The sequence below is a fragment of the Micromonospora sp. NBRC 107095 genome (assembly GCF_030269705.1).
Taxonomy (GTDB): domain Bacteria; phylum Actinomycetota; class Actinomycetes; order Mycobacteriales; family Micromonosporaceae; genus Micromonospora; species Micromonospora parva.
This window is the reverse complement of record NZ_BSTU01000001.1, coordinates 1-112517: the sequence shown is the minus strand read 5'-3', so window position 1 is coordinate 112517 and position 112517 is coordinate 1. Positions and strand designations below refer to the sequence as shown.

The window sequence follows — 112517 nt, the reverse complement described above, 5'->3', positions numbered from 1 at the left end:
AAGTCCCTCAACGTGCCGTTCTACTACGTCACCGAGGAGATCGGCGCGGACAAGGTCGTCGACATGGCCAAGCAGGCCGGCGTCACCACCATGTGGCGCACGGACACCGTTCCGGCGAAGGCCTACGACCTGACCAAGACCGACGCGAAGGACGTCACGCCGGAGCCGTTCTTCAACGTGGTCGGCTACGGCCAGTACCCGATCACCGTGCTGGACCACGCCAACGGCGTCGCCACCTTCGCCAACGGCGGCGTCTACAACAAGGCCCACTTCCTCTACTCGGTGGAGAAGCAGAACCCGAACACCGGTAAGTGGGACAAGGTCTACAGCGAGAAGCTCGACTCGAAGCGCAGAATCGACAAGAGCGTCGTGGACGACGTGACGTCGGTGCTGAAGGACTACCCGGCCGCCGTCAACCACCGGCTCGATGACGGTCGCAAGGCGGCCTCCAAGACCGGCACCTGGGAACTCAAGGGCGACAGCGAGGACAACGGCGACGCCTGGATGATCGGTTACACGCCACAGTTGGCCACCGCGGTGTGGGTGGGCAACGTGCGGGACCGCAAGCCACTCATCCTCAAGGACGGCCGCAAGGTCAGTGGTGCAAACCTCCCGGGCGACATCTGGGAGCGGTTCATGAACGAGGCGCTGAAGGGCAAACCGAAGCTCGACTTCCCGCCAGCGGCGAACGTCGGTGATCCGGACTCCGGAAACGGTGAAGCGCCTCCGCCCCCGCCGCCCCCGCCGCCGCCTTCGAACCAGCCCAACCAGCCGTGTAACCCGCTGATCGACCTCTTCTGCAACAACAACCCCGGGGGAGGCGGCAACCCCGGTGGGGGTGGCAACCCCGGGGGCGGCGGTAACCCCGGCGGAGGTGGCAACCCCGGAGGTAATCCCGGTGGCGCCGGCGGTGGCCTGTTACCCAGCCTGCCACCTAACCGGGAATGACCCGCACCAGCGCATGACGCCGCCGCCGGCCGGACGACCTGTCCCGGCCGGCGGCGGCGTTTTCGTACCCGGAACTCTGCGCCGGGACGGGACGGGCACCCCTGTCGTACGGCAGGATGCCTCTTCATGAGCACCCAGTCGACGCCCGGTATCGACGAAGCCGGAACCATCGACCACCCGTCCCGCTCCGATGGGTTCGTCCGCGGCATCTCCGCTGCGATCGGCGGCCCACTGGGCGACCACGCGAGCGCGCTGAACCGGCCAGCCGGTCGGGAGCGCCGCTTCTGGACCGCCGTCCGGATCGTGCTGGCCCTGACCTGCCTGACGCTCGCGCTGCACTGGGTGCAGAAGTCGCCGTGCCAGGACGGCGCCTGGCAGAACAACGTCCAGTACACCCGGTTCTGCTACACCGACGTCCTCGCCCTCTACTACGCCGAAGGGCTCAACGAGGGCAAGGTGCCCTACCGTGACCACCCGGTGGAGTACCCGGTGCTGACCGGCTACTTCATGGGGGCACTGGGCCTGCCGGTGCACGCGATCGGTGACGGCGACCCGAGCATCAACCAGGGGCAGTGGTTCTACAACCTCAACGCGCTGGTGCTGGGCGCGCTCGCGGTGGCCACGGTGGCGGTGATCCTGGCACTGCGCCGCCGACGACCCTGGGACGCGGCGCTGTTCGCACTGGCCCCGGCGCTGGTGCTGACCGCCACCGTCAACTGGGACCTGCTCGCCATCGGGTTGGCCGCCTTCGGCCTGCTGGCCTGGGCCCGGAAACGACCGGCGGTGGCCGGCGTACTGCTCGGGTTGGCCGGTGCCGCGAAACTCTGGCCGCTGTTCCTGCTCGGGCCGATCCTCGTCCTGGCGCTGCGGGCCGACCGGGTCCGCGCCGCGCTCACCGCCATCGGCACGGCGATCGCCGCCGTGGTGCTGGTGAACCTGCCGGCCGCCCGGGCGTACCCGGAGAACTGGGACCGGTTCTTCGAGCTGAACACCACGCGGCCGATCGACTGGGGCACGCTCTGGTACATCGGGCGCTACCTGGACGGCAAGGTCGGCAACGACCCCACCAAGCTCGGCCCGTTCGAGTGGCTGAACGCCAACATCCCCACCCTCAACACCCTCTCGTACGCGCTGTTCGGGCTGGCCTGCCTCGGCGTGGCCGTGCTGGCGCTGCGGGCACCACGTCGACCTCGGCTGGCTCAGCTCGGCTTCCTGGTCGTGGCGGCGTTCCTCATCTTCAGCAAGGTCTGGTCGCAGCAGTTCGTCCTCTGGCTGCTCCCGCTGGTGGTGCTGGCCCGGCCGAAGTGGGGCGCGTTCCTGGCCTGGCAGATTGCCGAGGTCTGCTACTTCGTCGCCTTCTACGGCGAGCTGCTCGGCGCGGCGACCAGCCGTCCGGTCTTCCCGGAGGGCGTGTTCGTGCTGGCCTCGACGTTGCGGCTGGCCACTGTGGTGGTGCTCTGCGTGTTCGTCGTCAAGGAGATCCTGCACCCCGAGCAGGACGCGGTGCGGGCCACCTACCCGGACGACCCGGACGGCGGCGTTCTCGACGGCGCGCCAGACGCCCCCTGGATAGACCGCTGGCGCCGCCAATCGTTGACGGACGAACCGTCACGCGAGGCCGCACCCGCCACCTGACCCCTCAGGTCGCGCGCGGCCGGAACCACGTCAGGGTTTGCGGGGGAGCCCACCCGGCGCAGGGATCAAGCCTGACCGCCCGGAGCCGGGTGGGCTCCCCCGCAAACCCGCCCTTGAGACAACTTCAGAGGCGGTAGACGACCGCGTCCCCGACCTCCTGCCGGCTGATGCCGAGCGACTCGACCGGTGCGTCAATATTGATCTCCCACGGTGTGCCGGCGACCTGACCGCGCAGCAGCACCACCGTGCGGACACCGAGCGTGCGCAGGTAGTCGACGCTCGTCTGGTCCGGGAACGACTGGCTCACCCGACGGACGTCGTCGAGTTGGCGCGGCGTGAAACCGCTACCGCCGTTGACCACGTCGGGGAACCCACTGGTCGACCAGAGCATCACGTGCTGGTCCAGGCTCTGATTGCTGGGTAGCACCAGCATCGGCCCTTCCGCCGAACGCATCGCCGCCGGCTGGGTCGGCACCACCGGATGCGGGGTGGTGTTCAGACCCTCGACGGTGACCAGCAGCAGCGGCAGCAGGGTGGCCATCCGCAGCCACGGCCCTGGCCAGGACGGAATCCGTTGCGCGGTCAACTCGCGGACCCGGTCGGTGAGCGCGGTGACCGCGCCCGCCGCGAGCAGGGCGAGCAACAGCGTGGTCCAGAGCATCAACCGCCCGGGGGTACGCAGCCCGCTCCAGCCCGGCAGGTGCTCGAAGAGCGGCACGTAGGTGAAGGTGCCGTCGAAGAACCGGGTGCCCATCGCGAAGGCCATCGTCACCAGCACCCCGACCAGCAGCAGCAGTCGCTGCCGCAGCCGCCAGACCGAGAAGAACAACCCACCTGCGGCGAGCGCGTAGAGCACGAAGCCCGGCAGGAGGGTCATCTCCGGGTGCCACGGCAGTGCCGCCCGGGCCCCCTCGTGCAGCCCACCCCAGATCCGCGACTCCGCGGGCGCCGTCACGAAGCCCGACGCCGGCGGCGAGAAGATGCTGATGTCGGCGATGGTGCGCTCGGCGTACGGGTGCAGCTCGGTCACCTTGTAGAACGGGAACGCCATCAGCAGACCGATACCGGCGAACAACACCCCGCCGAGCAGATCGGCGGTGAACAGCCGGCGACCGAACGGAACGGCCTGCCTGGTGCGCAGCCGCCGCGCGAAGAAGAGGACGGCAGCGACCAGCACCGTGCCGGCCAGGAAGTACGCGAACGGCAACCCGATGCCGAAGCCGAGGCTGAGCTGCCACGCCGCCACCAGCCAACCGGCGTAGACCCAGCCGTCATGCCGTCGCTCCGGCCGGTAGCCGTGTCGCAGGGACCAACCGTGTCCGCGCGCCAACATCGCCAGCGCCAACGGGATGCCCCCGTTGGAGAGCACGTGCAGGTGCCCGGCCTGGGCCAGCAGCCACGGCGCGTAGGTGTAACTCACACCGGCGACGGCGGCACCGATCCGGCCGGCCCCGAGCTGTCGGGCCAGCGCGTACGCCCCGAGCGTGGCGAGCGCGTGCGCCAACACGAACATGATGTTGTAGCGCAGGATGGCGTCCTCGGGACCGCTGCCGAGCATGCCGGCCGGGGCGTACCCGAGCAGGGTGTCGGAGAACGCGAAGCTCCACAGCTCGGGGAAGAACGTGTTGGACTGCCACAGGCGCGCCGGGTCGGCCAGCAGGATGTGCCCGGACCAGGCCATCTGCCAGGCCTGCAGGCTCGGGTCCCAGTAGTCCTGCGGAAGGGTGTAGCGCGGGTAGCGCAGCGTCGGCCAGGTCATCAGCACGGCCAGTGCCGTGGCGGCGAGGGTGGCCAGGGTCCACTCGTGGATCAGGAACCGACCGACGGCGCGTCCGGCTCGAGTGAAGATGGAAGGCCGTGGCTCCGGCGCGGAGGCGAACGCCTCCCAACGCTCCGGGCCGACGGGCTTCGCCTCGCCGTCGGCCTTGTCCGGACCGTCGGCGTCGTCACCCTTCGCGCCCTTGGCCGGGTCACCGCCCTTGGTCGCGCCACTGTCCTTGTTAGTGGTGGTGCTGTCCTTGGCGGCAGCGCTGTCCTTGGTGGTGGTGCTGTCCTTGGTCGCGCCGGAGTCCTTCGTCGCGGTGCTGTCCTCGGCGGTGCTGGCGCTGGTGGTGTTGCCGCCCTGGGCGGCGTCCTGCTTGGTGGCGGCCTTCGTGTCGCCGGGCCGGGCCGTGTCGCTGGCGGGGTCGCTCGTCGCAGGGGCGGCCTCGGCGGCGCCACTCGGGGCGGCTCCACTCGCTGCACCGACGTCCGTCGGCGAGCCCGCGGTGGCCTCGGTGACGGCCTTGTCGGAGGTGCGAGCCGGGTCGGAGGTGCGAGCCGGGTCGGAGGTGCGAGCCGGGTCGGAGGTGCGAGCCGGGTCGGAGGTGCGAGCCGGCTGGGTGGGTGTGCCCGGCGCGGCCGTGGTGGCGGGTCGGCTCTCGGTGTCCGCGCCGGTGGGGGTGGGCGGGGTGTTGCCGGTCCCGGGCTGTCCGCTCGTCATGCCGCCGGGCTCTCCGCTCCGAGTTGCTCACGCAGAAAATCGATGTCGGCGGCCTGGCCGGCCACGCCGCCCGGTGTCTCGACGACCACCGGCGCGCCGGCCGCCCGGATCACCGCCACCACCAGCTCCGGGTCGATCGTCCCGCCGCCAAGGTTGTCGTGTCGGTCCTGACCGGAGTTGAACGCACCCTTGGAGTTGTTGGCGTGCACCAGGTCGATCCGCCCGGTGATCGCCTTCACCCGGTCGACCAGGCCGAGCAGCTCCTCGCCGCCGGCGTACGCGTGGCAGGTGTCCAGGCAGAAACCGACCTCGTGGTCACCGATGGCGTCCCAGAGTCGGGCGAGCGCGTCCAGCCGTCGGGCGCAGGCGTTGTCGCCGCCGGCGGTGTTCTCGATCAGGACCGGCACGCCGAAGCCGCCGGAGTCTGCCGCGTACGCGAAGGTCTTGCGCCAGTTGTCGAAGCCGACGGCCAGGTCGTCGCCCGCGTTGACGTGCCCACCGTGGACGATCAGGCCCTTGGCGCCGATCGCGGCGGCCGCGGTGGCGTGCCCGAGCAGCAGCTTTCGGCTCGGGATCCGGATGCGGTTGTTGAGCGTGGCCACGTTGATGACGTACGGCGCGTGCACGTACAGGTCGACCTCGGCGGCCCGCAGCCGCTCGGCGTCTTCGCGCGGCTTGGGTGCCTTCCAACCCTGTGGGTCGGAGAGGAAGAACTGCACGGTGTCGGCGGACCGGGCGGCCGCCTCCGCCAGCGGGTCGGTCGAATCGACGTGGGCTCCGATACGCATGCGAGCGAGCCTACGTCGCGACCCCGACGGCCGGGGCGACGGTCGGGGCGGTGTCGCGTCACCGGACGGACCGACGATCGTTGATGGGTGTGAACCGGCGATCAGCATTCCGATGCCGCCTGTGGCGCGAGCGCCGCACCCGGTGATCGGCGGTCGCCGGCCCACAGCGAGGTCACCCCCGCCGCGCGGCCCGGCGCAGCGGGGGCGACCCGATCGCACAGCGGCTACCGAGCGACGACGATCTCGGAAAATTGTGCTTTTTCCCCCGCCAAGGTACGAGTGCTGTTGTATCGTCAGATAACAACACGATAAAGCTCCGCGGGGCGTCTTCGGTCCAACCTCATCGGTGTGGTCGTTCCTCCCCAGGTCCCACCCAAGGAATGCGGACCGGACGCCCCGCGGCCTCGTAGACGGGGGTCCACCACCGGCCGATTGACGGTCGGACGGTGGGCCCCCGTCGGCATGTCCGGGTGCCGACCCGACCACCCCGGGCATGATCGTTGGGACCGGGTATCCTGGTCAGGTTGTCCGCGTCCGACCGGGTTCCCTCGGCGGTGCGGACCACGACACAAGACCTCCTGCCACGGAAGGACCGTGGCCGCTTAGCCCACAGGAGGTGAGCACGTCTTGCGTCATTACGAGATCATGGTGATCCTCGACCCCAGCCTCGAGGAACGCACCGTCGCCCCGTCGCTCGACACGTACCTGAACGTGATTCGGACCGCGGGTGGCTCGGTTGAGAAGACCGACGTGTGGGGCCGCCGGCGCCTCGCGTACGAGATCAACAAAAAGGCAGAGGGCATCTACGCCGTCGTCGACCTGCAGGCCACGCCTGCTGCGGTGGCCGAGCTGGACCGTCAGCTGCGACTCAACGAGTCCGTGCTGCGCACCAAGGTCCTCCGACCGGAAATGCGCTAAGCCTTCAAACCCCCGGTTCGTCCGGATCAGCCTCCGCGACTCTGTCGGAGGGCTCTGGGAGCCTGTACGACGAGACGCTGAGTGCGCGAGGAGATGGTCATGGCAGGAGACACCACCATCACGGTCATCGGCAATCTGACCGATGACCCCGAGTTGCGGTTCACCCCCTCCGGGGCCGCGGTCGCCAAGTTCCGAGTCGCTTCGACGCCGCGTTACATGGACAAGGCGTCGAACGAGTGGAAGGACGGCGAGCCGCTGTTCCTCGCATGCACCGTGTGGCGGCAGGCCGCCGAGCACGTCGCCGAGTCGCTGCAGCGTGGCGCTCGGGTGATCGTGTCGGGCCGGCTGCGTCAGCGGTCGTACGAGACCCGCGAGGGTGAGAAGCGCACCGTCATCGAGCTTGAGGTCGACGAGATCGGCCCGTCGCTGCGCTACGCCACGGCGAAGGTGCAGAAGATGTCCCGCTCCGGCGGCGGTGGCGGCGGCTTCGGTGGCGGTGGTGGTGGCAACCAGGGTGGCGGCGGAGGCAACTTCGACGACCCCTGGGCTTCGGCCGCTCCCTCTCCCGCGCGTGCCGGTTCGGGCGCCAATTTTGACGAGGAGCCACCGTTCTAATGGCGCCGAGCGCCCGCGATCGCAAACCAGGAGCACGTGCAATGGCCAAGGCTGCGGCACTTCGCAAGCCGAAGAAGAAGGTGAACCCGCTCGACAAGGACGGGATCACCTATATCGATTACAAGGACACCGCGCTGCTGCGGAAGTTCATCTCCGATCGCGGCAAGATCCGCGCTCGGCGGGTGACCGGCGTTACCTCGCAGCAGCAGCGGCAGATCGCCCGTGCGGTCAAGAACGCCCGTGAGATGGCGCTCCTGCCGTACACGGCCACCACCCGCTGAGAGGAGGCACCGATATGAAGATCATCCTGACTCAGGAAGTGTCCGGCCTCGGTGCCCCGGGCGACATCGTCGAGGTCAAGAACGGCTACGGCCGTAACTACCTGCTGCCGCAGGGCTTCGCGATCGCCTGGACCAAGGGCGCGGAAAAGCAGGTCACGGTCATCAAGCGGGCCCGTTCGGCCCGTGAGATCCGCGACCTCGACCACGCCAACGAGGTCAAGGCTCAGCTCGAGGGTCTCAAGGTCAACCTGAAGGTCCGCGCCGGCGACGGCGGACGGCTCTTCGGCTCGGTCACCCCGGCCGAGATCGTCGACGCCGTCAAGGCGGCCAGCGGCCCGGTCCTCGACCGGCGTCGGCTGGAGGTGCCCGGTCACATCAAGTCGACCGGCACCTACCCGGTGAAGATCAAGCTGCACCCTGAGGTGACCGCGTCGTTCAACCTGAACGTCGTTCAGGGCTGACGTCCGCAACACCACCACGAGGGCCCGCACCGAGCGATCGGTGCGGGCCCTCGTGCGTACGTCATCCGATCCGACACTGCCCGGACCCGGATGGCCCGCCCGCCAGCGCACCCCGACGGCGCGGCCCCGACCCGCAGCCCGGCCGGGCGGGTCACCCGATGGGCTGGCCCGTGACCGCGCTGATCAGCACCGTGGAGAGCCCGCCGCCCACCACCGCGGCGGCAACCGCGATGGTCGCCGACCGCCAAGTCGTACCGACCCGACGCAGCAGCGCCGCCACCACGAGACTGCTCACCAGCGCCAACCCGAAGCGCGGCGAACCGGCGAGCAGTGACTCCAACGCGCGGGACCGCGCCGAGTCACATCCACCCCCGCTGATGTCGGTCACACAACCCGCCGGTGCCTGGCTGTCCAACGTCAACAACCAGACGAAGATCAGCATCGCCGGCACCAGGTAACAGGCCGCCGTGTACAACAGGGGCCGGACCGACCCGCCCGGGTCCGGGTCCAGCAGGTCGTCCTCCAGACGCCGCGCCCAGGCACCGGTCGCCGCCGACTCGACCCGCCGACGCACCGACGCCGATCCCACCACCGGCCGATCCCCCCGACGCCGGGGCGCACCCGCGCCCGACACACCGGCCCGTGGCGCAGGCGCGCTGCGCGGTCGAGGAGCGGTGTAACCCACCACCGGAGACCGCGGCGCAGACGTCGGAGGATCCATCCACCGCGGGTCGTCGCCGGCCAGCCGAGTGCCGGACCAGAAACCGTCCTCACGGCTCGGCCAACCCTCGGCCGCCACCGAACGATCCGAGCGCGGGGGAAGCGTACGGTCCCACTGCTCATCCTCGATCGCGGACCGCTCCCACTGGCCGGTGCGGTCCGACCGCTCCCAACCGCCGACGCTCTCCACCGCCGACCACTGCCCGCTCAGGTCCCCGCCGTCCGCGCCCGCCGCAGGCGGCCACGCGTGCACGCCCGAGGCGTCCCACGGATCCACCGCCGGGGGGTAAGACGGGTCGGGCTCCGCCACCCGGTCCGCTCCGCGCACCCAGGGGTCGGCCGGCGGACGGGTCCAGGACTCCTCCGCCGCACGACGGCTACGCCGGCTGGGACGGCTCGGCGCCTGGTCCGGCACCTGCTCGGTCGGGGCGGACTCGACATCCCCGCCCGACCAGATCACCTGCGGACGACCGGCGGGAGCGCGGCGGGGACGCCGGTCCGAGACCGCACCGGAGACCGGCTCGTCCTCCCCGGCGTCGGCCCGTCGACGGCCGGCGTACCCCTGATCCTGCGGTCGGTCGAGTGTCCACTCCCGGGTGTGGTCCGAGTCTGGTGCCCGGCCGATCGCCGGCTGCTCCCGCCGACGCGTGCCGTCGCCCCGCCACTGCGACGTCGCCGACTCGGCGGACCGCCGGCCCGTACCGGAGGGCGGCGGGTCGAACTCGTCATCGTCCTCGTCCGGTGCCGCGTGACGACCGCCGCCGTCCGCGTGCCGGACCCCCGACTCCAGGGCCCACCGGGGCAGGTAGGCGTCGACAGGCTCGTCCTGGCCGCGGTCCAACGCACGCCGCCGGCTGGACGTGCGGTAGCGCCCGTCCTCGTCGTACGGATCAACCGGAACGGACGCCGCGGGCTCACGCCACGAGGCGGTTGGCTGGCGCTCGCGCGGGCTGCCATCGCCGCGTCCCCAGTCCCGGTAATTCACGGCCGGAGTGTGACCCTTCTGAACCGAAAGCGGAATCCGCTGTCCAGGTGTAGCCGTTCGCTGGAGATAGTACGGGACGATCGTGTCACAGGCCCGACCGAAATATTCTCCTCCACAGGCTGGGGAGCATGTCTCCGCAGGTCAGCGACGTCTGGCCGAGAATTCCCCAATGGTTTTCCACAGGCTGTGCACACGCTGCGCACATGCTGTCCACCGGGATCCACAGGTTGTCCCGAGGCTCGTCCACCGGCGTTGTTGAGTCTCTGACCTCGGGGTCCGTATGGTTGGCCCTCGACCGCCGGCGATGGCCCCCGATCGACCGGCCCGGTCGGACGGAAGTGTCGTACCCCAGCGGTAGAGCTGGGATTGGATCCGGCGCAGTGGAGGGGGGACCCGTGTCGGTCACCGACGACATGCGGGCAGAGCCACGCTCCGGCGGAGGCCAGCCACCTGTGCAGCGGGATGGCCAGTTTGACAAGACCCCGCCCCAGGACGTCGCTGCCGAGCAGTGCGTCCTCGGCGGCATGCTGCTCTCCAAGGACGCCATCGCCGACGTCGTCGAGATCCTCAAGACCAACGACTTCTACCGGCCGGTGCACGCCACCATCTTCGACATCATCCTCGAGATCTACGGGCGCGGTGAGCCGGCCGACTCGATCACGGTCGCGGCCGCGCTGGCCGACTCCGGGGATCTCGTACGCATCGGCGGCGCGCCGTACCTGCACACGCTCATCGCCAGCGTGCCCACCGCCGCGAACGCCGCGTACTACGCCCGCATCGTCAGCGAGCGGGCGGTGCTGCGTCGACTGGTCGAGGCCGGCACCAAAATCGTGCAGCTGGGCTACGGCACCGCCAGCGGCGGCAGCCGCGACGTGGACGACGTCGTCGACCTCGCCCAGCAGGCCGTCTACGACGTCACCGAACGCCGGGTCAGTGAGGACTTCGCGGTCCTGGCCGACATGTTGCAGCCGACGCTGGACGAGATCGAGGCGGTGGGCGCGCAGGGCGGTGTGATGACCGGCGTGCCCACCGGCTTCAGCGACCTGGACCGGCTGCTCAACGGTTTGCACGCCGGGCAGTTGATTATCGTGGCCGGCCGCCCTGGTTTGGGCAAGGCGCTCGCGCTCGACACCCCACTGCCGACGCCGGACGGCTGGACCACTATGGGTGACGTCCAGGTCGGAGATTGGCTCCTCGGCGCCGACGGCCACCCCACCAAGGTCACTCATGCCTTCGAGGTACGTCACGACCGTCCTTGCTACGAGGTCGAGTTCTCGGACGGGTCCGTCCTCGTGGCGGATGCCGAACATCTGTGGAAGACCACCAGCCGTGCCAGCCGCAGAGCTGGTGCCGTCAGACGCCGCAACCACTGGCACCCGGAGACCGTCGCACGGTTGCGCACTGCCGCAACGACCGCCTCGACGACGGACACCATCACCATCAGAAAGTTGGCAGGCACCCTCGGTGAGGAGTTGGTGCACACCGCGCAGCGGGTTGCTCGGGAGATGCCGCCGGCAGGCCCCAATCTGATGCGAGGCAGGCCGGGAACGCGTCCTGGACGCGCATATCCCGCCGACGCGCTTCTCCGGGGGCTGCTCAATCGTGTCGAACGCTGGACCGCCGGCCTCGCTGAGAGTGCGTCGTCGGAGGTTGTTACGACCGAGCAGATTCGGGCGACGCTGCGGACAAAGACGGCGGACCGACGCCTCAATCACGCAGTCACGAATGCGCTGCCCCTTCAGCTTCCGGATCGCGCTCTCCCCATCCCGCCCTACACCCTTGGGGCCTGGTTGGGTGATGGCAGCAGCGCCGACAGTCGGATCACGACCGTCGACCCGGGTATTCTCAGGCGCATCGAGGAGGATGGCTTCGAGGTGACGCAGTCAAGTGCTGCGTCGACCCTTTACACGATCCGGCCCAGGAGTTGTTCGGTCTGCGGCAGGCGCCGGAAAGGCTGCGTGGCCTGCGGGAACCGACCCTCTTCTCTGGTGCAGAGCCTCCGAGAGTCAGGGGTGCTGAACAACAAGCACATACCCGATGTCTACCTGCGCGCGTCCGTTGGGCAGCGCCGAGCGCTGCTCGCGGGCCTGCTCGACACGGACGGGACGGTGACCGTTACGGGGAATGCCCAGTTCACCACCACTTCCCCGCGGTTGGCTGAAGGTGTGTACGAGCTCATCGTCAGCCTGGGTTACCGCTGTTCGATCAGCCGGAAGGCGGTCGACGGGCGCAAGCCGGAGACGTCGATCGCGTACAACCTGAACTTCACGACCAGGGATCAGATCTTCGGGCTAGCTCGAAAGCAGGATCTGCACGCGGCACGGCGGCCGGCTGAAGGCACGGCTCGAACCAGCGCTCGCTTCATTGTCGACGTCCGGCCAGTTCCGAGCGTGCCGGTGCGATGCGTGACCGTCGACAACGATGATCACCTGTATCTGGCGGGCCGAGCCATGATTCCGACTCACAACAGCACAGCTAGCATGGACTTTGCCCGAAATGCAGCTATTCGCGCCAACCAGGCTGCGGCCATCTTCTCGCTGGAAATGAGCAAGGTCGAGATCGTCATGCGGCTGCTCTCCGCCGAGGCGCGGGTGCCGCTGCACGTGCTGCGGAGCGGCCAACTCTCCGACGACGACTGGACCAAGCTGGCCCGCTGCATGGGCGAGATCAGCGAGGCGCCGCTCTTCGTCGACGACACGCCGAGCATGAACCTGATGGAGATCCGGGCCAAGGCCCGGCGGCTCAAGCAGCGGCACGACCTCAAGATGATCGTGGTGGACTATCTCCAGCTGATGACCTCGCCGAAGCGCACCGAGAGCCGCCAGCAGGAGGTCGCCGACCTGTCGCGTGGCTTGAAGCTGCTGGCCAAGGAGGTCGAGTGCCCGGTCATCGCGGTCAGTCAGCTGAACCGTGGTCCCGAACAGCGCACCGACAAGCGACCTCAATTGTCCGACTTGCGTGAATCTGGGTCAATTGAACAAGATGCCGACGTTGTCATCCTGCTGCACCGCGACGACTACTACGACAAGGAGTCGCCGCGGGCCGGGGAGGCGGATTTCATTGTTGCCAAGCATCGGAATGGCCCCACCGACACGGTGACCGTCGCGGCTCAGCTGCACCTGTCCCGCTTCGTCGACATGGCCATCGGCTGACCGCACGGCACCCGTCGACGGCTTAGCCGAGCAGTGGGAACCAGCCCGCCGACTCGCCCAGCTCCAGCCGGTCCCGGTCGGTCAGCGGCACCCGCCCGGTGGCCTTCAGCAGGAAGTCGTGGTCGTCCCACGCGGTGGGTCTGACCGTGTCGTCGCTGAGCAGGCCGTCCATGGTCGCCACCGCGACGCGTACCGCACGTGGGCCGGGTGGCGGGGCGTCGGGCAGTTCCAACGTCAGGTCCAGGTGGTGGATGGCGGCCTCGGTGGTCAGGGTGGCGAGGAAATCCGGCACCCGCAGCACGTGGCCCTGTGTGGTCACGTACCCGTTCGGGTCGGCTGACGCGGCGGCGCGGACCGCAGCCGGGGCGGTGTCCCGCCAGAGGTCGACGATCCCGGTCGGACGGTCGAAGGCGGCGGCCGATCGGCGGACCCACCAGGCGTGCCGGGCGGCCGTGTCGTCGTCGCCGGGAAAGTCCCGCCAGTAGCTCACGTCGTCGACGTCGGCGGGGCCGTCGACAGGGCTGGCCAGGGTGACGAGTGCCCGTTGGGCGTCGCCGAGCACGTGCAGGAGCAGGTCGGCGACGAGCCATCCCTGACAGCGGGTGGCTCGTTGCAGGCCGGCGTCGTCCAGGCGGCCGACCACCGCGGTGATCCCGTCGTACGCCTGGGCCAGCGCCTCGTGCGGTCGGATCGCGGTCATGCGATTCAGCCTGGCACGAAGCCTGCCGCCCGCCAACGGTCAACGGTCACCGGTGGTGTGCCCGGGCCGACGCGTGGATCGACCCGGGCGAAGGCTTGCCTCGGATCAGCCGAACATCTCGTCGAGGAAGCCCTTGCGCTTCTTCTGCCGGTAGTGGCCGTGGTAGCCGTGGTGCTGCTGCGGGTGGCCGTAGGCCGGCTGCGGCGGGTAGCCGTGGGCGGGCGGGGGCGGCGGCGGGACGTTGCCGTACCCGGGCTGGTGCGGCGGAGGCGGGGGCGGCGGCGGGTAGCCGGCCGGCTGCTGCGCGGGCTGACCTGGCGCGCCACCGGCCTGTTGGCGGCTCCAGTTGGCCTCCGCTTCGAACAGCTTCTCCAGTTCGCCGCGGTCCAGGAAGATGCCTCGGCACTCCCCGCACTGGTCGATGACGACGCCGCTGCGCTCGTACTGGCGCATTTCTCCGTGACACTTGGGACAGGTGAGGCTCATCTCCCGACGGTACCTGGTGCACCTAGGCAGTTGCTGTGAGCGCCTCGGTGACTTCTTCGTCGGACACCTCGTGGAAGTCGTCGTAGTAGACGCTCACCGCGCCGAAGTCTGGCGGGCGTTGGGCGCAGATGACCTGGTCCGCTTCGGCGCTCAGCAGCTCGTACGCCTCCTGCGCGCCGACCGGGACCGCGACCACGACCCGGTGCGCCCCGAGTTGGCGGGCGACCTCGACGGCGGCGCGGGCGGTGGCGCCGGTGGCGAGGCCGTCGTCGACGATCACCGCGGTACGTCCGGTGAGGTCCAACTGTGCGCGCCCGCCCCGGTAGAGCCGTTCCCGGCGTTCCAGCTCTGCCTGCTCCTGCCGGCTGACCTGGGCGATGTCGTCGCTGCTGAGCCGGCCGGCCACCAGGTCGTTGAGCACCTGGACACCGCCCGGGCCGAGTGCGCCGAAGGCGACCTCCCGGGCCCATGGCATGCCGAGTTTGCGGACGACCAGCACGTCCAGTGGCGCGCCGAGCCGTTCGGCGACGACTCGGGCGACAGGTACGCCGCCCCGGACGAGGCCGAGGACGACGACGTCTGGTTCGCCGATGAGTGCGCTGAGCCGTTCGGAGAGCACCCGGCCGGCGTCGGCCCGGTCGCGGTACGTCGTCATGCCTTCAGGTCTACGCCCTGACGGGTCGTTCCGCTCGGTAGTTACGCCGAAGTGCTCCGACCGGGCCGGGCGTCAGGAACCGGGGTGGCCGGCGTGTCGGTCTGGCGGTGCAGTGCGGGTGCCCAGGTCAGCAGCGCCAGTGGATACAGCAGGTAGCCGAAGCGGGTCGAGGGCATCAGGGCGATGGCGGCGAGCAGCCCGTACCCGCAGATGAGGGTGGCGGCGACGGCGCTGCGGGGCGGGCGGCGGGCGAGCCGGACGGCGATGGCCACTCCGGCGGCGACCAGCAGCGCGGCGGCGATGAGCCGGCCGGCGGGTAGCGTGCTGGCGATCAGGTAGCCGGGGAACGGTGACTGCGCGGGGCTGGTGACCAGCCCGTGGCCGAGCGGGAAGCGCAGCACGTTCTCGGTGAGGGCGTCGCGGTCCACCAGCAGGGCCGGCAGTAGTGCGGCGACGGGCAGGCCGATGGCGCCGGCGGCGACGCGGGTGCCGGCGCGGCGGGTCAGGCCCCAGACGATCAGGACCAGGGCGACCGGCCAGGCGAACAGCTTCAGCGCGCCGGCGAGCCCGACGGCGAGGCCGGCCCTGCCGGGTCGGTCGGTGGCGGCGAACGCGAGGGCCAGCAGGCAGAGCGCGAGTACGGGTAGGTCGTCGCCGCCGGTGGCGAGGGTGAGGGCGCAGATGGGCAGGACGGTGGCGGCCTGCACGCCGCGCAGCAGGGCGGCGTCCCGCCGCTGGCCGGCGGTGGCTCGGGTGTCGCGGAGGGCGGCCACGGCCAGGGCGAGGGCCAGCGCGGTGCCGACCGCGAACCAGACCCGGGAGTCGGTCCACCAGGTGTCGAGCAGTGCTCTGGGCAGGCCGAACATCGCCATGCCGGGTTGGTACGGGGTGTAGCCCATCAGTTGCTCGCCGGGTGGCAGGGCGGCGATGGCGTCGGGTCCGAGGTACGGGGTGCCGTGTTCCAGGAGGCGGTTGCCGGCCTGTTCCACGACCAGCACCTCCTCCTGGGCCCGGTCGGTGCGTCCACCGGCCCGGTCGATGCTCTGCCAGGCCAGCGGCAGCAGTGTGGTGGCGGCCCAGGCGAGACCGGTGACCGCCCAGCGGGCTGGCAGGCCGGTCAGCCGGGAGGTCGGGGAGCGTCGACGCAGCAGCAGTTGGGCGGTCACCGTCAGCGTGGCGAGCAGGTAGCCGACGGCGGCGACAGCGCCCCAGGCGCGGTGCGGCAGCAGGGTCGACGTGAGCGCGGTGATCGCGGCGAAGGCGGCCGAGACGGCGTAGAGGCCGAGATCGAGGGCGAGCCCTCCGGCGGCGTTGTCGAGCGTCCGCCAGTGCCAGCGACGGCGGCGGGCGGTCGGGTCGTCGACGATCACGCGCGACAGTCTGGCAGACCGGGCTGCCCGCGCAGCGGGCCGTCGCCTGCTCAGGCGGGCAGGTGGGGGAGGCGGTCGGGTCGGGAGCGGCCGGCCTGGCGGCGGTTCTGGCTCAGCCGGATCACCGCCCCCGCGTCGTGCAGCGGTGCGGCGAGGGTGCCCGGTCGGCCGCCGGAGCCGCGTTGCATCGCCGCGAGCAGGGTGCCGGACGGCATCGGTCGGGCGAACAGGTGCCCCTGGCCGGCGACGCAGCCCAACTCCCAGAGGGCTCGCCGCTGCGGTTCGCTCTCCACGCCCTCGGCGACCACGTCCAGGTCGAGGCTGCGTCCCAGGTCGAGGGTGGAACGGATGACGGCGGCGGCTTCCGCCGAACTCTCCATCGTCGTCACGAAGCTCCGGTCGATCTTCAGTTCGTGTACGGGGATCCGGGAGAGCAGGGAGAGTGAGGAGTAGCCGGTGCCGAAGTCGTCCAACGCCAACCGGACTCCCTCGTCGCGTAGCCGGCTGAGCACCCGGTCGACCACGTCGAGTTGGCTGAGGGTGAGCGTCTCGGTCAGTTCCAGGACCAGCCGGTCCGGTGGCAGGTCGTGGGCGCGCAGACGGGCCAGCACCGAGCCCGGGAACCGTGCGTCGAGCAGGCTGCGCGGGGACACGTTGACAGCGACCGGTACGTCGAAGCCGGCGTCGCGCCAACTCACCGCCGCGATCAGCGCCTGGTCGAGGATCGCTTCGGCGAACGCCGGCAGCAGGCCGGAGCGCTCCACCGCCTCCAGGAAGCGCAGCGGGTCGATCAGGCCGTGTACGGGGTGGTGCCAGCGGGCCAGAGCTTCCGCGCTGGTCACCTCGCCGGTGCCCAGGTCGACGATCGGTTGGAAGTTGACGACGAACTCGTGGTCGGCGACCGCGCGGGGCAGGTCACCGCCGAGAGTGAGGCGGCCGAGGTCGGCGGTGTCCCGGGTGGGGGCGTAGGTGGCGATCCGCTGTCCGGCCCGTTTCGCCTGGTACATCGCCACGTCGGCGCGGCGCAGCAGCTCGGCCATGCCACCGTTGGACGGGGCGCCGGAGATCCCGCCGCTGGCCTCGACGCTGATGCGCATGCCGTCCAGTTCGAACGGCTCGTGCAGGGCGGCGAGCAGCGTCTCGGCCCGGTGCGCGGCCACCGCCGGGGCCGGCAGACCCCGCAGGAGTACGGCGAACTCGTCGCCGCCGAGGCGGGCCACCAGGTCGGTCGTCTGTGCCGCGCCGCGCAACCGGTCGGCCACCTGCACCAGCACCTGGTCACCGGCGGCGTGCCCGAGCGTGTCGTTGACCTCTTTGAAGTGGTTGAGGTCGATCAGCACCAGCGCCGTCACACCGTCGGCGTGTCGGGTGCTCAACTGCTCGGTGCCCTCGTCGAGGAGTTGTCGGCGGTTGGCCAGCCCGGTCAGCGCGTCGTGCGCGGCCGCGTACGCGTGCTCGTCGGCCACCCGGGCCAGTTCGGCGTACGCCTGGGCGTTGCGGACGGCCGTGCAGAGCGCGGACGCGAAGGTGCGCAGGGTGTACTGCTCCCGCTCGGAGAGTTGCACCGGGCCGCGGAAGCGCAGTCGGAGCATGCCGACGTCGACGGTGCGGTCGTGGCCTTCCAGCGACGCGGGGACGACGGTGCCGGCCACGTCGGTGGGGGTGCCGGTCGGGCCGTCGAAGGTGATGCCGCCGGTGCCACCGCGTACGGTGCGGCCGCCGTCGCGCAGCTCGATTTCGACCTCGTCGGCGGAGAACAACTCGGCGGCCTGGGTGACGGCGGTGATGAGGACGTTGTCCAGGTCGACGACGTTGAGCGCGTCGGTGGTGCGGGCCAGCCGCTGCCACGCCTGCTGTTCGGTGCGGCCGCGAATGCGCGCGGAGTAGGCCAGGTGCAGGCTGAGGACCAGGGGTGGGACGGCGAGCAGCAGCCGGGGGTCCATCCGGATGATCAGCAGCGTGCAGGCCGCGACGGCGAAGCGCACGGCGAAGCCAGCGAGCCGAAGGTCGAGATTGCTGCGGAAGTGCTTCACGACCCTGGTCTGGGAGGCGAGCGCGATGACCGGGATGGCGAGCATGTCGTCCAGGAATGCCGCGACCAGGTAGGCGAGCGCCAACGGCCCCAGCAGCATCAGGGGGGTCGTCGCGGTGGGCGGCCAGGACCAGGTCGTCATCGCGAGTGCGGTGCCGGCGCCCCAGGCCACGATGACGTTCTTGCCGATACCGAAGGCCAGCTTTATCGGCGTGAGGCGAAGCGAAGCGAGGGCGATCCCGACTGCGGTGCAGAGCACGACCACCGAGGTCGGCGCGATGGCCGCACCGACGATGATCGCTGTTTCGTTCCAACTGATCGACTGGGTCGTCGACCGGATCCGTACCCGGGCCTTGACCAGCGTGCCCAATGCGATCATGAGGGTGAGCGTGACCAGAACCGCAGCGTCGTTGACCGTCTCCGGCTTCGCCGAACGCCACGCGGCCGGGAGTGCGGTGGCGACGATGACGGCGGCAACAACGACGACGAGACCGACGAGCAGCAACAGCCGCCGATCGGTCTCATTCTCTCGTCGCTGAGGAAGGGTCATGCCGCTCCGGAAAGACTGCCTGCGCGTGCTCGCAGCCTACTGCTCGGATCCTCAGAAGTCCTGTGTCGAACTTGTCAGTTCCAGTCGGTGCCACGCATCGCGTTGCCCCCTTCTCCCGCTGCGCCAGTTGGAGTACCTGTCCCCGAGGGGAGGTCTTCGTCTGAAAGGCAGCTTAAGAGCAGGAAGGGCAGGGTAGAAGAAATAAATGTCGGTATGCGCAACATTAGCCAAGTTGAAGCCGGTTTATTACGTTCTGTCCATCGTTACTGAACGGAGTGCGGTCGAGCTTCTCGTCGGTGGATTCAAGTGGCACCTTGCAACTGCGGACGGTATCTGGCCAGGTTATGGGACGCCTTATTCCATGAGTCTGAGGGTTGTTCAGGAGATGCCTCATCCGGAGTTTGGTCAGGCGTAAGGGCGGCATGGGCAGAGTTGGTCCGGCCCAGGGTGCCCACGTCGGCGGGTAATGGTGCCGATCTTCGGTCAGGGGCATCGCGACGGGCTGGTGGGGAACCGCGTTTCGGCAGGCGGCCGTGCAACTTGCGGCCGGCAGCGTGCGGTGTCGGCCTGGCATTCGAGCAGCTCCTCGCGTCACTCCTGGACACCCAGCGATCGCTCGTATCGGCCCCCAGTGAGCGGTGGGCCACGTCACGGGGTCGTACACTCCGTTGGGTGATCGGCTGAATACCTGATACGGCTGGCGGGGGCGGGTGGAGATTCAGGTTCTGGGCGGCCTATCGGTGCAACTGTCTACCCGCACGCTGCGCCTTGGTACACCCAAACAGCAGGCAATCTTCGCAATGCTCTCCGTTCAGCCCGGACGTTTGGTGACAGTGGACGACCTCGTCGATGAGTTATGGGACGGTCGCCCACCGCGATCGGCCGTAGCCAATGTGCGGACCTATGCCGCCAATCTGCGCCGGACTTTCGAGGCTCGCCCAGCCGGCCAGGGCGCCATCGTGCGCCAACACAACGGGTATCGACTCGACGTCGACCCCGAACGGGTTGATCTCTTTCGTTTCGAGCTGGAACGGAACGCGGGTCGAGAAGCGGTGACGGGTGGTCACCTGGACCGTGCCCGCGGGCTACTGGAGCGCGCCCTGGCGCGGTGGAGGGGACCGATGCTGGCCGGCGTTCCGCTTGGGCCCGTCCTCACCTCCCGAACTGCCGCATTCGAGGAGGAGCGGCTGTTGACCGTGGAACTTCTCGCCGACGTCCACCTGCGATCGGGCCGGGACGACCTGGCGATCTCACTGTTGCGTGAAGTGGTGGTCCGCCATCCTCTCCGCGAGCCGGCCTACGTCCTCCTCATGCGGGCCCTGTACGAGCGGGGAGACAACGCGGAGGCGCTGGCGGCGTACGACGAGATTCGCGCAACGCTGACCACGGAGCTGGGGGTGGGCCCCGGCGGCAACCTTGAGGAGTTGCGCCGCTCCATCGTCACCGCGATGTCGCGCCCAGCTTCTGCGGGTGCCGCCGCAGGTGTTCGGGTAACTGCCCGGGATCGCTCGGTAGCGGTAGGGGCGGGCGTGGCGGTCGGCACGGCGTCGGCGCAGCCGGGTCGGATCAACCCGGTGGATCACCTCCCCCGGGCGGTTACCGACTTTGTCGGCAGGGAGGACGTGGTGTTACGGCTGCTGGCGGAGACCCGGCGGGTCGAGAAGCGGGTGCCGGCCGTACACATCATCGACGGCATGGCGGGCAGCGGGAAGACAACTCTCGCCGTGCACATCGCTCAGCGGCTGTCCCGTCGGTATCCGGACGCCGCGTTGTTCATCGACCTGTGCGGTCACGGTGACAAGAACCTGATCGAGCCGGCGGCTGCTCTGTTCACTCTGCTTCGACAGCTTGGGGTGCCCGCCGACCGGGTTCCGGTGGAGTTCGACGACAGGGTGGAGTTGTGGCGACAGGAACTGGCTCGCCGCAGGTCGGTGGTGGTGCTGGACAACGCGGCGAGCAGCGAGCAGATCATGCCCCTGTTGCCGGCTGAGCCGACCACCGTCGTGTTGGTGACCTCGCGGCGCCGGCTGACCCACCCGGATGCCGGACCGTCGCGGACCCTGCCGGTGATGGGCCCGCAGGAGAGCGTGGATCTGCTCCGCCTGACCGTCGGTCGGGACAGGGTCGAGGCCGAGCCGGATGCGGCAGCTGAGGTGGTGCGTCGCTGTGGATACCTCCCCCTGGCGATTCGGCTCGCCGGTGCCAGGCTGGCGCATCGGCGTGGGTGGCGATTGGCGGACCTGGCCGAACAGATGGCCGGTGATGCTCCGGTGCTGCACCATCTGGCTCAGGAGGAGAGCACTGTCACCGGGGCCTTTGCCGCTTCCTATGAGCCGCTTCCACCTCCGACCAGACGTGTCTTCCGATTCCTGGGTCTGTACCCCGGCAGCCGCTTTGGGGTGCCGGCGGTCGCCGCGCTGACCGGGCTGACGATCGCGGAAGCTGGCGCGGCGCTCGACGACCTCGTCGACCGGAACCTGGTGGAGGACCTGGACTCGACGCGATATCGACTGCACGACCTCATGCGGCAGTACTCCATCGAACTGTGCTCGCGTACCGACTCCGCGAACGACCGGCGACTCGGACTGGCTCGGCTGTTCGACTTCACGCTGGAGGTCGCCCTGAAGGTCGCCGACCTGCTGGAGCCGGGAGTCATCAGATCCCAGGTGACTCACGTTCCGTCCGGACAGGCGGAACTCGTCGAGGCCGTCGGGGAGCCGACCGCTGAGTGGTTGGAGGTCGAGCGGGCGGATCTGGTGACCATGGTGCTGGCGGCACGGGAGTCCCAGTTCTACCAGCACTGCTGGCAACTGGCACGCGCCCTCTGGCGGTTCTGTTACATCCGCGGTTACTTCGAAGACATCATCTTGACCCACCGCCAGGGGCTGGAGGCGGCGGAGGCTGTCGGGGACACCGATGCGCTCGCGCTGATGAACAACTACCTGGCGTCGGCCTACGTCCGTACCGGTAACAAGCAGGGGGCGCTCGACCACCTGACACGCTCGGTCGATCTTTCCCGCAATTCGCGGGACGTGCTGAACCCGGCCAGGTACCGGGCAAACCTCGCCGCCGTCTACTGGTGGAGCGGTCACCTGGCAGAGTCGGTGAAGCTCGGCTTCGAGTGCCTGCAGGACTACAAGGTGTACGGCGATATCGGCGGCTCCATCCTGCTGCCTAATCTGGGCCTGGCGCTGACCGCCATGGGCCGCTACGAGGAGGCGCTTCGGATACACCGCCTGCACTTGGCGTGGGCCCGGACGAACTCGGACGAGTTCCACACGCTCAACGCTCTCAGCCACATCGGCGCCGTACGCCTCCGGATGGGCGACGTTCCGCAGGCGATCCGGATCCTCATGGCCTCGTTGGCCCTGCGCGATCGCACCGGCCATCGGTACGCCGAGGCCGAGGTGCGCAACGATCTCGGTATCGCCTATCGCGGGCTGGGGCGGCTGGTGGAGGCGCAGCAGGAACACGAGTTGGCTCGGAGGCTGGCGATCGGTTCGGGAGAGCGACACGTCGAGGCGGCTGCGCTGAACGAACTCGGCCGCACCCTGCTGGCGCAGGGGCGAGGCGGGGAGGCGTGCGAAGTGCACCAGGAGGCGTTGCGGCTGGCCACCCGGATCTCGCACCCGTACGAGCAGGGGCGTGCCCTGGCTGGCCTCGCCGAGTGCTTCGCCCGCGCCGACCCGGCCGAGGCCCGGAGGCACTGGGAGCGGGCGTTGGCGATCTTCCGGCGGATGGGGGTGCCGGAGCGTTTCGAGGCCGAACGCCGCCTCGCCGAACTGGCTTCCACAACTGTGGTCTCGGGGCCCTGACCAGCTCTAACGGCTCTTATCGATTTCTTATCGCCGGGCCCGGTAACTTCTTGGCCGTATCGGCGAACGGGGGAGGTTCTGCTCCTGGGCAGAACCGGGTCGCCGACACGCGCCCGCTGCCAGGTCCCCCCAGCGACCTTGGCGGCGGGTCGGTCAGGAAGGGGCGGCGTCGGGCCGTTGCGCCGTCAGCACCCGGTGCGATCGTCAGCGTGACGTCGCTCCTTCCGACCGCCGTCGTACCGCACCGATAGGCTCACGACCGTGACCGAACCCGCGCAGCTCAGCCACGTCGATCGCGCCGGCGCGGCCCGCATGGTCGATGTCTCCGCCAAGGCGGTGACGGGCCGGTTGGCCGTCGCGGCCGGCCGTCTGCGGACGACACCCGAGGTCATCGACCTGTTGCATCACGACGGTCTGCCCAAGGGTGACGCGCTGGCCGTCGGGCGGCTGGCCGGGATCATGGGGGCCAAGCGCACGCCCGATCTGATCCCGCTCTGCCACCCGATCGCCCTGCACGGCGTCGCCGTCGACCTGACGCTGACCGCCGACACCGTGGAGATCACGGCCACCGCCCGCACGGCCGACCGGACGGGGGTGGAGATGGAGGCGCTGACGGCTGTCGCTGTCGCCGGTCTCGCCCTTGTCGACATGGTCAAGGCGGTCGACCCGGCGGCCTCGGTGGAGGCGGTCCGGGTGCTGCGCAAGGAGGGCGGCAAGACCGGCGAGTGGGTCCGTCCGAAGGACCGGCAGTGATCCGGGCTCGGGTGATCGTCGCTTCCAATCGGGCCGCGGCCGGTGTCTACGCCGACACCAGCGGGCCGCTGCTCGTCGCGGGCCTCCGCGAGCTGGGCTGCCAGGTCGACGACCCGGTGGTGGTGCCCGACGGTGAGCCGGTCGGCGACGCCCTGCGGGCCGCCCGCGCCGACGGTGTCGAGGTGGTGCTGACCAGCGGTGGCACGGGAGTGACCCCGACGGATCAGACACCGGACGTGACCCGCGGCCTACTGGATTACGAGATCCCCGGCATCGCCGAGGCGATCCGCGCGCACAGTCGTGACCGGGTGCCGACCTCGATGCTGTCCCGGGGCCTGGCCGGCGTCGCCGGCCGGATGCTGGTGGTCAACCTGCCCGGCTCGACCGGCGGCGCCCGGGACGGCCTGGCCGTCCTCGGGCCGATCCTCGGGCACGCCGTCGACCAGCTCCGCGGCGGGGACCACTGACCGCTCCGCGGCGGGACCACTCCTGGGCGGGGCCATCGACCGGCGAACGGCCGGGGCCGCCGACCGGTACGCGCCAGGCCCGGGCGGCTGTCGGTCCGTGCCGATAGGCTCGGCCGGTGAGCACGGAAACCGCACCCACCGCGGATCGGGTGACCGCACCCCCACCAGCCGGGTGGGAGGAGGCACGTTCGCGGGTCTACGCGGTCGGTCTGGCCGCCGCGCTGCCCGCCGTGGCCCGACCACTCGTCGACACCGACGGCTCGACCCTGGCCGAGCCGTTGACCACCCGCACCGACCTGCCCGCCTTCCCGACCTCCAGCGTGGATGGCTGGGCGGTGCGCGGTCGTGGCCCGTGGCGCGTCGTCGGCCGGGTCCTGGCGGGCAGCACCCCCACGCCGCTCACCGAGGACGACACCACCGTCGAGATCGCGACCGGTGCCATGGTGCCCGAGGGTGCCACCGCCGTGCTGCGGGTGGAGGAGTCGACGACCGCCGACGGCCTGGTCAGCGGCGTTCCCCGGGAGACGCCCGAGTGGCGGAATCCTGGCGAGGAGGCGTACGCCGATGAGGAGCTGTTGCCGGCCGGCACGCCGGTCGACCCGGCGGTGATCGGCCTGGCTGCCGCCTGTGGGCACGACGCACTGCGGGTCCGGCGGGCGCCGCGTGCCGCGCTGCTGGTCTTCGGCGACGAGCTGCTGACAGCGGGCCCGCCCGCGGCCGGTCGGGTCCGAGACGCGCTGGGCCCCTCGGTGCCGGCGTGGCTGCGGCGCTACGGCTGCCAGGTCCGCCCGTCCGACGTGGTCGGCCCGGTGGCCGACACGCTGCCCGCGCATGTGGCGGCGCTGCGCTCGGCGCTGACGAACGCCGATCTGGTCTGCACCACCGGCGGCACGATGAACGGTCCGGTCGACCACCTGCACCCGACGCTGGAGGCGCTCGGCGCCGACTACGTGGTCAACACGGTGGCGGTCCGCCCCGGCTTCCCGATGCTGCTGGCCCGGCTGACCGGCCCCGACGGGCGAGCCCGGTTCGTGGCCGGGCTGCCGGGCAACCCACAGTCCGCGATCGTCGCGCTGGTGTCGCTGGTCGCCCCGCTGCTCGCCGGCCTCCAGGGCCGGTCGATGCCGGTGTTGCCGCAGGCCACGTTGGCCGAGGCGGTGCCCGGCCGCGGTGACCACACCCACCTGGCGCTGGTCCGACTGGACCGGGCGGCCGGGGTGGCGTCCCCGGTCCGCCACGTCGGCTCGGCGATGCTGCGGGGCCTGGCCGGCGCGGACGGGTTCGCCGTCATCCGCCCCGGCACCAGCGGCGAGCCGGGCGACCGGGTGCCGATCGTGCCACTGCCGTTGTTTCCCGGGGAGCGTGCGTCGTGACCGCACCAGCTGTCACCTTCGGCGAGGTCACCGACCGGCCACTCGACCTGGCCGCACACGAGGCGGCGGTCGCCGACCGGCGGGCCGGCGCGGTGGTGTCCTTTCAGGGCGTGGTCCGCGACCACGACCACGGCCGCCAGGTCACCAGCCTGGAATACGAGGGGCACCCGAGCGCTGAGCAGGTGCTGCGCGAGGTGGCCGCCGAGATCGCGGCGGAGCCCGACGTCTACGCGGTGGCGGTCTCGCACCGGGTCGGCCCCCTGGCGATCGGTGACGTCGCGTTGGTCGCCGCGGTGAGCACCGCGCACCGGGCGGCGGCCTTCGCGGCCTGCGCCCGGCTGGTCGACGAGGTCAAGGCGCGTCTGCCGATCTGGAAGCGGCAGGTCTTCACCGACGGCACCGAGGAATGGGTCAACTGCCCCTGACGGGTCACCTGCCCCCACCCGTCAGCGGTGACCGTTGACCACCACCGCCCTGGACAGCCGGTCGCCGTAGAACGCCGGCTCCGCACCCGGTCGCCAGGGCAGCGCGGCGACCAGCACGATCAGGGCGAGCGCGAGCGAGTTCTCCATCAGCGCGCCGAACAGACCGTCCTGGTAGTGCGACATCTCCGGCAGTTGGTGTTCGTACGGCCAGATCGGGGAGATCAGGAAGAGCAGGTAGAGCCCGATCGCGGCGACGCCGTGCCGCAGCCCGGTCAGCGTCGGGTACCAGATCGGCGGGCGGAGCCCGTTGACCCCGGGGAGCCCGCCGAAGACGGGCCCCTGGCCGGTGCGCTGGGGTGTCCCCCGGCTCGCCTCGCGGCGACGCACAGCGGCGTCGGCCAGCACGATGATCGCCGGGATCACCCAGACCAGGTGGTGCGTCCAGGAGATCGGGCTGATCACGTTCGCGGTGAGACCGACAAGCGTGAAGGCGGTCAGCTCGTCACCGTCGGCGCGGGAACTCGCCGCCCGGGACAGGCCCAGCGCGAGGACCAGCACCGAGAAGGCGAGCCACAACAGCCCCGGGGTCTCGATCGAGTCGTACAGCCGGGCGAGCAGACCGGCGAGGGACTGGTTGGGCGTCATGTCGGCCGCGCCGACCCGTTCGGTCTGCCACAGCACGCTGCCGAAGTAGGTCCGCGACTCGTCGCCGACGATCGCGAAGGTCCCCAGCGTCACGCCGATCGTGGTGCCGATGGCGGTGGCCGCCACCCGCCACTGACGGGTGATCAGCAGGTAGGCGATGAACAGCGCCGGGGTGAGCTTGACAGCGGTGGCGAGGCCGATCCCGGCCCCGGCCCAGGCCCCGCCGTAGACGAAGCGCAGCAGCGGGCCGTCGGTGGCGGCGTAGTGGGTGCCCCGGCGGGACCGCCAGCGAAGGCCGATCAGGTCAGCCATGATCAGGGCGAACAGCAGGATGTTGACCTGGCCGTACCCGAGCGTCTCCCGGCCCGGTTCGATCGCGACCGCGAGCGGCACCGCCACGGCCACGGTGAACCACAGTGGCCATCCCAGCCGGTCCACGATGGGTCGGAGTAGCCCGGCCAGCACCAGCGCCAACGCGGCGATGCTGGCGGCGGCGTTGACCAGGCCGGCCGCGTCGATCGGCAGCTGCGCCATCGGCAACATGACCAGCCCGGCGAAGGGTGGGTAGGTGAACCCGAGCGTGGTTTCGGGCGCGATGAACTCGTAGAGCTCGTGACCGCTCGCCCACCACACCACGGCACCGTGGTAGATCTTCATGTCGAAGAAGTTGTACGGTCGCCCGAAAGCGCCGATGGCAAGCCATGCGGCATAGGCGACGGCGGCCACGATGGCACCCCGTACGACGTTCCTACGATCGATCCCGCGCGTCACGCGGTCGATCCCGCGCGTCACCCGTTGGATTGGGGCGAGGCGGTCCGCCCGTCTACCGACATCCGTCGGCATGGCGTGGCCACCCCCGTACCAAGGTCGTCCGATCCGTCCAGGTCCTGCACGGAGCCTAGAACGGCGCCTCACGTCAGTGCCTCCCGCGTTATGCGACCGTGTCCGATCCCACACATGTTTTTGACATTTCCACCGCGTTAACGCCTACCGGGTGGTTCAGGTAATTCGTGCCCTTAGCGGGGGGTGGGGGTGGGACCGAGACGGATCGACGCAGGTCAGCCGGGGAGCCGACGTGCGGTGGAGGCGGAGCGGACGGCGATTCGGGCCTCGCGTCGGGCGGTCCGGACGGCGCGTTGCACGGAACGTCGAGAGTGGCCGATGCGATGGCCCGTCCGCCACCGCAGCCCCGGCTTGCCGCCGGTGTCGGCCGCGGCGAGCAGCAGACCGCCGAGGAGCCCGATGTTCTTCAGGACGTGGATCTGGTTGTTGTTCTTGGCGATCGGGTCGTCGTTCTTCCAGAAGGGATGCCCGGCTATGGTCACCGGCACCAGCGTGCCGGCGAGAACCAACGCCGCAGGTCGGCTGAACCGGCCGGTGGCCAGCATCAACCCGGCGCTGACCTGCACGGCGGCGTTGAGGCGGATCAACGTCTCGGTCTCGGTGGGGAAGTTGGGGTGCGCCTTCTTCAGCACCGGTGCGACCTTGTCGGTCACGGGTTTGGCGGCGGCCGACAGCCGGCCGGGAGCACGGAAGTTGCGATACCCGCTGACCACGAAGATGCCGCTCAGCATGGCGCGGGCGAGGGAGCGTACGGGCGTCATGGATCAGTCATACCCCGTCGCGGCGTTTGCTACCCGGGCAACCGCAGGATCGGATTGGTGTTCGTACACGTACGCCACGCCGAATCTAGCGACCGTCACGGATGGACGGGCGCTGACGGGTAACGTCGCGCGGGTGACCACGCTGCGGCTACGCCCCGAGGATCCGGCCGACGCCGGCTCGGTGCGCCGCGTGCTGGCCGCCGCTTTCGCCCGCCCGGACGTGACGACGCCGCCGGAGGTCAGCCTGGTCGACGAGCTGCGCGACACCACCGCCTGGTTGCCGGAGCTGGCCATGGTCGCCGAGTACGGCGGTGAGGTGGTCGGTTACGCGCTGCTCAGCCGGGTGCGTCTGCGGCCGGAGCGAGGCGCCGACGTGCCCGTGCTGGCGCTCGGCCCGGTGGCGGTCGCGCCGCACCGGCAACGTGTCGGGCACGGCACGGCGGTCGTGCAGGCCGCACTGGACGCCTCCACCGAGTTGGGTGAGCGGCTCGTCGTCGTCCTCGGCGCGCCGGCCTTCTACCGCCGGTTCGGGTTCGGCCCGGCGAGTGAGCTGGGCCTGACCGGTCCGTGGGCGGGCCTCGGTGAGCCATGGCAGGCGTTGGTGCTGCCTCCGTCCACCAGCGAGGAAGGCCCTCCGCCGCGCGGTGAGGTGCTCTTTCCGGCGCCCTGGTCGAAGGTCTGAGCGGGCCGGCGCGGTGGGTGGTGGTCAGGCCGGCTGCGTCCGCAGGTACCGGCCGAAGTGCGGGACCGTGAAGGCGACGGTGCCCCGCTCACCGGAGTAGATCAACCCCTTCTTGATCAGCGCGTCCCGGGCCGGGGAGAGGCTGGCCGGCTTGCGGCCGAGGGCTCGGGCGATCTCCGCGGTGGGCACCGCGGCGTCCATGTCGTCGCGGACCACCGCGCCGGGCTCGCCCTCCACCGCGGACAGCGTGGCCATCGCCCGCATGTACTCGCGTTCGGCGGGAGTGGCCCGTTCGAACCGGGACCCGAAGAACCCGACCGCCAGCTCAGCTTCCGCCTCCGGTGCGGCGACCCGCACGTCGGCGGCGGTGATCGGCGAGCGCGGCGCGTTGTCCCAGGTCGCCTTGCCGTACGCCTGGACGAAGTAGGGGTAGCCGCCGGACTTCTCGTAGAGCAGGTCGAGGGCCTTCTGCTCGTACTCGACCTCCTCGCGCTCGGCGGGCGCGCAGAGTGCCCGGTCGGCGGCGATCCGGTCGAGCCGGTCGATGCGCTGGTAGCGGAACAACCGTTCGGAGTACGACTTGGCGGCGCTGAGCACTGCCGGCAGGTGCGGAAGGCCGGCGCCGACGACGATCAGCGGCGCGCCCAGCTGGGACAGCTCGTGGCAGGCGGCGCAGAGAGCCGACACGTCCTCCGGGCCGAGATCCTGCATCTCGTCGATGAAGATGGCGATACCGGTGCCCACGTCGCTGGCCACCGCGGCCGCGTCGCTGAACAGCTCGACCAGGTCGATCTCGATGTCGCCGGAGTCGGCTCGACCGCTGGCGGCCGGAACGTCGATGCCGGGCTGCCACCGGTCGCGCAGCTTGGTGGCGGCACCGGTCCGGCCGGTCGGGGTGGACCGCTGGGCGAACGCCTTGAGGACGCCGAGGAACGCGTCGATCCGGTCCGGCGCGCGGTGGCGGGGGGCCAACTCGCGCACCGCCATGTGCAGCGCGGCGGCGACCGGTCGGCGCAATGACTGGTCCGGTCGAGCTTCGATCTTGCCGCTGCCCCAGAGCCGGTTGATCGCCTGCGATCGGAGGGTGTTGAGCAGGACCGTCTTGCCGACGCCGCGTAGCCCGGTGAGCATCAGGCTGCGCTCGGGTCGGCCACGGGCGATGCGCTCCAGCACGATGTCGAAGACGTCCAGCTCCCGCCCCCGCCCGGCGAGTTCGGGCGGACGCTGGCCGGCGCCCGGCGCGTACGGGTTGCGGACCGGATCCACGCATCGCAGATTATCGGGCCATCTAGCTGCGGGGCTAGACATGGATAGATGGGGCTACCGGCGTGTCGAAATCGTCGACAACAAACTAGGGCTGTCTAGCGTCCACGCTAGACAGCCCTAGTTTTGCCAATCGGCGGACCGGTCGCTCCGCTCGGGACTACCGCTTCTTCAGACAGAGCACGTAGTCGAACAGGTCGACCGAGTTGTCGTGCACGTAGTTCGCTGTCGCCTGCGGCGCGAGCACCTCACACCGGTCGCCGTCGGTGGTCGCCGGAATGCGCAGCAGCACCTGATACGTGTTCGGGCCGCACGGCACCTTGCGGAGCTCCGCGTCGTCCTCGCTGCCGTCGTTCACCACGCAGTCGCCCCGCGCGAACTCCTCGTCCGGAGTCGGCGCGGCTGACGGCGGCGCGTCGCTGGGCAGGGCGGGTGGCACGACCGGAGCGCTCGTCGACGGGGTACGCGCCGCATCGCTGCCAGCGTCGGCCACCTTCCAGACCGCCCAACCGGCCAGGCCGAGGCACGGGCAGAGCACCAGCAGCACCACCGCCGCGATGATGAGAGCGACGTTGCGGCCGGTCTTCGTCGGCGCGGCGGGCGGCACCCCGTAGCCGCCGGGCGGCTGCTGACCCCACGGGGCGGGTGGCTGACCCGGTACCGGACCGGCCGGCTGACCGGGCGTCGGGCCGGCCGGCGGGAACGGTCCCGCCGGAGGGTACGGCCCGGGCGGCGGGTAACCCGGACCCGAGGTCGGCGGTGGCGCCCACATCGGTGTGGTCGGCGGCTCCGGGTTGGTGGACTGCGGCCCCGGGTTGGCGGGCGGCGGCGCCCACATGGGTGCCGTCGGTGGCTCCGCACCGGCCGGCGGCGGACCCCACTGCTGCCGGGTCGGGTCCTCAGCGGCCGGCGGTGTGCTCCACTGCTGCCGGGTCGGGTCGTCGGCGGCTGGCGAGGTGCTCCACTGCGGCACGGTCGGGTCGACCGGTGGTGAGCTGTCAGGCCCGCTGGGCGGGCGCTGGTACGGGTCGTCCGGCTGATCGGAACCCGCAGGTCCGTAGGTCGTCATGTCATCCCCGGGGGTGGGTGGTCTCAGCGTTGCTTGAGGCAGAGGACGAAGTCGAGAGTGTCCAGCTCACTGTCGAAGAAATACCAGTTGGTGTAACCCTCCACCTTGTCGCACTTGGTCTCGGCGTCCCGCTCGCCGCTGGTCGGGCCGTCGATCCGGCTCAGCACCTCGTACGACTTCGCGGTGCAGCCGCTGATGAGCAGCTTGGGTTTGCCGCCGGCGGCGCCGTCGTTGCGGACACACTGGCCGACCTTGGCGAACCGGGGATCGGCCGACGACTCCGGCGCCGCCGCGCTCGGCACGGGCTCGACCGCATCCGCGCTGGGCTCACCGGCAACCGCCGCCGAGCTGCTCGGCGCCGCCGCCGGCACCGGGTCGCTCTGCCCACCGCGGAACCAGAACACGCCGGCGACGGCCACCACCACGAGGACGACGGCCAGCACCGCGATCAGCGGCCCCCGGCCGCGCCGGCCCGGTGCCGGATCTTCGCCGTACGGGTCGTCGGGCCGGTACGGCGGCTGCCCGCCGTAGGTCGGGGTCGGCTGGTACGAGCCGCCGTAGGGCGCGCCGGGCGCCGCACCGTACTGCGTTCCCGGACCGCCTCCGTAGGTCGGCTCGCCGTATGACCCGGGGCCCTGCGGGCCCTGCGGGCCGGGCGGGTACGACGCGACCGTCGGCGGGTAGGACTCGGGCGTGGGCGGGTACTGCCGCTGCACCGGATGGCCCGGTGTCTCATCGGGTCGTTGGCCACGCCACGGCCCCGGGTGGCCGCCTCCCGGTTGTCCGTAGTTCGTCATGCCGCCCTCCTGCACGAGTGGTGAGAGGCCGGCCACCAAAGCGCGACGCGGACTCCGAGGTCACCGTAGCGTGGTCCACTGATGAGCTCACCTCCACCGAGCGCCATGGCCCTCGCCGGCCGTCGCGTCAGCACCACACCGGCACTGGTCTGGACCGCGTTGATCGTGGTCTACCTGCTCTGGGGGTCGACCTATCTGGCCATCCGGATCACCGTGGAGACGCTGCCCCCGCTGCTGTCGGCCGCCCTCCGGTTCGCGGTGGCCGGCCTGATCCTGGCGGTGGTGCTGCGACTGCGCCGGGGCCCCGGCGCGCTGCGGGTGGACCGACGGCAACTCGGGTCCGTCGCGGTGGTCGGGGTGCTCCTGCTCGCCGGTGGCAACGGCCTGGTGGTGCTCGCCGAATCGGGGCCGCCCGGCGTCGCGGTGCCGTCCGGGATCGCCGCACTGCTGGTGGCCACGGTGCCGCTGCTGGTGGTGCTGTTGCGCTCGGCCACCGGGGACCGGCCGCCGCTCTGGACGTTCGCCGGGGTCACAGTGGGCTTCGTCGGCCTCATCCTGTTGGTGCTGCCCGGCGGTGGTTCGGGCGCGGTGCCGTTGGTCGGGGCGTTGACAGTGGTGGCGGCGACCGTCTCCTGGTCGGTCGGGTCGTTCCTGTCCGGACGGATCCGGATGCCCACCGACCCCTTCGTGGCCACCGCGTACGAGATGGTGGCCGGCTCGCTGGTGCTGGCGCTTGTCGCCGCCGGTCGGGGCGAACTGGCCGACTTCCACCCGGCGGCGGTCAGCACTCGGTCCTGGTTGGCGCTGGGCTACCTCATGGTGGCCGGTTCGCTGGTGGCCTTCACCGCGTACGTCTGGCTGCTGCACAACGCGCCGATCTCGCTGGTGTCGACGTACGCCTACGTGAACCCGGTGGTCGCGGTGGCCCTCGGCGCGCTGCTGGTGGCCGAGCCGGTCACCCCGCAGGTGCTGCTCGGCGGTGCCGTCATCGTGGCCGGGGTCGCCGTGGTGGTGGTCACCGAACGTCCGCGTCGGTCCGGCACGGGATCACGATCGGGGGCCACGCCGGTGCGCGAGCGTCGGTAACGTCCGGGCCATGTCGGCCGCCGCGCTGGTGTCGATCGCTCTGCTCGGCACATTGGTCGGTCTCGTCGTACCCCTGATGTCGCGGCGCTTCGCCACGGCGGACGCCCGGTCGTGGGCGTTTGCACTGCCGCAGCCGTTCCGATGGCCCTGGGCCACGCCGGTGGTGGGCGCCAGCGTCTTCGTCGGCCTTGCCGGCGCGGCTGCCGACGACCCGGCGTTGCCGGTCTTCCTCGCGGTCGGGGCGGTCGGTCTGGTGCTCGCGCGGGTCGACATGGCCTGCCTGCGGCTGCCTGACCCGCTGGTCCTCGTTGCCGGGCTGCTGGCCCTCGGGGGCCTGACAGTTGCGGCGGTGCTGTCCGGCGCTCCCGGCCGGCTGCTCGGCGCGCTGGGCGGCGCGGCGGTCGCGGGGACGGCGCACGTGCTGCTGGCAGTGCTGCCCGGGTCCCGACTGGGTTTCGGCGACGTGAAACTCGCCGCCGTCCTCGGCCTGCCGCTCGGTTGGTTGGGGCGGGACGCCCTGCTGACCGGCCTGCTTCTGCCGCACGTCCTGCACGGCTGTCTGGTGCTCGGTCTCCTGGCCGCGCGGCGGGTCCGTCGACACACGCTGCTACCCCTCGGCCCGGCCCTGCTGGCCGGCGCCTGGCTCGCCGCTCTCCTCACCTGACCCACACCCCGTGCCGCCGGGGGGTCAGATCAGGCGGAGTTGACGGTCCTTCGGGCGGCGGGGTTCTTCTTCGCCAAAGCGTTCGAAGAGGCCCGGGTCGATGCTGCCGAGGAACGGCGAGGGGGCGCAGTCGCGCTCCGCGCCGTGGCGGGTGCGGCGGGCGGCGTGACTGACGTACAGCCGGTCCTGCGCCCGGGTCAGGCCGACGAAGAAGAGCCGGCGCTCCTCGGCGACGGCGTCATCGTCCGGTGTCGAGCCCGGCCAGCGCAGCGGCAGCAGCCCGTCCTCGACGCCGACCAGGAAGACCACCGGGAACTCCAGGCCCTTCGCGGCGTGCAGGGTGAGCAGCGTGACCGCCTCGGCGCGCGGGTCCAGCGCGTCCACCTCCGCGCCCGTGGCCAACTGCGACAGGAAGGTCTCCAGGTCGTCGCCGCAGCGCCGGGCCAACGGGGTCAGCAGGTCCACCGCCGAGCGGACGTCCTCGGGGCGGACGGCGCTGCCCGCGCCGTCCAGGGTGGGCACGGCGAACCGCTCCGCGACCACCTGACCGGCCAGCCGCACGCGGGCGGCCAGCGAGCCGGCCAGACCGTCGGCGTGCCGTAGCTCCCGGGCGATGGCGGCGACCCCGGGCCGATCCCGCAGCCGGTCGTGGGAACGCTTCTGCACCGGGATGTTGGCCCGGGTCAGGGCGTCCACGATCGGGGCGGCCTGCGCGTCGGTGCGGTACAGCACGGCGATGTCGGAGAACGACAGCGAGGTGGCCCGACCGTCGATGCGGCCCGAGTCCAGCGAGCGGTGCGACAGCCCGCCGACCAGGTCGTCGACGGTACGCACCACGAAGTCGGCCTCCTCGGCCACCGACGCCGCCGGGTAGCGCCCGACCAGCGGGGCCTCCGGGTCGAGCCGGGCCGGGTCCAGTCGTCGACCCCGCACCAGCGAGGACGGCGCGATGGCCTGCACGGCGGCGGCCAGGATCGGCGCCGAGGAGCGGTAGTTGCGGTTGAGCCGGACCAGCCGGGCGTCGGTGAAGTCCTCGGAGAAGCGCAGGAAGTAACCGACGTCGGCACCTCGGAACGAGTAGATCGCCTGGTCCGGGTCGCCGATCGCGCAGAGGTTGCCGTCGGTGGGGCTGAGCAGCCGCAGCAGCTCGTACTGCACCTCGTCGACGTCCTGGTACTCGTCGACGAAGATCCACCGCCAGCGGTCCCGGTACCGCTCGACCAGCTTCCGGTCGGCCCGCAGCAGCTCCACCGGCAGGGTCACCAGCTCGTCCAGGTCCACCAGGTCCTGCTTACGCAGCAGCGACGTGTAGGTGGCGCTGTCGTCGCCGGCCTCGGTGCGGGCCGCCGCCCGCTCGGCGTCGTCGGCGATCCGGAAGTCGGCCGGCAGGCCCGCAGCGGCGGAGTTCTCCCGCAGGATCATCAACCCCAGCGCGTGGAACGTGCCCACCGTGACATCCTCGGCGACCGGACCGAGCAGGCCGTCGAGGCGGTGCCGCAACTCCTCGGCGGCCCGGCGGGTGAACGTGATCGCGAGGCAGTGCTCGGGAAAGACGTTCAGCTCCGCGCAGAGGTACGCGATCCGGTGGGTCAGTGTCCTGGTCTTGCCGGTACCCGGACCGGCCACGATGAGCAGCGGGCCACCCGGGGCGGAGGCGGCCACCCGCTGCATGGCGTCCAGTCGGTCCAGCAGGCCGGTGCCGACCTCCTCCATGCCGGCGAGCATCGGCTCGAACGGTTCGTGTGGAGATGGCGGCGACGCGATCGGCGGCGCGGGCGTCGGGGCCGGCTTCCGCTTCGGCTCCGACTTCGCCGCCGCTGGGCGCTTTGCCGCGACCCGGGGCGCCGGCTCCGTGGGCCGTCGCTGCGCCGGCACCGGTACGTCGAACAGGGTCTCCTGCGCGCCCAACTCGGCCGGGTCGAAGAGCGTGATCACGCCGTACTCGCCGTCGTAGCCGGGCACCCGGCGGACGTCGCCGCGCCGCAGTCGCCCGATGCCCTCCGCGAGCAGTTCACCGCCGGCCTGCTCGATGTCGGCCAACGGCGTCGTGGTCAGGATCTCCAGCTCGGGGCCGAGCGCGGCGAGCAGGTCGTTGAGCCGCCCCTCGACCTTCTTCGACCGGGCACCCACCTTGTTGATCTCGCCGAGGATCTCGGCCAGCGGCACCAGGTGGGTGACGTCCCGGGCGTGTGCCGGCCGGTACCCGGCCGGGCGGTCGGCCAGCTCCTCGACCCGGCTGAGGACACCCACGGTGAGCGGTTTGCCGCACTCGGGGCAGCGGCCGTCGGCGGCCCGGGTGCGCTCCGGAGACCAGTTGACCCCACACAGCCGGTGCCCGTCCGCGTGGTACTTGCCCTCCTCCGGGAAGAACTCGATCGTGCCGGCCAGGCCGTCGCCGGTACGCAGCGCCTCCCGAACGGCGAAGTAGTCCCGTTCCGCGGTCAGCACGGTCGCCTCGCGGCCGAGAGCCGGCGGCGAGTGCGCGTCCGAGTTGGACACCAACTGGTAGCCGTCCAGGCTGCCGACCCGCCAGTTCATCGCGGGGTCGGAGGAGAGCCCGGTCTCCACGGCGAAGATGTGGTCGGCCAGGTCGGCGTAGCAGTCCGCGATCGCGTCGAAGCCGGACTTCGAGCCCAACGCGGAGAACCACGGCGTCCAGATGTGCGCCGGCACCAGGAAACCGTCGGGGCTGGCCTCCAGCGTGATCTCCAGCAGGTCCCGGGAGTCCAGTCCGAGGATGGGCCGCCCGTCGGAGCCGAGGTTGCCGATCCGGCCGAGCGCGGTGTTGAAGCGGGCTACCGCGTCCAGATCCGGCAGGTAGATCAGGTGGTGCACCTTGCGGGTCCGGTCGTCCCGCTTGTAGATGGTGGAGATCTCCACGCTCAGCATGAACCGGACCGGGTCCGCCTCCGCCGTCGAGGCGAGTCGGGGTGGCAGTCGGCGGGCGATGTCCCGTTCCGTCTCCGGGTCGAGCCGGTAGAGCCCTGGCTCGGCCGGGCGCAGCGTCTCCCGCAGGTGGTCGTACCAGGCGGGGTGGGTGAAGTCGCCGGTGCCGAGCAGGCCGATGCCCTTACGCCGGGCCCACCACGCGAGGTTCGGCGTGGTGAGATCACGGCTGCACGCGCGCGAGTACTTCGAGTGGATGTGCAGGTCCGCGACGAATGGCGGTAGGCCACCGGGGGGTACGGCGCTGAACGGGGGCACGCCGCATCCTGTCACGCCCGCCGCGCCGGCCACCCGCCGCCACGCGCGGACGTGACCTCCGCTATGCCGAGCGCAGCTCGACCAGACTGATTTGCGGCTCCGCGCCGACCCGGACCGGGGGACCCCAGAAACCGGCGCCGTTGGTCACGTAGACCTTGGTGCCGTCTACCTCACCGAGCCCGCTGACCACCGGCTGCTCCAGCCGGACGGCCAGGTTGAACGGCACCATCTGCCCGCCGTGGGTGTGCCCGGACAGTTGCAGGTCGACGCCGTAGCGGGCCGCCTCCTTGGCCGCCAGCGGCTGGTGCGCGAGCAGGACGACGGGCCGGCTCGGGTCGCGGTCACCGAGGGCGGCGGCGAAGTCCGGACCGGCGGCGAGGCCGGTGCCCGCGCCGGTGAGGTCGTTCACGCCAGCCAGGTCAAGCACCCCACCCCGGGCCTGGATCTCCTGCCGCCGGTTCTGCAGCACCCGCAGACCGAGCCGGTCGACCTCCTGGACCCACTCCTCGACGCCGGAGTAGTACTCGTGGTTGCCGGTGACGAAGAAGCTGCCGTAGCGGGAGCGCAGGTCGCGCAGCGGCGCGGCGGCCGAGCCGAGTTCGGCGACGGAGCCGTCCACCAGGTCACCGACGACGGCGACGAGGTCCGCGTCGAGCCGGTTGATCGCGGCGACGATCCGCTCGGTGTGTGCCCGGCCGCGCAGCGGGCCGAGGTGGATGTCGGAGACGGTGGCGATGCGCAGGCCGTCCATGCTGCGGGGGAGTTTGGCGAGCGGGATCTGTACCCGGTCCAGGTGGGGCGGGCCGAGGGCGGTGCGGACGCCGTACCCCGTGATGCCGGTGGCGGTGAGGCCGGCGAAGATGGCCGCCCCACGGGCCAGCAGCAACCGACGGGACGGGTCGTGGTCCGGTGCCGCGACAGCGCCGGCGGCCGGCGGATCGGTCGGCCCGGCGGCACCGACCAGTACCGGTTCGGGCGCGGCGGTGGTCGGCTCCGCGGCAACCACCCGGCGGCGCAGCACCAGCCGGGCGACGAGCATCGGCACTTCCAGCACGACAAGCACGACAAGCAGGTAGAACATCAGCGCGAGCCACAGGTAGCCCGGCCAGGCGAGCCAGTAGAGCCCGGCCTGCGTCCCGGCGAGGGTGACCGGCACCAGCACGGCCAGCACCACGGCGGCGATCGCGCCGACCCGTCGCCAGCGACCCGGTGTGGTGGTGTCCCGGACCAGCCGCTTCCACAGGTAGAGGTGGATGAGACCGGTCACCAGCGCCAGGACAGCCACGAACCCCAGAACCGCCATCATGTGTGCGCGCCTCTCTCAGCCGCCCGCGAACGGGGGCAGGACATCGATCGTGGCCCCGGCCGGTAGGGGTGCCTGACGATCATGACAGGTGACGCCGTTCACGAGGAAACTCGCCACCCGCAGCACCCCGGCGAGACGGTCGCCGTGGCGCTGGGACAGCTCGGTCGTGAGGTCGTCGAGTGACCGCCCACCGGGGACGGCCTCCTCGGCGCGGCCGGCGGCGGCGCGAGCGCCAGCGAAGTAGCGGACGGTCAGCGGTGTCCCCTGCATGCTCAACCCCCGATCGCGGACATCGGTCGCGTCGGTTGAAGGAAGGTCGGGTCGTCGATGCCGTGCCCGGCGCGCTTGCCCCACATCGCGGTACGCCAGCGTCGGGCCAGCTCGTCGTCGTCCGCGCCGGCCCGCAGCGCGGCGCGCAGATCCGACTCCTCGGTGGCGAACAGGCAGGCGCGGACCTGACCGTCGGCGGTCAGCCGGGTGCGGTCGCAGTCCCCGCAGAAGGGGCGGGTGACGCTGGCGATCACACCGACCCGGGCGGGACCTCCGTCGACCAGCCAGGTCTCCGCCGGTGCCGCACCGCGCTCGGCCGGGTCGGGGCTGAGATCGAAGGCGGTACGCAGGGACGCCAGGATCTCCTCGGCGGTGACCATGGTGTCGCGGGCCCAGCCGTGCTGGGCGTCCAGCGGCATCTGCTCGATGATCCGCAGCTGGTAGTCGTGATCGAGGGCGAAGCGGAGCAGCGCTGGCGCCTCGTCCTCGTTCACACCTCGCATCAGCACTGAATTGATTTTCACGGGGCTGAGGCCAGCTGCCGCCGCCCCGGCCAGCCCGGCCAGCACCGCGTCGAGGCGGGGACGGCGGGTGAGCGTGGTGAACCGGTCCGGGTCCAGGGTGTCCAGTGAGACGTTGACCCGGTCCAGGCCGGCCGCGCGCAACGCCGGGGCCAGCCGGTCCAGGCCGATGCCGTTGGTGGTCAGCGAGACCCGGGGGCGGGGCCGGAGTGCGGCGACGGCCGTCACGATGTCGACCAGCCCGGGTCGGATCAGCGGCTCACCGCCGGTGAACCGCACCTCGGTCACGCCGAGCAACTCGACCGCCACCCGGACCAGCCGGACGATCTCCTCGTCGGTCAGCAGCTCGGGGCCGGCCAGCCAGGGCAGCCCTTCCGCCGGCATGCAGTAGGTGCAGCGCAGGTTGCACTTGTCGGTGAGGGACACGCGCAGGTCCCGGGCGACGCGGCCGTACCGGTCGACGAGGACGCCGTCGGACCCCTGGGCGGCGCTCACCTGTCGACCGTAGCGCGCTCGGCCCGGCCCAGGACGGCACGGGCGGTCTGGACGACCGCATCTCGGTAACCGGTACCGAAGAGCGCGGTGTGCACGAGCAGCAGATGCAGCTGATGCAGCGGCACCCGGTCCCGCCAGCCGTCGGACAGCGGCCAGCTCTCCTGGTAGGCGGCCAGCACCCGATCCAGGTGGGGGATGCCGCCGAAGAGGGCGAGCTGGGCGAGATCCGTTTCCCGGTGCCCACCGTGCGCCGCCGGGTCGACCAGCCAGGCCCGGTCGTCGGCCCCCCACAGCACATTGCCGGGCCACAGGTCGCCGTGGACGCGCGCGGGCGGCTCGTCGCCGCCGAGCCCGTCGAGGCGACCGATCACCCGCTCGACCAGCTCGGCGTCGGCCCCGCCGAGCGCGCCACCGTCGACCGAGCGTCGCAGGTAGGGGGTGAGGCGCCGCTCGGCGAACCACGTCGACCAGCGCCCCTCGGTAGGGGTGTTGTCCTGTGCCAGCGCGCCGATGAAACCGGGCCAGGTCGCACCGAAGGTGGTCGCGCCCGCCCGGTGCAACCCGGCCAACTCCCGGCCGAAACGCTCCGCGGCCTCCGGCGTCGGCTCGCCGGGCTCCACCCAGTCGAGCGCCAGCAGCTCCGGCAACACCACGATCACCTCGGGTACGGCAACCGCGCCCGCCTCCCGCAGCCAGCGCAGGCCGGCGGCCTCGGCGGCGAAGAACCCCTCCGGCACCGGTCGGGCGGCGCCCTCCGGCCAGGACTTGGCGAAGACGGAGTGGCCGTCGTCGAGGGTGAGCCGGGCGGCGGCGCAGATGTTTCCACCGGCGACCGGCGTCTCCCGGAGCCGCTGATGGGTCCGGAAGGTCGGGAGGTGCGCCGGATGCGCGCGCAGGTACGCCAGGTCCATCAGCGCACGGTAACCGCTCCTTACGACAGCCAGGTGTCGCCCGACGACATCGGCGCTCTTTCCGCACCCGTCGGTCCGGGTTGAGCAGGCAAAACACGCTGCGTAGCTGTGGATAAGCCGCGTGTCGTCCACAGGGGTGGCCGGGCCCGGTGCCCCCGCCGCAGGCTTCCGGCATGACCTCGACCGAACGCCCTCAGCTCGCCGTCCGCTCACCCGCCGACCTGGTCGCCGCCGTGCCGTACCTGCTCGGGTTTCATCCCACCGACAGCGTGGTCGCCGTGGCGTTGGTCGGCCGACAGATCGTCTTCGCGGCCCGTGCCGACCTGCCCGATTCGAGCGATCCGGGTGGGCTGGCCGAGCACCTGGCCGGTGTCATCCGCAGGCAGGGCGCGGAGGCCGCCACCGTGGTGGGTTACGGGCAACCCGGACGGGTCACTCCGGCGGTGGACGCGGTGTGCGACGCGCTGGGCGACACCGGCCTGCGGGTGCTCGACGCGCTGCGGGTCACCGACGGCCGTTGGTGGTCCTATCTCTGCACCGAGCCCGACTGCTGCCCGCCCGAGGGCCGCCGCTACGACCCGACCGTCAGCCGGGTGACCGCCTCGGCGGTCTTCGCCGGCCAGGTCGCACTCCCCGACCGGGCCGCCCTGGTGGCACAGGTGGCACCGGTGGACGGCCCGGCCCGGGACGCGGCCCGCGCGGCCACCGCCCGCGCCGAGCGGAGACTGGCCGAGCTGGTCGAGCAGGCACCCGAGAGCGACCTGCTCGGCGCGCGGGCACTGCGTTCCGCCGGGGTGGCGGCGGTCCGCGAGGCTCAGCGCCGGCAGCGGCGTGGTGAGCGGCTCGACGACGACGAGGTGGCCTGGCTGACAGTGCTGATGACGCACCTGCCAGTCCGCGATTACGCGTGGGAACGCACCGACGGCCGGGACCGGGACATCGCCCTCTGGACCGACGTGCTGCGCCGCGCCGAGCCGGAGGTGGCCGCCGCTCCGGGTGCGCTGCTGGCGTTCGCCGCCTGGCGCGCGGGCCAGGGCGCGCTGGCGGCGGTCGCGCTCGAACGCACGCTCGGTCTGCACCCCGGCTACTCCCTGGCCCTGCTGCTGGACGACCTGCTCCGGCGCGGCGTTCCCCCGGCCGAGCTGGACGGCTGGCCGTCGGTCGGGATGCCCGGGGTCATCCGCCCCCGCAAACGGAGCCGACGTGGCCGCCGCTGACCGGCCCGATCACACGCGCGGTAATACCGCGGGTGCTACCAGAATTGATAGGCTGGCGGACGTGACCGTCAAACGCTCCGTGAGCCTCCCCGACGACGTCGCGGAGTGGCTGGACCAGCAGCCCAACGTCTCGGCCGCCATCACCGCGGCGGTACGGGCGCAGATGGAGGTCATGCACCTCGACGAGGTGCTGCGGCGTGCCGGCATCGAGGTGACCGAGGCGGGCCGGGCGCGGTGGCGGGAGCGGCTGGCGACGCCCATTCCGGCGGACGCCCTGGCCGAAGGACGCCGGATGTTGGGCCGCGCGGGATGAGCGATCAGATCGCTGCCGTCTTCGACGCGTCGGCGCTGACGGCCTACCTCGAGGGCAACCCATCGGTGGGGGAGTTGATGCTGGAGGTCGCCGACGAGGGTCGGCAGGTGGCCGTACCGGCGACGTGCCTGGCTGTCGCCTTCGCACACGCGGCCGACGAGATCGATGCGGCGTTGCTGGCCCTGATGATGACCGCCCCGATGATCCGCCTGCTACCTCTCGACGCCGAGGACGCGCGGGCCACCGGCACGCTGGCCCGCGCCGGGGACGGTGACATCTCGCTCGGCCATGCCGCCCGTGCGGCACTCACCCACGAGGCGCACTACGCGACGGCGCGACCCGAGGCGGCGGCGAAGGTGCTCCCCACCAACTGGAGCATCCTCCAACTGGCCTGACGAGCGACGAGGCTGCGACGCGGTCGGCGTGGGGCGTCCGACTCCGCATTGCACACGTCGGGGTGTGTCCGCCACCGGGACACCCCGGCGAACCCGAGTCGATCATGCGACAGGGCAGGCCGGCCTGGCCGATTCCCTCGGCACCGCCCTCCGTCGAAGGATGTACGCGTTGCTCCTGTCCACGGCCGACGCGGCCGGCTCACCACCGCCGGAGAATGATCTCGTGGCCGTTAACCGTCTCGGTACGACATGACCCCCCAGTTGCTGCTGTCGCTGGCCGGGCTGGCGTTGATCGACAGCACCAGCATCGGCACCCTCTTCATCCCGGTCTGGCTGCTGCTCGCACCCGGGACGATCAACGCGCGGCGGATCCTCGTCTACCTCGGCACCATCGCCCTCTTCTACTTCGCCGTGGGGCTGCTGCTCGCCTTGGGTGGCAGCCAGTTGGCCGACGTCCTCGGCGGGGCGATGGACAACCGGCCGGTGCTCTGGGCGCAGCTCGTTCTCGGGGTCGGGCTGTTCGCGCTCAGCTTCCGGTACGACGGCAAACGACGCCCACGCGGCGGCGGTGTGCTGCGGTGGCGGGACCGGGTCACCGCTGGTGACTCCTCGATGCGCTGGCTGGTGGGGCTGGCGCTCCTCGCCGCGCTCGCGGAGGTGGCGACGATGCTGCCGTACCTCGGCGCGGTCGGCCTGCTGACCACGTCGGGGGTCGGTGCGGCGGAGATGGTGGGTCTGCTTGCTGCCTACTGCGTGGTCATGGTGTTGCCGGCGGTGCTGCTGCTCGGAGCGCGAATGGCGTGGCCGAGGCTGGCCGAGCCGGTGCTGGGCCGGCTCAACGCCTGGATCGCACGCCACTCCGGCGGCATGCTCGGCTGGATCCTCGGCATCGCGGGCTTCCTGCTGGCCCGCGACGCCGTGATCCGGCTGGACCTGCTCGACCAGCTGATGATCAGACTGTGACCCGTTCGGGACGGGCGTAGACGTTCATCGTGTTGCCGCGCAGGAAGCCGACGAGCGTCATGCCCGCCTCCTCGGCCAACTCGGCGGCGAGGGTGCTCGGGGCGGACACCGCGGCCAGCAGCGGCAGCCCGGCCATCCACGCCTTCTGGGTCAGCTCGAAGCTGGCCCGCCCGGAGACCAGCAGCAGGTGCCCGGCGAGCGGCAGCCGGCGCTCCCGCACCGCCCAGCCGATCACCTTGTCCACAGCGTTGTGCCGGCCCACGTCCTCGCGCAGCACCACCAGTTCGCCGTCGGGAGTGAACAGACCGGCCGCGTGCAGCCCGCCGGTCCGGTCGAAGCCGCGCTGGGCGGCGCGCAACCGGTCGGGCAGGTCGGCGAGCAGCGTGGCCGGCACGCTGAGCGGGTCGGCCGAGACCGGGAAGAGCGACCGGGTGCGTACCGCGTCGATGCTGGCCTTGCCGCAGACCCCGCAGGAGCTGGTCGTGTAGAAGTTCCGGGACGGGTCGGTGGTTGGTTCCGGCACGCCGGGGGCGAGCACCACGTCCACCACGTTGTACGTGTTCGGTGTCTCCGCACCGGCGCAGAGCTGCGCGGTCAGCACGTCGTCGGTCGACCGGATCAGCCCTTCCGTCAGCAGGAACCCGATGGCCAGGTCGAGGTCGTCGCCGGGGGTGCGCATGGTGACGGCGAGCGGCCGGCGTCGGCCGGGGCCGGCCGCGCCGACCCGGATCTCCAGCGGCTCTTCCACGGCGAGGGTGTCCGGCCGGCGGACCGACCCGCGCCCGGCGCTCGCCGCGTCCAGGTCGATCCGGAGTACGCCCCTGCGATCAGTTGCCCGTCCCATCCCGCCATCCTCCCCCCACCCCACCCCCAACCCCCACCCCGCCCGTTGATCATGAAGTTGTCCGCGCGTGTCGTCGGCGTGTCGAGCGATAACTTCATGATCACCGGGGCGAGAGGTTGGGCTGGCGCATCCGAGTGCCGGCACCGTTACCGTGGCCGGGTGGGGACGTACGCCGCAGTGGTGCTCGCGGGTGGGGCCGCCCGACGGATGGGCGGGGTCGACAAGCCCGCGCTTCCGGTCGGTGGCCGGCCGATGCGTGACCGGGTGCTGGCCGCCGTCGCCGACGCGACGCCGCGGGTGCTGGTCGGTGCGGCCCAGGGCGTGCCGGCCGGTGTGCGGGTCGTCCGGGAGGACCCGCCCGGCGGGGGTCCGGTCGCCGCGGCGGCGGCCGGCCTGGCGCTGCTGGATCCCGATACCGCCCTTGTCGCGCTGCTCGCCGGCGATCTGCCGCTGCTCACCCGGGCCGCGATCGGTGACCTGTTGAACCACTTCGATCGGGAGTCCGCAAGCACCGAACCGGCAGGAGGCCGCTCCGCGTCGGCACCGCCGGCCAGCGGCGGCGGCGAGCGGGGACCGGACGGGGTGTGCTTCGTGGACGGGGACGGGCGCCGGCAGTCGCTCTGTGGTGTCTGGCGGGTCGCGGCGCTGCGGGCGGCGTTGGACCGGCTGACGGGCGAGCGGGGCGGGAGCCTGTCCGGGGCACCGGTCCGGGCGTTGCTGGCCGGTCTCGTGGTACGGGAGGTGGGCTGGTCCGGCGAGGGCCCGCCGCCGTGGTTCGACTGCGACACTGACGAGGACGTACGCCGGGCGGAGGAGTGGGCGCGATGACGGTGATGGACGACTGGGTCACGGCGGTGTGCGCCGAGTTGGATCTGGACCCGGCCGCGGTGCCGGTGCCGGCGGTGCTCGATCTGGCCCGGGACGTCGCCCACCAGGTGCTGCGTCCCGGGGCGCCGGTGACCGCGTACCTCTTTGGTCTGGCGGTTGGCCGGGGTGCGGAGCCGGCGGACGCCGCGGCCCGGCTCAGCGCGTTGGCCGGTGCCTGGCCGGTCGAGTTGGGTGCCGACCCCGCGGACCCGACGGCCCGCTGACCGCCGCTGTCCGATCCCGGTCCGGGCTGATTCGACCTACCGGCGGCGTGGGTAGGGTGATCGTGACGGACGGAGGCGATCATGACGGCTGACCACCCCTCGGCCCCGCACGGTGAGCTGCCCGGCGCTTCGACCGAGCCGGCGGAATCGATCCTGCTCGACGAGCCCAGCACCACCGACCTGCGGGCGAAGGTGACCGAGGCGTGGCGGGAGTTCGCCCGCGCGCTCGCCGTGCGGCTGCGCGAACTTCCCGTCGGCGCGCACCTCGACGTGACCCTCGATCCCACCGCTTCCGGCACCGGGGACGCCGTCTACTCGATAAGCGTCGACGTGGACGCGGACCGGGTGTTGTCCGCCCGCGCGGTGGGCAACGCCACCCTGCCGGCGGGGTACCGACTGGACCGGGGCGCGGTGGCGGACATGGTCGCGCTCGGTTGGTCGCCGCCCGGGGTGGTCGCCGGCTCCGGCGGGTCCTTCGGGTTGAACGCCACGACGGGCGAGTCGACCCAGGTGGCCACGCTGCTCTCCCGCACGCTGCGGGACGTCTACGGTGCCCCGCACCCGGCCTTCCTCGTCTACCTGGTGCACGACGCCGAGGGCGAACCGCTGACGGTGGACCCGCTGGGCACCGCGCGTAGCGAGTTCGGCCCGGACGCCGATGTCGAGGCGGACCTGGAGGAGGCGTTGGCCGAGGCGGCCGCCGCGCAGGTCGAGCGGGACGACGTGCTCGACCTGGCCGACCGGGTCCGTACCGTGGTCTCCACGATGTTGAAGTCGGACACCGACCGGTTGCAGATCGACTCGGACGGCGACATCAACATCCGGGCCGGCTCGGCGATGGTGTTCGTGCGGGTGCGGGACAACCCGCCCCTGGTGGACGTGTTCTCCCCGGTGCTCACCGAGGTGGAGCCGACCGAGCGGCTCTACGTGAAGCTCTCCGAGCTGACGAACCGGATGCCGATCGGCCGCCTCTACTGCGCCGACGACACGGTCTGGGCGTCCATCCCGGTGTTCGGCCGCAACTTCCAGGCCACCCATCTGATGCTCGCGGTGCAGGTGATGACCGGTCTCGCCGACGAGTTGGACGACCGTCTGCACGGCGAGTTCGGCGGCAAGCGGTTCTTCGGTGAGGGTGACAAGCCGGTCCGGCGCGACGAGTCGGAGCACCGCACCGGCATGTACCTCTGAATCCGGTCAGTTCACGTCCAGCAGGGTCTTGCCGACTGTCGCGCGCGCCTCGATGGCGGCGTGCGCGTCCGCCGCGCGTTCCAGCGGGAAGCGCTGGCCGATGAGCGGCCGTAGCTGGCCGGCCGCCGCGCCCGCCAGCACCTGATCGGTGTACGCGCGCATCCGCGCGGGCGGCACGTCCGGCCGGACCAGCGTGACGTGCCGCGCTGCGGCGTCCTCCGCCGACACCGGGGACCACCCGCCGCTGGCCAGCCCGAAGCTGACCATCCGGCCACCCGGGTCCAGCAGCTCGAACGCCGTCCGGGCGATGGGACCTCCGACGCCGTCGAACACCACGTCGACTCCGCCCACCGCGTCCCGGACCTGGTCGGCCCAGCCCGGCCGGCGGTAGTCGGCCGCCAGGTCGGCGCCGAGGCCGGGCAGCAGGTCCACCTTGCGCACGCCGCCGGCCACACCGATCACCTGTGCGCCGGCGCGCGCCGCGAGCTGTACGAGCAGGCTGCCCACACCGCCGGCTGCCGCCTCCACCAGCACCCGGTCGCCGGGCCGAACGCCGGCCGCCTCGACCAGCAGGGTGGCGGTACGACCGTCGGCCAGCAGGGCCACCGCGTCGTCCAGTGCCAGCCCGGCCGGCACCTCGAAGGGTGCGGACGCATCCACCACCGCCCGTTCGGCCTACCCGCCGGAGCCGCCGGTGGCGCTGACGACCCGGCGCCCGGTCAGCGCCGGGTCGACGTCCGCCCCGACTGTGGTGATCACCCCGCCGACGCCGTTGCCGGGGATCAGCGGTGGGGTGAGCCGGAACGGGCCAGGGCGACCGGAGCGTAGCTGCGTCTCGATGAAGGTGATGCTCACGTGCGCGACGTCGATCAGTACCTGACCGGGGCCGGGCGTCGGATCGGGTGCGGTGCCCGGCACCAGCACCTCGGGTCCACCGAACTCCCGTAACCAGATCGCCCGCATGCGTTCCCCCTCGGCCGCCGGCGGGCGTCGTGCCGCGCCACGACCATCGCAGCAGTTGAACCGGGCTTCAGGTCAAGAGGTGCCGGCGGACGGCCCGACGCCGGGTGACTCGACCAGCCGGGAGAGCACGATGGTGCTGCGGGTGGAGGTCACGAAGGACTCGGCGCGCAGCCGTTCCAGCGCTGCCTCCAGGTGGGCGATGTCGGCGGCGCGGAGGTGCACGAGCGCGTCCGCCTCCCCGGAGACGGTGTACGCGCCGACCACCTCGGGGTGTCGGCGGGCCGCCACACCGATCTGCGCCGGGGTGGTCCGGCCGGCGCAGAACAGCTCCACGAAGGCTTCCGTCGTCCAACCGACGGCGGCCGGATCAACGACGGCGGTGAATCCCCTGATCACGCCGGTGGCGCGTAGTCGGTCGACGCGACGCTTGACCGCTGGGGCGGAGAGTGACACCCGAGCGCCGATGTCGGCGTACGACGCGCGGGCGTCCGCGACAAGTAACGCAATGATCCGCTGGTCTACCGCGTCTATCTGCAACGTTCCGCCTCTGGGAAGCAACACTTGTGGCTGTTTTCAAAGTTCCACGGTACCTACTCTTGGTGACCGTGAACCAGCAGCGTTTCCCGCGAAAGCGGACATATCTCATGTGCTCGCCGGACTACTTCGCGGTCGAGTACGCGATCAACCCGTGGATGGACGTGACCACCCCGGTCGACCGGGACCTGGCCGTCAAACAGTGGGACCGCCTGCGCGAGACGCTTGTCGGCCTCGGCCACGAGGTGCACCTGCTCACCCCCGAGCAGGGCCTGCCCGACATGGTCTACGCCGCCAACGGCGGCTTCGTGGTGGACGGCAGCGTCTACGGCGCCCGGTTCAAGCACGAGCAGCGGGCCGCCGAGGCCGCCGCCCACCACGCCTTCTACGAGGCGCAGGGCTGGCGGTTCATCGCGCCCAGCGAGACCAACGAGGGCGAGGGCGACTTCGCGTACGTGCCGGAGGCGCACGGAGGGCTCATCCTGGCCGGGCACGGCTTCCGCACCGAGATCCCCGCGCACGCCGAGGCGCAGGAGGCGCTGGGTCGTCCGGTGGTGTCGCTGCGCCTGATCGACCCGCGCTTCTACCACCTGGACGTGGCGCTCGCGGCCATCGACGACGAGAACATCGTCTACTTCCCGGGCGCGTTCTCCGCGGCCAGCCAGCGGGTGCTCACCCAACTCTTCCCGGACGCGGTGATCGCCGACGACGAGGACGCGATGGCTTTCGGGCTCAACCTGGTCAGCGACGGCGCGAACGTGGTCCTCAACAGCGAGGCCACCCGCCTGGCCGGCAAGCTCAAGGCGGCCGGGTACACCCCGGTCCCCGTCGAGCTGGCCGAGCTGAAGAAGGGCGGCGGCAGCGTGAAGTGCTGCATCGCCGAGCTGCGGCACTGACCCACGAACGTCTCGGGGCCGGTCTCCCACTGGGAGGCCGGCCCCGAACCGTGCTCACCCCGGGCGATCAGCCCAGCGTGGCCAGCTCGTTGATCAGCACGTTCGACATGACCTGACCGTCGCGCTGCACCTCACGCAGGTACCACTTCTGCTGCGGGGTACGCGGCTGGTTGAACTGCCAGATGCCGCGCGGGCTGTCGATCTGGCCGATCTTGCCCAGGGCCAGGTTGACCTGCTGCGGCGTGGGCTTCCCGCCGGTCAGCTGGATGGCCTGGTCGAGAACCTGCGCCGCGTCGTACGACGCCATCGCGTACGTGGTGGGCGTGACCTGGTACTTCTTGCGGTACGCCGAGGCGAAGACCCGGTTCGACGTGTTGTTCAGGTCGGCCGAGTAGTTCAGCGCGGTCTGGATGCCCAGCGCGTTGTCCTTCAGGTTCTCCAGCACGGTGCCCTCGGTGAGGAAGCCCGGTGCGTAGATCGGCCCGGCGAACTTCTCGCGCAGCTGCTTGATGAACTCGACAGCGGCCGCCCCGGCGAAGAAGCAGAAGACCGCCGTGGGCTTCTTGGCCAGCGCCTTGGAGATGTCCGAGGCGTACGTCGTCTTGCCGGGGTTGCCGGTGGCGTTGGTGTAGGTCACCGGGTCGCTGATCCGCGGATCGGTCGCGCCGAACTCCTGCTTGAAGCCGCGCACCACGTCCGGGCTGCCGACGTTCTCCGGCATGATGATCGCAACCCGGCCGTTGGCCGGCAGTTGGTCGCGCAGGTAGCGGCCGAGCGCCCGGCCAGCCTCGTCGAGCACGTACGAGGTCCGCCAGATGTAGAAGACGCTCTGCAGGCTGCTCGGTGAGGCGTTGGAGCCGATCAGCGGGACCCGGGCCTGCTCCACGGTGTCCCGGATGCCGACCATCACCGACGAGTTGACCACGCCGGTGAGCGCCAGCACGCCCTGCTTGAGCAGGCCCTCGACGGCGGCCTTGCCCGTCTTCGCGGTGTCGCCCTCGTCGGCGGTCAGCAGCTCGACGGGGTGGCCGCCGAGCCGCTGGTCGTGCAGGTCGAGGAAGAGCTGGAAGCCGTTGGTGATGTCGTCGCCGATGCTCTTGAAACCGCCGGCCTGCGGCGTGATCAACCCGATCTTGACCGGGCTGCGGTTGGCGGTCGGTTCGGCGTCACTGTCTGAGCCACACCCGGCGACGAACCCGGTGGTACCGAGCGCGGCCAACAGTTGGAGCGCCCGCCTGCGATTCATCTGCGACACCGAGTTCCTTCCAAGGAAGCGTTACAGGGCCGAACACCGCCCCTCCGGCGTTCTACCTGGTCCGCGACGCTGCGTCAATGGCTAGTGATCATCGTGCAGGGACCGCAACACAGCGAGGACCTGGGGCCAGGCGGCGGACTCCGGGTCGATCAGCCCGAAATGCTCGCATCCAGGCAGTTCAACAAGGGAGATATCGGATCCTGCGGCACTGGCTTCCGCGACGAAATCCCGGCTCATCTCCGCCGGCACCTGATGATCGTCTGAACCGTGCACAACTACTGTGCGTGTTCGTATCGGTACCAACATCCGTGGATCCGCCGTCGCGTACCGGTCCGGGACCTGCTCCGGGCCGCCGCCGAGCAGCGCGGCGACCGCGCCCGAGTCCAGATCGCGCCGGTACGCCTCGCCCAGGTCCGCCACCGGGGCCAGGGCGAGCACCCCGCCCACCGTGGCCGGGGCGGTGGCCGCCACGTACAGCGCCAGATGACCCCCGGCGGAGTGCCCGACCAGGATCGGCGCGGTCGGGCTCACCCGGCCGGGCAGCGCGTCGGCCGCCAGCACGGGCAGCTCGGCCACCCCGGTCAGGACGTCGGTCAGGGTGCCCGGCCAGCCGCCACCGGGCTGCCCCGTCCGGCGGTATTCCAGCTGCGCCACCGGGTAGCCCTGGGCGGCGAGGGCCGTGGCCAGCGGGCCGGTGTGCCGCCGGTCGTACTCGGCCCGCCAGAACCCCCCGTGCAGCACGACGACCAGCGGCCGGGCCGGCCCGGTCCCCGCCGGGAGGCGTAGATCGGCCACCTGACTCGGGTCGTCCCCGTACGCCACGGTCCGGTCGGGCTCCGGAGCGGGCCGGGTCAACACGGCGCGCGGGTCGACAGGCATGGCGCGACGGTAGCGCGCCCCGCCCGGGTGGTTCGGCCCAGGGAGTCGGTCCCGGGGGGCATGGCTCGCGCCCACTGGGTAAAGATGGACCCCATGACCGAAGCGCGCTCAGCTGGACAGAACGACGAGCCCGGCCCCGACGACTCCGGCCAGTCCGGCACCGTGGTGGTGGTCGGCCCGGACGGTCGGCCGATCGGCACGATGCAGACCGACGAGGGCCAGGGCGAGGACCCGACCCGCCTGGTCGAACAACCGGCCAAGGTGATGCGGATCGGCAGCATGATCAAGCAGCTGCTGGAGGAGGTGAAGGCCGCACCTCTCGACGACGCCAGCCGCCACCGGATGCGGGAGATCCACGAGCGGTCGATCGTCGAGCTCAAGGAGGGCCTCGCCCCCGAGCTGCGCGACGAGCTGGAGCGCATCTCGCTGCCCTTCACCGAGGACAAGGCCCCGAGCGAGGGCGAGCTGCGGATCGCGCACGCCCAGCTCGTCGGCTGGCTGGAGGGCCTGTTCCACGGCATCCAGGCCGCGCTGGTGGCCCAGCAGATGGCCGCCCGGGTGCAGCTGGAGCAGATGCGCGGCGGCCGGCAGGCGCTGCCCAGCGGCCCCGGCGGCATCGTCCCCGGGATGCCGGGCATCGGCCAGCCGGGCGGCGGCGAGGGTCACAACACCGGTCAGTACCTCTGACCTCAGTCCACCCCGAAAATCCCCTCCAGGTACGCCGCCACGCCGTCCTCGGTGTTCGCCGACGTCACGTCGTCAGCGACCGCCAGGACGGCGCGGTGCGCGTTGGCCACCGCCACGCCACGGCCGGCCCAGGTCAGCATCGGTACGTCGTTGGGCATGTCGCCGAAGGCCAGCACGTCCGCCGCGGCCACCCCGAGCTGGTCGCAGTACCAGGCCAGCCCTGCCGCCTTGGTCACCCCGGCCGCGGAGATCTCCACCAGCCCCGAGGACGACGAGTGGGTGGCCTCGGCCAGCCCCGCGACCGCCGTGGCGATCAGCTCGGCGAAGGCGTCCGGGTCCTGCTCACCGGCACGTGCGAGGAGCTTCACCGCCGGCACCGAGAGCAGTTCCTCCGGCGTTTCGATCGGCCTGATGCCGTCGGCGTCGGCGTCCCAGCGCAGCGGGTAGTGCGCCTCGTGCCGCATCTCCCGGCTGTCCAGGATCTCCACGGCGAAGCTGATCCCGGGCACCTCGGCCCGTAGCCTCCGGGCCACCTCCGCCAGGTGCTGTGGTGCGAGCGGGTCGGCCCGCACCACCTCGTCCTCAAACGGGTCGTAGACCACGGCTCCATTGGCGCAGACCGCCGGCAGCGGCCGGGCGAGCTGGTCGTACACCATCTTGAGCCAGCGGACCGGACGGCCGGTGACCAGGACGACCGGCGTGCCTCCCGCGGAGATCCGGGCGAGCAGGTCGGCGGTGCGCGGGCTGACGGTGTGGTCGTCGCGGATCAGCGTGCCGTCGATGTCGGTGGCGACGAGGCGGGGCGTGTTTCCCATTACCGGGACAGTAGCCGGTCGAGATACACCGCCACCCCGTCGTCGTCGTTGCGCAAGGTCACCTCGTCGGCGACGGCGCGCAGCGCGGGGTGCGCGTTTGCCACTGCCACCCGCGACCAGCCGGCCCATCCGAACATCGGCAGGTCGTTGGGCATGTCACCGAAGACCAGCACGTCGGCCGGGTCGACCCCGAGGGTCTGCGCCACCACTGTCAGCCCGGTCGCCTTGTCCACGCCGGGCGGGCAGATCTCGACGAAGCCGAGCCCGGCCTGGGTGAGCGTGGCGACCTGCGGCGGGATGATCTCGCGGGCCACCGCCAGCAGCTCGTCCACGTGGTGGTCGGCGGTCCGGGCGAAGGCCTTGATCACGTCGGAGGCGAGACACTCGTCACGGGTGCGCGCCTCGAAGCGGTCCTGGTAGGGCCAGCTCTCGTGGTAGTCGCCCCAGAGTGGGGCGTCGTGCTCGTCGGACGCCTCGACCATGACGGTGAGCGGGCCGACCTGCGCCTCCAGATCGGCGAGCAGCCGGGCCAGCACCTCGGCGGGCAACCGCTCGTCGCGGAGCACCACCGGGCCGCTCGGGTCGCTCTGGTCGACCACCCATCCGCCGCCGGCCATCACCAGGAAGTCGGCGGCGCGGATGTCGTTGCGGGTCAGCTCGCTCAACCGAGGGCCGCGTCCGGTCGCGCCGACCACCGGAATTCCGGCGGCGCGCACCCGGTCGAGCACCCCATGGGTGTACGCGGAGACGGTGTCATCGCTGCGCACCAGCGTCCCGTCGAGGTCGGTCGCGATCAACTTGGGCAGTCCCGGGCGGGTCATCGTTCCTCCTTCGCCCGCCGCCGTCGCACCTGCCATGGCCAGGGAGAGCGCGGCCCGGCGTGACGGCGGGCAGCAACCGTACCTCGCGAAAAGGGCCGCAACCATGGCTTCCAGGCGAATCGGACCCCAACCCCCGGCGCCCCTGCGGTGTCCCCCGCGCGCCGCAGCCTTTTCGCGCTGCTTCTGCTTCCTCGCGCTGTCCGCGATCTCGCGCTTTGGGTCGCCGGGCTGTTTTGTGGGCCTTATGTCGGGCTGTGAGCGGAGGCCGGTGCGACCGCCAGTTCCCCGCTCATCCCAAGATCGTGCTCAGTCAAGGAAGTAGTGGCCCGCCGGCGCACGGATACCACTACATCGATGTTCAAGCACGATCTTGGCGGGGGTGAGGACGCGGGCGCGGTGGGGCGGGCTGTTATCGCCGTGGGCCGGGGTGACGCTGGGGGTCAGCGCTGGGGGTCAGCGCTGTGGGTCAGCGCTGTGGGTCAGCGCTGTGGGTCGGGGCGGGTGAAGGGGGCGGCGGGGGTGACGGTCAGGTCGGCGGGGGCGGGTAGGCCTTCCTCGATCGGGTCGGGGTTGCGGCGGCGGCGCCAGGGGCGCGGTGCGGGCCTGTCGGCGGGCCGGTCCTCGTCCGGCGGGCCGAACGCGCCGGTGGGTGCGGCAGGCGTCAGCCGCAGGGCGGCTGCGAACAGCACGCAGGCGGCGAACGCCATCACCAGCCCACGGCCGTACTCGGCCCGGAAGCCGTCGTCGGGCGAGTAGAAGAAGTCCCGCTGACTGGGGTCGTCGAGGGTGGCGGTGGCGGCCACCAGCAACGCCAACAGGGCACCGGCCAGCGCGAGACCGGCCAGCCGGGCGTTCGGCCGCACCGCCGCCGTGCCCCGCAACGCCAGCACCACCGTGCAGACGAGGCCGAGCAGGCCGACCAGGTAGCCCACTCCGAAGCCACCGACCTCGGACACCCCGGCGGGCACCTCGATCGTCGAGTTCCCCTCGGGTCCGCCGTTCGGCAGGCTCATCACCAGCCACTCACCGAGAAGTGAGGCGATCGCGGCCACCGCGCCCAGACCGGCGAGCAGCAGCGGCAGCCGAGGATCCTGCGCGAGGCCGGCCAGGGACCAGGCGAACCGGCCCCGCCGGGTCGTGTCGACGGCACCCCACTCGATCACGGCCGGGGCCTCGGACCGGTCGCCCTGCCGGGGGATTGGAAGCTCCTCGGACATCGGCCACCCTTCCGCCGGTCTCGGGCCTGGGTCGCATCATGGCACAGCAAGCTGGTGGTGACAGGGATCGCAGGGCTGGCGAGCGCGCCGGTCTGTCGCTCGGCGGTCGCGTTTCCGCTAGCGTTTGCCCCATGCCAATCCGTACCGCTTCAGCACAGTGGCAGGGCAACCTCACCGAGGGCGCGGGCACCGTCCGCACCGGTAAGGGCGGCCTGTCCGGCAACTACTCCTTCAAGTCGCGCTTCGAGGAGGGTGAGGGCACCAACCCCGAGGAGCTGATCGCCGCCGCGCACGCCGGCTGCTTCTCGATGGCGTTCTCCAAGGCGCTTGCCGACGCGGGCTCGACGGCCACCTCGGTCGAGACCACCGCCAAGGTGCACCTGGACAAGACCGACGCCGGCATGACCGTCACCCGGATCGACCTGGAGACGGTCGGCCAGGTCCCGGGCATCGACGAGGCGGAGTTCCAGAAGCTCGCCGAGGCCGCCAAGGCCAACTGCCCGATCTCCCGCCTGCTCTCGCCGGGTGCCGAGATCACCCTCAGCGCCCGCCTGGCCGCCTGAGCAAGCCGAGCCACACCGCGTACGTCCACGGAAGAAGCCTCCGCCCGTTCCCGGGTGGTCGCTTCTTCCGTGCGGGTGCGAATGACGGCGTGCGGGTGTGAGTGACGGCAACGGTCGTCGAGCAGAGCCGGGCCGCCTCCCCCCGCGTCGGGCACAATGGGCGAGGTGCCGGTGGAGATGAGCCGTGAGCGCTTCGAGGAGTTGGTCGGCGAAGCCCTCGACGAGGTGCCCGAGGAACTGCTCGGCCTGATGAACAACGTGGTGATCCTGGTCGAGGACGACCCGCCACCGGGAGAGGCCGACCTGCTCGGCCTCTACGAGGGGCATGCGCTCACCGCGCGCGGTTGGGACTACTCCGGGGTGCTGCCGGACCGGATCTTCATCTACCGCCACCCCATCCTGCGGATCTGCGACAACGACGAGGACGTCATCGACGAGGTGGCGGTGACCGTCGTGCACGAGATCGCCCACCACTTCGGCATCGACGACGCGCGGCTGCACGCGCTCGGCTGGGGCTGAGCCCGCCGCTCGACGGCCGCGACGCGCCGCCCAACCGATGGCCGGTGCTTGCCGGGGTCGCCTACCGTCGGTGCAGCGAACGCGACCCTATTCAGGAGGCCCTTTCATGCGCAGCGAGCTGTTCTCCACGGAAAATCTGGAGAAGGAGTCCGCGCAGCCCGGCATGCGGTTGCAGAACTCCAAGATGTTGAAGATCGAGCTCAACGGCGAGGCCATGGCCCGGGTCGGGTCGATGGTCGCCTACCAGGGCAATGTGCAGTTCCAGGCGCTGGGCTCGGGCGGGCTGGGCAAGTTCCTCAAGCAGAAGCTCACCGGCGAGGGCGTCCCGCTGATGAAGGTCTCCGGCCAGGGTGACGTTTTCCTCGCCGAGTTGGCCAAGGACGTGCACATCATCGACCTGGAGCCGGGCGACGCCCTCTCCATCAACGGCAGCAGCGTGCTCGCCTTCGACTCCACCCTCCAGTACGACATCAGGATGGTCGGCGGTGCCGGGATGGCGTCGTCATCCGGCCTCTTCAACTGTGTCTTCAGCGGCTACGGGCGGATCGCCATCACCACCAAGGGCACTCCGGTCGTGCTCAACGTCGACGCCCCGACGTACGTCGACCCGCAGGCCGCCGTCTGCTGGTCGGCCAACCTCCAGACCGGCTACCACCGGGCCGAGCAGCTCGGCCTCGGTACGCTGCTCGGCCGTCGCACCGGTGAGTCGTTCACCATGAGCTTCGCCGGTCAGGGCTTCGTCGTGGTGCAGCCGTCCGAGGAGCCGCCGGTCATGGGCAGCGGCCAGCAGCAGCAGGAGGGCGGCCTGCTCGGTGGCCTGCTGAGCTGACCACGGCGGCGGCGCTGGGCCGACCACGGCGGCGTGGGCGCTCCCGGTCCTCGGGGGCGCCCGGCCGGTCAGGTCAGCTCACCGGTGCGCAGTCGGGTCAGCCAGGCCGCCGCGTCGGCGTAGTCGACGTCGGAGAGGCCGGCCGGCGCGGGGACCGGGCGTTGGCCCGCCGTCCCGGCCCACCGGTGCCGGGGGTAGGAGCCCAGGAAGCGGACGTCGGCACAGACCCGACGCAGCCCCTGCAACGCCTCGCCCAGGCGTACGTCGGCCACGTGGCCCGTGCAGTCGAGGAAGAAGACGTAGCGGCCCAGCGCCTCGCCGGTCGGGCGGGACTCGATCCGGGTCAGGTTGACGCCCCGGACGGCCAGCTCCATCAGCACGGACAGCAGTGCGCCGACCCGGTCGTGGGCGATGTAGACCGCGAGTGAGGTGAGATCGTCACCGGTCGGCGGCGGGGGTGGCCCGGGGCGGGACACCAGCGCGAACCGGGTCACCGCGTCCGGGTGGTCGGCGATCTTGTCGGCAAGTGTCGTGAGCCGGTGCCCGGAGGCACCGATCGGCGCGCAGATCGCCGCGTCGTACTCGCCAGTGCCGGCACCGGCGGCGGCCGCACCGTTGGAGAGCACATCGACCACCACGGCGTCGGGCAGGTGGTTGCGCAGCCAACCCCGGCACTGGGTGGACGCCTGCGGGTGGGCCGCCACGGTGTGGATCGCGGTCAGCGAGGTGCCGGGCCGCGCGGCGAGCACGAACTCCACCGACAGGACCACCTCCCGGGTGATCACCAACGGCTCGCCCTCGGCCATCTCGTCCAGCGTGACGCCCACCGCGCCGCCGATCGAGTTCTCCAGCGGCACCAGCGCGGCGTCGGCGTCGCCGGCCCGGACGCTGTCCAGCGCCTCGCCGACGCTCCGGGCGGGCGTACGGGTGCCGCGCTCGGCGGCGGGCAGGGAGCGCAGTGCCTGCTCGGCGAAGGTGCCCTCCGGCCCCAGGTAGACGAATCGCGTCGGCGGTGTTCCCGGCATGCCGATCAGCCTACGCACCTGGCCCGTTGGCCGGGCCGGCGTCACAGGCCAGGGTGCGGATTCCGGCCGGACTGACGGCGCGTACCTCGATGGTGCAGACGTCGGTGCCCGCGGTTACCAGCACCGGGGCGCTGGGCTTGCCCCGGGTGACCACCTGGAGTTCCTCGTGCCCGGTCACCTCCATCACCGTGAACTGCCAGTCGCCGGCACAGAGTGGCCCGGTGCGAACCCGCACCCGGACGTTCGCCGGCAGTACTCCGGCCTGGCCACGCAACAGTTGCAGCACCCGCTGCCCGGTCGGCCCGTTGCGGCACGCGGTCGCGACCAACCCGGCGTCCGCGGTGGGCGTCACAGTGGCGGGCGGCGGTGCGGTGGGCGGCGTGGTCGTGGGTGCGGTGCTCGGGGCGGGCGTCGTCGGGCTCGCGGTGTGCGTGGGCACGCCCGTCGGCTCCCCCAGCCCGGGTGGGGCACCGCAGCCGGCCAGCACCGCGACGGCGAGCACCATCGGCAGGACCCGGGTGATGGTCGGCGTGGGTACGCGATCCGCTGCTCGCTCGTCAGTCGCCGGTGGGGGGTGAATCGTCGCCTGCGGTGCGGGGGGAGCGGGGTGGGGTGGGGTGAACGGCACGGGCCGATCCTCGGGACATCGGAGAATTCGTCGCGGCCGGGGTGGCCGAGCCCATCGTAGGGTGAGCGGCCGATCGGGTGAAGGTCAACCGGTGACGCGGTGCCCGGCACGCTGGAGCGCCGCCGTTCCCTCGGTCAGCCGGACGGTCGGCACCAGCAGATAGTCGGTGTCGAACGTGGAGAACGTGACGGCGCTGACCCGGGCCTCGGCGAGCGGGTCGACGAGCGCGGCCAGGCCGCCGGCGCCGGCCAGCGCCACCGGGGCGGTGACCCGCAGACAACGCCAGGTCGTCTCCAGCACGGCCTGTGCCGGTGCCCGGTCGATCGGGCAGATCACGGAGATGCCGTCGGAGGTCCAGCTCACCGTCACCACGTCCGCGCCGCGCAGCCCGCTCGACAGCGCGTACGGCAGGGTGCTGCCGGCGGCCATTCGGCACACAGCGTACTCCCCCGGCAACAGAGCGATATCGAGCATGAAGGCACCCTACGGCCTTCCGGCGGGCCCGCCCGGGCAACGCCGCGTGCGGCACACGACACTCCGCCGCAGGTCAGACCTCGGAGAAGAAGGTGAGTGAACCGGCCACGGTGCCGTCGGTGAGCACCGGAGTGGAGATCGCGTCGACTGTCGCGTCGGAGCTGTTCGCCGAGGCGGCCTGCACCCGGAGCAGCCCACGGGCCAGCCGGCCGGAGGAGAGCGCCAGCAGGGGCGGGATCTTGTCGATCTCGGCTTCGGTCAGCTCGCCCCGGTTGGCGGTGAAGTCGAGCAGGCGCAGCCCGCCGTCGAGCAGCGGTCGGCCGATCAGCCCGTCCGGCTCACCGAGGCAGAGCAGGGCGCAGCCGGCCGTGGAGATCGCCACCACCCGGGTGTCGGCGTCGATCAGCAGACACGGCTCATCGGCCCGGGAGACTGTCGACGACCATTGGCCGACGTTGTCGGACTCCGGCTCTGTCGAGGCCCGCGCCGCCGGCACGAACGCTTCCGAGAGCGAAAGTTCGACGTGGGCCACCGCGCCTCCTATGTGCACCGATCGACTGTCCACGCTAGCGGGTCGCCGACGGAATCACCGAGCGCACCGGGTCACCGGGCCGCGCGGAGTTGCCCGAGGCGACCGGTGACGGCGCGGAGACCGGTGAGGTGAGGGGGACCGGAGCCGCGTGGCGTCGCCGGTGACGTTACCGGCGGTGGGCCGGCTTGTCAGCGGCCGTTCGGCCCTCGTCGTACCACCGGTAGTCGGCCGTTGGACGGTACGTGCCGTTCAGCCAGGTGCTGGGGTGCTGTGCGACCCGGGAGAGCTTTTCGGCGGTGGCCGGGCTGATCCGGCTGCCTCCGGCCACGAGCAAGCGGTCCAGTTCCCGGTGGGTGGCCATCAGACAGTCCTTCGGAAGGCCGTAGACGCTGATGACGCCGGAGCCGACGAAGGTCAGCACCGGCGTCACCGGGACGGGCAGCCCCACCGCGTCGGAGAGGGCCTTGCTGGCCCGCTTGGCGTCCCGGCGGGACTCCGCAACGTACGGGGGTCGTTTGCCGTTGATCTGCACGACGTCGCCGGCGACGAGCACCCTGGCCCGGCCGTGGTCGGCGATGGTCACGGCGAAGAGACCGCTCGGCCCGATGGCGAGGAACCCGGCCCGGTCGTCCTGCCCGCGGTCGAGCACGTCTGTCACGTCGGTGCGCGGCCACTCGATCACGTGCCAGGCGGGCCCGAGATGGTCGAGCTGGCCCAACGCCCGTGCCCCGGCCGCCTCCAGGCGGCGGGCACCCCGCTCGGCCCGACGGCGGCGGGCCCATTCGAGCGGTGTCGGACGGACCGGTTCCAGAACCCCCGGCGCCTCGACGCGGGGGTGTGGCACCGCGACGGGCGGCAGTGCCCGAGCGGACGGTACGGCTCGTCGTGCGGGAAAGACAGTCATCGCGACCTCCGGCAAAAGGTCCCTCGAAGTTATGTCCTCACTACCCTACGTTGCCACTACCGGTGTTCGGCAAGCCGGAACGCCGGAGTGACTGTGGATGAATGCCATATTCATCCACAGTTCTTTTCTCGGATGCCGCTAAACCCTGCCCTACGCTGCGGGAGTGACCCACTACGTCGACAGTGAAGTCGGGCGGCTCGGCACCGTACTGCTGCACCGGCCCGGCCCCGAACTGGCCCGGCTCACCCCTCGCAACAACGACTCGCTCCTGTTCGACGCGATCCCCTGGGTGGGACGTGCCCAGGAGGAGCACGACGCGTTCGCCGCCGCCCTGCGCGAGCGCGGCGTCGAGGTGCTCTACCTGGCCACCCTGCTGGCCGAGACGCTCGCCGTCGAGGACGCCCGGGCCGAGCTGACCGAGGAGGTGCTGCGCTCGCCACGGCTCGGCGACACCCTGCGCGCCCGCGTCGCCGACCACCTCTCCTACCTGGACCCGGCCGCCCTGGCCGACGTGCTCACCGCCGGGCTGGCCCACGAGGAGTTGCGGATCAGCTCGGAGCGGCCGGGTGGACTGGTCTACACGCTGATGGACCGACACGACTTCGTCATCGACCCGCTGCCCAACCTGCTGTTCACCCGCGACTCGTCGCTGTGGATCGGCGACCGGGTGGGTGTCACCAGCCTGGCCATGCCGGCCCGCCGCCGAGAAACCACACTGACCGACGCCATCTACCGCCACCACCCCCGGTTCGCCGGCACCGAGTTCGTCTACCGCCCCAGCCTGGAGCACCTGGAGGGCGGCGACGTGTTGCTGCTCGCACCCGGGGTGCTGGCGGTCGGGGTGGGCGAGCGGACGACGCCGGCAGGTGCCGAACGCCTCGGCCGGCAGGTCTTCGCCGCCGGCCTGGCCCACACCATCCTGGTGGTGCCGATCGCCCAGGAGCGCGCCACCATGCACCTGGACACCGTGTGCACGATGGTCGACGTGGATGCCGTGCTGATGTATCCCAACATCGCGAGCACGCTGTCCGCGTACACGGTGATCGCCGGCGGGGACGGCGAGGACCCGCGGGTGGACGGGCCGGCACCGTTCCTGCGGGCCGCCGCCGACGCGATGGACCTCGACCTGCTCCGGGTCATCGACACCGGGCTGGATCCGGTCACCGCCGAACGCGAGCAGTGGGATGACGGCAACAACACCCTCGCGTTGGCCCCCCGGCTCTGCGTCGGCTACGAGCGCAACACCGAGACCAACGCCCAACTGGAGCGGGCCGGCATCGAGGTGATCCCGATCGCCGGGTCCGAGCTGGGCTCCGGTCGGGGCGGGCCGCGCTGCATGTCCTGCCCGATCACCCGCGAGCCGCTACCCGTCACCGGCTGAACGGGACCGCCCGGCTCAGCGCAGGGTGAGCTGGCGGCCGAGCAGCCCTTGACGGGCCCGACGGTCGGCGGCGTCGAGCGGGTCGGTGACGGTGAGCGCCTCGGCGTACCGCTTGGCGAACTGCGCCACCGGCTCCTCCCACTCGGCCGCCGGGGTGTCCTCCGGCAGGTCCCAGACCGGTACGAGTCGACCGTGCGCGCGGAACATGCCGGCGAACTTGGTCTGCTCGCCGAGCGTCAGGGTGCCGGCCGCGCCGAGGCGGGCCAGCGCGTCGAGGGCGGCGTCCTCGTCGTCCGGCAGCACCCAGCGCACGTGCGCCTTCTCCGGCACCTGACACCAGTACGCGGCCTTCGCCGCGGTCAGCCGCACCGTCGGGTAGATGGCTGCGTTCGCCCGCTCCAGCGACGCCTGGACGGTCGGGTCGTCGGCGGCCCCGGGGTCGAGCCAGAACTCGAAACCGTCGTGCATGGTGATGTCCAGCGGACCGTCCACGAGGATGTCCTGCAGACGGGGCCCGGGCCCGGGCAGTGGCGGCACTGCCACCTGACCACCGGGCTCGGTGCGCAAGCCGCTGAGCAACGCGTCGGCCAGATCCCGGGAGACGTCGCCGGACTGCTGGTGGCGCTGGAGACCGATGAGCACCCGGCCGTCCGGCTTGGTGATCGCCGGGGCGGCCATCGGCAGCACCGTGGCGAGCGTCACCGCCCGGTCACCGAACTCCTCGATGAGGGCGGGCGCCAGCCGCAGCGGGGCGGAGGCGGCGGGCACCAACTCGCGCAGCGCGATCCACTCGGACTCGTCGACCAGCCCGTCGAACGGACGCGGCACGAAGACGTCCCGCACCTTGTCGCGGCGGGGGGTGGTGTCGGCGGCGGTGCGCTGGCTCTTTCGACGCTTACTCACGGCGTCACAGCCTAGAGCCCCGAGCGGATCGCCGTGGCCGGGACCCGCCCGAGCCGTCCTCAGCCCGCCGGCACCAGGTCGGGTCGAGGTGCCGGCGCCAGGTCGAACTCCGCCCAGACGCGCTGGCCCATGCCGTCCTGTTCGACGCCCCAGCGGGTGGCCAGGCCGGCCACGATGTGCAGCCCGCGCCCGTCCGCCGAGTCCGGGCTGGCCGTCCGGAGCCGGGGCCCGCCGGTCGCGCCGCCGCCGTCGGTGACCCGCAGTTGGATCAGTGCGCCCTCGGCCGAGGGCCGCAGCCGCCAGGCGACCCGGATCACGCCGCCGGGCAGCGGTCTGGCGTGCCGCACCGCGTTGCCCACCAGCTCCGCGAGCACCGCGATCAGGTCCGCCAGGAGCGCCGGGGGTACGGCGTCGGCCAGTTCGGCGGCGAGCCGGTGTCGGGCCAGCCGTGCCCCACCCGGGTGGTGGGGAACCACCACGCACCAGGATTGATCCCTCGCTACCGCTGCCGCTGCCACCGTCGCCTCCACGTCGCGCCACCCTCGGTCAACCGCGTGGTAGCCGCACCTCTGCGACCGTACCGCCGCCGCCCCTCGGACGTAGGGATACCCATCCATTCTGCTGTTCAACGATCCGGCGGACGAGATAGAGGCCGAGCCCGGCACCCGGGTAGCCGCGACGGTCACCGGACTCGCCCTGCCAGAACCTGTCGAAGGCTCGTTCCACGTGCTCGGGTCGGATGCCGATGCCCTGGTCGCTGACCCGGAACGCGACCAGTTGCCCGTCGACCGAGGCGGTGATCTCGATGGGTGAGTCCGGTGCCGAATACTTACCGGCGTTGGTCGTCAACTCGGTGAGCACGGTGGCCAGGCTGGGCCGGTGACCGAGCGCCTTGGGCAGATCGCCGGGGAGGCGGAGCACCAGCCGGCGGCGCAGCTCCGACGGCAGGTCCACGACGGCGGAACGCAACGCCTCGCCGAGGTCGAACGGGGTGGGAGGGTCGTCGCCCGGCCCTACCTCGGCGGCCGAGCTGAGCAGCCGGTCGACCAGTCGGGCCAGCTCGTTGGCGCGTTGCCCGATCACGCGGGCGGCCTGCCGGCGGTCGATGTCGGTCAGCGACTCCCAGTGGTCGGTGAGGGTGTCCGCGTAGCCCTTGATCACCGTTACCGGGGTGCGCAGCTCGTGACTGGTCACCGCGACGAACAGCTCCCGGTCGTGGTCGCGGCGCTGCTGGTCGGTGATGTCGCGGAAGGTGACCACCCGCAACGTGCCCGGCCCGGGCAGCTCGCCGGAGGTGATCCGCAGCCAGCGGCCGTCCGGCAGTCGGTGGTCGCGAACCTGCCCGGAGGGCGGCAGTGGGAACGGTAACGGGTGGCTCAGCGCCTGCTCGACCGTCCGGCCGGTGACCTGGGCGGCGGCCGGGTTCCAGAGCCGGACGTGCCCGTCCCGGTCGACGACGGCCAGCCCGTCGGCGAGGGCGGCGACCACCGGTCCGTCACCGTGCACCGGCAGGCCACTCTGGTCGCCGTACATGTGCGCGACGCAGGACGCGAGGTAGCCGACCACTCCCTGCTGCTCGGGGCCCGGCTCGTCGTCGGCGCGATAGAGCGCGTGCAGGCTGCCGACGGTGTGACCGCCGATCTCGGCCCGGGAGACCACCATCCGGCGCAGGCCACTGCCGGCCAGTTCGCCGGCCAGCTTGCCGTTGAGGTCACCCACCCGCACCTGGCGCACCCGTGGCCCGGCGAGCAGGCAGACGGTGTCCGGGTCGTCGACCGCCAGTGGTCGGCCGAGGGCCCATTCGGCCGCGCCGGTAGCAGCGATCACCCGGCCACCTGTCGGACCGAACTCGACGAACGCCATCCCGGTCGCGCCGAGCGCCGGCTGGGCCACCCGGAGCAGCTGGGTGAGGACCGGCAGGCCGGCGTCCCCAGAGTTGATCATCTCGATCACGACGGTGTGGCCGGCGATGAGAGCGGGGAAATCGATACGCTCCGGCATGTGCCGAGTCTGCCCCGCCGTCCCGGTTTTGGGCACCCCCGCCCGGCCGATCGGCTCAGCGGTCCAGTCGGGCGAGGGCGTACGCCGGCCGGTCGGTGATGACCCCGTCCACCCCGGCGGTCAGCACCAACTCCAGGTCGGCCGGTTCGTTGACAGTCCAGACGTACACCTGGTTGCCGGCCGCGCGCAGTGCGGGCAGCAGTTGCGGGCGGGCCCGGACCAGGCTGATGCCCGGCCCGGCGATCCGGGTGCCGAACGGCAGCCGCCCCAACCGCAACCAGCGCGGCAACACCTCCAGCAACAGCACGGTGGGCAGCCTCGGGGCCAGCTCGCGCACCCGACGGACCGCCAACGGGGAGAACGACATGACGGTGACCTGCACCGGATCGTCCGGCGTCGGGTCGGCCAGCCCGTACCGACGCAACAGGTTGACCAGTCGCCGTTCCACGTTCGAGCCGTAACGGGACGGGTGTTTCGTCTCGACCAGCAGCCGGACCGGCCGGCCGGCGGCGAGCACCGCGTCCAGGAGCCGGGCCAGGGTCAGCAGCCGGGTGTGCGACTCATCCGGTGGCAGGTCGCCGTCCGGCGCGCTGCCCGGGTGCCACGAGCCGAAGTCCAGGGCGTCCAGTTCGGCGAGCGTGCGCGCGCTGACCAGACCGCGGCCGTTGCTGGTGCGGTCGAGTCGTCGGTCGTGCACGCAGACCAGGTGCCCGTCCCGGGTCAGCCGGACGTCACACTCCAGGCCGTCGGCACCCTCGTCGAGGGCGCGCAGGTACGCGGCGAGGGTGTGCTCGGGTAGGTCGAACGAGGCGCCGCGGTGCGCGAAGACCAGTGGCACGCCCATTGCGCCGGCCTCAGATGACCTGGCCGGGCTGCCCGTTCGCGTCGACCACCGGTCGGCCGACCGCAGCCCACTGGCGCATCCCGCCGTCGGCGTTGCGCACCTGCTCCCAGCCGTTGTTGATCAGGTAGGCGACGACCTGGGCGGAGCGCCCGCCGGAACGGCAGACGACGGCCACCTCCCGGTCGGTGGGCACCTCGGCCAGCCGGGCCGGCAGTTGCATCATCGGCAGGTGGTGGGCGGTGGGCGCGTGGCCGGCCGCCCACTCGTCGTCCTCCCGCACGTCCAGCAGGTAGGTCTCGTCGGCGATCTCGGTCACGGGCACGGTGGGAACCTGGGGTCCGAACACAGGAAGCAACACTAGATCCTCGTGGCCCGGTTCGGCACCGACCGGGCCGTCGACACCGTCACAACCGGGTCACCCAGCGGGGGTTGGCCTGCGCCCAGGCCGGCACCCGGGTGTCGCGGAGCGCCTCGAACAACCCGTTGCCCCCGTTGTCCAGCACCACGTACGAGACCTCGTCGATGGTCTGCGGCGAGGACGGCACCTGGACGCCGCGCATCCCGTCGGGCGGCAGCGCGCGCAGCGCGAGAAGCAGGTCCTCCAGGGGTACGCCGTTGGTGTCGACGGTCAGCGAGCCGCCGACCGCCCGCAGTACCTGGTCGAGTTTGACGGGGTTGCTCCGCAGGTCCGCCCTGCCGGCGCTGTCCAGCATCGCCCGGAGCAACTGCTGCTGGTGGTGCTGCCGGTCGTAGTCACCGCCGGGCAGGTCGTAGCGCTGTCGGACGTAGTCCAGCGCCTGCGCCCCGTCCATCTGGTGGCAGCCGGTGGTGAAGACCCGGTTGGTGTGGATCGAGCGGACCTCGGTGTCCACGCACATCTGCACCCCGCCGAGCAGGTCGATGACCTTCCGGAAACCGGAGAAGTCGATCAACGCGGCGCCGTCGAACTGGATTCCGGTGAGCCGGTGCAGGGTGGCGGAGAGCAGTTGGGCGCCGGCCTGCCCGCCGCCGCCGTGCTCGTACGCTGCGTTGATCTTGTCTTGGCCACCGCCGAAGCCGTTCGTGGGCGGGATGGCGACCAGCAGGTCACGCGGGATGGAGACCAGGTACGCCTCCCGCTGCCCGGCGGGGACGTGCACGATGAGGATGGTGTCCGAGCGTTGATCCGGGCCGCTGTCGCCGGGGCGTCGGTCGGAGCCGACCAGGAGGTAGTTGAGCGGCCCGTCCAGGTCGGTGCGGGCGGTACGGGCGTCGGGGTCGAGCAGCTGCTCCTTGGTCACCGTGCGGTCGTACCGGTGGCTGAGCGTCTTGAGCCCGACCACGGCGAGCCCGGCCAGCAGGAGGAGGGCCAGGCCGACGCCGAGCATGATGCGCGACCCACGGGCGCGCGGTGACCGGGCGGACGGGGCCGCTCCGGCCCGGCCCGCTGCGTTCCGTCCCCACCTGGACGTGACCGCCTCCCCGCAGCCGATACGTGAAACCTGCTCACGTCAGGCTACGGGCGGTGACGGGGCCGTCGCTGGCTTTCCGCGACTACCGGCGTCACTTGCGGGTGGAGATCACCTCGGGGTGGGTGAAGACGAACTCGGCGAGCTTGTCCTGCTTGACCGCCCGGAACATGGCCATCGTCTCTTCGTTCAAGCCCTCGGTGTTGTTGCCGTTGGCGTTGAAGGTGCCGTTGTTGGTCTTGAGCATGGTCAGCTCGTTGCCGGTGACCCCGCGCATGGTGAAGATGAAGTCCTCGATCGGCACGCCGCCGGTGTCCAGCACGAACGCCTTGCCCGCCGCCTTGATCAGGTTGTTCATCTTGGCCGGGTTGGTCAGCATCCCACCCTCGGTGGCCTTCTTGGCCATCGCCTTGATCAGCTGCTGCTGGTTCGCCTGCCGGTCGTAGTCGCCGTTCTTGAGGGTCTTGCGCTGGCGGGAGTAGTCGAGCGCGGCCCAACCCTCCATCTCCTGGCAGCCCTTCTTGTGCACCACCGGGGTCCGCGGCTTGCCGGTCTTCTTGGCGTCCGCGTTCCACATCGGCTTGCCGTCGACGTACGACATGTGCAGCGACTTGACCTCCTGGGTGACGCAGATCCGCACCGTGCCCAGGGCGTCGATGACGTTCTTGAAGCCACCGAAGTTGATGATCGCCGCACCGTCGAAGCTGATCCCGGTGAGCCGCTTGATCGTCTGGGCCATCAGCTGGGCGCCACCCTCCCAGCCGCCACCGTTCGCGGCACCGGCCTGGAACGCGGCATTGATCTTCCCGGAGCCGCCGCCGTAGCCGCTCTTCTCGAACGCCGGGATCTGCGCCTCGGTGTCCCGGGGGATCGAGATCAGGTACGCCTGGTCGTGCGTGGCCGGAATGTGCAGGATGATGATGCTGTCCGAGCGGACGTCGTCGGCGGCCCAGCGCTCCCGTGCGTCCACGCCCAGCAGCAGCATGTCGATCGGGCCGTCCAGGCTCGCCCCGCCCTCGGCGTCGGACTTGCCCGCCTCACCCAGCAGGTTGCCCTTCGCGATGCCGCCCGTCGCCTGCCCGATCAGCGCCTTGCTGCCGACGATGGCCACGCCGCTGCTCAGCATCAACACGGCACCGAAGACCACTGTCAGCTTGGCCCAGAGCGGGTCCTTGCGCTTGGTCGGCTTCTTCGACCCACCGCCACCCGGGCGGTCGCCACCGCCGTCACCGCCGCCGCCCGGAGGGCGCGAGCCTGGCCCGCCGCCAATGGGGCGCGCCTGTGCGGGTATGGCCGCAGCGATTCGACCGCTGGGGGCGGCGGACCCGGGGGAAGAAGGGCGACGACTGGCCTGAACCGGCATGCGTGCTCCAGCTCGTGATCAGGAGGGGGCGGCACCACTGTACGTACATCAAATCGACTTGGCGAGTTCATCCCGGGTCAATCCGGACGTCGAATTTCGCAGACTCAGACGATCGTCGCTGTTCGATGACCCGAACGGCTGGTGCCCCTCGGGTTGGCGTCAGCCGCCGTCATTGCTCTTCGGCGGGTTGGCCTTGACCCAGTCGGCCATCTTGTCCGCGGACATGGCCTGGTACATCGCGAGCGCCTTCTCCCGGTCCGACACCACCACCGACTCGCCGTTGATGGTGTCGCTACCCGAGTTCGGGCTGGTCACAAAGGTGAGGTTCTGGCCGCGCAGGTTACGGAACTGCAGCGCCATGTCTGTAACCGAGAAAGACTGGTCGACGGTTACGGCCGCGGTCACCGACTTGAGGAAGTCGTTGAGCTTCTTCGGGTTCGCCAGCGTGCCGGTGCTGGCCGCCTTGTCCATCAGCGCCCGAAGGAACTCCTGCTGGTGCCGCATCCGGGCGAAGTCCCCGTCCGGGAACTGCTTGCGCTGCCGGATCCAGTCCAGCGCCTCCGCGCCGTCCATGTGGTTGGTGCCCTTGGTGAACGTCCGGTACGGCTTGTGGATCGACGTGATGGTGCGTTCCACCTTCAGGTCCACCCCGCCGAGGGCGTCGGTGACCTCCTTGAAGCCGCCGAAGTCGATCGCCATCACGTGGTCGATCCGAACATCGGTGAAGCACTCCACGGTGCGTACCGCCAGCGGCAGCCCACCGAACGCGAACGCCGCGTTGATCTTCGCACGTGAACCGGAGCCGCAGTCCGCACCGGCGCTCTCCGGGATCGGCACGTACAGGTCCCGGGGGATGGAGACCAGGTAGGCCTCCTGGTGGTCGGCCGGGATGTGCATGACGATGATCGTGTCGGCGCGCCACTGACTCTTGGTGTCGACCGGTGCGTCCGGGTCCCGCGAGTCGCTGCCGACCAGCAGGATGTTGAGCGCGCCATCGACGGTCTTGGCGGGCCGACCGCCGGTGATCTCCGCGAACGGGTCGGTGCGGGCCAGGTCACTGTTGAGGTTGCGGGCGTACAGCCAGGCGCCGACGCTGCCGAGCAGCGCCAGCACCAGCACCGCGACCCCGGCCACCAGGGCGATCCGACCCCAGCGCGGTCGCGGGCCACGCCGCCCCGGCCCACCGGCGCCACCCGGGCCCCCAGGCCCGGTGGGCCCGGTCGGACCGCCGGGCCGCAGCCGCTCCTCGTCGTGCGACGGGTAGAAGCGCGCCTCGCTCGGGCGGGCACGCCCGGAGGCGCTCCGGTCGGGGCCGGGCACCGACGCGCGCCCGGCGCTGCGGTGCAGGTACGGATGCGGGACGCCGGCAGACGAGGTCGCGGACATGTAACTCAGGGTACGTAGCCGGAGCCACTACCGCCTTCAGGCGACACTCAGCGACGGCCGGTACGCGCGGAACCGGTCAGCCGAGCCGCGTCCGGAAGTACTCGATGGTGCGTCGCAGGCCATCTTCGGGCGCGATCGACGGCTCGTAACCGAGCAGTTCACGGGCGAGCGTGAGGTCCGGCCGGCGCATCTCCGGGTCGTCCGAGCCCCGAGTGACATAGGTCACCTTCGAGGTGCTGTCGGAGAGCGACACGATCAACTCGGCGAGTTGTCGCATGGTCAGCTCGTGCTCGGTGCCGCAGTTGACCGGGCCCGTCTCGGTCGAGTCGAGCAGCAGCAGGATGCCGCGCACCAGGTCCTCGACGAAGCAGATGGACCGGGTCTGGTTGCCGGTGCCGTGCACGGTGATCGGCTCGCCGCGCAGTGCCTGCGAGATGAAGGTCGGGATGGCGCGGCCGTCGTCCGGGCGCATCCGCGGGCCGTACGTGTTGAAGATCCGGACGATCGCCGCGTCGAGCCCGCGGTAGCGGTGGTACGCCATCGTCGCGGCCTCGGAGAAGCGCTTGGCCTCGTCGTAGACGCTGCGGACCCCGATCGGGTTGACGTTGCCCCAGTAGGTCTCCCGCTGCGGGTGCTCCTTCGGGTCCCCGTACGCCTCGGAGGTGGAGGCCATCAGGAACCGGGCGCCGTCGGCGACCGCGCGCTCCAGCAGGTGCAGGGTGCCCACCGAGCCGACCCGGAGGATCTCCACCGGCAGTTGGGCGAAGTCGGTGGGGCTGGCCGGGGAAGCCATGTGCAGGATCGCGTCGAACCGATCGGCCAGCGCGGGGTGGTGGGTCGGCAGCCCCTCGGAGATGTCGGCTTCGACGAGGGTGAAGGTCGGCCGGTCCAGCAGGTGGGCGACGTTCTCCTTGGAGCCGGTCACGAAGTTGTCCAGCGCCACCACTGTGCAACCTCGGGCGATCAGGGCGTCTACCAGGTGCGACGGGACGAAGCCCGCTCCGCCGGTGACGAGGACGCGGTGACCGGAACCAAAGCGCTCAGCAACCTTCATACCGCTCAGCCTACCGACCGTCGAATTGTTGCAGGGGGTCCCCTGTTGACGTCGTGCGTCAACAGGGGACCCCCTGACGGGTACCGCTGTCAGTGCGCGCCAGCACCGGTGAGGGCGCGCACCTCCAGTTCGGCGTACTTGTCCTCGTCGTGTTCCTTGGAGATGACAGTGCCGATCCACCCGCAGAGGAAACCGAACGGGATGGAGAGGATGCCCGGGTTGGACAGCGGGAACCACTGCCAGTCGTGGTTCGGGAACATCGACGTCGCCGAACCGGAGACCACCGGGGAGAAGAACACCAGCAGCACTGCCGAGAGCAGCCCGCCGTAGATCGCCCACACCGCGCCGGAGGTGTTGAACCGCCGCCAGAAGAGGCTGTAGAGGATCGCCGGCAGGTTGCCCGAGGCGGCGACGGCGAAGGCCAACGCCACCAGGAACGCCACGTTGAGGTTCTGCGCGTAGATCGACAACAGGATGGACACCGCACCGATCACCAGGGCGGAGATCCGGGCGACCCGCACCTCCTGCCGCTCCGACGCCTCGCCCTTCTTCAGCACGTTGGCGTAGAAGTCGTGCGCCAGGCTGGACGATGAGGCCAGCGTCAACCCGGCGACCACCGCGAGGATGGTGGCGAAGGCGACCGCCGCGATGATCGCCAGCAGGGCTGCCCCGCCCAGTTCGCCGCCGAAGAAGTCGATGCCGAGCGCTTCGGCCAACTGCGGCGCTGCGGTGTTGCCGGCCTTGTCCTGTTCGGTGATCGCCTGGCCGCCGACCAGCGCCGCCGCGCCGAAGCCGAGGGCCAGGGTGAGCAGGTAGAAGGTGCCGATGATGCCGATCGCCCAGAGCACGCTCTTACGGGCCGCCTTGGCGGTCGGCACCGTGTAGAAGCGGATCAGGATGTGCGGCAGACCGGCGGTGCCGAGCACCAGGGCGATGCCCAGGGACAGCAGGTCCATCTTGTTGTAGAAGGTCTGCGTCGAGTTGCCGGCGACCTCGACGCCGTACCGCAGCCCGGGTTCGAGGAACGCGCTGCCCTTGCCGGATGCCTCGGCCGCCTGGCCCAGCAGCGCCGACAGGTTGAAGTTGAACTTGGCCAGCACCAGGATGGTCATCAGCAGCGCACCGCCCATGAGCAGGAACGCCTTGACGATCTGCACGTAGGTGGTGCCCTTCATGCCGCCCACCGTGACGTAAATGATCATCAGCGTGCCGACCATGATGATGGTGGCCACCTTCGCGGTGTCCGCGTCCATGCCGAGGAAGGTCGTCCCCGGCCGGATGCCGAGCAGCAGCGCGACCAGCGCGCCGGCACCCACCATCTGGGCGAGCAGGTAGAAGATCGACACCGTGATGGTGGAGACCGCCGCCGCCGTACGCACCGGACGCTGACGCATCCGGAACGCCAGCACGTCCGCCATCGTGTACCGGCCCGAGTTCCGCAGCAGCTCCGCCACCAGCAGCAGGGCCACCAGCCAGGCGACGAGGAAGCCGATCGAGTAGAGGAAGCCGTCGTAGCCGTACAGCGCGATGATGCCGGCGATGCCGAGGAACGAGGCGGCCGACATGTAGTCGCCGCCGATCGCCATGCCGTTCTGGAAGCCGGAGAAGGACCGGCCACCCGCGTAGAAGTCGGTCGCCGTCTTGGTCTGCCGGCTGGCCCAGATGGTGATGCCCAGGGTCACCGCCACGAAGACCAGGAAGAGCGTGATGGTCAGGTTGCGGGCGGTGTGGTTGCCCGCCTCGGCCGCGAGGAACGTCTCAACCGCGTGGACCGTGCTCATGGGTCACCTCCCCGATCTCGGCGCGGATCCGGTCCGCGATGGGGTCGATCTTCCGGTCGGCGTACCGGGAGTAGAGCCAGGCGATCAGGAACGTGGAGACGAACTGGAGCAGGCCGAAGACCAGCGCGACGTTGATGTTGCTGCCGAACAGCTTCGTGCCCATGAAGTCCCGGGCGTACGCGGAGAGAATGACGTAGAGCGCATACCACAGGAAGAACGCGACGGTCATCGGGAAGACGAAGCCGCGCAGCGCACGCCGCAGCCCGGCGAACTCGTCCGACCGTTGTACGGCCAGGTACTTGTCCGACTCGGAAGCGGCCGGAGCGGGTGTGTCCGTGGACATCTGTGGATCACCACCTTCACAGGCGTCAGAGGAGTTTCGCGCACCGTAAAGAGCGCACTCCCCGGCAGGGAAGGCTGAGATCGACGACGGTCGGCGAGTGCGCCAAGCGGTTGGCTGGCTGCGCCAAGTGACTCAGGTCACTGCGGTGATCGGTCAGGCCGGCAACTCGTGGTACCGACCGCGGTAGTGCAACAGCGGGACGGACTCCTCGGCCAGGTCGACCGCCTCGATCGTGGCCTCGACCAGCAGGCCCCAGCCGTACTCCCGGGCGGTGTCCAGCCGGCACCCGGCCCAGCCGCTGCCGTCGGCCGGGACCGGCCCGTACGACGTCTCGACCCAGTCGCCGGTGGCGAACAGCCCGCCCGGGGCCGGAAAGAGGCCGGCGAAGCGGTCGGCGAGCTGTCGGTGTGGCGGGCCGAGCGGCGTGACCGCGAACCGACCCGACTCCTCGACGGCCGCCCACAGGTCGGACTCCGGGTCGATCAAACCGAGCAGTCGGTCCGGTTCCCCCTCGGCCACCAGGGTCGACGAGACGGTCAGTCCGGCCGGACCGGGCGCCGTCCAGAGGGTCACCGGTGCGGCGAGCCGACCACGTAGCCGGCGTACCGGCGATCGCTGCCCGGTCGGCACCGCGAACGGGTCGGTGTGGTGGATCTCGGCACCCGGCTCATGATTCACGTGAAACATTGTGCCGCCCCGGCCCCGCGCCCAACCAAGGAAGCGCTCGTGCAGGTCGGCCGGTCGCCCGTGGAGCCGAGTGAGCTGAGCGCCGGCCTCCGCCATCAGGGCACCCAGGTAGACCAGCAGTCCCACCCGGTCGTGCCGGTACTCGGCGAGCAGCGCCAGCCGCGCCGGCTGGCACGGCCAGGGTGCCCCGCAGCCGCGACACCGCCACAGCGGCCGCATCGGCAGGTGCGGCCTGCTCACCTCGGCTCTCCGGCCGTCCGGGGCGGTGGGGTCGCCCGGCTCCGGCGCGCTCCGCTCGCTGGAGGGCGACGCCCGAATGACCGTGATGCCGCTGAGTCATATTGATGCCTCAGGGACATCACGGTCGCAGTGACATACCGATGCCTGTGGCGATGCGCCGTCCGGTCGCTTGCGTGGTCCGAGGCCCGGTCCGGCTGCCAGGCCGTGGGATTCACCAGCGACCACCGTTCGCCCGCCAGGTCTGCGCCGGGGTCAGCCAGCCGGCCCGGCCTGGTCGCGGCAAGGCGACCGTCGGCCCGTTCGCCCATGCGGGTGCTCGATTCGGCGGGCCTGCCGAGCGCTCCGAGCCGGTCGCGCCCGGCACGGCCGCCGGTGCCGCAACCTTCTTCTTCCGGTACGACCACCGCGCTTCGTTCCTGCCCCGGATGAATCGGAACATGGCTCATCTCCTCCCGGTCGACGGGGGCCGCCCCGATCGGGGGGATGACCGGGGCGGCCCGAACGCAGGACCCAGTCGCCGGGACGTCGCCTCCACCGGCCGGGCCGCGTGCTCTCCACCCTGGACGGAAAGGCGCGGACAGGGGAGGATGCCAGGGCTTACTACGCAGCGCGGTCGCGTACTTACCGGAGAGGTAAGGATGAACGTCGAAATGTGGGTGCGGGCGCTGAAGGCCGCCCGAGCCGGTGCCGAGGTCTCCCAGGAGGCTCTGGCGAGCCTCACCAAGTGGAGTCCGTCCACGGTGGCAGCCATCGAGACCGGCCGCCGTCGACCGACCATGGAGTTCGCGGTAGCCGCCGACGATGCCCTAGCCACCGGCGGCCTCCTCGCCGAACTGTTACGAGCCGCCGATCGGCAACGACTGCCGACGTGGTTTGTTCCGTGGCGCAACCACGAGGAGCAGGCGATCCGGCTCTGCGAATTCGAGCCGTGCCTGATTCCAGGACTCCTGCAAACCGAGGACTACGCCCGCGCTGTCATTTCCGCCGGTGGCCTGAATCTGACCAAGGTGGTGGACGAACTGGTCATGGTTCGGATGGATCGACAGCAGTTGTGGCAGCGGGCAGAATCGCCGCAATGCGTCTTCGTCCTGGACGAGACGGCTCTCCGCCGCCCGGTCGGCGGGCCGGCGGTACTGGACGCTCAGCTCGGCCGGCTGATGGAACTCGCCGTAATGCCGAACGTCAGACTGCACATCGTGCCGCTCAACGCCGGAGCGCACGTTGGATTGACCGGCGGCTTCCTGCTCGCTGAACTGCCCGACGGGGAACGGGTCACCTATGTCGAAGACGTGGCTCGTGGACACGTCATCGACGACCCGGACGTCGTGCGTCTGATTGGCCGGAAATGGGATAGCCTGCTCGGCGAAGCACTGTCCACAAGCGCCTCGCTGGATCTGATCCGGAAGCTGAAGGTGACGCCATGACCTTTCCTCAACCCCGCTGGCGGACGTCGACCAGGTCCGGCGACACCGGCGGGGCCTGCGTCGAGGTGGCGGACAACGTGCCTGGCGTCGTGCTGGTCCGGGACAGCAAGGACCGTTCCGGCCCGATCCTCACCTTCGCCCCGGGAGCCTGGCGCGGCTTCGTCGCCGACGCCGCCCAGACCCGGGGCCGCCGCGCCGGTTAGCGGCGCGGGGTGACAGTGGCCAGCAGTTCCGGCTGGCGTCGGTCCAGCACGTCGCCGGCCAGGTACGCGCCCAGCAGCGCCGCGCCCAACCCGTAGGCGGCACCGACCGGCAGGGCCAGCCAGAGCCACGCGTCACCGAGCAGCGCGGCGGCCACCACCATCGGCACCGCGGCGACCGTCGAGGCGAGCATGGCCAGCAGGGTGAGCAGCCCCTTCGCCAGGCCCGCGCCGCTGTTCATCGCGAACGGGTTGCTCGTCTCCGGCAGCGAGTACGCCCCGAGCACCGAGACCAGGCAGTTCACCGCCAGCCCGACGCCGTAGGTGGCGACCAGGGCACCGGCGGTCAGCCCGATCCAACCGGGTTCACCGAGCAGCAACGACAGCACCACCGCGACGACCGTCAACATCGGCAGGACGTACAGCGAGAAGGCCGTGATCCGGGCTCGCAGCTCGACCTGGCCGGGCACCCCGGCCACCACGTTCGCGGCGTACGCGCTGCCGTCGAAACCGAACTGATTGGCCAGGGTGACGGCCGCGAGCACCCCCACGAAGACCATCGAGATGGTCACCACGACCGGTGAGCTGTCGCTGGCAGCCGCGGTGAACCCCTCGTCGCCGATGGCCGCGAAGTCCCCGCCGGTAACGTTGATCATCACTGGCACGAAGATGCCGACCACCGCGATCGTGATCAGGTTGGCCCGGCGGCGAGCGTCCCGCCACCAGTAGCGGGCCTCCCGGGCGACCAGGGCACCGAACCGGTCCCGGCGGGCCCAGCCGGCGACCCGGGGAAACAGCTGGGCGACCGCGCCACCGGCAACCCCGCGTCGTGCCGGGGCCCTACCGGCGCTCGCCGCACCCACCATCGCCGACTCCAGCGAACGGGACCACCAGGCCAGCAGGGCGACGAGCGCCACCACCGTGATCAGCAACTTGACCGGTGCCGCCCACACCCGCCCCTGGGCCACGTCGATGCCGGCGGTCCACGGCGCGCCCAGCGGCGTCCAGCCGATCACCGTCGCCACCCCGGCCAGCCGGTCCCAGTCCGCCTCCCGCAGCGCGGCGACGCCGAAGATCTGCAACGGGCCGAGAAGCGCGGCGACCACCGCCAGCAGCACGGCCGCCAGGTCGCGGACCCGTCGGGACCGCAACATGGTGGCGAAGGCGCTGGTCACCGCCCGGCTGGCGGCCACACAGAGCAGCAGTCCGGCGAGCACCCCCACGACGGCGACCAAACCCGCCGACCAGCCACCCAACGACGAGGCGGTCAGCACCAGCCCGGACGTCGCGATCAGCACCGCCAACGCCGGCACGCTGAGCAGGGCCGCCGCGAACAGGCCGGTCACCAACGTGCGCCGGGGCAGCGGCAGCAGTGCGAAGCGGGCCGGGTCGAGTGTCTCGTCCACGCCGAAGAAGACAAGTGGCAGCAACAGCCAACCGAGCACCAGCAGCCCACCGCCGGCCGCCGCGATCAGCACCGCGTACCGGCCGTTGCCGGTCAGGCCGGGCGCGGCGAAGAGGAAGAACCCGCTGGCGGCGAACCACAGCCCGAGCAACGCGCCGCCGACGAACATGGCGATCCGCCAGCCCTGGCCCCGGAAGTTGTTGCCCATCACCCGCAGCTTCAGCCGCACGAAGTGGCGGGCGGAGACCGACCGGGCCGGCGCGGCGGGGGTGGCGTCCGCGCTCACCGGGAGAGCCACGACAACTCCTCGCCGGTCGCGGTGCGCCCGCCGACCACCTCGACGAAGACCTGCTCCAACGAGCGGTCGCCACGGACCTCGTCGATGGTCCCGACCCGCTTGATGGTGCCGCTGGCCAGGATCGCCACGTGCGAGCAGAGCCGCTCGACGACCTCCATCACGTGACTGGAGAACACCACGGTGCCGCCACCGGCCGCGTAGCGGGTGAGGATGTCCCGGATCAGCGCCGCGGAGACCGGGTCAACCGCCTCGAACGGCTCGTCCAACACCAGCACCCGAGGGCCGTGCAGCAGCGCGCAGGCCAGGCCGATCTTTTTCTTCATGCCCGCCGAGTAGTCCACCACCAGGGTCCGACCGGCGTCGCCGAGCGCCAGCACGTCCAGCAGCTCGGCGGCCCGCTGGTCGACAACCGCCGGGTCCATCCCCCGCAACAAACCGTTGTACGCGAGCAGCTCCGCCCCGGTCAGCCGGTCGAACAGCCGGACCCCGTCGGGCATCACGCCGAGCAACCGCTTGGCGGTCACCGGGTCCTGCCAGACGTCGTGCCCGAGCACCCAGGCCGAGCCGGCATCCGGACGCAGCAGCCCGACCGCCATCGACAGGGTCGTGGTCTTGCCGGCGCCGTTCGGGCCGAGCAGGCCGTAGAAGGAGCCGGCGGGGACGTCCAGGTCGACGCCGGCCACCGCGATCGTGCCGTCGAACCGCTTGGCCAGGCCACGCAGTGCGAGCGCGGGATGCTCAACAGTCATGCGCCGACGTTATCCGTCGACAGCCAGTTCCGCCCTCCGGCGACGGACGGACCCGCGATCCTCCCTGAGAGGGACGAGCCGCTCAGCGCCACTGAAAACCGCTCCGCGCCGCATCCGGTGCAACCGGACACCCTGCTGGCGGGTGACAGAGGCAGGAGACCGACGGGGGGAGGGACGTTGGACAGAGATGACGGCTTCGAGGAGTTCTATCGAGGCAGCAGGCACCGGGTCGTCACCGTGCTGTATGCGCTCGGTGGTGACATCCACGAGGCACAGGATGCCGCGCAGGAGGCGTATGTGCGGGCCTGGCAGCGCTGGCAGCGCATCGGCGAGTACGGCGATCCGGAGGCGTGGGTGCGCGGCGTGGGGCACCGCCTCCTCATGAACCGATGGCGCAAGATCCGCAACGGCATCCGCGCGAACCGGCGGCACGGTCCGGCCACCGCCGTGGGACCACCATCGGAGAACACCGTCGCGCTGGTCGCGGCGTTACGTCGATTGCCGCTGGAACAACGCGAGGCGATCGTCCTGCACTACCTGGCGGACCTCTCGGTAGCGGACATCGCTACCCAGATCGGAGTACCGGCCGGCACCGTCAAGGCTCGGCTCGCCCGGGGCCGCCAGGCCATGGCCCCTCTGCTCGGCACCACCCTCCCCGAGGAGGTCAGCAATGCCTGAACAGTTCTTCGCCGACATCTACCGCGACACCGAGCACCTGACCTGGGCACCAACCGAGCAGGTGCGGGTGCGCGGCAGGCGGCGGACCCGTCAGACGAGGATCGCGGCGACGCTCGCCGGCGTGGTGGCGGTGGTCGTGGTGGCCACCGGCGCGGTGGCCCTGGCCGGTGGCCAGGACGGGGCACCAACGCCGGTGCTGCCGGCTACCGGTTCACCCACCCCGACACCCACGCCGTCGGCCACCTCGGCCCCACCTCCGCCGCCGACGACCAGCACCACGCCCGCCGCACCACCGTCGAGCCCGTCGACGACCAGCGGCAGCCCGTCGAAGGGCCCCACCAGCACGACCATCCCGACGGAGGCGCTGCTGCGTGCGGCGGACCTCCCGACCGGTTACCGACCGGCCGGAAATGATCTGGACGGCGACTGGTCGTTCAACTTTGCCGCCAGCATGGCCTGCCAGGACACACCCAATCTGTCGGCGAAGGAGCGCGCCGAGCGGGGTGCGGTGTTCCAAAAGTTGGACGTGTCACCGGTCATCGAGCGGGTGCGGCGGTACTCCCTCGACGGCGCGAAGGCCACCATCGTCTGGGCCCGGACGGTGACCGAATGCGAGCCGGGGAATGAGCGGAAATCGCTGTCGATCGTCGATTCAGGATTCGCCGGGGACGGCTCGCTCCTGATCAGATTCAACGCCGAAGGCCTGATCAGTTACACGCTCTTCGTCCGACAGGATGATCTGGTTGCGGAGATCTGGCTGGGCAGCGTGACCAACAGGACGGAGGTCCGACGGCTGGCACAACGGGCAGCCGACCGACTGTGTGCCGGCACCGACGCCTGCTGAGCCTGGCAAGACCGTCGATGGCGACCGCCGGTCTCGATACGGAGTTCGCGCCTACATCCGGAGGGCTTCCGGGGTGTGCAGGCGGAGCATGGTGGCGGCGATGTCGGCCGGGGCCCGCCTGCGGGTCGCCATCGACACGGCGACCATCACGGTGAAGGCCAGTGGCACCGTCCAGGCGGCCGGCTGCGCGATCAGCGTGGCCGGCCAACCGGACAGTGGTGGGCCGAGCACGGTGATCAGCACCGCGCCGATCGCCGCGCCGCCGCCGACCACCACGCCCGCGGCGGCGCCCACGTCGGTCAGGCCGCGCCACCAGATGCCGAGCACCAGCAGCGGGCAGAAGCTCGACGCGGCGACCGCGAAGGCCAGCCCGACGACCTGCGACACGTCCAGCCCGGAGACGTGCAGTGCCAGCACCGCCGGCACACCACCGGCGATGACGGTGGCGAGCCGGAAACCGCGTACCGAGCCGCGACCGAGCACGTCCGTCGAGATCACCCCGGCGACGCTGGTCAGCAGCCCGGACGAGGTGGAGAGGAACGCCGCGAACGCGCCCGCGGCGACCAGCGCGGCGAGCAGCCGCCCGACCAGCCCGTCACCCAGGGCCGCGCCGGGTAGCAGCACCACCACCGCGTCGGTCTGGCCGCTGAGCAGCAGTTGCGGGGTGTAGATCCGGCCGAGGACCCCGTACAGGGTGGGCAGCAGGTAGAAAACGCCGACCAGGGCCAGCACGACCAGGGTGGTCCGGCGGGCCGCCGCGCCGTCCGGGTTGGTGTAGAAGCGCACCAGCACGTGCGGCAGGCCCATGGTGCCCAGGAAGGTGGCCAGGATCAGCGAGTACGTGGCGAACAGTCCCCGGTCGTCGGCACCGGCGGCGCTGGGCAGCAACCAGTCGTTGGCGTCGGTGGCCGCCCCGGACACCGACGGCACCGGGTCACCGGCGGCGAAGGTCAGCTCGTCGCCGGGGCGTACCTCCCGGATGTCGCCGTCGGGCAGGGTGAGGGTCGCCCGGTGCTCGACCACGACGGTGGTCGCGGCCCGGAACGTCGGCCCGTCGGGTGGGGTCACCGCCGGGCGGCCGTCGGCCTGCCACTGCAGCGCCAGGAAGATCACCGGTACGGCGAGAGCGGTCAGCTTGAGCCAGTACTGGAACGCCTGCACGAAGGTGATCGCGCGCATCCCGCCCAGCGCCACGTTCGCGGTCACCACGGCCGCCACCAGCAGGGCTCCGAGAGGGTACGGGGAGCCGGCCACCGTGGCCAGGGTCAGTCCGGCGCCCTGGAGCTGCGGCACCAGGTACAGCCAACCGATGAAGATCACGAAGGCGGTGGCCAGGATGCGGAGCCGACGTGAGCCCAGCCGCAGCTCGCAGAAGTCGGGCAGGGTGAACGCGCCGGAGCGGCGCAGCGGCGCGGCCACGAACAGCAGCAGGGCCAGATAGCCGGCGGCGAAGCCGACCGGGTACCAGAGCACGTCCACGCCGTACTTGAGGACCAGCCCGGCGATGCCCAGGAAGCTCGCCGCCGACAGGTACTCCCCGCCGATGGCGGCGGCGTTCCACGTCGGACTGATCGCCCGCGACGCCACCAGGAAGTCGGACGTGGTCCGGGCCAACCGCAGCCCGTAGAAGCCGATCCCGACGGTGACCAGGGTGACCGCGACGATGGCCGGGACCACGAAGTCGTTGCCCACTCAGCGCTCCGGCCGCTGCACCAGGTCGGTGAAGTCCTGCTCGTTTCGTTCGGCCAGCCGCACGTACGCCCAGCCCACGGCGATCAGGAACGGGAAGGAGGCCACCCCGAGCAGCAGCCAGGGCAGGTTGACGCCGGCCACGGTGGTCCGGCCGAGCGAGGGCGCGATCGCGAACAGCAAGGGCAGCCCGCCCAACCCGATGGCCACCACCAGGGACAAGCGCAGCGCCAACGCGAGTTGGGCCCGGACCAGGCCGCGGACCAGCGCCTCGCCGACCTGGGTCTGCTGGGCCAGCTCGGCGCGGGTCCGCTCGGCACGGGTGTCCTGCCGGGTGATCTCGGCCAGCACGATCCGGGACCGCCGGGGCGGCGGCACCGCAGCGCCTGACCCCACGTCCGGGAGTTGCTTGGCCACCCCGGCAGTCTCGCCGGCCGTACGCGATTGTCAAGCGGTGCGGTGTGCACACCGGTGGGTGGTGTTGTGCATAACCTGTGGAGAACGGGTCACGCCTGTGGATAACTGTCAGGCCAGGCCGATGCGCTCCGGCCGGGCCGAGGCGGAGCCGAGCCAGGTGTGCGGGTTGCCGTACCAGCACCAGCCCAGCTTGGGCGCGCCCTGGCTGATCCAGAGCGCCGGCACCCGCTTGTCACCGCAGCGGGAGCCGATCAGCGAGAAGCACCTGTTGCTCGCCAACGCGGCCGGGTGCAGCGTGATGAAGGCGAGCCCTTCGTCGATGCTGAGCGGCAGCCGGCCCTGCGCGGTGATCCCCTCCAGGGCGGTGGCCGGGGCCAGGTTGCGGTACTCCTCGCCCCGGTCGACGTCGAAGAGCAGGTACGCCGGCCCGGCGGGTACCTCCAACTCCTTGATCGGGTCGAAGCGGGGTAGGTCGTCCTCGGCGTAGTTCCGGTCGACGACGCCGGTCTTGCGCTTGCCGGCCAGGGTGGTCAGCGCCACCCGTTCCGGCACACCGATCAGGTCCCGGGTGATGACCAGCAGGAACGGCACCCGGGCGTCGGTGGGGCCGGGCAGCCCGGCGGTGCCCTCGACCGCAGTGGTCCGCAGTGGCGCGACCAGGTCGCGGAAGGCGTTCTCGGTCAGCCCGGCGAGGGCGGGGTAGCCGAGGTGCACCAGTCGGTCGAGTTGGTTGTCGAACTCGGATTCGGCGTTGAACGGGGTGTCGGTCACGCAGGCCTCCCGGAAGTCGTACGACCTATCGTACAACGTACGGCGAAGCGTTTCTCATTCCCGCTCAGCGACTCCAGTCCTGCTTCGCGGCCCTGACCAGCTTGTCCTTCAACTCCCTGGTGTGCCGCCGGCTCACCGGCAGCTCGGTCGAGTCGATCACCACCACGTAGCCGGAGTTGACCAGCCGCAACTCCGCGATCAACTTCAGCTGCACCAGGTACGACCGGTGCACCCGGACGAAACCGGCATCGGCCCAGCGCTCCGCGAGCGTGGCCAGCGAGACCCGCACCAGGTGCGACCCCTCCGCGGTGTGCAACCGGGCGTAGTCGCCCTGCGCCTCCACCCACCGCACCGCCGAGCGGGGCAGCATCCGGGTGGTGCCGGCCAACTCGATGGGGATGGTCGGGTCCTCCTCCGCGCGGGCCAACGCCGCCGGATGCGACGGCACCACCCGCGCCCCGATCACCCGGCGCAACGACTCGGCCAGCCGATCGGCGCGAACCGGTTTTCGCACGTAGTCGGTGGCGCCCAGATCGAAGGCGTCCACCGCGCCGTCGTCGTACGCGGTGACGAACACGATCGCCGGTGGGCGGGCGAAGCGGCGCAGCACCCGGGCCAGCTCCATGCCGTCCAGGCCGGGCATCCGGATGTCCAGGAAGACCACGTCCACGTCGGCGTCGCGCAACAATCGCAACGCCTCGGTGGCGTCCCCCGCCGTGTGCAGCCGGGCCACCCGGGGATCGGCCCGCAGGTGGTACGCCAGCTCGTCGAGCGCGGGCGGCTCGTCGTCCACGGCGAGGACGCGCAGGAAACCGGACGCGTTTACCACGCCCGTACCGGCTCGCTCGCTCACGAGCCGGCCCGCACGCCGGGGTGGAACTTCGGCACCCGCATGCTCACCTTCGTACCCGAACCCAGCCCGGTTTCCACGACCAGGCCGAACCGGTCACCGAAGACCGAGCGCAACCGCTCGTCGACGTTGGAGAGGCCGACGTGCTGGCCCGTGTCGTCACCCGGGTCGCCAGCGCCGCGGGCCAGCTCGGCGATCCCGGCCGTCAGCGTGGTCGGATCCATTCCCACTCCGTCGTCCTCCACCGTGATGTGACATTCGGCCCCCGCGTCCCGGGCCTCGATGCTCACCATGCCCGTGCCCGGCTTACGGGACAACCCGTGGCGAACGGCGTTCTCGACCAACGGTTGGAGGCAGAGGAACGGCAGCGTCACCGGCAGCACCTCCGGGGCGATCTGCAACCGCACCTGCAACCGGTCGCCGAACCGGGCCCGCTCGATGGTCAGGTACCGGTCGATCGACCGCAGCTCCTCGGCCAGCGTGGTGAACTCCCCGTGCGCCCGGAACGAGTACCTGGTGAACTCCGCGAACTCCAGGATCAGCTCCCGGGCCCGCTCCGGGTCGGTGCGCACGAACGAGCCGATCGCGGTCAGCGCGTTGTAGATGAAGTGCGGGCTGATCTGCGCCCGTAACGCCCGGATCTCGGCGCGGGCCAGCCGCTCCCGCGACGAGTCCAGCTCGGCCAGGGCGAGCTGGTTGCCGGCCCAGTGCGCCGTCTCCAGGGTGGCCTGCACCAACCCCGGAGGCGGTGGGCTGTCGGCGACCGCCACCAGCGCACCCACCACCCGGCCGTCCGCCCCCAGCAACGGTGCGACCACCGCCCCTCGGATCGGGCAGTCGACCCGGTCGCAGTGCAGCTCCTGCTCACCCAGCACCGTCGAACGGCCGGTGTCCACCGTCCGCCGGGCCGCCGCGAGCAGTTGCTCCCCGTGGTGGGTGCCGCGCCCGTCGAGGGCCAGCAACCGGTCGGCGTCGGTGAGCGCCAGACCGGCCGCGCCCACCAGAGCCCGCAGATGACGTACGGCCTTCGCCGCGCCCGCCTCGCTCAACCCCGCACGCAGCGGCTCGGCGGCCAGGCCGGCGGTGTGCAGCACCTCGTAGGTGGCCCGCTGGGTGGCGGTGGCGATGCCCCGGCGGGCCCGCAGCCGCAGCACCGCCAACAGGGCCGCGGTCAGCGCGGTGACGAGTGAGACGACGCCGACCACGGCGGAGAGGTTGGCAGCCACGCAGCGATCCTCGCCCCTGCGGGCCGGCGCGCCAACCCTCTAGTACGCGCCCTTACGGGCGAGCACCACCCCGACCGTGCGCCACAGGATGCTCAGGTCGTACGCGAGCGACCAGTTGTCGACGTAGTAGAGGTCCAGTCGGACCGACTCGTCCCAGGACAGATCGGAGCGGCCGGAGACCTGCCACAGCCCGGTCATGCCCGGGCGGACCAGCAGGCGGCGGCGCACGTCACCCAGGAAGTCACCGTCGTCGGCCGGCAGCGGGCGGGGCCCGACCAGCGACATCTCGCCCCAGAGCACGTTGATCAACTGCGGCAGCTCGTCCAGCGAGGTGGCCCGCAGGAAACGGCCCACCGGGAAGACCCGCGGGTCCTCCTTCATCTTGAACAACATGCCGTCGGTGTCGTTCCGGTCGACCAGGCTGGCCAGCCGCTCCTCGGCGTTGACGTACATGGTCCGGAACTTCCACACCCGGAACGTGCGCCCCTCGTGCCCCACCCGGGGCTGCCGGAAGAAGACCGGCCCGGGGTCGGAGATCCGGATCGCCACGCCGATGGCCACGAAGAGCGGGATCAGCAGCAGTAGACCGAGGCCGGCGGCGACCCGGTCCAGCAGGTTCTTGGCCAGCAGCGCCGGCCCGGAAAGGGTCGGCTCCTCGACGTGCAGCAGCGGCAGACCCTCGATCGGCCGGATGTGCACCCGAGGGCCGGCGATGTCGGTGAGCTGCGGGGCGACCACCAGGTCGACACCGGAACCCTCCAGCTGCCAGGCCAGCCGCCGCAGCTCGCCCGGCTCGGCGCTGGCCGACCCGCAGACGGCGATGGTGTCCCCGCCGACCTCACGGACCAGGGCCAGCACGTCTCGGCCGGAGTACACCGGCACCGGGGTCGGCATCCCCCGGGCCGCCGCGTACCCGTTGGTGATGTGGATGGCGACGGGCATCAGCCCGGCCGACGGGCTGCGGGTGACCGCCGCGTAGACCTCCAGGCACTCCGGCAGGGTGCCGACCAGCACCATCCGATGCGCGGCCTGGCCGGCCTGCCGGCGGATGTAGTGCAGGGCCCAGCGGGCCACGAACCGGCCCCAGAGGATCAGCAGCGCCGCACCGACCAGCGCGGTGCCCACGGTGAACCGGGAGAGCTGGGTCACTGTGGCGAAGGCGAGGAAGGAGACGCTCGCGGCCACCGTCACCGACGCCCGGATGACCCGCTTGTACTCGTCGGGCCCGAGCCCCAGATAGCGCCGGTCGTACGCCCGGTTGCCCCAGAGGATGACGACCCAGCCGAGCGGGAGCAGGAGGTAGGAGATGGTGTGGAACCAGGTCGGGTCCTGCTTGGTGCCGGAGAACCCGGAGGCGGCCTGGTCGAAGAGCTGGATGGCGATCCAGCTGGCGAACGCGGCCGCGCCGAAGTCGAGCAGCACCAGGATCGCCGTGTAGGGGCGGTGCCAACGGGAGACACGACGTCGCGCCCTGGCCCACGCCGACCGGGGTACACCGTTGTGCGTCGGCGGCGTCGGCGGCTGGATCTCGAAGCTGTCGACGTGCCGCACGAGTCTGCTCCGGCCTTCGTTGGATACCGGGCGCTGGAGGCTTGCCGTCACCTCACCCATGTCCTCCCGCATGACACGGGCCGCTCACTCGGCGTGAAGGCCCGGGTCGCCCACCGTCCCAGTCTCCCACGCGAGCCCGACCGGTTGCCGCCCCGAAGGAGATTGGCGACCGATGGTTACGGTGGGATCTGGCCGGCTCCACACCATTTCAGAAGCCGGGGACCGGGCCACTATACCGATGGATACGCGAACGGCGGGACCGGCGGACCGGAGCTTCGGCACAGTGAGGGCGATTCCACTCCGTGATCACCGAGTGTAGTTACTCACCGTACGAGACGGGACAACCGACGGTCAGCGAGCGGCTTGCCGCCGGTCTGGCAGGTCGGGCAGTACTGGAGGCTGGAGTCGGCGAACGACACCTCACGTACGGTGTCCCCGCACACCGGGCAGGGCAGACCGGTACGCGCGTGCACCTTCAGACCCGAGCGCTTCTCGCCCTTCAGTTCGGCGGCCCGCTGACCGAGGGACCGCTCGACCGCGTCACCGAGGACCTGCCGGGTGGCGGCGTGCAACGTGGCGATCTGGGCGTCGGTGAGCCGATCGGTGATCGCGAACGGCGACAGCTTCGCCGCGTGCAGGATCTCGTCGGAGTACGCGTTGCCCACGCCGGACAGCACCGACTGGTCGGTCAGCACCCCCTTGACCTGGCCCCGCCGGCTCCGCAACCGCTCGGTGAAGGTGGGCAGGTCCGCGGCGAGCGCGTCCGGGCCCAGCTTCGCCACCCCGGGGACCGCCGCGAGGTCGGTGACCAGGTACGCGGCCAGCTTCTTCTGGGTGCCCGCCTCGGTGAGGTCGAAGCCGGAACCGTCGTCGAGGCGTACCCGCACCGCAATCGGGCCCTTGCCCGGACGCAGTGGGGTGGTGGCGGGGAACGCCTCCCGGTAGTGCAACCAGCCCGCCCGCGCCAGGTGCACCACCAGGTGCAGGCCACCCTCGAAGAGGACATCGAGGAACTTTCCGTGCCGACTGGCGTCGACCACCGCCCGGCCGGCGACCTCGGTCGGCGCCGGCTCGTACGTCTTCAGGGCACTGATCGCGGCGATCTCCAGCCGATCGACACGCCGCCCCACCGCGCGCTGTCGCAGGTAACCCGCGAGCGCCTCAACCTCCGGTAGCTCGGGCACCAGCCAACGGTAGCCTTCTTTCCCGTGAGAATCGTGGTGGCGCACAACCGGTACCGGGAAGCCCAGCCGTCCGGTGAGAACACGATCGTCGACTCGGAGATCGCTCAGCTCACCGCCGCTGGCGTCGAGGTGCTGCCCTTCATCCGCAGTTCGGACGAGATCCCGTCGATGTCGAAGGCGGCGAAGGCGTTGCTGCCGATCTCGCCGATCTGGGCTCCGCGCGCCCAGCACGACCTGAGCCGGCTGCTCACCGAGCACCGACCGGACGTTCTGCACCTGCACAATCCGTACCCCCTGCTCTCGCCCTGGGTGGTGCGGACCGCGCACCGGCACGGCGTGCCGGTGGTGCAGACGGTGCACAACTACCGGCAGGTCTGCTCCTCGGGGATCTACTTCCGCGACGGGGTGATCTGTCAGGACTGCAAGGGTCGGGCGCTGGGGGTGCCCGCGATCAAGCACCGCTGCTACCGCGACTCGGCGGCGCAGAGCGCGCTGATGGCGACCACCCTGGCCGTACACCGGGGCACCTGGCGCTCGGTGGACCGGTACATCGCGCTCACCTCGGCGATCGCCGACCACCTGCGCGACTACGGCATCCCGGACGAGCGCATCGTGGTGAAGCCGAACTCCGTACCCGACCCGGGTCGGCCGGCGCCGCTCGGTGACGGGTTCCTCTACATGGCCCGGCTCTCCCCGGAGAAGGGCGTCGACCTGCTGTTGGACGCCTGGCGTCGGCACCCGGTGGGTGCGCTGGGCACGCTGCGGGTGGCCGGCGACGGTGAGCTGCGCCACCTCGTGGAGGCAGCCGCCGCCGAGCGGCGCGACGTGGTCTACCTCGGTCAGCTCGACCGGGCCGGCGTGCGGGCCGCGGTCGAGGCGAGCGCTGTGGTGATCGCCGCCGCGATGTGGCACGACGTGCTGCCCACCGTGATCATCGAGGCGATGGCGAGCGGCCGGCCAGTGCTCGGCACCGCGTTGGGCGGCATTCCGTACCTGGTCGGGGCCGACGCCCCGCACGAGCCCGCCGGCACCGGGCCGGCCGCCGTCGCCTCAACGGTCGCCTCACCTGTCGCGTCCGAGGTCGCCTCGCCGATCGCCCCCGGGGTCGGGCGGTCGGCGATGCCGGCCGGTATCGCTCAGGGCGAGGCCGGTTGGGTGGTCGCGCCGGAGCCAGCCGCGCTCGCAGCCGCCCTGCCGGTCGCCCGCGCCGGTGCGCCCGGACTGGCCTCGGCCGCCCGCGCCCGCTACGAGCGCACCTTCCACCCCGACGTCGTCACCAAGCGGCTCATCGACATCTACGCGGGCCTGTCCCGTACCCCCCACCACGTCTGAACCCGCGCCGCTCGCCGCCCCGCCGCCGGCTTGAGGCAGCAACTTCAGGGTTGTTGCGGTCTGCCGGCGGCTGGAGGCAGCAACATCAGGGAAGTTGCGTGGATCTTGAAGCGGGGCGGGGCGGATGCCCGGCGGGCCCGCCGGGCGGGGGCGGGTCAGCGTAGGGAGGCGCGGGCCGAGAAGGCGATGCTGGCCAGCAGGAAACCGCCGTTGACGATGGTGAAGGCGATCATCACCCAGAGGGCCAGCGCGGGGGCCACCGCGAGCACCAGGGCGGCCACGAAGATCACCGCGCCGTAGTCGCGGACCAGCTTCACCAGGCGCACCGGCAACGAGGTCGAGGTGACCATGCTGGCCGCGTTCGGGCCGGCCTGCATCACCGACGTGACCAGGTTGACCATCCAGGTGCCGGCGAAGGCCGCCACCAGCCAGGTCGGCGTGGACGGCTGCTGCGCCACGGCGGTGGCGGCCAGCGCGGCCACCAGGGCGATCTGCGCGGCCACGTCGCAGAGCACGTCGACCCGCGCGCCGGCCGCGCTGCCCTGGCCGGTCACCCGGGCGAGCTGCCCGTCCGCGCAGTCCAGTGAGTACGCCACCTGCCAGCCGATCAGGGCGAGCAGGCCAACCAGCCAGGCCGGTACGTCCCCGGCGGCGACCGGGCCGGCGAGCGCCACCACGGTGACCGAGGTGGCCAGCCCGAGCACCAGGTTGGCGATGGTCAACGCTGTCGGTCGCAGCCCGAGCCGCTGGGCCACCAGCGCGAAGACGGCCCCCAGCCACTGGCTGATCGACTCGCTGAACAGGCCGCCACCCCGGTTGACCCGGTGGAAGTCGGCGACGGTGGGACGGGGGTCAGCCAAGCTGGTCGCGGATTGCACCGGCGTAGTCTGCCAGCCGTTCCCGGGTCTCGGTAGGCGACAGTGCCAGGTGTTCGAGGATGGTGTACCGGTCCGGGCGGGTACGCGGCGCGAACTGCACCGCCTCGACGAACTGGTCGTCGGTGAGCGCGACCTCGGCGGGGAGCCGGGGCAGGCCGTGCCGGGCGAGGCAGGCCGACATCTCGCCGAAGCGGCGGAGGTCGCCACGCAGCCAGGTGCAGAACAGCGCGCCCAGCCCGGCCAGCTCGCCGTGCGAGGCGGTGCCGGGGAAGAGCGAGTCGACCGCGTGCATGATCTCGTGGCAGCCGCCGCTGCACGGGCGGCTGGTGCCGTCGACGGCCATCGCCAGGCCGCTGGAGATCAACGCTTCGGCGAGGACGATCACGAAGGCGTCGTCGCTCATGTCGCCCGGATGGTTGAGCACCGCTTCGGCGCCCGCCCGCGAGAGCGAGGCGGCCAGCCCGTCGACCGGCTCACCGCGTACCTGCCGGGACAGTTCCCAGTCGGCCAGCGCGCTGATGTTGCTGATCACGTCGCCGATGCCGGCCCGGTTGTGCCGGTCCGGGCCGCTGTCCACGAAGTCCAGGTCGACGATCACCCCGATCGGGATGTGGACGCCGTAGGAGCCCTTGATCCCGTCGGTGATCAGGCTGGCCACCGGGGAGGCGATCCCGTCGTTGGCGAGGCTGGTCGCCACCGACACCATCGGCAGCCCACGGCGGGTGGCCGCGTACTTGGCCACGTCGATGGTCTTGCCGCCGCCGATGCCGACGACCGCGTCGTACGACCGGGCACGGAGTTTGCCGCCCAGGTCGTCGGCGGCGTCCAAGGTCCCGCCGGAGACGGTGAAGACGTCCGCCGAGCGCAGCGACGGTCGGATCAGCTCCGCGATCTGGGCACCCTGACCCGGGCCGACCACCACCGCGACGTCGCCCCCGGAGGAGATCCGCCCGTCGGCCAGGATCGCGCCCAGATCGGCGACCGCCCCGCGTCGCACGTCGATGTGCAGCGGGGTGAGGACGCTACGAGCTAGTAGCGGCACGCGATCTCCCGCGCGCGGGCCAGGTCGGCGTGGTTGTCGACCTCGACCCACGGGACGTCACCGATCGGCGCCGCCCGCACCTCTCCGCCCCGGTCGGAGAACTCCTGGTAGCCGTCCTCGTAGTAGAGGTTCGGGTCCCGTCGCCAGGTGGCCTCCAGCGCGTCGGCGAGGGCGTCGGCGACCTGCGGCTCGATCAGCGTCGCGCCGATGTACTCCCCGTACGCCTCGCCCGGGTCCATGACCTTGGTGATCCGGGTGAGCTGGCCGGCGGCGTCGAAGGTGGTCTTCATCTCCTCCTCGGCCAGCGGCTTGAGGGTGTCCACGGCGAGCAGGATGCCCGGGCCACGCTCGGCGAGCAGGGTCTTCTCCACGCTCACCGGGTGCACGGTGTCCCCGTTGACCAGCAGCACCCCGCGCGCGAAGTACTCCCGGGCCAGCCAGAGCGAGTAGGCGTTGTTCCACTCCTCGGCCTTGTCGTTGTGCACCAGGGTGAGCGTGACGCCGTACTTCTTCTCCAGGTCCGCCTGGCGGGAGACGACCGCGTCCGCCGCGTAGCCGACGACGATCACGATCTCGGTGAGCCCGACCTCGGCGAGGTTGCCCAGCGCGATGTCCAGGATCGTCGTCTCGCCGTCCACCGGCACCAACGCCTTGGGCAGGGTGTCGGTGTACGGGCGCAGCCGTCGTCCCGCGCCGGCCGCGAGCACCATTCCGATCATCGCGACATCCTCCCTCGTCCTGCTCCGGTCACCGCTGGAGGATAGCCCCGGCCGGGTGCGCCGCTCCGGCCAACCGGTCAGCCGGGCAACGCCGCCAGGTCGGCGAGCATGGTCAGCCGCTCCTCCGCGCTGAGCGTGGCGTACGGGCCGGCGGCCCGCCGGTCGGTCTCCAGTTCGATGGCGCGCCGCTCGGGACCGGGCGGCAGGGCGGCGATGCTCGACGCGGTGTGCCCGGCGGCGGCCCAGGCGGCGGCGTGCGCGTCGGCCCGGTGGTGACGCAGCGCGCCGAGCCGGTTGAGCAGCAGCACACCCGACGGGGTGCCGTCCGGCTCGTACGGGGGCGCCAGCGCGGCGAAGGCCGACCCGCCCCGGTCCTCTTCCTCGTCGGCCAGCACCAGGGCGTACGACAGCAGTCGGCCGAGCACGGCGACCAGTCGCGCCACCCGGTCGTCGTGACCGGCCCACAGCTCCTCGGTGACCTCGGCGTGCACCTGGTAGAGCTCGGTGAGGAAGGCGGCACCCCGTTCGGTGGCGGAGAGGGTGCCGTCCGGGCTGCGGTAGATCATCCCGTGGGCCACCTGCTTGTCCACGGCTCGTCGGCAGACGACCGGGTCGTGGTACCGGGTGATTGCCGCGAACCCGGGCCCGTCGACGGTGCCGCCGGGTGCGGCCAGTCGGGTGCGCAGGTCGACCAGGAAGCCGGTCGCGGTGACCCCGCCGTAGCGCTGGGACAGTTCGGCGCCACCACCGTCCCGGCCGGCAAGCATTCCGGCGCGGAAGGTCCGGTCCACCGCCGGTGCGAGCAGCCCGGCGATCCGGTGGGGCGCCAGCGCGACGGTGTTCACAGACCGATCGACCGGAGGACGGCGAAGCCCTCCTCCGCGATCCGCCGGATCAGCCCGTCGTTGACGTCGCGGTGCTCGTCGAGCACCGTCAGATCGTGCTCGGCCAGCCAGCGGTACTCGGTGTGCTTACCGGCTTCCAGCCTCGGGCGGTCGAGGTCACCGTCGACGCGGACCAGAAAGTCGTGTTCGGTCCGGGCCAGGCCGTCGTCGCCGACGTAGCTGTACTCGCCCACCTGGCCCAGGACGTGCGAGAGGACCCAGCCGGTCTCCTCGGTGATTTCCCGGCGCAGCGCCTCGTCGATGTCCTCGCCCGGCTCCAGGTGGCCGCCGACGATGTCCCAGCAGTTGGGGAACAGGCGTCGGTGTGGTGAGCGGCGCTGGAAGAAGATGCGGCCGTCATGGTCGACGATCAGCGCGCCGGCGCAGCGCAGGGGCTCGGTGGACACCATCCGACAGTAGCCAGCGTCCGCAGCTTGTGCGATGCCGCTCTTGTCCCGGAAACATCCACCGACCACCATGTCTGTACCGAATGCCACCGTCCCAAAGGGGTGATGCGTGATGCAGGTACGGGATGCGATGTCCAGCCAGGTCCTCGTCGTCGGTCCGGAGCACACGCTCCGCCAGGCGGCCCGGATGATGTCGGCCCGAGGTGTCGGGTCGGCGGTCGTGATCGACCCGGATTCCGAGGGCGTGGGGATCATGACCGAACGCGACGTGTTGAAGGCCATCGGCGCCGGCCTGGACTGCGACGTGGAACGCACCGGTGCCCATCTGACCTGGGACGTTGTCTACGCGGGGCCGGAGTGGACAGTGGCCGAGGCCGCCGCCGCGATGGCCCGGGGCGGGTTCCGGCACCTGGTGGTGCTGGACGGCCGGGAGGTCGCCGGCGTGATCTCGGTGCGGGACATCATGCGGGTCTGGTCGGAGAGCCAGGCGGTCGCCACGACCTGACCGGAGGTGGTGTGCCGGGCCGGATCGATGGGTAGACATCCCCTTGCGGGCGCGGAGATGCCGTGGTCCGCGGGGGGAGGTCCCGATGCGCGACGCGGAGCGGCTGGTCGAGCAGCAGTACGCGATGCTTCTGCGTCGGGACGTGGCCCGGTTGCCGGATCTCTACGCACCGGAGGCGTTCTACGCCATGCCGGGGGTGACGGTCCGCCCGATCGAGCTGCCCGCGCTGCTGCGCACCTGGACCGGCGCCTTCGGAGACCTGCGGGTCGAGCCGATGGGTTCGGTCCGCACCAGCGGAGGCGCGGCGGTCGAGCTGCGGCTGACCGGCACCCACACCGGCACCCTGCACTCCCCGTACGGCACCGTCGCGCCCACCGGCCGGGTGGTGAGCTGGGAGGTGGCCGACGTGGTCCGGGCCCGCAAGGGCCGGATCACCGCCTGGCGTTCCTACTTCGACTGGAGTCAGCTCCTCGACGCGCTCGGCGTGCAGTTTGAGGGGCTTTCCCGGGCCGCGCAGCACGACGCGCTCGCCCTTCCGGTCTGATCTGCCGCCGACCGGTCCCGCTCAGTCACCCGACCCGGTGGCTCAGGATGCGGACATCGCCGTGCCGACCGCGCGTTCCCCGTCGCCGCCCGTACGCTCAACATCCATGACCGCCGAGCAGCTGATCTCCTTTGCCCGTGGGGCTCCCTCGCTGGACATCGTCGATGTCGAGGGGCTCAAGGCCGCCGCCGTCCGCGCCTTCGACGCCGACCCCGCTGGGGTGACGGCGTACGGCACCTCCGTCGGGTACCTCCCGCTGCGGAAGTGGATCGCCGAGAAGCACGGGGTCGAGGCCGACCAGGTGCTGGTCACCAACGGGTCTCTCCAGGCCGACGCGTTCCTCTTCGACCACCTGGTCCGCCCCGGCGATGCGGTGGTGGTGGAGCGCCCGACGTACGACCGGACGCTGCTCAACCTCCAGCGGATGGGCAGCGAGCTGCACGGCATCTCGGTCCAGCCGGATGGCCTGGACACTGCCGAGCTGCGCAAGCTGCTGGAGTCCGGGGTCCGGCCCCGGCTCGCGCACATCATCCCGAACTACCAGAACCCGGCCGGCATGACGCTGTCGCTGGAGAAGCGCCGGGAGTTGCTCGACCTGGCCGCCGAGTACGAGTTCACGATCTTCGAGGACGACCCGTACGCGGACATCCGCTTCCGTGGTGAGGCGCTGCCGTCGATGCTCTCGCTGGACACCCGCAACGTGGTGGTGCACGCGTCGAGCTTCACCAAGACGGTCTGCCCGGGTGTGCGGGTGGGTTACCTGGTCGGCCCGGCCGACCTGATCGCCGCCATCGCCAAGAACGCGACGAGCCTCTACATCTCCCCCGGGATGGTGTCCCAGGCGATCGTGCACCAGTTCTGCGTCTCCGGTGACATCGACCGCTCGATCGAGACGGTCCGGGCGGCGCTCGGCGAACGGGCCCAGGTGCTCGCCGAGTCGTTGCGCCGGCACCTGCCGCAAGCGCGGTTCGTGGAGCCCGACGGTGGCTACTTCCTGTGGGTGGAGTTCCCGCAGGACGTGCTTGTCGACCGGCTCGCCCCGGCGGCGGCAGAGCGCGGCGTCGCCGTGGTCAAGGGCAGCGACTTCATGGTGGACGGCGGGCGGCACGCGCTCCGGCTGGCCTTCTCGGCGGTGACCGCCGACCGGATCGACGAGGGCGTCCGGCGGCTCGCGGCGGCTGTTGAGGCCGTCCGGGACTGACATTATCTGTCGGGTTCCCGACAGAACGACGATGCCGGCCGTCCCGGGGCTCCCCTCCGGGCGGCCGGCTGGCCCACAATGCTGCGAGCGTCACCCCGTCAGCTGCGGACATCACCGCCCGGCCCCCGGGCCGGCCCCGCCCGGGTGGACGCGGCAGCACAACCTCCCGCCCCCACAGGTGCCGGGCGGGCCGTGTCGTCCCCCGCACACCCCCCGATGCGGCCCGGCCCGCCCGGCGCCGCCCCCCACGCGACCGCCGTCACACCGGTCCTCGACGCCGGTCGGCGTAGCCTGCAAGCCGCAGCTGAGCGCGGGAGGTGACGCGATGACGGATCGGACAGAGCGGGACCGGACGGCACCGTCGACCAGCGGTCGGGTGCTGCGACCTCGGGCGTGGCCCTCCCCGGTGCGGGCCATGACCCGCATCCTCAACGCCGACGGCTCGCCGCCCGTCCCGACCCCGACCGGCCCCGGCCGCAGCGCGGTGGTCGACTGCGCGCTCTACGTCGACGGCAAACGGCAGCCCGGCGACTGGACGTACGCGGAAGCGCTGGCCGCGGCCCGCCGCGAGGAGCACGGCTTCGTCTGGATCGGTCTGCACCAGCCGGAGCTGGCCGAGATGACCGCCATCGCGGAGACGTACGGCCTGCACGAGCTGGCGGTCGAGGACGCGGTCAAGGCCGAGCAGCGCCCCAAGCTGGAGCGGTTCGGCGACGTCGTCTTCCTGGTGCTGCGTACCGCCCGGTACTGCGAGCACACCGAGCTGACCGAGAACTCCGAGGTGGTGGAGACCGGGCAGGTGATGCTCTTCATCGGCCCGAACTTCGTGATCAGCGTCCGGCACGGGGACGCCTGCCGACTCGCCCCGATCCGCGCCGATCTGGAGACCAAGCAGGAGTTGCTGCTGCACGGCCCGTGGGCGGTGGCGTACGGGGTGACCGACCGGGTGGTCGACCTCTACCTGGAGGTGGCCGAGCAGATCGAGGACGACCTGGACGTGCTGGAGGCGGAGGTCTTCGACCGGAACGGCCACGGCCGGATCCAGCGGATCTACCAGATGAAGCGGGAGCTGGTGGAGTTCAAGCGGGCGGTGGTGCCGCTGCAACGGCCGCTGATGACGCTGACCTCGCAGGTCAACCGGGACGTGCCCAAGGAGATCCGCAAGTACTTCCGGGACGTGCAGGACCACCTCAGCCGCACCGTGGAACAGGTGAACTCCTACGACGACCTGCTGAACTCGATCCTCCAGGCACGGCTGGCCCAGGTCACCGTCGACCAGAACAACGACATGCGCAAGATCGCCGCGTGGGCGGCCATCGCCGCGGTCTGGACCTCCATCGCCGGCGTCGAGGGCATGAACTTCGACAACATGCCCGAGCTGAAGATGACGTACGGCTATCCGGTGGCGCTGGCCCTCATGCTCGGCGTCTCGTTGGCCCTCTACCGCTGGTTCCGCCGCAACGGCTGGCTCTGAGCCGCGACGCGGAAGCGCCGACGAGCGGGGGGACCCACTCGTCGGCGCTTCACGCGCTGTCGCTGACCTCAGCGGCGGCCGTTGGTGCGGGCAGTGTCCTTGCCCAGCGCCTTGGTGAGGTCGTCGGTCGGTCGGCCGGAGACGTCAGTGGCGCCCTCGGCGACCGACGGGACCTTGTCGGTCGGGCGAACACCGGTCTGCTTGGCCGGGGCGGTGGTGCTGGCGCTGGAACCGCCGGCCACCGCCGAGCTGCCCGCGCCGGTCATCCCCGTCGCGCCGGAGATGGCGGAACCGTCCGACCCCTTGGTGGCGGACGGCGTACGGACCTCGATCGAGTCGACCTCGTCGCGCATCGGCTCCAGGGTGCTGCGGGTCGGGTCGTACTCGGCCCACTCCTGCTGCTCCCGGCGGCGGCGCAACGCGACCGCGCCGGCCAGGCCGGCGATGGCACCCGCCGCCAACAGGCCGGTCATCATCGAGCCGCGACGACGCGGCTGCTTCTTCTTACCGGTGATCCGCATGGTCTTCGACTTGGCCTTCCTGGTCAGCGGCCCTGCCTGCGCGGCGCCGTCACGAGCTGCCGCCGCCAGCGGTGCCAGCGTGGTGAGAGTCGTGCCCCAGCCGGTCGCCGCGCGGTCGCGTACCTTCACCGCGGTCGGCCCGACGTAGCCCCGGGCCACCTGGACCCTCGGGCCGACGGTCGCGCCGGCGCCCTTCGCGGCGTGGTTGGCTGCCTGCATCAGGTGGCTGATGCTCTGGTTCAGCTCGGCCTTCGCCAACTGCGCCTGGGACTGCCGCCGCCCGAATCCAAACACGGTCCTACCTCCTGGGAGTTGTTCCTTCGTCATCCTCCACCTTCGGATGCCTCCGCGATGCCAGATCGGGCACATGGGAGGATCCGCATGGAACTGACCAACGAGTGAGGAGTACCCGTGGCCGAGGCTGTCTACGCCACCCTGCACACCAACGCTGGCCCGATCCGGCTGGAGCTCTTCCCCAACCACGCGCCGAAGACCGTCCGCAACTTCGTCGACCTGGCCGAGGGCAACCGTGAGTACACCGACCCGCGCACCGGTCAGCCGGGCAACGGTCCGTACTACGACGGCACCATCTCGCACCGGGTGATCAGCGGTTTCATGGTCCAGATGGGCGACCCGACCGGCACCGGTCGGGGCGGGCCGGGCTACAAGTTCGCCGACGAGTTCCACCCGGAGCTGCGGTTCGACCGTCCCTACCTGCTGGCGATGGCGAACGCCGGACCGGGCACCAACGGTTCGCAGTTCTTCATCACCGTGTCCCCGACGCCGCACCTCAACAACCGGCACACCATCTTCGGCCAGGTCGCCGACGAGGAGTCGGTGAAGGTCGTGGACTCGATCGCGAACACCCCGACCGGTCCGAGCGACCGTCCGCTCCAGGACGTCGTCATCGAGCGGGTCGAGATCGAGCGGTCTGCTTCCTGAGCGACCGGCGAGGTACCTTTGCTCGCATGATTGAGCGCTCCGGAGCATGGCCGGTGGACCGCGCGGCGGCGGACGGAAGGTCGGCCCGGTGAGCGAGTCGCCACCGACCACCCCGGTCTGCTACCGGCACCCCGGTCGGGAGACCTACGTCCGCTGCACCCGCTGCGACCGGCCGATCTGCCCGGACTGCATGCGGGAGGCCTCGGTCGGGCACCAGTGCCCGGAGTGCGTCAACGAGGGGCGTCGCAGTGTCCGGCCGGCGCGTACCGCCTTCGGCGGCGGTACGGCCGGCCGGCACGGCTATGTCACCAAGGCAATCATCGCCCTGAACGTGCTGCTCATGCTGCTCTCCATCGCCTCGGACCGGGGTGGGGACGCGGCGGTGGGCGGTTCCGGCTTCGGCGGGCTGATGGGTGGCAGCACCCCCCTGACCAACTGGGGTTCGGTGCTCGGGCTGGCGTTCTTCCCGGACGGCACGCTCGGTGGCATCGCCGACGGCGAGTGGTACCGGCTGGTCACCGCGATGTTCCTGCACTACGGCGTGATCCACCTGCTGCTGAACATGTGGGCACTGTGGGTGCTCGGCCGGTCGTTGGAGGCCAACCTCGGGCCGCTGCGCTTCGGCGCGTTGTACCTGATCGCGGGGTTGGGCGGTAACGTCGCCGCCTACCTGTTCAGCGCGCAGAACTCGGCCACGGCCGGCGCGTCGACGGCGGTCTTCGGCCTCTTCGCCGCGCTGATCATCATCGAACGCAAGCTGGGTCGGGACATCTCCCAGGTGATCCCGATCCTGGTGATCAACCTGGTGTTCACGCTGACCGTGCCGGGCATCTCGATCCCCGGGCACCTGGGCGGGTTGGCGGTCGGCGCTTTGATGGCGTTGGTGCTCGCGTACGCGCCGCGTGGTCGGCGGACGCTGGTGCAGGTCGCCGGTGGGGTGATCATCCTGGCGGTGCTGCTGGCGCTGGTGCTCTTCCGGACCGCCCAGCTGCTCAGCTGACAGATCAGCTGACCGGGCGGGCGGCCCGCAGCGCGGCGGCCACCTCCTCCGGGGTGGCGCCCAGGTCGTAGCGGCCGAACAGGTGCAGCGAGTCGCCCGCGTCGATCTCCAGGGTTTCGCTGGTCAGCCCCAGCCGGGGCCGCCGGTCGACGGCGATGGCCTCGACCGCCGACCAGGGCAGCAGCCGCCGGCCGGCGAAGCCATGGATGACGGTGAGCCCCGCCGGGTCGACCGCCAACCGGACCGGCGCGACCAGATCACGTACCGCCCAGACGGCCAGCGCCGCGGCGGCCAGGGCGGCCACCGTCAAACGGACCGGGTCACCGTCGGCGAAGAGCAGCCCGAGCGCGACGAGCAGGGCGGCACCGGCCAGCTTCGCCGCCGGGAGGGTCGACGGCACTCGCCACTGTCGTACCGGGGAGGTCTCATCCACCCGCCCAGCATGCCAGCGGTGGTCGGGTAGCGCCTGGGCGGACGACTCGTCGACGGACGACGTAGGATCGGGGCAGCCCAAGTTACCGGGGAGTAAACATGAGTGACGCGGTCATCGTCGGCGCGGTTCGTACCCCGGTCGGGCGGCGCAAGGGCAGCCTCGCCAGCGTCCACCCGGTCGACCTCTCGGCGCACGTCCTGCGCGCCCTCGCCGAGCGCACCGGGCTCGACCCGGCCCAGGTCGACGATGTCTTCTGGGGCTGTGTGTCCCAGGTCGGCGAGCAGTCGTGGAACATCGCCCGCAACGCCGTGCTCGCCGCCGGCTGGCCCGAGTCGGTGCCCGGCACCACACTGGACCGGCAGTGCGGCTCCAGCCAGCAGGCCCTGCACTTCGCCGCCGCGACGGTGCTCTCCGGCCAGGCCGACCTGGTGGTCGCCGGCGGAGTCGAGTCGATGACCCGGGTGCCGATGGGCTCCAGCGTGGCCGGCGGCATGCCGTTCAGTGACCAGTTGCGCGCCCGCTACCGGGGCGTCGAGGGCTTCGCCGACGACGCGCCGCTGCCGTTCAACCAGGGGGTCGGGGCCGAGCTGATCGCCCAGCGGTGGCGCCTCTCGCGTACCCAGCTCGACGAGTTCGCGCTGGCCAGCCATGAGAAGGCAGCCGCCGCACAGGACGCCGGCGCGTTCGACCCGGAGCTGGCAGCGGTGCCACTCGCCGACGGCGGCAAGTTCGCCGCCGACGAGGGGATCCGCCGGGAGACCTCCCTGGAGAAGCTGGGCGAGCTGGCCACCCCGTTCCGCGCCGACGGCGTGGTGACCGCCGGCTCCGCGTCCCAGATCTCCGACGGCGCAGCGGCCCTCGCGGTGACCACCTCCGAGTGGGCCAGCCGGCACGGCCTGCGCCCACTGGCCCGGATCCACACCGCCGTGGTCGCCGCCGACGACCCGGTCGCCATGCTCACCGCGCCCATCCCGGCCACCGCGAAGGCGCTGCGCCGCGCGGGGCTGGGCATCGAGGAGATCGGCGTGTACGAGGTGAACGAGGCGTTCGCGCCGGTGCCGCTGGCCTGGCTGGCGGAGACCGAGGCCGACCCGGAGCGGCTCAACCCGCGCGGCGGGGCGATCGCCCTCGGTCACCCGCTCGGCGGCTCCGGTGCCCGGATCATGACCACCATGCTCCAGCACATGCGTGACAACGGGATCCGCTACGGCCTGCAGACCATGTGCGAGGGCGGCGGCATGGCCAACGCCACCATCGTCGAGCTGGTCTGACGCGGTCGGAAAAGACGTGGCCCCGGCCGGGGAGGGCCACTTAGGGTGCCCAGCGTGACGACGATTCCCGGTGAGCGCGCAACCGACTGGTCCGACGAACGGTGGCAGATGCGGGCCCGCTCCTGGGTCGACGCGCAGCTGAGCCGGGCCGGTCGCCGGGTGACCGGGCTGGTGGAAGCTCGGGTTCGCCCCTGGTCGCTGGTCTGGCGGGTGCCCACCGACGACGGCCCGGTCTGGTTCAAGGCCAACAACCCGGGCACTGTGCACGAGGCGGTCCTGATCACGGCGCTCGCCGAGTTGACGCCCGACCGGGTGCTGACGCCGATCGGTGTGGACCCGAAGCAGGGCTGGTCGCTGCTGCCCGACGGCGGCGAGTCGTTGCGGGACGTGCTGGCGCGCGACAGTGATCTGGCGCACTGGGAGCGGGCGCTGCCCGGGTATGCGGCGCTGCAACTGGTGAGCGCCCCGCACGCCGACGAGTTGGTCGCCCTGGGCGTGCCGGACCAGCGGCCGGAGGTGCTGGCCAGGCTCTTCGCCGAGTTGCTCGACGACCGCGAGGCGCTGCTGATCGGTGCCGAGGGCGGGCTCAGCCCGCAGCTGCACGAGCGGCTGCGGGCCGAGGTGCCGTCGTACGCCCAGCGGTGCCGGCGGCTCGCCGACATCGGCATCCCGGCCACCGTGCAACACGACGACCTGCACGACGGCAACGTCTTCGCGGGTCGGGACGGCTACCGCTACTTCGACTGGGGTGACGCCTCGGTGGCGCACCCGTTCGGCACGTTGCTGGTGACCCTGCGTTCCATCGCGGACGCCAGGAAGCTCGCCGCCGACGACGCCCAACTGGTCCGGTTGCGCGACGCCTACCTGGAGGCGTGGACCGAGCGTTACGACCGCCGAGCCCTGGTCGAGGCCGCCGACCTCGCGATCGGTCTGGGACCGGTGAGCCGGTCGCTCTCCTGGCGTCGCGCGCTGGACACCGCCGAGGAGTCCCGCGCCGAGTACGCCGGCGCCGTCCCGGGTTGGCTGGAGGAGCTGTTCGCCGCCGGTCCATTCCAGCCCACCGTCTGACCACTACCCGTCCGAGTCGAAAATCGGACAGGCAGTGCGACGGGAGGCGTGGAACTTCCAAAAAAGCTCCGTGACCCACGTCACCCCGGCAGGGGCATCGTTGGGCAGGTCATGGACGTCTTCTCCCGAACGTTCCTTCCGGCCGCCGCCGAGGCTGGCCTGGCCGTGCAGACGGTGAGCCGGCACATGCCGGTCTTCCGCCGCTGCGTCGGCTCCGGTGACGCCACCATCCTGGTCACCCGTTGCAGCCGCCCCGACCGCCCGGTCACCGGCGACTATCTGTTACTGCTCACGCACCGTCGACTGGTGGTGACCCAGCAGACCCGCCTCCTGCACCGACTGCGCCTGCACCTCAACACCGAGCTCCGCGAGCTGAGCAACGTCACCTGGAGCCCGGACCCGCGGTTGCAGTCGGTCGAGATGGCGGCCACCGCGATCGACGGGATCCGTGAGCGGTTCCTGATCCGGACCAGCCACCCGAAGCAGGTCTGGCAGCTCGACGCGTTGCTCAACCAGGCCTTCCGGACCCGCCTGCGGCCAACCGGCGCGCGGGTCGTCGCCAGCATCGGTGACACGCCGGCCGCCGCACGGCCCGGGATGTTCGCTCCGTCCTGGTGAGCTGACCCCCCGTCGGGCGTCGCACCGCCTTTACCGAACTCGAACACGCGCCGATCGCACCCGGCCCACCGGGTCGGCAATCATGGGCCGGTGACCGCCGAAACGCCGCATCGCGGGCTCGTCCTCGTCGTGGAGGACGAGCCGGCCATCGCCGACCTGGTTCGGCTCTACCTCACCCGGGACGGGTTCGGTGTCCACCTGGAACGTGACGGCGAGGCCGGCCTGAGCGCGGCCCGCCGGTTGCGTCCGGTGGCCTGCGTGCTGGACATCGCGCTGCCGGGCCTCCCCGGCACCGAGATCTGCCGCCGGCTGCGCGAGGCCGGCGACTGGACTCCGGTCATCTTCCTCACCGCCCGGGACGACGAGGTGGATCGGATCATCGGCCTGGAGTTGGGCGCCGACGACTACGTCACCAAACCGTTCAGCCCACGGGAGCTGGTCGCCCGGGTGCGCGCGGTGCTGCGCCGTTCCGCCGGCGGCCCGGTGGGAGCGGACCGACCGCGGGTCGTCGGCGAGGTGACGCTCGACCCGGCCCGCCGCACGGTCACCGCAGCCGGTGCCCCGGTGCAGCTCACCTCCACCGAGTTCGACCTGCTCGCCCACCTGATGGCCCGGCCCGGCCGGGTCTTCAGCCGGGAGGAGTTGCTGGCCGGGGTCTGGGGGTACGCGGCGCACGCCGGCACCCGGACGGTGGACGTGCACGTCGCCCAGGTGCGAGCGAAACTCGGCCCGGCCAGCGTGATCCGGACCCATCGCGGCGTGGGGTACGCGGTCGATGCCTGAGGGCCCCGGGCACGTCGAGTCGCCGACCATGGCCCTGCCGGTGGTCGGCGCCAGCCCACCCGCCGCACCTCGACGGGGCCGGTTCGGTCGTACGCTCACCGCCCGCGCGGTGCTGGTCACCTGCGCGGTGGCGCTGGTGTCGGTGCTGGTCACCGCCATCGTCGCGGTGCCGTTGGCGATCCGTGGCGCGGAGCGGGGCGAGCAGGAGGCGCTCGCGGCCCAGGCCCGGCTCGCGGCCGAGGTGCTGCGGACCCGCCTGGATCGGGGTCGCAGCGCCGACGAGGAGCGGCTCATCCAGCAGCTGCGGGACCAGGGCATCGACGCGTACCTGATCCGGCGCGGTGCCGTCGACCGGCCGGGCCTGCCTCCCCGGGTGGTGCAGCGGATCGGGCAGGGCCGCAACGTGTCGGCTCGCCGCTCGGTCAACGGTGAGTGGGCCCTGGTCGAGGGTCGGGCGTTGACCGGCGGCAACGGGGTGGTGCTCTCCCGTCCGTTGGCCACCGGGCTGTGGGCGCGCGTGCTGCTCAGTCTCTGGTTGCCGCTGCTGGCCGGGTTGACCGCCGGTGTGGTGGCCGGGCTGCTGCTGGCCCGCCGGCTGGCCCGGCCGATCCGCGTCGCGGCCACCGCCGCCGCCCGGCTGCGCGCGGGTGACCGTGCCGTCCGGGTGCCGGTCGAGCCGCCGGACGAGGTCGCCGACCTGGCCGAGGCGTTGAACGGGCTGGCTTCCGCGCTGGCCACCAGTGAGGGCCGGCAGCGGGAGTTCCTGCTCTCCGTCTCGCACGAGCTGCGCACCCCGCTGACCGCGATCCGGGGGTACGCGGAGGCGCTCGCCGACGGGGTGCTCGGTGCCGACGACACGGTGGACACCGGCCGGACGGTGCTGGCCGAGGCGCAACACCTGGACCGGTTGATCGGTGATCTGCTGGCGCTGGCCCGGCTGGAGGCCGCCGACTTCCCCCTTGAACCGGTGCCGGTGGACCTGACCCAGCTGGCAGTGGACGCGGAACCGACCTGGGCCGCCCGGTGCGCGGCGGTGGGCGTGCCGTTCCGGGTGGAGACGCCAGGGCTGCCGGTGCCCGGGTACACCGATCCGGGGAGGATCCGGCAGGTGCTGGACGGGTTGCTGGAGAACGCGCTGCGGGTCGTACCCCCAGGGTCGCCGGTGGTGCTCGCGGTCCGGCCGGCCGGCGCGGACCCGGCGCACGGCGGCGTGTTCGAGGTCCGCGACGGCGGGCCCGGCTTCACCGACGACGACCTGGCGGTGGCGTTCGAACGCGGTGCGCTGCACGAGCGGTACCGGGGGGTGCGCAAGGTGGGCAGCGGCCTGGGGTTGGCGCTGGCCGCCGGACTGGTCCGCCGGTTGGGTGGAGAGATCACCGCAGGGCATGCGCCGGAGGGCGGTGCCGCCTTCACGGTCCGGCTGCCCGGTGATCCTTACCTGACCCGAACATCGGCCTGACGCTCCGCTCGTCGTTCCCGGGAAGGCTGAGGTCTCCACTGACAGAGAGGGAGAGTCATGCCACGTTGGGGTATCGCCACCGGCACCACGGCACTGCTCGCGGCGGTCGCGCTCGGCGTCAGCGGCTGCGGCGCGGCCGAGGTGGCCAGCCAGCCCGCCCGGGACACCGCCGTCGAGGTCGCCGCCGCCATGGGGGTCGAGGGTCAGGCGCTGACCGCGATGGGCTTCGACGCCGACGACCTGGACGTGCGGACCGTCGCCGCACCGGCCACCCCGACGCCGGGCGGATCCCCCACCGCCGGAGAGAAGGGCCGGGAGAAGCGCGGCGAGGAGTGGCGCAAGCGCCGCCAGGCCCGCGTGCTGCTGCGGAAGAACACCCTGCACGGTGAGGCGGTGGTGAAGACGAAGGACGGCGGTACGCGGACCGTCGCCGTGCAGCGCGGTGAGGTGACGGCGATCGACGGCGACTCGATGACCGTCAAGTCCTCCGACGGCTTCACGATGACCTGGACCTTCGGCGATGACCTGCGGGTCGTCGAGCGGCGGGCCACCGTGCAGCCGAGCGAGGTCAAGATCGGCGCGACGCTCGGCGTCGCCGGCGCCAAGGACGGCGACAAGGCCGTGGCCCGGCTGATCCTCGTTCCCCGCGCGAAGTGAGCGCAGGGGCCCTGGTCGACGCCAGGGCCCCTGCCCCCACTCAGTAGACGCGGGAGCCGATGAAGTCGTCGTGTCCGTAGCCGACCGGGTTCGCAGCGGTACGGGCTTCGAACGACCACTGCTGCCGGGTGCTGCTGGAGCAGGTCGCCAACCGCAGGCGGGAACTGCCCAGCAACGGGTTGTCGAACGCCACGCAGAGGTTGCTCGCGGCAGCCGGCCTGATCTGGTTGCCGGAGAAGACGAACTGCTGCGCGCCGGTGCCGTTGCAGTCGTAGATGTTGACGGCGGTGCCGGCGGTCATCGAGCTGTTGGCGACGTCCAGGCAACGGTCGTGGGACAGCTCCGAGTGCAGCGACCGCCGGGCCGGGTCGTACCAGAAGCCCTGGTTGCGCCCGCCGTGGCAGGAGTACGGCTGCTGCACGGTGCCGTTGCGGGAGTCGTAGCCCTTGCCGTCGACGCAGGTGCCGGTGGCGAGGTTGCGCAACTGCTTGAATTCCAGCAGCCCCGGGTAGAGCACGCCACTGCCGGTGCTGGCCGGGTCGACGCAACTGGCCCGCGTCTGCCCGGAGTTCCAGAACTGGGTGATGCACTGGGCGAACATGCCGTGCCCACGGGCGTTGGGGTGGAACGACTGGCGGGCGGCGTTCTCGTTCCAGATGCCGACCTCGATGTACAGACCGCGGACCGAGGTGTTGTCGGTGCACACCTCGTGCCCGTGGAAGAGCCGGCTGGCGTCCAGGTAGCGGGTGCCGGTGTTCGCCGCGGCCGACCGCAGCGCCGACTCGAACATCGGCACCGCCTTGTTCCGGGCGAACGCGGCGTCGGCCAGGTAGAGCAGGCAGCCGCCGGAGTACCAGCCGGGGAAGTTGGGGTTGTCCTCGACGTCGGGGCTGCCGGGGCTCGGGTACGACATCAGCACCAGCTCGTAGTCCGACCGCAGGTATCCGGCCTTGGTCATGGTCTGCCGGATGTCGGTGAGCGCCGACTCCACGGCCTGTCGGCTGCCGTCGGTGCGGATCGTCCACTGGTCGGTGTAGGTGGGATAGCAGGCGCCCTGGAAGAACACCCGGCGGACGGCGCAGTCGGTGGCGACCGGACCGAACTGGATGGTGCCGTCACCGTTCGCGCCGACCACCACCCAGATCAGCTTCACGTGCGTGTTGCGCGCCTTGATGCCCAGGTAGTCGCCCTGGTTCAGCTCGTTGTGCTGGGTGGGGCCGCCGGCGATCAGGTTCCAGGGGGTGGCACCGGAGCAGGCGATGTTGTACTGCGCGTCCGAGGTGATGCCGGTGCGGAACACCGCTTGGTCGTACGAGCGGTCGCACCAGTTGCCGTCCTGGTGGGTGCCGGGGACGTAGTTGCCGACCCCCTCACCGGAGATCTCGCTGTCACCCATGGTGATCAACGCGGTGCGGCGTTGTTCGATCGGGCGGATCGCCGGGCTGCCGTAGAGGGCGGTCGCCTCGGCGGCGCGGATGGCTTCGAGGTTGGCGGGGAGTGGTTGGACGGTCGGTCGGTCGGCGGCACTGGCGGGGGTGGCCGGTCCGGCGAGCATCGGTAGCACGAGAGCGGCGACGGCGACGGCGACGGTGATGGCCCGTCGTCGGGTCGCGCGTTCGGGCCTGGCGGGGATTGCAGGCATCGACGCACTCCTTTCGGCTCAATCGCGGGACGTCGATTGAGTTACCAGACGGTAACGTGCGGATCAACAGATGTGAATGCGCTTCGGATCCTTACGCGCGGGATGCAGAACCGCCCGGATCGGACTATCCGGGCCTCTGGTCCGGAGGTGCGGCGGCCGTGCTGGTCCGTTCCGGGCCGGGACGGACCGTCCGACTCCGACGGCACCGGGCTTCCGACCCCGCGGCGTCCGGTCCGTCGTCCCGCTCAGCGGCCCGGCGGCAGCGCGTAGCCGACGTAGCCGCGGAACTCCAGCCGCCAGCCGGCCGGAACGAGCTTGGCGCAGGCCGCCTTGCCGCCGGTGCAGACGATCGCGTCGACCGAGGCGGGATCGGCCGGCGGTCGTTCCGGCAGCACCGACTGCAACGCCACCAGCTCAGGCGAGCCGCCGTCGGGCTGCCGCAGCAGCAGCCACCACGGGTACTCCCAGTTGTCGTTCTGCTGCACCAACCCGATCCGGCGCGCACCGCTGTCCCGGACCGCGGTCGCCGCCCAGCGGAACTCGTCGGCCCACTGCGGTCGGCGCAGGAACCGGGTGTCCCAGTCCGAGGTGGTGAAGACCGAGCCGGCGCCGACCAACCGGCGCGGGAAGCCGTACGACAGCGCGAGCACTCCGGCCAACGCCGACGTGGCGAGCACGGTGACGGCAGCCATGGTGGCCACCGAACGACGTCCCCGACCGCCCACCGACGCACCCGCGTCCCCCGCTGCCGGTGCGGCAGCACCCGCGCGGCGGCGGAAGAGCGCGTCCAACCAGAGGCCGGCGAGGGGCACGGCGAGCACCACGGCGTAGAGCAGCAGACGGTTGCCCCACGGCTGCCACTTGATCATCGCGGTGTGCAGCAGCACGGCGGTCAGCACCACCACCGCGTACGCCCGCAGCGACCCGGCCCGATCGGGGGCGATCTGCCGTGGCCGGCCGAGCGCGATCACCGCGCCGATCACCGCCAACACCCCGGCCAGCGGAAACGCCACCCGGTCCTCGTCCGGGTACCAGGCCGGCTCCGGGAAGAGCTCCCGGCCGAAGGTGATCGCACGGTCCTGCGGGTCGACCCCGATCGCCTCGGCACCACTGATGATCAGGTCGGCCCCGGCCCGGCGCAGCGGCGCCAGCGGCGTGTCGAACGCGGTGTGCCCGATCCGCAGCGCGTTGACCACCACCGACGCTGGGTCGTGCCGCTCCATCGGGATCGACTCGCGCAGCCGGGGTGGCCCCAGCGGGTGCCCGAACTCCGCGGTCACCCGGGCCAGGAACGGGCCGACCACCACGGCCGCGACCACCAGGATCAGCACCGAACCGCCGACCGTGCGGGCCAGCCCGCCGACCCGCCGAGCCGCGCCCCCCGCTGCCGGCTCCGTCGCCGCCGGGCCCCTGGTTTGGGCCAGCCGCAGCTGGGCCAACCCCCAGAGCACCAGCAGCGGACCGACCGCGATCAGGCCGCTGGTCTTCGTCACCGCGGTCAGCCCGGTAGCCGCCCCCAGCCCTAGCAGCGTGCCCCAACCGGTCCGTCGACGCAGCCCGTCCAGCGCCAGAGTCGCCGCGCAGGCCACCCACGCCGCGCAGACCAGGTCGGTCTGCGTGCTGGTCGCCTGGAGCACCACCATCGGCGTGGTCGCCAGCACGAACGCGGTGAGCAACTGGGCCCGCCGGCCACCGCCGAGCTGCGCGGTGATCCGTGCGGCCACCAGGAGGCAGACCACCCCGGCCACCCACTGCACCAGGTTGTGCAGGTGGTCCCCGCCGGTCAGCAGGCGCAGGTGCAGCAGCAGGTACTCGGCCCCGGGCGGGATGGTCACCTGCCGGTGGATGGCCGTGGGCCAGAAGTCCAGGTCACCCTGGGCCACCCAGTGCTCCACCTTCGGCAGGTGGTATGTCTGCGAGTCGAAGTTGTTCGGCTCGGCCAGCAGCGCGACCAGCAACTCCACCAGGACCAGGCCGCCGATCGTGGCGGCGAGGAGCCGCTCGCCCGGTCGGGCCGTACGCCAGGTGTCGACAGCCGCGGCGAGCAGGCCGGCAGGCCCCCGACCGGCCCGGGGCGGCGCGGGCGCGGGCTCACCGCGCTCGGCGGTCGGGGCGGACGCCTCGGGGCCGCCACCGGACACCACCGCGCCGACCGGCACCGCCCGCGGTACGACGGCCGCCGACTGCCCGAGGCGGCTCTCCCGTCGCCGGCGCAGACCGGCCGCCAGCGCGGCAGCGACCAGGAAGAACAGCCAGGCGACGGCGAATGCCGGCCGGGTCAGCGCGTGGGTCGCGCCGAGCACCTCGACGACGAGTACCGCGTACGCCCCGGCGAGCAGGACGGCGCGTACCACGGCGAGCCGCAGCGGTGCCACAGTGCCTACCGTGCGTGGCCTCGCCGCGACGGTGAGCAGGAGCACCGCGGCGGCGGGAACCACCGCGAGCAGGGAGCCGGCAGCCGACATGGCGGAAGTAAACACCATTGATCTGAACCCGCCACGTCGACTGCCCCGCAGTGGCGGTCGGTGGTGACCAAACCAACCAGGCTAGGCTATGGCCGACGTGTTGCCGCCACCGTGGAGATCCCCGTGAAGCTCTCGATCCTCATGCCGGTCTACAACGAGGAAGAACGCATCGCGGATGCCCTCAAGCAGGCACTGGCGGTTGACTATCCCTGTGAGGTCGAGCTCGTCGTCGTCGACGACGGCAGCCGGGACGGCACCGGCGAGGTCCTCGGTCGCGCCGACGACGCCCGCCTGCGGGTCATCACGCATCAGCGCAACGCCGGCAAGGGTGCCGCCATCAAGACGGCGGTCGACAACGCCGAGGGCGATTACATGGTCATCCTCGACGCTGACCTGGAGTACGACCCGCAGGACATCCCCAAGCTGCTCGACCCGGTGCTCGACGGGCGGGCCACCGTGGTCTACGGCAACCGCACCTTCGGCAGCCACAGCGCCTACAGCTTCTGGTACGTGATGGGCAACAAGGGCGTCACGATGGCGGCGAACGTGCTGTTCAACTCCTACATCGGCGACCTGGAGACCTGCTTCAAGCTGATGCCGGTGGCGCTCTACCGCTCGCTCGAGGTGCGCTCGCGCGGCTTCGGCATGGAGGCCGAGGTGACCGGCAAGCTGCTGCGTCGCCGGATCCGCCCGTACGAGGTGCCGATCAGCTACCGGGCGCGTGGCCGGGAAGAGGGCAAGAAGATCACCTGGAAGGACGGCGTCGAGGCGATCTGGATCCTCGGACGCGAGCGCGCTCGTCGCCGCCCCACCGCGTCAGCCGCCAACTGACCCCAGGAATGCGCTGATCGACCGCCGCAGACCGTCGGCGTCCAGACCATGCCACCGGGCGTGGTCGGCCGGATTCCCGTACCGCCGCAGGTCGGTCTGACCCACCCCGAGGGCGAGCAGCCGATGCGGTACGTCCGCCAGCGCCCGACTGACGAGCGCGCTCGACGTCCCCGCCAGGTACGGCTCGACCAGCACCACATCGGTGTGGACGAGCGCCCGCAGCCCGCGCGTGTCGAACGGCCGGGGCGTGTGGGTGTACGCCACCGTCACGTCCATCCCCTCCGTCGCCGCCAGGGTGGGGTCGAGCATCGGTCCGACCGCCACCACGAGTGGCGCGTCCGTCCCGCCCCGCCGGAGCACCCGTAACCGGGCGGCATCCGGGTGCGCCTCGGCATTGCGCTGCTCCGAGAGGCGCAGGTAGATCGGATCGTCGGTGGTGGCGGCGGTGCGCAGCAGCGGTGCCACCTCGTCCGGGTGGCCGGGCACCCGGACCGTCCAGCCGTCGCCGAGTGAGTCGAAGAGCGCCACGTCCCCGGGCGACTGGTGGGTGCGGCCCTCCGCCGACCCGTCGTACGACGCGCCGATGCTGACCAGGACCGCGCCTACGCCCTGATGGTCCAGATCCAACTTGATCTGCTCGTACGCCCGGTCCACCAGGAACGTCGCGTACGAGTGCGCGATCGGACGCAGCCCGGTCAGGGCGAGCCCGCCGGCCACACCGATCATCAGCTGCTCCCGGATCCCCACGTTGAGCACCCGGTCCGGGTGCCGGTACCCGGCGGGGGCGAACTGGCTCGCCGAGATGTCGGCCAGCACCAGTGCGGTACGCGGATCCTCGTCGAGGAGCGCGGTGGTGGTGTCGATGAAGGCGGTACGCATGTCGGTCATCCGTTGCTCCCGATGCGGGCGACGACCAGGTGCGGCTGTCGTGGCCGGTGCCCGGTCAACGCCGCGTACAGGGCTTCGTGGTCCCGGCCGTCGACGGTGTCGGCGGTCCAACCGTTGACGGTGAACCGGCTGGCGATGCCACCGGCCCACCCGTGGCTGGCCGACGCGTTGTCCACCACGACCGCGGTGAGGCTGTCCAGGCCGGTCGCTCCGGCGTACGCGATCGCCTCGTGGTTGGATCCCTCGTCCAGTTCGGCGTCGCCGAGCAGCAGGTACACCCGGGGTTTGCTCAGCCCTTGGGCGCGCAGGCCGAGCGCGGTGCCGACGGCCAGCCCGAACCCGTGCCCGAGGGAGCCGGAGCCGATCTCGACCCCGGGCACCAGGAGCCGGTCCGGGTGATGACCGAGTCGGCTCGCCGGCCCGGCCAGGTCGTCGAGCCAGGTGTCCGGGATGAAGCCGTGCGCGGCGAGCACCGCGTAGTACGCGGCCGGTCCGTGGCCCTTGGAGAGCAGGAACCGGTCCCGCTCCGGGTCGTCGACGGTGTCGGGGGTGACCCGCAGCACCCGGTCGTAGAGCACCTGGAGCACGTCGATGGTGGAGTGCGCGCTGGGTGCGTGTTTCTCGTCGCCGGTCAGTCGGCGGATCAGCCCGGGTAGTCGGGCGCTGCTGTCGGTGGTCAGTGCGGTGGTCATGCCACTACTGTGTGAGTTGAAGTGCACTTCAACTCAAGGACCTGGTGATGCCGGATTTGTTGACGATCGGTGAGCTCTCCGCCCGCTCCGGGGTGGCGCCGTCGGCGCTGCGCTACTACGAGCGACTCGGGCTGATCCGCGCCGACCGCACCGGCGGCAACCAGCGCCGGTATGCCCGCGCCGAGCTGCGGAGGGTCGCCTTCATCCGGATCTCCCAGCAGGTCGGTGTCTCGCTCGACGAGATCCGGGAGGCACTCGACTCGCTCCCCGAGGCCCGCACCCCCAGCCCGCAGGACTGGGCGCGGCTCTCGGCGAACTGGCGGAGCCGGCTGGACGAGCGCATCCGGCTGCTCACCAAGCTCCGCGACGACCTGGACGGCTGCATCGGCTGCGGCTGTCTGTCCTTGCAGCGCTGCACGCTCAACAACCCGGAGGACACGCTGGCCGGCGAGGGCCCGGGTGCCCGACTGGTGCTGCCCCGACCGACGGACGCCCCAACCCCGGCGGGCTCGCTCAGCTGACGGCCGACCCGCCTCCCGGCGGGCGGGTCAGCAGCACCTTGCCGAAGTGGTCGTTCGACTCGACGAGCCGGTGCGCCTCCGCCGCGTCGGTCATCGGCAGCCGCCGGTCCACTATCGGCCGGATCCGGCCCGCCTCGACCAGCGGCCACACCTCGTCGCGTACCCCCTGGACGATCTCCGCCTTCTCCGCGAGCGGTCGGGACCGTAGCGACGTCGCGGCGACGCTCGCCCGCTTGGCCAGCAGCGCGCCGAGATCCAACTCGGCCTTGCGCCCGCCCTGCATCCCGATCACCACGAGCCGACCGCCGGTGGCCAGCGCGGCGACGTTCCGGGCCAGGTAGGACCCGCCCATGATGTCGAGGATGACGTCCACACCGCGCCCGTCGGTGACCCGGCGGGCCTCCTCGACGAAGTCCTGCTCCCGGTAGTCGATCGTGTGCGCCGCGCCCAGTTCCCGCAGCCGGGCGTGCTTGGCCTCCCGCGCGGTGGTCAGCACCGTGACGCCGAGGGCCGCCCCGAACTGGATGGCGAAGGTGCCGATCCCGCTGCCCCCGCCGTGCACCAGCAGGGTGTCACCCGCGCCGAGCCGGGCCACCTGGACCAGGTTCGACCAGACCGTGCAGGCCACCTCGGGCAGCGCCGCCGCGTCGACCGGGTCGCACGCCGGCACCGGCAGCAACTGCCCGGCGGGAACCGCGACCCGCTCCGCGTACCCGCCGCCGGACAGCAGCGCGCAGACCTGCTGCCCGACCGCCCAACCGGCGACGTCCGCGCCGACCTCCGTGATCACCCCGGAGCATTCCAACCCGGGGTACGCGGACGCGCCCGGCGGCGGCGGGTAGTGCCCCTGCCGTTGCAGCAGGTCAGCGCGGTTGACCCCGGTGGCCCGCACCTCCACGATCACCTCGTCGAGACCCGGCTCCGGGTCGGGCACCTCGGCCCAGACCAGCGCGTCGGGACCACCGGGCTCCGGAATCGTGATGGCTCGCATGGGGCCAGTCTTCCCGATCTCACCCGGTGCCGCAGGCGCACCCTCCAGCCCACAGTGGACGGGTCAAGATGCCTGGCCGGTGCAGCGGGGAGGGACACTGGGCCGCCCGGAGTGAGCCGTGGCAGACTATGCGTGGCCGTACGCCCACGGGTGGCGGTCCAGGAGGGTTCGCCTAGTGGCCGATGGCGCTGGTCTTGAAAACCGGTAAGGCAGCGATGTCTTCGTGGGTTCGAATCCCACACCCTCCGCCTGATAATCGTGGTGTTTACGCAGCTCAGCCCCCGATTCCCGTCGGGGGCTGATCGCTGATGGGGGGGCTGGTGGGGTGACTACCCAGCCCCGTTGCCCTTGA

The 112517-nt window shown here is 71.5% G+C and carries 111 protein-coding genes, 1 tRNA gene and 1 pseudogene (1 of these 113 running past the window's edge); 48 read left to right on the top strand and 65 right to left on the bottom strand.

What is annotated here, in order from left to right:
• Window positions 1–948, top strand: partial view of a transglycosylase domain-containing protein gene (locus QSK15_RS00565; protein ID WP_285792418.1) — the 3' portion only. It extends 1992 nt beyond the left edge of the window; 948 of the gene's 2940 nt are visible here — the last part of the coding sequence; its start codon lies off the left edge, out of view; the stop codon is at window positions 946–948.
• Between the two features lie 126 nt (window positions 949–1074).
• The gene (locus tag QSK15_RS00560; protein WP_285792417.1) at window positions 1075–2583 is read left to right on the top strand and encodes a glycosyltransferase family 87 protein; all 1509 of its coding nucleotides are present in this window, start codon (window positions 1075–1077) and stop codon (window positions 2581–2583) included.
• Between the two features lie 124 nt (window positions 2584–2707).
• On the opposite strand, the gene QSK15_RS00555 is transcribed toward QSK15_RS00560, so the two are convergent.
• Both QSK15_RS00555 and QSK15_RS00550 read right to left on the bottom strand, forming a co-directional pair.
• Window positions 2708–5065: a hypothetical protein gene (locus tag QSK15_RS00555; protein ID WP_285792416.1), complete on the bottom strand. Its 2358-nt coding sequence runs from the start codon at window positions 5063–5065 to the stop codon at window positions 2708–2710.
• Window positions 5062–5853 (bottom strand): deoxyribonuclease IV, encoded by a 792-nt coding sequence (locus tag QSK15_RS00550; protein ID WP_030331813.1) that lies wholly within the window; start codon window positions 5851–5853, stop codon window positions 5062–5064. Before QSK15_RS00550 ends, QSK15_RS00555 begins: the two co-directional genes overlap by 4 nt.
• Window positions 5854–6480: 627 nt before the next feature.
• On the opposite strand from QSK15_RS00550, the gene rpsF reads away from it, so the two are divergent.
• The 4 genes from rpsF (at window position 6481) to rplI (ending at window position 8128) form a co-directional block, all read left to right on the top strand.
• Window positions 6481–6771: a 30S ribosomal protein S6 gene (gene rpsF / locus QSK15_RS00545; RefSeq protein WP_036411437.1), complete on the top strand. Its 291-nt coding sequence runs from the start codon at window positions 6481–6483 to the stop codon at window positions 6769–6771.
• Between the two features lie 81 nt (window positions 6772–6852).
• Window positions 6853–7386 carry a single-stranded DNA-binding protein gene (locus QSK15_RS00540; RefSeq protein WP_285792415.1) on the top strand — a complete coding sequence of 178 codons (534 nt, stop codon included), beginning with the start codon at window positions 6853–6855 and terminating at the stop codon, window positions 7384–7386.
• A 41-nt stretch (window positions 7387–7427) separates the two neighbouring features.
• Window positions 7428–7667: a 30S ribosomal protein S18 gene (rpsR, locus tag QSK15_RS00535; protein WP_013289355.1), complete on the top strand. Its 240-nt coding sequence runs from the start codon at window positions 7428–7430 to the stop codon at window positions 7665–7667.
• A gap of 14 nt (window positions 7668–7681) precedes the next feature.
• Window positions 7682–8128 (top strand): 50S ribosomal protein L9, encoded by a 447-nt coding sequence (rplI, locus tag QSK15_RS00530; RefSeq protein WP_030331806.1) that lies wholly within the window; start codon window positions 7682–7684, stop codon window positions 8126–8128.
• A gap of 151 nt (window positions 8129–8279) precedes the next feature.
• Here the strand turns inward: rplI and QSK15_RS00525 are convergent, their stop codons facing one another.
• Window positions 8280–9833 (bottom strand): hypothetical protein, encoded by a 1554-nt coding sequence (locus tag QSK15_RS00525; RefSeq protein WP_285792414.1) that lies wholly within the window; start codon window positions 9831–9833, stop codon window positions 8280–8282.
• A gap of 380 nt (window positions 9834–10213) precedes the next feature.
• Here QSK15_RS00525 and dnaB point away from each other — a divergent pair, with 380 nt between their 5' ends.
• Window positions 10214–12985 carry a replicative DNA helicase gene (dnaB, locus tag QSK15_RS00520; protein ID WP_285792413.1) on the top strand — a complete coding sequence of 924 codons (2772 nt, stop codon included), beginning with the start codon at window positions 10214–10216 and terminating at the stop codon, window positions 12983–12985.
• A gap of 22 nt (window positions 12986–13007) precedes the next feature.
• Here the strand turns inward: dnaB and QSK15_RS00515 are convergent, their stop codons facing one another.
• The 5 genes from QSK15_RS00515 to QSK15_RS00495 all read right to left on the bottom strand — a co-directional run bounded on the left by QSK15_RS00515 (window position 13008) and on the right by QSK15_RS00495 (window position 18778).
• Window positions 13008–13685, bottom strand: coding sequence for a maleylpyruvate isomerase N-terminal domain-containing protein (locus QSK15_RS00515; protein ID WP_285792412.1), 678 nt, complete (start codon window positions 13683–13685; stop codon window positions 13008–13010).
• Window positions 13686–13790: 105 nt separating this feature from the next.
• Window positions 13791–14171, bottom strand: a complete 381-nt coding sequence (locus QSK15_RS00510; protein WP_285792411.1) for a TFIIB-type zinc ribbon-containing protein — start codon at window positions 14169–14171, stop codon at window positions 13791–13793.
• Window positions 14172–14193: 22 nt separating this feature from the next.
• The gene (locus QSK15_RS00505; protein ID WP_279517503.1) at window positions 14194–14826 is read right to left on the bottom strand and encodes a phosphoribosyltransferase; all 633 of its coding nucleotides are present in this window, start codon (window positions 14824–14826) and stop codon (window positions 14194–14196) included.
• A gap of 41 nt (window positions 14827–14867) precedes the next feature.
• Window positions 14868–16196 carry a glycosyltransferase 87 family protein gene (locus QSK15_RS00500; protein ID WP_285792410.1) on the bottom strand — a complete coding sequence of 443 codons (1329 nt, stop codon included), beginning with the start codon at window positions 16194–16196 and terminating at the stop codon, window positions 14868–14870.
• A 50-nt stretch (window positions 16197–16246) separates the two neighbouring features.
• The gene (locus QSK15_RS00495) at window positions 16247–18778 is read right to left on the bottom strand and encodes a putative bifunctional diguanylate cyclase/phosphodiesterase (RefSeq protein WP_285792409.1); all 2532 of its coding nucleotides are present in this window, start codon (window positions 18776–18778) and stop codon (window positions 16247–16249) included.
• Between the two features lie 710 nt (window positions 18779–19488).
• Here QSK15_RS00495 and QSK15_RS00490 point away from each other — a divergent pair.
• The 5 genes from QSK15_RS00490 to QSK15_RS00470 all read left to right on the top strand — a co-directional run bounded on the left by QSK15_RS00490 (window position 19489) and on the right by QSK15_RS00470 (window position 25611).
• Window positions 19489–22593 carry an AfsR/SARP family transcriptional regulator gene (locus QSK15_RS00490; RefSeq protein WP_352232156.1) on the top strand — a complete coding sequence of 1035 codons (3105 nt, stop codon included), beginning with the start codon at window positions 19489–19491 and terminating at the stop codon, window positions 22591–22593.
• 261 nt (window positions 22594–22854) lie between these two features.
• Window positions 22855–23346 (top strand): cyclic pyranopterin monophosphate synthase MoaC, encoded by a 492-nt coding sequence (gene moaC, locus QSK15_RS00485; RefSeq protein WP_285792407.1) that lies wholly within the window; start codon window positions 22855–22857, stop codon window positions 23344–23346.
• Window positions 23343–23813 carry a MogA/MoaB family molybdenum cofactor biosynthesis protein gene (locus QSK15_RS00480; protein ID WP_285792406.1) on the top strand — a complete coding sequence of 157 codons (471 nt, stop codon included), beginning with the start codon at window positions 23343–23345 and terminating at the stop codon, window positions 23811–23813. The genes moaC and QSK15_RS00480 overlap by 4 nt, the downstream gene beginning before the upstream one ends.
• Before the next feature lie 116 nt (window positions 23814–23929).
• Window positions 23930–25186, top strand: coding sequence for a molybdopterin molybdotransferase MoeA (locus tag QSK15_RS00475; RefSeq protein ID WP_285792405.1), 1257 nt, complete (start codon window positions 23930–23932; stop codon window positions 25184–25186).
• Window positions 25183–25611 carry a molybdenum cofactor biosynthesis protein MoaE gene (locus QSK15_RS00470; RefSeq protein WP_030331779.1) on the top strand — a complete coding sequence of 143 codons (429 nt, stop codon included), beginning with the start codon at window positions 25183–25185 and terminating at the stop codon, window positions 25609–25611. The genes QSK15_RS00475 and QSK15_RS00470 overlap by 4 nt, the downstream gene beginning before the upstream one ends.
• A 21-nt stretch (window positions 25612–25632) precedes the next feature.
• Here QSK15_RS00470 and QSK15_RS00465 read toward each other — a convergent pair whose 3' ends face one another.
• Together QSK15_RS00465 and QSK15_RS00460 are read right to left on the bottom strand one after the other, a co-directional pair.
• Window positions 25633–27099, bottom strand: a complete 1467-nt coding sequence (locus QSK15_RS00465; RefSeq protein ID WP_279517510.1) for a glycosyltransferase 87 family protein — start codon at window positions 27097–27099, stop codon at window positions 25633–25635.
• 215 nt (window positions 27100–27314) lie between these two features.
• Entirely contained in the window at window positions 27315–27860 is a 546-nt protein-coding gene (locus QSK15_RS00460) for a DoxX family protein (RefSeq protein ID WP_285792404.1), read from the bottom strand.
• A gap of 133 nt (window positions 27861–27993) precedes the next feature.
• On the opposite strand from QSK15_RS00460, the gene QSK15_RS00455 reads away from it, so the two are divergent.
• Window positions 27994–28542, top strand: a complete 549-nt coding sequence (locus tag QSK15_RS00455; RefSeq protein ID WP_285792403.1) for a GNAT family N-acetyltransferase — start codon at window positions 27994–27996, stop codon at window positions 28540–28542.
• Between the two features lie 24 nt (window positions 28543–28566).
• Here QSK15_RS00455 and QSK15_RS00450 read toward each other — a convergent pair whose 3' ends face one another.
• The 3 genes and pseudogenes from QSK15_RS00450 to QSK15_RS00440 all read right to left on the bottom strand — a co-directional run.
• A complete protein-coding gene (locus QSK15_RS00450; RefSeq protein WP_285792402.1) occupies window positions 28567–29808 on the bottom strand; it encodes an ATP-binding protein in 1242 nt (413 codons plus the stop codon).
• Window positions 29809–29965: 157 nt separating this feature from the next.
• Window positions 29966–30412, bottom strand: a complete 447-nt coding sequence (locus tag QSK15_RS32490) for an LppU/SCO3897 family protein (RefSeq protein WP_352232167.1) — start codon at window positions 30410–30412, stop codon at window positions 29966–29968.
• Window positions 30413–30897: 485 nt separating this feature from the next.
• Window positions 30898–31392 (bottom strand): annotated as a pseudogene (locus tag QSK15_RS00440) (LppU/SCO3897 family protein); the annotation flags it as partial.
• A gap of 360 nt (window positions 31393–31752) precedes the next feature.
• Between QSK15_RS00440 and QSK15_RS00435 the strand changes: the two are divergent.
• The gene (locus tag QSK15_RS00435) at window positions 31753–32757 is read left to right on the top strand and encodes an EamA family transporter (protein WP_285792400.1); all 1005 of its coding nucleotides are present in this window, start codon (window positions 31753–31755) and stop codon (window positions 32755–32757) included.
• A gap of 10 nt (window positions 32758–32767) precedes the next feature.
• Window positions 32768–33421, top strand: coding sequence for an A24 family peptidase (locus tag QSK15_RS00430; RefSeq protein WP_285792399.1), 654 nt, complete (start codon window positions 32768–32770; stop codon window positions 33419–33421).
• A gap of 24 nt (window positions 33422–33445) precedes the next feature.
• Here the strand turns inward: QSK15_RS00430 and QSK15_RS00425 are convergent, their stop codons facing one another.
• The 5 genes from QSK15_RS00425 to QSK15_RS00405 form a co-directional block, all read right to left on the bottom strand.
• Window positions 33446–36625: a UvrD-helicase domain-containing protein gene (locus tag QSK15_RS00425; RefSeq protein WP_285792398.1), complete on the bottom strand. Its 3180-nt coding sequence runs from the start codon at window positions 36623–36625 to the stop codon at window positions 33446–33448.
• 61 nt (window positions 36626–36686) lie between these two features.
• Window positions 36687–37931: a metallophosphoesterase gene (locus QSK15_RS00420; protein ID WP_285792397.1), complete on the bottom strand. Its 1245-nt coding sequence runs from the start codon at window positions 37929–37931 to the stop codon at window positions 36687–36689.
• A 15-nt stretch (window positions 37932–37946) separates the two neighbouring features.
• Complete coding sequence (locus QSK15_RS00415; protein ID WP_285792396.1) at window positions 37947–38201, bottom strand: MoaD/ThiS family protein; 255 nt, start codon at window positions 38199–38201, stop codon at window positions 37947–37949.
• A gap of 2 nt (window positions 38202–38203) precedes the next feature.
• Complete coding sequence (gene moaA / locus QSK15_RS00410; RefSeq protein ID WP_285792395.1) at window positions 38204–39217, bottom strand: GTP 3',8-cyclase MoaA; 1014 nt, start codon at window positions 39215–39217, stop codon at window positions 38204–38206.
• Entirely contained in the window at window positions 39214–40128 is a 915-nt protein-coding gene (locus QSK15_RS00405) for a fructosamine kinase family protein (RefSeq protein WP_285792394.1), read from the bottom strand. The genes moaA and QSK15_RS00405 overlap by 4 nt, the downstream gene beginning before the upstream one ends.
• A 173-nt stretch (window positions 40129–40301) precedes the next feature.
• Between QSK15_RS00405 and QSK15_RS00400 the strand changes: the two genes are divergently transcribed.
• From QSK15_RS00400 to QSK15_RS00385, 4 genes are all read left to right on the top strand, one after another.
• Window positions 40302–41345 (top strand): DUF4192 domain-containing protein, encoded by a 1044-nt coding sequence (locus QSK15_RS00400; RefSeq protein WP_285792393.1) that lies wholly within the window; start codon window positions 40302–40304, stop codon window positions 41343–41345.
• A 61-nt stretch (window positions 41346–41406) separates the two neighbouring features.
• Window positions 41407–41658 (top strand): hypothetical protein, encoded by a 252-nt coding sequence (locus QSK15_RS00395; protein WP_285792392.1) that lies wholly within the window; start codon window positions 41407–41409, stop codon window positions 41656–41658.
• Window positions 41655–42053 carry a hypothetical protein gene (locus QSK15_RS00390; protein WP_285792391.1) on the top strand — a complete coding sequence of 133 codons (399 nt, stop codon included), beginning with the start codon at window positions 41655–41657 and terminating at the stop codon, window positions 42051–42053. Before QSK15_RS00395 ends, QSK15_RS00390 begins: the two co-directional genes overlap by 4 nt.
• Window positions 42054–42302: 249 nt before the next feature.
• Window positions 42303–43016, top strand: a complete 714-nt coding sequence (locus QSK15_RS00385; RefSeq protein ID WP_285792390.1) for a GAP family protein — start codon at window positions 42303–42305, stop codon at window positions 43014–43016.
• Here QSK15_RS00385 and fdhD read toward each other — a convergent pair.
• Window positions 43006–43860 carry a formate dehydrogenase accessory sulfurtransferase FdhD gene (fdhD, locus tag QSK15_RS00380; protein ID WP_285792389.1) on the bottom strand — a complete coding sequence of 285 codons (855 nt, stop codon included), beginning with the start codon at window positions 43858–43860 and terminating at the stop codon, window positions 43006–43008. The two genes, QSK15_RS00385 and fdhD, sit on opposite strands and share 11 nt — an antisense overlap.
• 96 nt (window positions 43861–43956) lie before the next feature.
• Between fdhD and mobA the strand changes: the two genes are divergently transcribed.
• From mobA to QSK15_RS00365, 3 genes are all read left to right on the top strand, one after another.
• Window positions 43957–44688 (top strand): molybdenum cofactor guanylyltransferase, encoded by a 732-nt coding sequence (mobA, locus tag QSK15_RS00375; RefSeq protein WP_285794283.1) that lies wholly within the window; start codon window positions 43957–43959, stop codon window positions 44686–44688.
• Window positions 44685–44951, top strand: a complete 267-nt coding sequence (locus QSK15_RS00370; protein WP_285792388.1) for a DUF6457 domain-containing protein — start codon at window positions 44685–44687, stop codon at window positions 44949–44951. The genes mobA and QSK15_RS00370 overlap by 4 nt, the downstream gene beginning before the upstream one ends.
• 81 nt (window positions 44952–45032) lie before the next feature.
• Window positions 45033–46139: a T3SS (YopN, CesT) and YbjN peptide-binding chaperone 1 gene (locus QSK15_RS00365; RefSeq protein WP_285792387.1), complete on the top strand. Its 1107-nt coding sequence runs from the start codon at window positions 45033–45035 to the stop codon at window positions 46137–46139.
• 6 nt (window positions 46140–46145) lie between these two features.
• On the opposite strand, the gene QSK15_RS00360 is transcribed toward QSK15_RS00365, so the two are convergent.
• The 3 genes from QSK15_RS00360 to QSK15_RS00350 form a co-directional block, all read right to left on the bottom strand.
• Entirely contained in the window at window positions 46146–46799 is a 654-nt protein-coding gene (locus QSK15_RS00360; protein WP_285792386.1) for a zinc-binding dehydrogenase, read from the bottom strand.
• A gap of 15 nt (window positions 46800–46814) precedes the next feature.
• Window positions 46815–47102: an alcohol dehydrogenase catalytic domain-containing protein gene (locus tag QSK15_RS00355; protein ID WP_285792385.1), complete on the bottom strand. Its 288-nt coding sequence runs from the start codon at window positions 47100–47102 to the stop codon at window positions 46815–46817.
• Between the two features lie 72 nt (window positions 47103–47174).
• The gene (locus tag QSK15_RS00350) at window positions 47175–47639 is read right to left on the bottom strand and encodes an Lrp/AsnC family transcriptional regulator (RefSeq protein ID WP_030331732.1); all 465 of its coding nucleotides are present in this window, start codon (window positions 47637–47639) and stop codon (window positions 47175–47177) included.
• A gap of 59 nt (window positions 47640–47698) precedes the next feature.
• On the opposite strand from QSK15_RS00350, the gene ddaH reads away from it, so the two are divergent.
• Window positions 47699–48532, top strand: coding sequence for a dimethylargininase (ddaH, locus tag QSK15_RS00345; protein ID WP_342446904.1), 834 nt, complete (start codon window positions 47699–47701; stop codon window positions 48530–48532).
• A 67-nt stretch (window positions 48533–48599) separates the two neighbouring features.
• Here the strand turns inward: ddaH and QSK15_RS00340 are convergent, their stop codons facing one another.
• Both QSK15_RS00340 and QSK15_RS00335 read right to left on the bottom strand, forming a co-directional pair.
• The gene (locus tag QSK15_RS00340; protein WP_279517527.1) at window positions 48600–49787 is read right to left on the bottom strand and encodes an ABC transporter substrate-binding protein; all 1188 of its coding nucleotides are present in this window, start codon (window positions 49785–49787) and stop codon (window positions 48600–48602) included.
• A gap of 81 nt (window positions 49788–49868) precedes the next feature.
• Window positions 49869–50666: an alpha/beta hydrolase family protein gene (locus QSK15_RS00335; RefSeq protein ID WP_285792384.1), complete on the bottom strand. Its 798-nt coding sequence runs from the start codon at window positions 50664–50666 to the stop codon at window positions 49869–49871.
• 84 nt (window positions 50667–50750) lie between these two features.
• Here QSK15_RS00335 and QSK15_RS00330 point away from each other — a divergent pair, with 84 nt between their 5' ends.
• Window positions 50751–51353, top strand: coding sequence for a bacterial proteasome activator family protein (locus QSK15_RS00330; RefSeq protein ID WP_030331726.1), 603 nt, complete (start codon window positions 50751–50753; stop codon window positions 51351–51353).
• Between the two features lie 2 nt (window positions 51354–51355).
• Here the strand turns inward: QSK15_RS00330 and QSK15_RS00325 are convergent, their stop codons facing one another.
• The 3 genes from QSK15_RS00325 to QSK15_RS00315 form a co-directional block, all read right to left on the bottom strand.
• Window positions 51356–52168 (bottom strand): HAD family hydrolase, encoded by an 813-nt coding sequence (locus tag QSK15_RS00325; RefSeq protein ID WP_285792383.1) that lies wholly within the window; start codon window positions 52166–52168, stop codon window positions 51356–51358.
• Window positions 52168–52989: an HAD family hydrolase gene (locus tag QSK15_RS00320; protein WP_030331724.1), complete on the bottom strand. Its 822-nt coding sequence runs from the start codon at window positions 52987–52989 to the stop codon at window positions 52168–52170. Before QSK15_RS00320 ends, QSK15_RS00325 begins: the two co-directional genes overlap by 1 nt.
• A 479-nt stretch (window positions 52990–53468) precedes the next feature.
• On the bottom strand, window positions 53469–54206 hold the full coding sequence (locus QSK15_RS00315) for a hypothetical protein (protein WP_285792382.1): 738 nt from the start codon (window positions 54204–54206) through the stop codon (window positions 53469–53471).
• A 131-nt stretch (window positions 54207–54337) separates the two neighbouring features.
• Here QSK15_RS00315 and QSK15_RS00310 point away from each other — a divergent pair, with 131 nt between their 5' ends.
• From QSK15_RS00310 to QSK15_RS00300, 3 genes are all read left to right on the top strand, one after another.
• Window positions 54338–54769, top strand: a complete 432-nt coding sequence (locus QSK15_RS00310; RefSeq protein ID WP_210859572.1) for an OsmC family protein — start codon at window positions 54338–54340, stop codon at window positions 54767–54769.
• Between the two features lie 171 nt (window positions 54770–54940).
• Window positions 54941–55288 (top strand): metallopeptidase family protein, encoded by a 348-nt coding sequence (locus tag QSK15_RS00305; RefSeq protein WP_030331721.1) that lies wholly within the window; start codon window positions 54941–54943, stop codon window positions 55286–55288.
• Between the two features lie 106 nt (window positions 55289–55394).
• On the top strand, window positions 55395–56117 hold the full coding sequence (locus tag QSK15_RS00300) for an AIM24 family protein (RefSeq protein ID WP_030331719.1): 723 nt from the start codon (window positions 55395–55397) through the stop codon (window positions 56115–56117).
• Between the two features lie 68 nt (window positions 56118–56185).
• Here the strand turns inward: QSK15_RS00300 and pheA are convergent, their stop codons facing one another.
• The 5 genes from pheA to QSK15_RS00275 form a co-directional block, all read right to left on the bottom strand.
• Window positions 56186–57142, bottom strand: coding sequence for a prephenate dehydratase (gene pheA, locus QSK15_RS00295; protein WP_285792381.1), 957 nt, complete (start codon window positions 57140–57142; stop codon window positions 56186–56188).
• 10 nt (window positions 57143–57152) lie between these two features.
• Window positions 57153–57647: a hypothetical protein gene (locus tag QSK15_RS00290; protein ID WP_285794282.1), complete on the bottom strand. Its 495-nt coding sequence runs from the start codon at window positions 57645–57647 to the stop codon at window positions 57153–57155.
• A 207-nt stretch (window positions 57648–57854) separates the two neighbouring features.
• Entirely contained in the window at window positions 57855–58244 is a 390-nt protein-coding gene (locus QSK15_RS00285) for an ACT domain-containing protein (RefSeq protein ID WP_285792380.1), read from the bottom strand.
• 73 nt (window positions 58245–58317) lie between these two features.
• A complete protein-coding gene (locus tag QSK15_RS00280) occupies window positions 58318–58776 on the bottom strand; it encodes a hypothetical protein (protein ID WP_285792379.1) in 459 nt (152 codons plus the stop codon).
• Window positions 58777–58942: 166 nt separating this feature from the next.
• Window positions 58943–59680: a hypothetical protein gene (locus QSK15_RS00275; RefSeq protein ID WP_030331709.1), complete on the bottom strand. Its 738-nt coding sequence runs from the start codon at window positions 59678–59680 to the stop codon at window positions 58943–58945.
• 163 nt (window positions 59681–59843) lie between these two features.
• Here QSK15_RS00275 and QSK15_RS00270 point away from each other — a divergent pair, with 163 nt between their 5' ends.
• Window positions 59844–61061 (top strand): arginine deiminase, encoded by a 1218-nt coding sequence (locus QSK15_RS00270; protein WP_285792378.1) that lies wholly within the window; start codon window positions 59844–59846, stop codon window positions 61059–61061.
• A 15-nt stretch (window positions 61062–61076) separates the two neighbouring features.
• Here QSK15_RS00270 and QSK15_RS00265 read toward each other — a convergent pair whose 3' ends face one another.
• The 12 genes from QSK15_RS00265 to QSK15_RS00210 form a co-directional block, all read right to left on the bottom strand.
• On the bottom strand, window positions 61077–61964 hold the full coding sequence (locus QSK15_RS00265) for a DUF5926 family protein (RefSeq protein WP_285792377.1): 888 nt from the start codon (window positions 61962–61964) through the stop codon (window positions 61077–61079).
• 59 nt (window positions 61965–62023) lie between these two features.
• The gene (locus tag QSK15_RS00260) at window positions 62024–62443 is read right to left on the bottom strand and encodes an ATP-binding protein (RefSeq protein ID WP_285792376.1); all 420 of its coding nucleotides are present in this window, start codon (window positions 62441–62443) and stop codon (window positions 62024–62026) included.
• Between the two features lie 67 nt (window positions 62444–62510).
• Window positions 62511–63965, bottom strand: a complete 1455-nt coding sequence (locus QSK15_RS00255) for a PAS domain-containing sensor histidine kinase (RefSeq protein ID WP_285792375.1) — start codon at window positions 63963–63965, stop codon at window positions 62511–62513.
• Between the two features lie 55 nt (window positions 63966–64020).
• The gene (locus QSK15_RS00250; protein WP_285792374.1) at window positions 64021–64809 is read right to left on the bottom strand and encodes a glycerophosphodiester phosphodiesterase; all 789 of its coding nucleotides are present in this window, start codon (window positions 64807–64809) and stop codon (window positions 64021–64023) included.
• A gap of 10 nt (window positions 64810–64819) precedes the next feature.
• A complete protein-coding gene (locus QSK15_RS00245) occupies window positions 64820–65155 on the bottom strand; it encodes a rhodanese-like domain-containing protein (RefSeq protein ID WP_030331693.1) in 336 nt (111 codons plus the stop codon).
• Window positions 65156–65213: 58 nt separating this feature from the next.
• Complete coding sequence (locus QSK15_RS00240) at window positions 65214–66176, bottom strand: LCP family protein (protein ID WP_285792373.1); 963 nt, start codon at window positions 66174–66176, stop codon at window positions 65214–65216.
• 175 nt (window positions 66177–66351) lie between these two features.
• A complete protein-coding gene (locus QSK15_RS00235) occupies window positions 66352–67620 on the bottom strand; it encodes an LCP family protein (RefSeq protein WP_285792372.1) in 1269 nt (422 codons plus the stop codon).
• 159 nt (window positions 67621–67779) lie between these two features.
• Window positions 67780–69006, bottom strand: coding sequence for an LCP family protein (locus tag QSK15_RS00230; protein ID WP_285792371.1), 1227 nt, complete (start codon window positions 69004–69006; stop codon window positions 67780–67782).
• A gap of 76 nt (window positions 69007–69082) precedes the next feature.
• Window positions 69083–70060, bottom strand: coding sequence for an NAD-dependent epimerase/dehydratase family protein (locus tag QSK15_RS00225; protein WP_285792370.1), 978 nt, complete (start codon window positions 70058–70060; stop codon window positions 69083–69085).
• A gap of 89 nt (window positions 70061–70149) precedes the next feature.
• Window positions 70150–71841 carry a monocarboxylic acid transporter gene (locus QSK15_RS00220; RefSeq protein ID WP_285792369.1) on the bottom strand — a complete coding sequence of 564 codons (1692 nt, stop codon included), beginning with the start codon at window positions 71839–71841 and terminating at the stop codon, window positions 70150–70152.
• The gene (locus QSK15_RS00215) at window positions 71819–72184 is read right to left on the bottom strand and encodes a DUF485 domain-containing protein (protein ID WP_030331682.1); all 366 of its coding nucleotides are present in this window, start codon (window positions 72182–72184) and stop codon (window positions 71819–71821) included. Before QSK15_RS00215 ends, QSK15_RS00220 begins: the two co-directional genes overlap by 23 nt.
• A gap of 153 nt (window positions 72185–72337) precedes the next feature.
• Complete coding sequence (locus QSK15_RS00210; protein ID WP_285794281.1) at window positions 72338–73090, bottom strand: flavin reductase family protein; 753 nt, start codon at window positions 73088–73090, stop codon at window positions 72338–72340.
• Between the two features lie 659 nt (window positions 73091–73749).
• Between QSK15_RS00210 and QSK15_RS00205 the strand changes: the two genes are divergently transcribed.
• Window positions 73750–74535, top strand: a complete 786-nt coding sequence (locus tag QSK15_RS00205; RefSeq protein ID WP_285792368.1) for a helix-turn-helix domain-containing protein — start codon at window positions 73750–73752, stop codon at window positions 74533–74535.
• Complete coding sequence (locus tag QSK15_RS00200) at window positions 74532–74738, top strand: DUF397 domain-containing protein (RefSeq protein ID WP_285792367.1); 207 nt, start codon at window positions 74532–74534, stop codon at window positions 74736–74738. Before QSK15_RS00205 ends, QSK15_RS00200 begins: the two co-directional genes overlap by 4 nt.
• Here QSK15_RS00200 and QSK15_RS00195 read toward each other — a convergent pair.
• Window positions 74735–76438 carry an ABC transporter permease gene (locus tag QSK15_RS00195; protein WP_377631024.1) on the bottom strand — a complete coding sequence of 568 codons (1704 nt, stop codon included), beginning with the start codon at window positions 76436–76438 and terminating at the stop codon, window positions 74735–74737. The two genes, QSK15_RS00200 and QSK15_RS00195, sit on opposite strands and share 4 nt — an antisense overlap.
• Window positions 76423–77187, bottom strand: a complete 765-nt coding sequence (locus QSK15_RS00190; RefSeq protein WP_030331674.1) for an ABC transporter ATP-binding protein — start codon at window positions 77185–77187, stop codon at window positions 76423–76425. Before QSK15_RS00190 ends, QSK15_RS00195 begins: the two co-directional genes overlap by 16 nt.
• 177 nt (window positions 77188–77364) lie before the next feature.
• Between QSK15_RS00190 and QSK15_RS00185 the strand changes: the two genes are divergently transcribed.
• Window positions 77365–77865, top strand: coding sequence for a SigE family RNA polymerase sigma factor (locus tag QSK15_RS00185; protein WP_285792366.1), 501 nt, complete (start codon window positions 77365–77367; stop codon window positions 77863–77865).
• Complete coding sequence (locus QSK15_RS00180; RefSeq protein WP_285792365.1) at window positions 77858–78709, top strand: hypothetical protein; 852 nt, start codon at window positions 77858–77860, stop codon at window positions 78707–78709. The genes QSK15_RS00185 and QSK15_RS00180 overlap by 8 nt, the downstream gene beginning before the upstream one ends.
• A 51-nt stretch (window positions 78710–78760) precedes the next feature.
• Here the strand turns inward: QSK15_RS00180 and QSK15_RS00175 are convergent, their stop codons facing one another.
• The 7 genes from QSK15_RS00175 to QSK15_RS00145 form a co-directional block, all read right to left on the bottom strand.
• Window positions 78761–80401: a sodium/solute symporter gene (locus tag QSK15_RS00175; protein WP_285792364.1), complete on the bottom strand. Its 1641-nt coding sequence runs from the start codon at window positions 80399–80401 to the stop codon at window positions 78761–78763.
• Window positions 80402–80815, bottom strand: a complete 414-nt coding sequence (locus QSK15_RS00170; RefSeq protein ID WP_285792363.1) for a DUF485 domain-containing protein — start codon at window positions 80813–80815, stop codon at window positions 80402–80404.
• Between the two features lie 108 nt (window positions 80816–80923).
• On the bottom strand, window positions 80924–81586 hold the full coding sequence (locus tag QSK15_RS00165; protein ID WP_285792362.1) for a DUF5701 family protein: 663 nt from the start codon (window positions 81584–81586) through the stop codon (window positions 80924–80926).
• A 64-nt stretch (window positions 81587–81650) separates the two neighbouring features.
• Complete coding sequence (locus QSK15_RS00160; protein WP_285792361.1) at window positions 81651–82415, bottom strand: LytR/AlgR family response regulator transcription factor; 765 nt, start codon at window positions 82413–82415, stop codon at window positions 81651–81653.
• A 20-nt stretch (window positions 82416–82435) separates the two neighbouring features.
• Complete coding sequence (locus QSK15_RS00155; protein ID WP_285792360.1) at window positions 82436–83662, bottom strand: sensor histidine kinase; 1227 nt, start codon at window positions 83660–83662, stop codon at window positions 82436–82438.
• Window positions 83663–83701: 39 nt separating this feature from the next.
• Window positions 83702–85273, bottom strand: coding sequence for a sugar transferase (locus QSK15_RS00150; protein ID WP_285794279.1), 1572 nt, complete (start codon window positions 85271–85273; stop codon window positions 83702–83704).
• A gap of 263 nt (window positions 85274–85536) precedes the next feature.
• Window positions 85537–86397, bottom strand: a complete 861-nt coding sequence (locus QSK15_RS00145; RefSeq protein ID WP_124778497.1) for an Fpg/Nei family DNA glycosylase — start codon at window positions 86395–86397, stop codon at window positions 85537–85539.
• Window positions 86398–86421: 24 nt separating this feature from the next.
• Here QSK15_RS00145 and QSK15_RS00140 point away from each other — a divergent pair, with 24 nt between their 5' ends.
• On the top strand, window positions 86422–87729 hold the full coding sequence (locus QSK15_RS00140) for a glycosyltransferase family 4 protein (RefSeq protein ID WP_285792359.1): 1308 nt from the start codon (window positions 86422–86424) through the stop codon (window positions 87727–87729).
• Window positions 87730–87884: 155 nt separating this feature from the next.
• Here the strand turns inward: QSK15_RS00140 and QSK15_RS00135 are convergent, their stop codons facing one another.
• From QSK15_RS00135 to QSK15_RS00115, 5 genes are all read right to left on the bottom strand, one after another.
• Window positions 87885–88607 carry a CDP-alcohol phosphatidyltransferase family protein gene (locus QSK15_RS00135; protein WP_285792358.1) on the bottom strand — a complete coding sequence of 241 codons (723 nt, stop codon included), beginning with the start codon at window positions 88605–88607 and terminating at the stop codon, window positions 87885–87887.
• Entirely contained in the window at window positions 88582–89649 is a 1068-nt protein-coding gene (locus tag QSK15_RS00130) for an iron-containing alcohol dehydrogenase family protein (protein ID WP_285792357.1), read from the bottom strand. The genes QSK15_RS00135 and QSK15_RS00130 overlap by 26 nt, the downstream gene beginning before the upstream one ends.
• Window positions 89637–90368: a phosphocholine cytidylyltransferase family protein gene (locus QSK15_RS00125; RefSeq protein WP_285792356.1), complete on the bottom strand. Its 732-nt coding sequence runs from the start codon at window positions 90366–90368 to the stop codon at window positions 89637–89639. The genes QSK15_RS00130 and QSK15_RS00125 overlap by 13 nt, the downstream gene beginning before the upstream one ends.
• Before the next feature lie 77 nt (window positions 90369–90445).
• Complete coding sequence (locus QSK15_RS00120; RefSeq protein WP_285792355.1) at window positions 90446–91213, bottom strand: helix-turn-helix domain-containing protein; 768 nt, start codon at window positions 91211–91213, stop codon at window positions 90446–90448.
• Window positions 91210–91662, bottom strand: a complete 453-nt coding sequence (locus QSK15_RS00115; RefSeq protein ID WP_285794278.1) for an NUDIX hydrolase — start codon at window positions 91660–91662, stop codon at window positions 91210–91212. Before QSK15_RS00115 ends, QSK15_RS00120 begins: the two co-directional genes overlap by 4 nt.
• Before the next feature lie 109 nt (window positions 91663–91771).
• On the opposite strand from QSK15_RS00115, the gene QSK15_RS00110 reads away from it, so the two are divergent.
• From QSK15_RS00110 to corA, 4 genes are all read left to right on the top strand, one after another.
• The gene (locus QSK15_RS00110; protein ID WP_030487774.1) at window positions 91772–92164 is read left to right on the top strand and encodes a CBS domain-containing protein; all 393 of its coding nucleotides are present in this window, start codon (window positions 91772–91774) and stop codon (window positions 92162–92164) included.
• Between the two features lie 85 nt (window positions 92165–92249).
• Entirely contained in the window at window positions 92250–92708 is a 459-nt protein-coding gene (locus QSK15_RS00105) for an ester cyclase (RefSeq protein ID WP_285792354.1), read from the top strand.
• Window positions 92709–92814: 106 nt separating this feature from the next.
• A complete protein-coding gene (locus QSK15_RS00100; protein WP_285792353.1) occupies window positions 92815–93909 on the top strand; it encodes an aminotransferase-like domain-containing protein in 1095 nt (364 codons plus the stop codon).
• A 325-nt stretch (window positions 93910–94234) separates the two neighbouring features.
• The gene (corA, locus tag QSK15_RS00095) at window positions 94235–95383 is read left to right on the top strand and encodes a magnesium/cobalt transporter CorA (RefSeq protein ID WP_285792352.1); all 1149 of its coding nucleotides are present in this window, start codon (window positions 94235–94237) and stop codon (window positions 95381–95383) included.
• Between the two features lie 68 nt (window positions 95384–95451).
• On the opposite strand, the gene QSK15_RS00090 is transcribed toward corA, so the two are convergent.
• On the bottom strand, window positions 95452–96231 hold the full coding sequence (locus QSK15_RS00090) for a hypothetical protein (RefSeq protein ID WP_285792351.1): 780 nt from the start codon (window positions 96229–96231) through the stop codon (window positions 95452–95454).
• 84 nt (window positions 96232–96315) lie between these two features.
• Between QSK15_RS00090 and QSK15_RS00085 the strand changes: the two genes are divergently transcribed.
• Window positions 96316–96846, top strand: coding sequence for a peptidylprolyl isomerase (locus QSK15_RS00085; RefSeq protein WP_030331635.1), 531 nt, complete (start codon window positions 96316–96318; stop codon window positions 96844–96846).
• A gap of 88 nt (window positions 96847–96934) precedes the next feature.
• Entirely contained in the window at window positions 96935–97846 is a 912-nt protein-coding gene (locus tag QSK15_RS00080) for a rhomboid family intramembrane serine protease (protein ID WP_285792350.1), read from the top strand.
• A gap of 4 nt (window positions 97847–97850) precedes the next feature.
• Here the strand turns inward: QSK15_RS00080 and QSK15_RS00075 are convergent, their stop codons facing one another.
• Window positions 97851–98279, bottom strand: a complete 429-nt coding sequence (locus QSK15_RS00075) for a PH domain-containing protein (protein ID WP_285792349.1) — start codon at window positions 98277–98279, stop codon at window positions 97851–97853.
• A gap of 98 nt (window positions 98280–98377) precedes the next feature.
• On the opposite strand from QSK15_RS00075, the gene QSK15_RS00070 reads away from it, so the two are divergent.
• From QSK15_RS00070 to QSK15_RS00045, 6 genes are all read left to right on the top strand, one after another.
• Entirely contained in the window at window positions 98378–99550 is a 1173-nt protein-coding gene (locus QSK15_RS00070; RefSeq protein ID WP_285792348.1) for a thiolase family protein, read from the top strand.
• A 54-nt stretch (window positions 99551–99604) separates the two neighbouring features.
• Window positions 99605–100618, top strand: coding sequence for a phosphotransferase family protein (locus QSK15_RS00065; protein WP_285792347.1), 1014 nt, complete (start codon window positions 99605–99607; stop codon window positions 100616–100618).
• A 111-nt stretch (window positions 100619–100729) separates the two neighbouring features.
• A complete protein-coding gene (locus QSK15_RS00060) occupies window positions 100730–101236 on the top strand; it encodes a hypothetical protein (protein ID WP_030331626.1) in 507 nt (168 codons plus the stop codon).
• Between the two features lie 90 nt (window positions 101237–101326).
• Window positions 101327–102019, top strand: a complete 693-nt coding sequence (locus QSK15_RS00055; protein WP_285792346.1) for a response regulator transcription factor — start codon at window positions 101327–101329, stop codon at window positions 102017–102019.
• On the top strand, window positions 102012–103478 hold the full coding sequence (locus QSK15_RS00050) for a HAMP domain-containing sensor histidine kinase (protein WP_285792345.1): 1467 nt from the start codon (window positions 102012–102014) through the stop codon (window positions 103476–103478). The genes QSK15_RS00055 and QSK15_RS00050 overlap by 8 nt, the downstream gene beginning before the upstream one ends.
• 57 nt (window positions 103479–103535) lie before the next feature.
• Window positions 103536–104135 carry a hypothetical protein gene (locus tag QSK15_RS00045; RefSeq protein ID WP_285792344.1) on the top strand — a complete coding sequence of 200 codons (600 nt, stop codon included), beginning with the start codon at window positions 103536–103538 and terminating at the stop codon, window positions 104133–104135.
• A gap of 40 nt (window positions 104136–104175) precedes the next feature.
• On the opposite strand, the gene QSK15_RS00040 is transcribed toward QSK15_RS00045, so the two are convergent.
• Window positions 104176–105777 carry a ricin-type beta-trefoil lectin domain protein gene (locus QSK15_RS00040; protein WP_285792343.1) on the bottom strand — a complete coding sequence of 534 codons (1602 nt, stop codon included), beginning with the start codon at window positions 105775–105777 and terminating at the stop codon, window positions 104176–104178.
• Window positions 105778–106022: 245 nt separating this feature from the next.
• Entirely contained in the window at window positions 106023–108242 is a 2220-nt protein-coding gene (locus QSK15_RS00035; RefSeq protein ID WP_285792342.1) for a glycosyltransferase family 39 protein, read from the bottom strand.
• Between the two features lie 123 nt (window positions 108243–108365).
• Here QSK15_RS00035 and QSK15_RS00030 point away from each other — a divergent pair, with 123 nt between their 5' ends.
• On the top strand, window positions 108366–109073 hold the full coding sequence (locus QSK15_RS00030; RefSeq protein WP_030331614.1) for a glycosyltransferase family 2 protein: 708 nt from the start codon (window positions 108366–108368) through the stop codon (window positions 109071–109073).
• Here the strand turns inward: QSK15_RS00030 and QSK15_RS00025 are convergent.
• Both QSK15_RS00025 and QSK15_RS00020 read right to left on the bottom strand, forming a co-directional pair.
• Complete coding sequence (locus QSK15_RS00025; RefSeq protein WP_285794277.1) at window positions 109059–109952, bottom strand: transketolase family protein; 894 nt, start codon at window positions 109950–109952, stop codon at window positions 109059–109061. The two genes, QSK15_RS00030 and QSK15_RS00025, sit on opposite strands and share 15 nt — an antisense overlap.
• Window positions 109953–109957: 5 nt before the next feature.
• Window positions 109958–110653 carry a thiamine pyrophosphate-binding protein gene (locus QSK15_RS00020; protein WP_285792341.1) on the bottom strand — a complete coding sequence of 232 codons (696 nt, stop codon included), beginning with the start codon at window positions 110651–110653 and terminating at the stop codon, window positions 109958–109960.
• Window positions 110654–110700: 47 nt separating this feature from the next.
• Between QSK15_RS00020 and soxR the strand changes: the two genes are divergently transcribed.
• Complete coding sequence (gene soxR / locus QSK15_RS00015; RefSeq protein WP_285792340.1) at window positions 110701–111174, top strand: redox-sensitive transcriptional activator SoxR; 474 nt, start codon at window positions 110701–110703, stop codon at window positions 111172–111174.
• Here the strand turns inward: soxR and QSK15_RS00010 are convergent.
• Window positions 111167–112165, bottom strand: coding sequence for an NAD(P)H-quinone oxidoreductase (locus QSK15_RS00010; protein WP_285792339.1), 999 nt, complete (start codon window positions 112163–112165; stop codon window positions 111167–111169). The two genes, soxR and QSK15_RS00010, sit on opposite strands and share 8 nt — an antisense overlap.
• Before the next feature lie 161 nt (window positions 112166–112326).
• On the opposite strand from QSK15_RS00010, the gene QSK15_RS00005 reads away from it, so the two are divergent.
• Window positions 112327–112413 (top strand) — tRNA-Ser (locus QSK15_RS00005).
• The last annotated feature ends 104 nt before the right edge of the window (window positions 112414–112517 follow it).

Bases quoted from the DNA above. Each gene is read 5' to 3' on its own strand.
- QSK15_RS00400 (WP_285792393.1), top strand. From the start codon at position 40,302: ATGACCTCGACCGAACGCCCTCAGCTCGCCGTCCGCTCACCCGCCGAC.
- QSK15_RS00210 (WP_285794281.1), bottom strand. From the start codon at position 73,090: ATGCGGCCGCTGTGGCGGTGTCGCGGCTGCGGGGCACCCTGGCCGTGC.
- QSK15_RS00040 (WP_285792343.1), bottom strand. From the start codon at position 105,777: ATGCCTGCAATCCCCGCCAGGCCCGAACGCGCGACCCGACGACGGGCC.
- QSK15_RS00290 (WP_285794282.1), bottom strand. From the start codon at position 57,647: ATGGTGCTCGCCGTCGCGGTGCTGGCCGGCTGCGGTGCCCCACCCGGG.
- QSK15_RS00225 (WP_285792370.1), bottom strand. From the start codon at position 70,060: ATGAAGGTTGCTGAGCGCTTTGGTTCCGGTCACCGCGTCCTCGTCACC.
- QSK15_RS00405 (WP_285792394.1), bottom strand. From the start codon at position 40,128: ATGGACCTGGCGTACCTGCGCGCGCATCCGGCGCACCTCCCGACCTTC.
- QSK15_RS00505 (WP_279517503.1), bottom strand. From the start codon at position 14,826: ATGACGACGTACCGCGACCGGGCCGACGCCGGCCGGGTGCTCTCCGAA.
- QSK15_RS00285 (WP_285792380.1), bottom strand. From the start codon at position 58,244: ATGCTCGATATCGCTCTGTTGCCGGGGGAGTACGCTGTGTGCCGAATG.
- QSK15_RS00300 (WP_030331719.1), top strand. From the start codon at position 55,395: ATGCGCAGCGAGCTGTTCTCCACGGAAAATCTGGAGAAGGAGTCCGCG.
- QSK15_RS00465 (WP_279517510.1), bottom strand. From the start codon at position 27,099: ATGCCGACGGATGTCGGTAGACGGGCGGACCGCCTCGCCCCAATCCAA.
- fdhD (WP_285792389.1), bottom strand. From the start codon at position 43,860: ATGGGACGGGCAACTGATCGCAGGGGCGTACTCCGGATCGACCTGGAC.
- QSK15_RS00365 (WP_285792387.1), top strand. From the start codon at position 45,033: ATGACGGCTGACCACCCCTCGGCCCCGCACGGTGAGCTGCCCGGCGCT.
- QSK15_RS00385 (WP_285792390.1), top strand. From the start codon at position 42,303: ATGACCCCCCAGTTGCTGCTGTCGCTGGCCGGGCTGGCGTTGATCGAC.
- QSK15_RS00390 (WP_285792391.1), top strand. From the start codon at position 41,655: ATGAGCGATCAGATCGCTGCCGTCTTCGACGCGTCGGCGCTGACGGCC.
- QSK15_RS00035 (WP_285792342.1), bottom strand. From the start codon at position 108,242: ATGTCGGCTGCCGGCTCCCTGCTCGCGGTGGTTCCCGCCGCCGCGGTG.
- QSK15_RS00420 (WP_285792397.1), bottom strand. From the start codon at position 37,931: ATGATGGCGGTTCTGGGGTTCGTGGCTGTCCTGGCGCTGGTGACCGGT.
- QSK15_RS00190 (WP_030331674.1), bottom strand. From the start codon at position 77,187: ATGACTGTTGAGCATCCCGCGCTCGCACTGCGTGGCCTGGCCAAGCGG.
- QSK15_RS00320 (WP_030331724.1), bottom strand. From the start codon at position 52,989: ATGACCCGCCCGGGACTGCCCAAGTTGATCGCGACCGACCTCGACGGG.
- QSK15_RS00215 (WP_030331682.1), bottom strand. From the start codon at position 72,184: ATGTCCACGGACACACCCGCTCCGGCCGCTTCCGAGTCGGACAAGTAC.
- QSK15_RS00415 (WP_285792396.1), bottom strand. From the start codon at position 38,201: ATGCAGGGGACACCGCTGACCGTCCGCTACTTCGCTGGCGCTCGCGCC.
- QSK15_RS00560 (WP_285792417.1), top strand. From the start codon at position 1,075: ATGAGCACCCAGTCGACGCCCGGTATCGACGAAGCCGGAACCATCGAC.
- QSK15_RS00250 (WP_285792374.1), bottom strand. From the start codon at position 64,809: ATGGGCGTGCCACTGGTCTTCGCGCACCGCGGCGCCTCGTTCGACCTA.
- QSK15_RS00330 (WP_030331726.1), top strand. From the start codon at position 50,751: ATGGACCCCATGACCGAAGCGCGCTCAGCTGGACAGAACGACGAGCCC.
- QSK15_RS00325 (WP_285792383.1), bottom strand. From the start codon at position 52,168: ATGGGAAACACGCCCCGCCTCGTCGCCACCGACATCGACGGCACGCTG.
- QSK15_RS00100 (WP_285792353.1), top strand. From the start codon at position 92,815: ATGACCGCCGAGCAGCTGATCTCCTTTGCCCGTGGGGCTCCCTCGCTG.
- QSK15_RS00200 (WP_285792367.1), top strand. From the start codon at position 74,532: ATGACCTTTCCTCAACCCCGCTGGCGGACGTCGACCAGGTCCGGCGAC.
- QSK15_RS00060 (WP_030331626.1), top strand. From the start codon at position 100,730: ATGGACGTCTTCTCCCGAACGTTCCTTCCGGCCGCCGCCGAGGCTGGC.
- QSK15_RS00020 (WP_285792341.1), bottom strand. From the start codon at position 110,653: ATGACCACCGCACTGACCACCGACAGCAGCGCCCGACTACCCGGGCTG.
- rpsR (WP_013289355.1), top strand. From the start codon at position 7,428: ATGGCCAAGGCTGCGGCACTTCGCAAGCCGAAGAAGAAGGTGAACCCG.
- QSK15_RS00025 (WP_285794277.1), bottom strand. From the start codon at position 109,952: ATGCGTACCGCCTTCATCGACACCACCACCGCGCTCCTCGACGAGGAT.
- corA (WP_285792352.1), top strand. From the start codon at position 94,235: ATGACGGATCGGACAGAGCGGGACCGGACGGCACCGTCGACCAGCGGT.
- QSK15_RS00150 (WP_285794279.1), bottom strand. From the start codon at position 85,273: ATGGGTGAGGTGACGGCAAGCCTCCAGCGCCCGGTATCCAACGAAGGC.
- QSK15_RS00045 (WP_285792344.1), top strand. From the start codon at position 103,536: ATGCCACGTTGGGGTATCGCCACCGGCACCACGGCACTGCTCGCGGCG.
- QSK15_RS00275 (WP_030331709.1), bottom strand. From the start codon at position 59,680: ATGACTGTCTTTCCCGCACGACGAGCCGTACCGTCCGCTCGGGCACTG.
- QSK15_RS00090 (WP_285792351.1), bottom strand. From the start codon at position 96,231: ATGACGAAGGAACAACTCCCAGGAGGTAGGACCGTGTTTGGATTCGGG.
- QSK15_RS00010 (WP_285792339.1), bottom strand. From the start codon at position 112,165: ATGCGAGCCATCACGATTCCGGAGCCCGGTGGTCCCGACGCGCTGGTC.
- QSK15_RS00310 (WP_210859572.1), top strand. From the start codon at position 54,338: ATGCCAATCCGTACCGCTTCAGCACAGTGGCAGGGCAACCTCACCGAG.
- QSK15_RS00460 (WP_285792404.1), bottom strand. From the start codon at position 27,860: ATGACGCCCGTACGCTCCCTCGCCCGCGCCATGCTGAGCGGCATCTTC.
- soxR (WP_285792340.1), top strand. From the start codon at position 110,701: ATGCCGGATTTGTTGACGATCGGTGAGCTCTCCGCCCGCTCCGGGGTG.
- QSK15_RS00555 (WP_285792416.1), bottom strand. From the start codon at position 5,065: ATGACGAGCGGACAGCCCGGGACCGGCAACACCCCGCCCACCCCCACC.
- QSK15_RS00180 (WP_285792365.1), top strand. From the start codon at position 77,858: ATGCCTGAACAGTTCTTCGCCGACATCTACCGCGACACCGAGCACCTG.
- QSK15_RS00220 (WP_285792369.1), bottom strand. From the start codon at position 71,841: ATGAGCACGGTCCACGCGGTTGAGACGTTCCTCGCGGCCGAGGCGGGC.
- rplI (WP_030331806.1), top strand. From the start codon at position 7,682: ATGAAGATCATCCTGACTCAGGAAGTGTCCGGCCTCGGTGCCCCGGGC.
- QSK15_RS00255 (WP_285792375.1), bottom strand. From the start codon at position 63,965: ATGCCGGAGCGTATCGATTTCCCCGCTCTCATCGCCGGCCACACCGTC.
- QSK15_RS00105 (WP_285792354.1), top strand. From the start codon at position 92,250: ATGCGCGACGCGGAGCGGCTGGTCGAGCAGCAGTACGCGATGCTTCTG.
- QSK15_RS00515 (WP_285792412.1), bottom strand. From the start codon at position 13,685: ATGACCGCGATCCGACCGCACGAGGCGCTGGCCCAGGCGTACGACGGG.
- QSK15_RS00550 (WP_030331813.1), bottom strand. From the start codon at position 5,853: ATGCGTATCGGAGCCCACGTCGATTCGACCGACCCGCTGGCGGAGGCG.
- QSK15_RS00430 (WP_285792399.1), top strand. From the start codon at position 32,768: ATGTCGGCCGCCGCGCTGGTGTCGATCGCTCTGCTCGGCACATTGGTC.
- QSK15_RS00240 (WP_285792373.1), bottom strand. From the start codon at position 66,176: ATGCTCGGCGTCGGCCTGGCCCTCCTCCTGCTGGCCGGGCTCGCCGTG.
- QSK15_RS00370 (WP_285792388.1), top strand. From the start codon at position 44,685: ATGACGGTGATGGACGACTGGGTCACGGCGGTGTGCGCCGAGTTGGAT.
- QSK15_RS00435 (WP_285792400.1), top strand. From the start codon at position 31,753: ATGAGCTCACCTCCACCGAGCGCCATGGCCCTCGCCGGCCGTCGCGTC.
- QSK15_RS00235 (WP_285792372.1), bottom strand. From the start codon at position 67,620: ATGCCGGTTCAGGCCAGTCGTCGCCCTTCTTCCCCCGGGTCCGCCGCC.
- QSK15_RS00355 (WP_285792385.1), bottom strand. From the start codon at position 47,102: ATGCGGGCGATCTGGTTACGGGAGTTCGGTGGACCCGAGGTGCTGGTG.
- QSK15_RS00115 (WP_285794278.1), bottom strand. From the start codon at position 91,662: ATGGTGTCCACCGAGCCCCTGCGCTGCGCCGGCGCGCTGATCGTCGAC.
- QSK15_RS00495 (WP_285792409.1), bottom strand. From the start codon at position 18,778: ATGACCCTTCCTCAGCGACGAGAGAATGAGACCGATCGGCGGCTGTTG.
- pheA (WP_285792381.1), bottom strand. From the start codon at position 57,142: ATGCCGGGAACACCGCCGACGCGATTCGTCTACCTGGGGCCGGAGGGC.
- QSK15_RS00205 (WP_285792368.1), top strand. From the start codon at position 73,750: ATGAACGTCGAAATGTGGGTGCGGGCGCTGAAGGCCGCCCGAGCCGGT.
- QSK15_RS00510 (WP_285792411.1), bottom strand. From the start codon at position 14,171: ATGAGCCTCACCTGTCCCAAGTGTCACGGAGAAATGCGCCAGTACGAG.
- QSK15_RS00230 (WP_285792371.1), bottom strand. From the start codon at position 69,006: ATGTCCGCGACCTCGTCTGCCGGCGTCCCGCATCCGTACCTGCACCGC.
- QSK15_RS00070 (WP_285792348.1), top strand. From the start codon at position 98,378: ATGAGTGACGCGGTCATCGTCGGCGCGGTTCGTACCCCGGTCGGGCGG.
- QSK15_RS00050 (WP_285792345.1), top strand. From the start codon at position 102,012: ATGCCTGAGGGCCCCGGGCACGTCGAGTCGCCGACCATGGCCCTGCCG.
- QSK15_RS00125 (WP_285792356.1), bottom strand. From the start codon at position 90,368: ATGATCGGAATGGTGCTCGCGGCCGGCGCGGGACGACGGCTGCGCCCG.
- QSK15_RS00315 (WP_285792382.1), bottom strand. From the start codon at position 54,206: ATGTCCGAGGAGCTTCCAATCCCCCGGCAGGGCGACCGGTCCGAGGCC.
- mobA (WP_285794283.1), top strand. From the start codon at position 43,957: ATGATCACCGGGGCGAGAGGTTGGGCTGGCGCATCCGAGTGCCGGCAC.
- QSK15_RS00110 (WP_030487774.1), top strand. From the start codon at position 91,772: ATGCAGGTACGGGATGCGATGTCCAGCCAGGTCCTCGTCGTCGGTCCG.
- QSK15_RS00335 (WP_285792384.1), bottom strand. From the start codon at position 50,666: ATGCCTGTCGACCCGCGCGCCGTGTTGACCCGGCCCGCTCCGGAGCCC.